This is a genomic window from Shinella sp. 20P9.1.1, assembly GCF_057798995.1.
On the sequence record NZ_JBYOLC010000011.1, the window covers coordinates 113,411 to 204,058 of the forward strand.

The following is a 90,648-nucleotide window of genomic DNA, read 5'->3' on the forward strand; positions in this document are numbered from 1 at the left end:
GCGTGACGAAGTCGCCGGAGCGCTTCGACATCTTCACCGGCTCGCCGTCGCGATAGAGCTTCACCAGCTGGCACAGCAGCACCGTCAGCTTGGCCTTGCCTTCCGACACGGCGCGCGCGACCGCTTCCAGGCGCTTGACGTAACCGCCGTGGTCGGCGCCGAGCACATAGATCATCTCGTCGAAGCCGCGGTCGTACTTGTCCTTGAAATAGGCGACGTCGGCCGCGAAATAGGTGTAGGACCCATCCGACTTGATCAGCGGACGATCGATATCGTCACCCACTTCCGTGGAGCGGAACAGCGTCTGCTCGCGGTCTTCCCAATCTTCCGGCAGCTGGCCCTTCGGCGGCGGCAGCACACCCTTGTAGACATGGCCCTTGAAGGTAAGGTCGTTGATAGCGGTGCGGATCGGCGCGCCGTTGCCGGCATGCAGGGAACGCTCGGAGAAGAACACGTCGTGCTTGACGTTGAGCGCGGCCAGATCTTCGCGGATCATCGCCATCATCATCTCGATCGTCTTTTCCTTGACGATCGGCATCCACTGCGCTTCCGACATGGCGCGCAGCGTCGTGCCGTGTTCGGCAGCCAGCACCTCGCCGACCGGGACGAGATAATCGCCCGGATAAAGGCCGGACGGAATATCGCCGATCACCTCGCCGAGCGCCTCGCGGTAGCGCAGGAAGGCGGACTTCGCCAGCACGTCGATCTGCGAGCCGGCGTCGTTGATGTAATATTCCTTCGTCACCGCATAGCCGGCGAAGGCGAGCAGATTGGCGAGCGCATCGCCAACGACGGCGCCGCGGCAATGACCGACATGCATCGGGCCGGTCGGGTTGGCGGAGACATATTCGACATTGACCTTGCGGCCGGCGCCGAGCGAGCCGCGACCGTAGTCGGTGCCTTCGGAAACGATGGCGGCCAGCAGCTTCTGCCAATAGGGCACGGACAGGCGCACATTGATGAAGCCGGGGCCTGCGACGCTGACATCGGCGACTTCAGGATCCTTCTTCAGTTCGGCGACGATGAGATCGGCAAGCGCGCGTGGATTGAGGCCGAGCGGCTTGGCCAGCACCATGGCCGCATTGGTCGCGACGTCGCCGTGGCTGGCATCACGCGGCGGTTCGACGCTGATACGACTGAAATCGACATCGGCGCGCTTCTCGCGCACGACCTCAAGTCCTTCGAGTACGTTTTTGATTCTGCTATCGAAGTCTGTAAAAAGGTTCATCTCATCCATCCGCTCGCGGCGGCCATTTATGGCCATTCCTGCGAAGAAATTCGGTTCGGCGGGTGACTATCGCAAATCCGGAGTATGGTCAAACAGCCGTCGGTGTGTGTCGACCGCGTAATTGTCGGTCATTCCGGCGAGATAATCGCCGACATGGCGAGCCCGCGCCGATTCCGGCATGCTGGCGATGCGGTCCACCCAATAGTGCCCCTGCATGAGCTGCGGGTCGTCCATATAGGCATGATAGAGGTCCGTCAGGATCTCGGCCGCATTGGCGCGCACGCGCATCACGTCGGGATGGCGGTAGATGCGCGAGAACAGCAGCTTCTTGATCGCCTTGTCGGTCTTGGACATCTCCTCGGTGAACGTCGCAAGGCATCGGTGCGCCTTGCGCACGTCCTGCGCGCTCTCCGGCCGCTCCTCGCGGATCGCCGCCTGCGCATAGCCGATGACATCCTCGACCATGCGGGTGATCTGCCGTCGCATGATTTCGTGCGTGAAGCGCGGCGCTTCCAGGCCCGGGTATTTGTCGGAGACTTCCTTCATCAGCCCGGCGAGGAACGGCACCTCCTCCAGCATCTCGAAGGTGAGGTAACCGGAGCGCAGCCCGTCGTCGATGTCGTGGGTATTGTAGGCGATATCATCGGCAATCGCGGCGACCTGCGCCTCCATGCTGGCGAAGCTGCCAAGTTCCAGATCGTGCATCGCGCAGTATTCGAGGATCGGCCGCGGCACGTCCTCGCCATGGGTGCATTCGCCGGTCGGGCCGATCAGCGGGCCGTTGTGCTTGACGAGACCTTCGAGGCTTTCCCAGGTCAGATTCAGCCCGTCGAACTCCGCATAGCGCCGCTCCAGCTTGGTGACGATGCGCAGTGACTGGGCATTGTGGTCGAAGCCGCCGAAGGGTTTCAGCACCGCGTGCAGCGCGTCCTCTCCGGTATGACCGAAGGGCGTGTGGCCGAAATCGTGCACCAGCGCCACGCCTTCCGCCAGATCCTCATCGAGCTTCAGCGCGCGCGCCAGCGCGCGGGCGATCTGCGCGACCTCGATCGTATGCGTCAGGCGCGTGCGATAATGGTCTCCGTCGGCAGCGATGAAGACCTGCGTCTTGTGCTTGAGCCGCCGGAAGGCGGTGGTGTGCACGATGCGATCGCGGTCGCGCTGGAAGTCCGAGCGGGTCGGGCTATCGCTCTCGGCATGAAGCCGTCCGCGCGTCGCCCAGGGGTCGGATGCATAGATCGCCCGTTGCCCGGCGCCGAACCCAAGCGCATGTCTGTCAAACGTCATTCGTCACCTGCAGTCACGCCGCCCATTGACGCGGCCTCAATGCCTTCATACCTATAGTGTGCACAGCGGCAAGTCCGGCTGCAAGCAGAGCTTGAAAAACAAGTCTTTTCAGTGACTTGACTGGATAGCTTACCGCAGCGGGATGGAAGACGGCCCGACCGTCGCCGTCTTCACAAGGAAGCGATTCTCTCCGGATCTTGACCCCGGCAGGAGGCAGACATGACCGACAAGTCCGTTACCATCTCCGATGCCGCCGCCCGGCGCATCGCGTCCATCCTCGGTTCAGCACCCGACAAGCAGGCGCTGCGCGTCTCCGTCGAAGGCGGCGGCTGTTCCGGCTTTTCCTATAAATTCGACCTCGTCGAGGACCAGCAGGACGACGACATGGTGCTCGAGAAGGACAATGCCAAGGTGCTGATCGACCAGCTCTCGCTCGTCTATATGGACGGGTCGGAGATCGACTTCATCGACAACCTGCTTGGCCAGTCCTTCCAGATCAAGAACCCGAACGCCGTTGCCAGCTGCGGCTGCGGCACCAGCTTCTCGATCTAACAATCTTTTCCGCAATTCCAGACGCAAAACCGCTACACACGTTTGCTGGAATTGCTCTGGCCTCACAGGAACCCCGCATGCCGATCAAGATTGCCACCTGGAACATCAACGGCGTGCGGGCGCGCATCGACAATCTCGTCGCGTGGCTGAAGGAATCGAACCCCGACATCGTCGGCCTGCAGGAAATAAAGACGATCGACGAGGGCTTTCCGCGCGCCGAGATCGAGGCGCTCGGCTATCACATCGAGACGCACGGCCAGAAGGGCTTTAATGGCGTCGCGCTGCTGTCGAAAATCCGCCCGGACGAAGTCAACCGTGGCCTGCCCGGTGGCGAGGGTGATGAACAGTCGCGCTTCATCGAAGGCGTGTTCTCCGTCGAGGGCGGCGCGATCCGCTTCTGCTGCCTCTACCTGCCGAACGGCAATCCGCCTGAGGATCCGGTCAAATACCCGTACAAGCTCTCTTGGATGGATCGTCTCGTCGCCTTTGCCGAAGACAGGCTGGCGCTTGAGGAGCCGCTGATCCTGGCCGGCGACTACAATGTCATTCCCGAGCCGCACGATTGCTGGGATGTCAAAGTCTGGGAGCGCGACGCGCTTTACCTGCCACCGACCCGCCAGGCCTTTCGCCGGCTCGAAAATCTCGGCCTCACCGATGCCGTGCGCGCCTCATCCGATGCGACGCTGCTCTATACGTTCTGGGATTACCAGGCCGGCGCCTGGCCGAAGAACAACGGCATCCGCATCGACCATCTGATGCTGTCGGCCGAAGCGTCAGACCGGCTCGTTTCGACGGATGTCGAAAAGCACGTTCGCAACTGGGAAAAGCCGTCCGACCACGTTCCGGTCGTGGCCGTGCTCGACTACGCGCTATCGACGGCAGCGTAGCCGCGGGGCGATCGAACGCCCTGCCCTCATTTCAAGAGATTTATTCGCCCGAATTGAAGCGGATGTTTTGCGCGAGCGCCACGCCCTTGCGGCGGTCCTCTTCGCTCGCCACCGAGAAAGCTTCCTCCTGCGTCGCCTGCAACCAGCCACAATCCTTCGGCGGGCAATGGTCGAGAGCGGCGGTCATGAAGGCAAGGCCACGGGCCGTATCGCCTTCCTGGAAGATGATGTTGCCGAACAGGCCGAGCGCGCCGGCATGGCCGTTGTTGCGCGCACGGTTCAGCCACTTCTTGGCCTGGTGCACGCTGACGGAGCCGCCCTCGCCGGAAAGCATCATGCGGCCGAGCTGGAATTGCGCCTCGGGAATGCCGAAGGCGGACGCGGCCTGAAAATAGAGCTGGCGGGCCTGGGCAAGGTCGATCTTGACGGGGCTGTCGGAAATGCCGCGGCGATAGTAGCCGGCAAGCGCGATCAGCGCATTGGCGAAGTAGCCGGTGTCTTCCGAGCCCGGCTCCACGCCGGCCTGGGCAATCTCGCTATAGATCTTGAAGGCTTCGAGATCATTTTCCGGCACGCCATCGCCATCGGCATACATGTTGGCGAGCGCCCAGCGCGATCCGGTATGGCCCTTTTCCGCCGCGTAGCGGTAAGCCTCGACGGCGTCGCTCTTGCGGCCTTCCTTGTAGGAGAAGAAGCCGAACTTGAAGAGGTCGAACGGACCACTTTCCCGGCTGACGCCGGATTGCGTGTCAAATGCGAAAGCCTGGGACGCCATCCCGGAGGAAAGCGAAAGACACAGGCTCATTACCAATAGTTTCATCGGCATCAACTCGGACTTCGGCATCGACTCTACAATTCCGCGCCTGGCTTTACGGCATTCGCCAAACCGGGAGGGCACGGGGTCCGTGCTGGTTTCCGGCGGCAATGACATCGGCTGGCCCATCGTTTCCTTAAGCGCGGTTCCACGCGTCTACATGTCCGTATCGCTGCGCCCCGTTTGTGGCGGGAAATGGACATTTGGTCGCTTGCCTAGGGGTGTAGCAAACTCTGGAAAAAAATGTGTTGCGATTCCGTCACATATTTTCAGGCTTCGCTGTGGTTTCCCCAGAAGGCAGGCGGCAGTGAAACGAAGCGTTAACCAAGAAAAAGGGCCCGGCGATGACGCCGGGCCCTTTTTCCGATGCTTCTGGTCCGCCGATCAGAATTTGACTTTAAGCGAAGTCGAGATCGCCGAGACGATATCCGTACCGAAATCGTAGTTCACGCGGCGGCCGAAGATGCGACCGTCCTTGACGACCTGGCCGGAAGAACCGCTGGTCAGGAGGCCGATGCCACCACCGAGACGCAATTCGATATTTTCGGAGGCCGCGTAGGAAACACCCGCGCCGAGCGTCCAGGTATCGGTCTGCGCGCCAAGGCCGGTGCTCGTGCCACGATCCCAGGTGATGCTCGCCGCACCGCTCAGCTTGTCATTGAACTTGTGGCCGACACCGCCGGAAACGGTCCAGCCATCACGGTAGAGCAGGTCAAGCGACGTAACTTCTGTCGGGCCGCTAGTGGTGCAAGCGATACCGCGCGTTGCCGTGGGGCAGAATGGAAGGCTCTGCAGCTGGCTCCAGTCGGTCCACTTGATCGAACCGAAAACCAGCCAGTCCGGTGCAACACCGGTCTGGAACTTGAATTCGAGCGAGTCGGGCATGTCGGCCGAACCGAAGACCGGGGTGCTGATGCCGGCAATCGGGTTCACCGCGCCGGGAACCTGCGTCAGGTCAAGCGTGCCGGTGATGTTGTCGAGCTTGACAGCGCTGTTGTAGACGAGGCTTGCGCGCAGCGCATATTCCTCGATCTCGTAGGCGACGCCAGCGCGCCAACCCCAGCCGTCGCCTTCCAGCGCCAGACGGCCTACGCCGTTTATCGGCGAGCCTGCCGGCATGGCGAAGACGAGACGATCCTTGAAACCGGAAACTTCCTGGTAGAAGCCGCCGCCGATGACGCGCAACTGGCCCGGACCGGCATCGAACGAATAAGAGCAGGTGCCTGCGTAGTTGTCACTCTCGATCTTGGTCTCGATATTGTCGTTTGCGCCAGCCCAGTTCATGCCCGGATTGCTATGCGCGCCCCAGGGCTGAGAATAGTCGACCATGCAGTTGATGGCCGGAGCGAGCTTCGCCTTGAAGCCGATGCGCGGTACCCAATAGCTTTCCGTGTCGCGCACACCATCCGCCGGCAGACCGTTGAGGTCACCGTCCAGCGGGTTGATATCCACGACGTTGTTGAGTTCACGCTGCGGATTGACATAGGTCACCGCGCTTTCGAATGCATAATCCGACGGGTCGAACAGCAGATCGATATTGTAGCCGCCACGCTCCAGACCGCCGGCATGCGCGGACGTCGCAGCAAACAGCGCGCTTGCCGCCATCAGCCCCCGACCAAACTTCTTTCCAAACATGCAAAACCTCCCCTGCATAAGTCTTGCGCAGACACGGCCGCCTCTGTCCCGCGCCTCTCCGACATGGACTATCGAAGACGCACGCCGCCTTGGCAAACCCCAGTTCTTGCCTGTGATTTCCGATGTGCGACTACAAAATTACGTAAGATTTTTCTGAAGCCCCTCAGCAAACACGCTGAACGGAACGAAATTCCAAAATGACAAACATCAATCCGTGTACCGGAGAATAACTTTCCACATTCGCGACGTCATGTCACATTTCGACCACAATGAAAATTTTGCAGCCACCATACGAATAAAAAGCCGCGCCGGGGGTATCGGCGCGACTTTGCAGTGGTTTTCGCACGCAATACGTGGAATCAGCCGGCTTCGCTGACCCGTGTCAGTGCTACGGCGAGGCTGGCGAGCTGTTGCTCCAGCTCCGCGAAGCGCTCGCGTTCGGCTTCCACAACTTCCGGCTTGGCATTGGCGACGAACTTTTCGTTCGAAAGCTTGCCCTGTATGCGGCCGGCTTCCGCTTTCGCCTTCTCGATCGCCTTTTCGAGGCGGGCCTTTTCGGCGCCGAGATCGATCAGGTTGCCGAGTGGCAGGCAGGCCGTGGCCTCACTGACGACGATCTGCGCCGCGCCCTTGGGGGCCGCATCCTCGAGGCCGATCTCGGAGACGCGCGCCAGGCGGCGGATCGCGCTGTCATGCGTTGCAAGCCGCTTCTGGGTCAGTGCATTCGCACCGACGACGATGAGCGGCGCCGTGGCGCTCGGCGGCACATTCATCTCGGCGCGGACCGAACGGATGCCGGATACGAGGTCGATCAGCCAGTTGATCTCGTCGGCCGCGGCGTCGTCACCGTAAGCGGGTGCCGGCCATTCGGCGTGGCAGATCAGGCTGTCGCGGCTCTTGCCCTCGCCCGCCGTATGCGCCCACAGCTCCTCCGTCATGAAGGGCATGAACGGGTGGAGGAGCTTGTAGGTCTCTTCCAGAACATAAGCGGCGCAAGCCTGCGATTCCGCCTTGGCTGCCTCGTCGTCGCCGGCGAAGACCGGCTTCAGAAGCTCCAGATACCAGTCGCAGAACTGGTTCCAGATGAAGCGATAGAGCGTGCCGGCCGCATCGTTGAAGCGGTATGTCTCGATCGCCTCGGTGACGTCGCGCGCGGTGCGTGCGAGTTCCGTCAGTATCCAGCGGTTGATCGTCAGCGATGCCGCTTCCGGCACGAATTTCGGATCGGAGGCGACGCCGTTCATCTCAGCAAAGCGCGTGGCGTTCCACAGCTTGGTACCGAAGTTGCGATAGCCGGCGATGCGGGCCGGATCGAGCTTCACGTCGCGGCCCTGCGCGGCCATGACGGCCAGCGTGAAGCGCAGTGCGTCCGCGCCGTATTCGTCGATCAGCTCGAGCGGGTCGATGACGTTGCCCTTGGACTTCGACATCTTCTGCCCGTTCTTGTCACGCACGAGCGCGTGGACATAGACGGTGTGGAACGGCTCGACCGGGTTGCCGAGTTCATCCTTCATGAAGTGCAAGCCCATCATCATCATGCGGGCGACCCAGAAGAAGATGATGTCGAAGCCGGTGACGAGCACGTCGGTCTGATAGTATTTCGCTAGTTCCGGCGTCTTTTCCGGCCAGCCGAGCGTCGAGAACGGCCAGAGCGCGGAGGAGAACCACGTGTCGAGTACGTCCTCGTCACGCGTCAGGATTTCGCCCGGCGCAAAATTCTCCAGCTTCTCCTCGACCCAGGCCTTCCACGGACCTTCATGCGCGATGTAATGCTGAATGGCGGCGTGCAGCGCCTCCTCCTCGGTCTTTTCGACGAAGACCTGGCCATCCGGACCGTACCAGGCCGGGATCTGGTGCCCCCACCAGAGCTGGCGCGAGATGCACCAGGGCTCGATGTTTTCCATCCATTCGAAGTAGGTCTTTTCCCAGTTCTTCGGAACGAAGTTGGTGCGGCCTTCGCGAACGGAAGCGATGGCGGGCTTGGCAAGCGTCTTGGCGTCGGCGAACCACTGGTCGGTCAGCATCGGCTCGATGACGACGCCGGAGCGGTCGCCGAAGGGCTGCATGACTTTCTTGTTCTCGACATACGGAATGTCGTTGCCTTCGGCGTCCTTGACGGTGACGGCAAGGCCTTCGGCATTGATGGCATCGACGATGCGCTTGCGGGCTTCGTAGCGGTCGAGGCCGCGATATTCGTCGGGAACGAGGTTGATGTCGTCGACCTCGGCCTCACCGGGCACATGGCCGGACTTGGCGATCTCGAGCGCCTGCGCGGCATAGACCGCATAGGGTTCGCCATCGGCGCGCATGGCGGCCTGCGTGTCCATCAGGCGATAGAGCGGGATATTGTTGCGCTTGGCGACCTGATAGTCGTTGAAGTCGTGCGCGCCGGTGATCTTGACCGCGCCGGAGCCGAAATCCTTCTCCGGATATTCGTCGGTGATGATCGGGATCAGGCGGCGATGCGCCTTCGGGCCGACAGGGATTTCGCAGAGCTTGCCGACGATCGGCGCATAGCGCTCGTCGGTCGGATGAACGGCGACCGCACCGTCGCCCAGCATCGTCTCGGGGCGCGTGGTGGCGATCGAGATATAGTCGCGCTCTTCCTGGAAGGTGACGTTGCCGTCAGCGTCCTTCTCGACATAGGTATAGGTGGCACCGTCGGCGAGCGGGTACTTGAAGTGCCACATATGGCCGTCGGCTTCCTTGTTCTCCACTTCGAGATCGGAAATCGCCGTTTCGAATTTCGGATCCCAGTTGACGAGACGCTTGCCGCGATAGATCAGGCCTTCCTTGTAGAGGGAGACGAAGACTTCGAGCACGGCTTCCGATAGGCCCTCATCCATGGTGAAGCGTTCGCGCGACCAGTCGCAGGACGCGCCGAGGCGCTTCAGCTGGTTGAAGATCAGGCCGCCCGATTCGGCCTTCCACTCCCAGACCTTCTCGATGAAGGCCTCACGGCCCATTTCGCGGCGGCCCGGCAGCTTCTCGGCGGCGAGCTTGCGCTCGACGACCATCTGGGTCGCGATGCCGGCATGGTCCATGCCCGGCTGCCACAGCACGTCCTTGCCGCGCATGCGCTCGAAGCGGACCATGATGTCCTGCAGCGTGTTGTTGAGCGCATGGCCCATATGCAGCGAGCCCGTGACGTTCGGCGGCGGGATCACGATGGTGAAGGTCTCGGCGCCGGGCTTTGCGCCCTCGCCGGCGCGGAAGGCATCCGCCTCTTCCCACGTTTTGGCGATGCGCGGCTCGACCGCTGCGGAATCATAGGTTTTTTCAAGCATTTTCGTGCGTGGCCTGCTGTTTATCGGTTGGGTTTTGTAAACCGGATGGCCGGCATGGAGTCAACAATATCAGAAGAAAAGCCGCGCCGGGTGCCCGGCGCGGCTCAAACCATTTTTAAAAGAATGGCGGCGTCGGTCAGCGGCGCGGGCCGCGCGCCACCCGTTCGATCTCTTCGCGCACCAGACGCTCGACGAGCGTCGGCAGGTTGTCGTCGAGCCATTCCTGCAACATAGGGCGCAGCATGTCCTCGGCAATCGCGTCGAAGGAACGGCGCGGGCCGGCATCGATCGCTTCGGCAAGCGCGCCAAAGGACTGCGCGACACGCTCGCCGACGGCGGGCGAGACGAGGGCTGCGATCTCGCGGCTGACGGGGCTGTCTTCGATCGCTTCAGCAACGGCGGCCGGGGTCGACTCGCTGCGGGGTGCTGCAGCCTCGATCTTCTCGGCAACGGGCTCGACAGTGTCGTTCACCGGCGTGAAGCGGCTCGCCGTGGCGGCCACACGCGCCGTGACGACGGGGTTTTCCTCGCGTGCGACAACCGGCTGGACCGGCTCGGCGGCGAACACTTCGCGCTCGGCCAACGGTTCGCGATTGGCAGCGACGTGGCGTTCGGAGGCGGCGCGAACACGTGCGGCGACATCGGCCAGCGACAATGCCGGCTGACTGGCGGCCTGCACGGGCTCGACACGCGGAATGGAATGGACCGGGGCGGAACGGGTTTCCTCGACGTGGAACTGCTCCACGACGGACGGGTGGTCGAGAAGGCTGCTGTCCCGTTCGGTCGAGATATCGAAGCCGTCGTCATCCTGCGCGTCGGCGGCAAAATCCGGCTGGGCTTCGTTGTTCTCGATGATCTTGCGGATGGACGCCAGGATTTCATCCATGGACGGTTCACGCGCTACACTTGGCTGAGCCATTTCTATCCCCGTTCTTTGCGGCGTCCGCGGCATGGCACGAAGACCTGCCGGACATCCGCAAAACCCTAGGCGAGTTCAGCGGCGAACTAAATCACCGCGAATCATGTGTTACGAGTGATGCACAGATTTGTTTGCCCTCACAAGGGCAAGGCGGCTTCCGCTTAGTTGCTGTCGACCGTGCGAAGGCCGAACCACTTGTCCTTGACCTTCTCGTAATGGCGCTCGGCGCGGTATTCGGTGACCTCCAGCCCCTGGCTGTGCACTGTCAATGCGCCCATGGCTGCAATCAGAGAATAGCTGGCGACGACGGCATCGCGTTGGGCGGAGACGAGGCTTTCCTTCGCGTCGAGCACGTTTTGCTGAGCGTTCAGGACGTCGAGCGTCGTGCGCTGCCCGACATTGCGCTCTTCCACCACGCCGTTCAGCGCCATGTTGGCGGCATCGATCTGCTGGCGGATCGCGCCGATGGCCGCGACGGACGCCTCGTATTGCGCATGGGCCGAAACGATGGTGCGCTGGACTTCCAGACGCGCGGAATCGATGAGGATCTGGCGTTGGCCAAGCTGTTCCTTGGCCTGGCGGATCTGGCCGTATTCCGCGCCACCCTGATAGAGCGGAACCACGACACGGGCCGAAAGCGCACCGGTCAGATTATCAGCCGGACCGGCTTCGTTGTTCACGGACTTGTAGAGATCGCCTTGCAGCGAGACGCCCGGCAGCATCGTGCCCTCGGCCACCCGCACATTGTAGCTGGCCGCATCAGCGCTGCGCATGGCCGAAAGGATGGTCGGGTTTTCCTGATAGCCCATCGCGACTGCGGCATCGAGCGAAGCGGGCATGGCCTTCTTTGCCGAAGCCGGCTGCTTGATGCCCGACGGCGCAACGCCGACGATCTGCACATAGGCCGCCTCGCTCTGCTTGAGCTGGGAAACGGCCGCCGTCAGAAGAGCCTTGGCGGCGGCAAGCTCAGCCTGAGCAAGGCTAACGTCGGTGCGCGTGCCCTCGCCGACATCGAGGCGGGCATTGGCGGCGTTGAGCTGCTCATTCAAGAAGGCGAGGTTCTGCTTGCGGATGGAGACGACCTGCTGGTCGCGCGCGATATTGGCGTAAGATTCGACGGCCGCCAGCAGGATGGAAATCTCGTTGGCGCGCAGCTGCTCGCGGCTTGCCAGAACGTTCAGCTCCGCCGCCTTCACCCGGTTCAATGTCTGGAAACCATCGAAAATCTGCTGCGTGACGGTGATGCCGTGACTGGAGGTGAGCTGCTTGGTCTTCTGTTGGCCGAAGAACGGGCGCTTGTCCAGTTTGGTGCCTGTGACCTCGTATTCCGAGACCGCGCTGATGCGCGGCCGATAGCCAGCCTTGGCGATGGTCACGTTCTCGTCGATGGCGCGCAGGGCCGCACGGGCGGCGTTCAGGTCGGGATTGTTCTCATAGGCCTTGGCCATCGCACCCGCCAGCGTTTCGGCGCCTGCGCGCTGTGGCAGGATGAAGGCAGCGGAGGCGAGCGCAACGGCAAGGGCGGTTCGACGAAGAATGGACACAGTACAAAACTCCGATCCTGGATCGACCCGCCACTGAGCCGCCCTTTGATACACTTTGACCCACGAAGAGCCGCGCACGCCCTTCGGCATGCGAACACCGTTTCCGGCGGTCTCGCACCGCTTGCCAATAGTGCCTTTAAGTTGCTTGGGAAACAGGGATCGCGCCAGTCCCCTCGGGTCCGGCAGCGACAATAGGAAAGGCCCGTTGCCAAAGCGCAACAAAAGCAGGCCTTTCCTGTCTCTGGCGGCTAAGCCGTCTTAGAAGACGAATTCTTTCGCCTTGCGGAAGCCCGGCAGCGGCTTGACGGCCGTGTTGAACACGTTGCGCTCGGCAACATGGCCGCTTTCCTTGATATAGATGCGGGCCTGCGAGGCATTTCCGTAGCCTTCGACGACGACCATGCGGCCCCCATCGCGCAACTGCGTGAAAAGGGCTGCCGGAACGAACTCGACCGCACCATGCACGAAGATCACGTCATAGGGTGCTTCGGCCGCATAGCCGGCTTCGAGATCACCCGTGACGACGGCGACATTGTCGTAGCCGAGGCGGGACAGCGTTTCCGTTGCCGTTGCGGCAAGGTCGGTGTCGCTTTCCAGCGCCACGACCGAGCTGCCGAGGCGCGACAGGATCGCCGAGGCGTAGCCGGTGCCGCAGCCGACTTCGAGAACGATGTCACTGCTTGCGATTTCGGCGAGCTGGATCAGCTTGGCGAGCGGCGACGGCTCCATCAGGAAGCGGCCGGGGACAAGCTGAATGTCGTTATCGATATAGGCGAGCGGCTTTGCCGCCGCGGGCACGAACTCTTCGCGCGCGACGGTCAGGAAGGCGTCGAGCACCTCGTGCGACGTCACGTCCGTCGTACGGATCTGGTTGTCCACCATCTTCGTGCGCGCTGCTTTGTAGTCAATCATCTCTAGCCCTTGAATAAAACGGCGAGACCGGCGCAAAGGCCCGGCCCGCTGCCGGATGCATCGCAATTCTCTTAGTGCGGTTTCAGGCCGGGTGTCCATAGGCGCCTTCCGATTGCGCGCAAAAACCACCGACCGTATCGCCCTTTGCTGGATGCGCCTCAGCGTGCCCGCGTTATCATGAATTAATTACTCAACATATTATTGCCTGTCCGGGGCATAATGTCGTATTGAACAGTCAGGTTTTAGCGACGCGCTTGCGCCCGCGCCAATGCCCCTTCCCTGAGCGGGCTCCGTTTAAAAGTTAAGATATACAAGAGGAATACGCCGTGCTGAAACGGTCTCGACTGCACTTCGCGATGATCCTGGTGGCGCTTGCCGCTCCTTACGCCGTTTCGGCGCAGACCCAGGAGACACCCACGGTCCAGACGGACAGCCAGCCGATTGCCGGCCAATCCACGCAGACCCAGTCCAGCGAGGCCCAGCCTACCGCAACGGGCACGGGTACGACGACGACCGAAACGACGTCGCGCCCGACCGCAACCGAAGGCGGCGCCGACACGATAGCGGCTGATGAGGACGCGACGGAACTCGACGCGGTCGACGATGCCGCCGAGGCACGCCAGGCCGGCCTGCCGCATGATCTTTCCCCCTGGGGCATGTTCATGGCGGCCGATATCGTCGTGAAGGGCGTGATGATCGGCCTCGCCTTCGCCTCCGTCGTCACCTGGACTGTACTGCTCGTCAAGATCGCCGAGCTCGGCGCCGCGCAGCGTTCCGCCAGCCACGCCGTGCGCCGCCTCATTGCCGCGCGCGGACTTGAGGACGGCGAACAGGCGCTCGGCCGCAATCGTGGCCTCGTCGCCCGCATGACGCGCGCCGCGCGTGAAGAGATGGAAGCCTCCGAGACCGTGCTCGACCACGTCTCCGATGGCGGCGTGAAGGAACGCATCGCCTCGCGCCTCGGCCGCATGGAGGTGCATGGCGGCCGCCGCATCGCCAAGGGCACGGGCCTGCTCGCCACCATCGGTTCTACGGCACCCTTCGTCGGTCTGTTCGGCACCGTCTGGGGTATCATGAACTCCTTTATCAGCATCTCGAAGGCGCAGACGACCAACCTCGCTATCGTCGCCCCCGGTATCGCCGAAGCGCTGCTCGCCACTGCCATCGGCCTCGTGGCCGCCATTCCCGCCGTCGTGATCTATAACGTCCTGGCCCGTGCCATCACCGGCTACCGCCAGAACCTCGCCGACGCCTCGGCCGCGATCGAGCGTCTCGCCAGCCGTGACCTCGACGTGCGCCGCGCCGTCCGTCATCCCGCCGCCCAGCGCAACGAGCGTGCCGGCGCCGCCGTCGTGAAGCTCGGGTGACGTCATGGCCAGCAAGATCAAGGAAGGCGGCGGTGACGACCTCGAGGAGAACAGCGAAATCAACGTGACGCCATTCATCGACGTCATGCTGGTTCTGCTCATCATCTTCATGGTGGCCGCACCGCTCGCCACCGTCGATATCAATGTCGACCTGCCCTCCTCCGTCGCTCAGCCGACGCCACGCGAGGACAAGCCGGTCTTCATGACGCTGAAGAAGGACCTGACGGTCTCTATCGGCAATGGCGAGATCGGCCGCGCCAATTTCGGCCCGGAACTCGATGCCGTAACGGAAGGCAATAAGGACACCCGTATCCTGCTGCGCGCCGACAAGGCCGTGGACTACGGCAGCGTCATGGATGTCATGAACCTCCTGCGCGGCGCGGGTTACGCCAAGATCGCGCTTGTCGGTCTCGAAGGCGCTCCGGCACAATAAAGCGGTACGGCGCGCCACACGGGCGCGCCGTCTGCCCACAAAAAAGCGCAACAATCGACAGCATAGCCCCTTGCACCCTGTCTGAATTCGTTCTAAACGCCCGTCACCACACGCTTTATAGCAAACGGATGGCCTCGTGGCGGAGTGGTGACGCAGAGGACTGCAAATCCTTGCACCCGAGTTCGATTCTCGGCGAGGCCTCCATCCCCTTCCCTTCGGATTTCCAATGTACTGAAACTCCAGCGGATTTCCGAAGGTGTGGCAGTATGGGCGCCAACCGTTCCGCCACACCAAAATTAGGTGTGGCAATCGGTTCCCAATTCCTCCGTCGTTGAGCGACTTAACTCCCTCTCTCTGCCTGCCTACCATTCCCCCGGCTAGGATTAATTTCATAAATCCCCGTTGACTCTCTCAACCAAAAAAGAGAACATAGAGAGAACAAAACGGAGGTTGTTATGCAGACTGATAGTGTAGCAAGAGCCCTTGCCGTCGTCGCAGAATCGCGCGCATGGCGTGAGAAATTGGCAGAGGAACGCGCGGAACGCCTTCAGAAGATGCAGGCTGCGCCTCGCCCCTTCTATGTTCTCAAAAGCAAGAAGCAGTTGGAGCTGCGCCTACAATGATCCTACAATCGCATGAGCAAACGAAAGACGAAGCCATGGCTGTCCTGGCTCTTCATGACTGGGATGCGCTTGAGGCCATCCGCACTGTGCTGGCCGAGCGCGACGCGGTTGAGGACCGCCTGCGGATTGCTGCCATTGCCATGGGGCGAAGTTTCACGCGAAACCACCCGACCTCCACCACGAAACCGTCGACAAACGCTCTGGATACTCGGATACTCGGGTGGCCAGCGGGCTGAGCACAGCGGACAAGGTGTCCGCTGTGCCGACTCTGTGGCTCGTCATCGACAGGGAGGGTCTCATGAGGTTCGCATTACGTCTTGCCGGCATCCTCGCCGTGCCCTTCCTCGGCCTGGCACCGGCACGCAGCGAGGAATTCCACGCCTATTTCTACGAGAACGAGGAGCAGCCGGCCGCGCATCTTACCTTCAGCCCGTGCACCGGCGAGGAAGTCTCTGAATGCGTGGCCTACAGCATTTCCTGTGATCCCGCTCAGACACCGCCCCTGCAGATCAGCATTCTCACCGGGCCGGTGGAGACGATGGCGGTCGATCTGATCAAGGCGTTCGCCGGCGCGACCTATGCGAACGTGCCGCTTTCGGCCGGCGGCAAGAAAGTCGATCTGCCGATCTCGATGATACATGTCGATGCCAACGAGATGGATGGCGGCTGGATGCTCAGCCTCGGCAGCTATGACACCGCCCCCCTGCTCGATACCCTGTCCAAGGAAAACAGCGAAGGGGCCGCGATCACCATCGCCGGCATGGCCTATTCGCTTGCCCCGCAAAAGGGCGATGGGGAAAAGCTGATGCAGTGGCGGGATGCGTGTGTCCGCATCCGCGGGAATTGACCCCAGACCATGATGCGGCCCTTGCGCATGCGCGCAGCCATGCGCATATGCCGGCTCAGACACATTTAACGGGACCACCCATGGCGAAGAAACCGCAAATCGAGCATTCCGAACTCTCCGGCGAATTTACTGAGGATGACGTCACGGTTCTCGTCGATATCTACCGGCCGGCCGGCACCCAGCAGGACTGGCGGCTGGAAGTGGTGACGCAGAACGAAGACCTGTTCGAATGGGACGCCCCCTTTGCGACCGATCGGGAAGCCTTCGACGAATTTCTGGCCACCGTGGCCCGCGACGGTATCCATTCCTTCCTGGAAGAGGACGACGTGCCCTCCACCCACTAGGCGCATGCCCTCCTGCGCCCATGCCATCGGCACTTTAAATCGCCGAATAAGCATCTGCTTTCATTACAGAATTGTAACCACACCGTTCAGTTTTGGTTCATCGCGCCGGGCCTAGGTTTCTCTCATCGACAACGAGGAACGAACCGATGAAACTGTTTACCCGCACCCTTCTCGCCGCCGTTGCCCTCTCCTTCGCCGCCGCACCGATGGCACAGGCCCAGCAGCACTATGGTCACGACCGCAAGCCCGGCTATACTCACACCATGAAGAAGAAGGTGATCGTCAAGCGCCACACCTGGCGCAAGGGCGAGCGCTATTCCGACTGGAAGGGCCGCCCGACTGTGCGTGATTACCACCGTCACGGCTTGCGCAAGCCCTCTCGCGGCCAGCAATGGGTGAAGGTGGACAACTCCTACCTTCTGATGAGCGTCGCCACCGGCCTCATCCTGGGCGTCGCCGCGGCCCGCTAAATCGAAACGCCACCGCAGGATTTCCTGCGGTGGCGTTGTTTTTCTCAGCGGATGAGAAGCGCCGTTCCATAAAGTCCCAGCGCGAAGACGGTGTGGGACACTAGATTGAGAATGCGCACCGTATCGGCATTGGGAAGCTTCGAGGCTGCAATACCGACGCCGAGCCCCGGCTGCAGCAGAAACCAACCTGCGCCAACCGTCACGATGCCGAGAACCCAGGCCGGCAGAAACGTCGGCACGGCAAACCAGGATGCTCCGACCCACACGGCCAGGATGACGCCGTAGAGAATGCCCACCGCATAGTGGAAGATCCAGCCAAGCGCCTGCTCATGCGCATAGGGTTCGGCGGAAGCAATGTTGTCGTGGAAGACGGTGCCGTTCTTCAAGTGCCAGACCCAGCGGCCGACCGGCGCCCAGTTTGGCCTCGACTGTCGGAAGGCCTTCCAGAGAAAGACGGCCCAGAAATCCATCAGCACCGTCGCACCAAACCCGATCACAGCGCCTTTCATCAGCAATTCCATATGCTTCCCCTCGCCCGATATCCATCGGGTTAGAGCAGGACCTTAGGATCGATGCAAGGCGGGATCAGCGCGCGTTGCGACGCGCTTTCCGGGTCGCCCACCAGACGGCAAGACGACGGCGCTGGCGACGGACAAAGTGGGAATCATGCGAAAGCACGAGAAGACCAAGCGGCACCATCCAGAATCCGAGCACTGGCAGAAAGCCGAGAATGCCGCCGAAGACCAGGAGCACGCCGATCAATGTGCGCAGCCAGCGCGATTCCGGCAGCTTCAGGCGCAAGGAACCGACGACGATCTCTTTGGTACGGGGGTCGATGCCAAATTTCATGTCGTTTTTTTTCGTCGTCATGCATTGCTCGTTTCGCTAAAAAGCCCGGTTTTCCGGGCATCGTCTCCCTTCCAGTTGGAGACTTGTCCACAATCAATCAAGCCCGATACATTTTTTTGTCAAAAAGCGCTTGGCAAATCGATCCAGCATTTGTATTACGCGCTCACTCCGCAGCGAGCAGCTGGAAACAGCAGCGAGCGGATGATCCCTGGTAGCTCAGCGGTAGAGCATTCGACTGTTAATCGACAGGTCGCCGGTTCGAATCCGGCCCGGGGAGCCAGTTTCAAAGACCCTCTGTAGAAATGCAGAGGGTCTTTTCCGTTGGAAATCAATGGGTTAGCACCCTTTCCGACCACAGACATCAGTCTCCAAAACGCTCCAATATACATTCTCAGCATACATTCTGCCAAACGCGGCAGCTTGCACGTCGTTCCGCGCGAGTACATCGCAACAATACTGAAAGTGAATCAAAGCATACTTTGAAAACTTGTTTTGATTTCAACTTCTTAGCGTGATGTAATAAGAAATTTTCTCTTGAGACATCGTCAAATCTGTGCGATTAAGATCGCGGTCAGACGCCGATTTTCGATAGTGGCGGACTGATTACGCCGAAAAGAATATCATCAATTAGACGCACAAGGCGCGGATGCATTCACATCCCGGCTGAGAAGCTGTGCGTTTTGCAAATCTGAAGGAAGAAGGCAGATGCGTAAGGCTTCCACGCCCTATCTATTTTTGAAGGACGACACTTACTATTTCAGGCGGATTATACCGAAGAAGCGCCGGGTGGATTTCAACGGAAAAACTGAATGGATTCATAGCTTAGGAAAATTGTTGCCGCATGAAGCTCTGATCAAGGTCGCGGAATGGACGGAATATTACACGAACCTTCTGAACGGCTTGGTCGCTTCTGTCGATCACTCAGTTCAAGCTCTGAAAGAACGTGCGAGGTCGCTCGGTCTGACTTACCGCCACGTCGATCAGCAGGTTTCCGCTGACCTCGAAGAGTGTGTGGCGATCATCGGTCCCGGGTTGGAGCTTCTCAGTGACCTTGCCAACCCGGACCCGCAGTTAATTGCGACCATAGGCGGAACGGCTGAACCACCAGCCATGACAATGCGGCAAGCGTGGGAAGATTTTGCGAAGCACATGGATCACGAATGGTCGCAGAACGGGCATCGACAGCGGCAAAAAATCCTCAACAAATTCACGAACTCTGTAAAAGAATTCGAGAGCATCATGGGCACGCAAGTGGACATCATGAAACTGTCCAAGCGCGATGTTTACGACTTCCGCGACGGGCTTCTTAAGCGCGTCAAGAACAAGGCTTCGAAGCATCAGAACGCTGATGGGAATCAGAAACCTTGGAAGGTCGATACCGTTCGCAAGAAACTCATGTGGCCCCGTCAGATCGTGCGGCATGTTTACGATCTTGAAGGCTTGAAGGAGTCCCCCTTCGAAAACCTACGCCCAATCAAGGGCATTGGCGATGAAGAGAAGCGCAGGGTCATCACGGAACCGGAAACCGTCGCCATTCGTAAACATTATGAAGAAGTCGGCGCGAATGACGAACTGGTTGCTATCATGGCGGTCATTGAGAACACGGGCGCGCATGCAAAGGAAATCGTCCTGCTCACCGCCGACGATATCCGCCTTGACGATCCTATCCCGCACATCTGTCTTCAGCCAAACGAACACAGAAGCTTGCTGAAGACTGATAGCCGTATTCGAAAGGTTCCAGTCGTCGGCATCGCGTTGGACGCCCTGAAGCGCTTCCCTGCCGGTTTCCCGCGCTACTGCCGCGACAACGGTGCTGAAGCGCTGTCTGCCGCCGCCAACAAGCTAATGCAGGCAGTGGCGGAAGACGCAACGACGTACGGTTATCGCCACCGAATGGCTAACCTGATGAAGGGTGGATACGTCGTGGGTGGCGTCCACCGGCACATCGAAGACACTATCAAAGTCTCGATTATGGGTTGGTCGGGTGAAGGCATGCAGAACTACTACGGAGACGAAGTTCCTCTCGCTGTGAAACTCGACACCCTCAAACAAATTCTACCAAGAACCGCATACTAACATTAACACAAACAAGGACATTGGCTGAACCGCGAAAGGCGAAAGCCCCTCTACATTATGAAAAAGCCATGTTTCCGATAAGGAACATGGAATATGAAGTCGAAATATACATTCGACAATCTCGTTGAAAACAAGCGCATCCGCGCAGATTTCTTCCGAGACTACGACAAACTCATCCGCGCGCTGAAGGCAAACGGGCACAATGCAGTCGCACTGAAGCACGCACAAACGAAAAAGCGGATCGCAGAGGCGGTCTCGCTACTCGACTAAGACAGAGAGAGACAATGACAAAAATTGCGACCACGGTCGTTGACCGAAATAAAATCTTTGACCGAATGCTTCAGTACAAGATTGATCGTGCCAAAAGCGCGTTCCAACACTCGCAAGCCATCTTAGGGGACACCTTTCATGGTGACATCAAAGGCGCTGCTGCTCCAGCCCTGAAGGGTGCAAACAAAGCCGAGTCTGCGCGCAAACTTTTTGAGATGTCTCGCGAAGTTGGCTATCTGACAACTGAGGGACAGCAATTCGAGCGTGACGGTATCAGCGACCTCTTACTCGCTGAAAAGTTTATAGACGAAGCGATGACCGCATTGTTGAGGGGAGTGAAGCAGAAATGACCCTCACTATTAGCCTTAGTGCCGCTGCACTCGTGCTCATCGCTCTGTACATCGGCTACCGGCTCGGGCACGGCAGCGAGCTACGCAAGATGGAACGGGAATACGCGGCTTACACGAACGCTGTGAATGCCGCCCTCATATCGCAGGGGCAAGAGCCGCTGAAGCCGCTATGACCCAACACAAAAAGACCCGGTTTCCGCAAGGTGCCGGGTCTCTTCATTTCAATATGCCCTTCGCAACCGCCTGAGAATCAGGGCATTCAGAAACCGAATTTGCGCTATTTTGGCGAACCGGTACTTCGGCACGTTCCGCTGAATATAAAATCGCGTTTATCTCAGAATTAGAACGGGCTGCGACGAGGACCGGGCGGCAAGGTCTTGGCATAGTCGGAAGCGCCTTCGAACGTCGGAAACTTCACGTCGATCACAGCGCCTTCGCTGGTCATCACCATGAAGTGCCCCGGCGGGTTCTCGAAAATCTCATAGCCATTGACGATTTTGATTTCCGGCTGAGGTTCGGACATTCACGGCACTCCTGATGATGAAGACCAAGCCATTACAGCCCGCCATTGCCACAAGGTCAATACGTGGTTGAATTAGCGCTTACTAACTCAAAGCGTTGGTGACAAAAAGCCGGGACACTTTGCAGCATCCCGGCTCTCACCACCGGAACCTCAGGGCTGGGGCTTGAGATTGGTTCCGACGATGGCAAACCTACGCACCACCATTTGGTCAGAAAAACGACCGGTGCGATGCTCGTACGGTAGCGGACAAAGCCGGTCCCTGCATCGACTCCGTTGACTCCCATCCATGACCAGAACATAACAGGAACATGCTGCCGCACCCTACAGACTGGATGGACTACGCCGACTACGACCGGGGCCTGTATCTCACGCCGCCGCGCGTACCCGAATACATGCAACTGGCGGCTAAATGCGTTGTGTGCGGTCATCGTGTCCGCGTCCACCGCAATTGGCTTCTGCGGACCATCGGCAGAGACGTGTTCATGATCAACGTCCGCCACAAGCTGAAGTGCGGGCTGTGCGGCAATCGCCGTGGCAACCGGCTGCTCTGCCGGATCGTGGTGCCGTAACATGGCGAGCCGGGACCGCCGCCAATGGATGGACTTAGAGGCCTACCTGAATGGGCAGCGCGCCACGTTGGGCGATCTTCTGCAAGGGATTGAACTCGGTGGAAGATGTGCGAAATGTTCTCGGGAAGGCGCGGTAGACCGTTGGGATTTGGCGGCACGGCTCGGCAAGCACCGCTATGTGGCGGACTTGCGCCCTGCCCTGCGGTGCATGGGATGCGGCGCGAAAGGGGCTAACTCGTGGGTGTTCTCTATGCAGCCGCGTTGACTGTGGCATAAATGACACAAAATCACAACAATGAGGCGTAGCGAAACATCTGATTGCCTTTAGAAAAAACTGATCCATACTGCGAAGCAGAAGCAGTCCAAAAACCATTTTTCTTTTGGTGAAAGGACCGCTGCCATGAAAGAACCCAACGAAATCCACTTCAAATTCCGTGAGCTTTTCGAAGTACGCGGCAAGGGTGGTCTCGGCATCTTTGCCGTATTCCTGCTCGCTCTTATCTTCCTCCTGCCGTTCGCAATCGTCGGCGGCATGATGTACGGCGGCTGATATACTCCCATGACGAATTCGACACGGCAATAAATACTCCTATCAAAAGGAGAACCAAACCATGTCAAACAAACTCGAATTCATCGTCTATCCACACACCTTCGATACCGTTCTAAAGGACGGCGAACTGTTCGCAATGGTCAACATCGTCGCCGTACCGGCTGAGACTGTTGAGGAATTTTTGGAACTCGAAATATATTGCCCGGGCCTTGTTTGGGCTTCACCAAAAATTCTCGCAGAGAAGGAAGCAAACCCGGTAAAATACACAATCCGCCGTGAGGCACGCCCGATTGCAGAGGCATTGAAAGTTCGCATGGGCGAAATTGCGGGCGACGTTCTTAAGGGTGCTACCTGCTCCATCTATCCAAACGGCTTTTTAGTACCTTCTGAACACCAACGCCGCGTTACAAGTCAGGCTTACCGCCTCATGCGAGCCGTGACGGATGACATTGCCGATCTTGCAAACAGCCGTCGTAAGACAGTCGAGAAGCGTGCAATTCGTTTCGCGGAATTCAATACGTACGCACACTTCATTCAGCACTCGCCGTTTATGCGGAACCGTAAGGAACGGGAATTGCGCAAACAGTTTCTTGCTGAAGGCTACTCGCATGACGAAGCTACCATCATGGCTTCAGAGAAAGTTCCGCCGCTTCCCAAGCCCGAGCGGTGGGCGGAAGCGGAAGCTTACGTCAATGCGACCTATCCGGATGAGGTGAATAAGCACCGGGAAGCCGAGAACGCCGCCAAGGCTTGAATGACGAAAGGGACACTCAACCAGTGTCCCTTTTTCGTTGGAGCGACCGTTAAGCCGCCCGCCTAAGTGATTCCTCCCAAACCCGATTTACGGTGTAGACCGCATCACGGTCATTGCCGTCGCCGAACCTGTGTCTGTTCTCAGCAAGAATCTGAATGCTGTCTTCCTTGCTGAAACCAGCCTTCTTCAGGTCCACGGCGGCTTGGTGGTGGTTCCAACTACCTTCACCCTTAATTCCCGGGCGATGTGCCGCTACCGACCAACGATCCAATATCGCTTCAATCGTTGCCTTGTTCTTCGGCTGGCGTGCCGCGCTCTTGTTCGGTGCATCGCCGCTCTTTGGCTTCGAGACAGACACAGGATTGCGGGACAAAAAGAATCGGACATCAACGAACTTCGGCTCAAAAGTGCCCGCCTTCAGGACATGACGCTTGATGAACAGCGGCGCTTTGTACTCGCTTACAGCCGGATTGAAGAAGCGGTTATTAATCGTCATTTTGCTGTCATCGACGGGAAACAGGCGGTCCTCATCCTTGCAGTCCGCATCGTCAAAATGGGCATAAATGTCAGCGACCAAAAGGTTGATGACGTGCAGATAGTTGGGAGCATTGACCGCTTCCGAAAGCCCAATTACGACTCGGATGCACTGATCAAGCGGCGTCGAGCTATGCGTGTTGTAGATGAAGTGCGACCAGCCGTTCGCGTACAAAAAATCAGACAGCAATCGCGGATCGCCCTTAATGTGATCCATATCGAGGAACACGAGCTTGGTCGAAACGATGTTGTTGACCAACTTGTTCGTCTTAAAGTCGAGCAGTTCGCCTTCCCGGAAAAGCTGCGACTGCTTCTTTGATTTCGGCTGGTAGGTGTTGTGACCGATTTCCAGATATTCTGAAAGATCGAACCAAGACATTGTCACACCGGCAAATTCTTTTACGCCGATATTTTTCTGAACGAACACCTTGTAACCGTCATATTGCTTTGTGTTGTCGGGGTTCAGCAAATCCATCTTCTCTTTCTCTCTCTTTTCGTAAATCGCAGCGACGGCTTCAGCAGTGCGCTGTTCTTTTGATTTTGCCTTTGGCTTAAAGCCTTCTTCCTCTTGGAAAGCAGCGATGCCGGTATCCATGTACTCAATGGTTCCGCCCATCTTTTCCTGAAGGAACAGGGCGGAATCCTCATCCCACACGACGATGGTGAACGGCTGATCGCTATCGAATTCACGGGCGGAAATGCGCATGGCAAGCTGATAAAGCCGCTCCAGACCGAACGCCCGGTCAACCTCGTCACCGTCCAAATCGAATACGCCCTTCAGAAACTTATAGGTCGCGGGATCGTAAAACTGAGTGCCAAGACAGACAGCCAAATGGAGGTGCTTGGCGTCGTTCTGACCATGCGGGACAAGCTGCATTTGCTTGGCGTGCTTCAGCTTCCAAGTGAACGGCTTTCCATGCGGCACAGGGTTGTTGTTGAACCCGATGATGTGTCCCTGACCGGGAAACGCGCCTTCAACGACATCGGCGGCAGCATCATAAGCGCGCTGGTGCTTGACTTTGGCAAGGACCGTGCCTGTCACCTTCCGCTTGGACAGGTAAATGATGCGAGCACGCCCGTTCAGGTGTGCAAGGGTCCTGTAATCGCCGTCAATGGCTTCAGCGGCGCGGAAGACCGCCAGACCAGCCCACAGCTTCATCATGAAGGTGTCTTCGCCGTTCGCGCCGACAATGGTCGGGGATGCACCGCGCAAGATCGTCGGCAGCATGATCGTCCAAAACTGAAGCTTTGCGATCTTGCCTTCACGGTATTTCTTATATGTGTCGGCAAGGATGTAGACGCGAAAGTGCTTGCTTTCGAGCCGTTTGCAGAGCTTCAGCAGGTCTTCGGAATCTCGGATGATTGCCGCCTTCCAACCGTCCTTGGCGATGTCCTTTGCGAACGTGGTCAGCTCCAGTTCGTAATAGCGGGCGGACTTTGTCAGGGTTTTGCAATCGAGCAGCTTAACCAGCAGATCGCGGGCAAGCTCCGCATTCTCGAATGTGATGATGTCGAGAATGTCGGGATACTCGTCTTCATACACGTCAAAGCCTTCGGTGCTGATATCGGTCTCGTGGAAGACATCACGGCTGACAAGGATCACACGCGACCGGCACTTCACAGCATCGCGGAAATGGTCGTGTGAATTGCGGTCGGGATTGCGCTTGCGGGAGACAACGACCGGCTCGATAACGACAGGAACGATATCTTGCGACAGGAAGTAGCGTTCGTACTGAAAAGACAGGGTGTCGGTCGGGGTCGTGATGATTGTCGGTTTGCCAGACAAAATCGTGTTGTTGATGATGGAACGGGTCTTGCCCGAACCGGCTGGCAAGCTGGCTACCCAAATGGTGGGCAGAGCGGTTTCTGAAGTAACGGTAAGTTCAGAGGTATCAAATTGAAGTGACATTTATCCTTTCTTCGAATTAGAGTGCACAAAAAAAGAAGGTCTAAGCGCCCGGTTGGACATTGCGCTTAGACCTTCTCGACATTCTTATTTGTGCGGCGAAGAAAGAGCGAAACGTAACCGATAGGTTTGACCTCATGGAATGAGACCAAGCGTCCAACCGGTTCGTTCCATTGATGATATTTAGTATCCTGCTATCTGCTGAATGTGCGTATTATAGCCGTTTACGACGAGAAAGTCAATAAAAATCAACAAGATCAGCCGATATAATATTCGGCAGGTGCCCTTCGGGCGGTCGCTCCTACGTCGCTCCATCGCTATTGATTGAAGGATGGGAGGACTTCCGGCGATCCAGCTTAGTCATCGGACCTTCGGTCCTCACAGGATGATTGATTTACCTTGGTGAAAACGGAAAAAAACCTGTTAGCAGACACCTTTATAATATAGGGCCTTTGTTAACACACTTTTTTTCACTTTGGATTCCAGTGAACGAGTCACCAATCAAAGGAAGCCGAAGGCGATCAAATCTTCATCCCGGCGAAGCGAAGCGAGCAATGAAATACTGGATCGGCAGAAGTCCCGGTCAAACAGCTATCCAAACATAGCGACACAAGGCGGCGTGCAACGCCGACGACGGCGGCGACGCAGGAGCCGTTCATAACGATCAGTAGCTATCAGATGGAAAAGCCACAGACGGCGGATAGCTCGTCAATCAGGCTCGCGTCTATTATACCAATTGTCGGGGAATGCGTAAACGCGTGGTCTGGGACAAATCGACATGGGCAAACGACTATCGGCTGCAATCGTCACCGGACTTGTCATCGCTGCTACTGTAACATATCCGGCAAGCGCTAAAGTCGTTCGAACTTGGGGTGGCGGAAATACGGTTTGCGAAGACTTCCTGAACGACGCGGACATGCGTTCTTATTCGGTGGAATGGTCGCTTGGCTTTGTTGCCGCTCTGAACCTTTGGTTTACATCAGGCACCAAGCGAAGCGTTGATTTCATGTCAGACATGACAACGGACGATTTGGAAAGCAGACTGGACAGCTATTGCCGTGAGAACGGGCTTAAGACTGTCTATAGCGGGATGACGGAAATCATGTTCGAACTAATGGAAAAGAACGCTCCTAAGCCGTAATCTTCCCGGCACGACGTTTTCCGCGCCCTGCCCTTGTCGCCGCCAGAATCTTCCAAAAGCCATTCGTTAGCGCACTATTCATTAACACGTTAAGTAACTGAACAATATTTCAGCTTGCACTTATGGAGTCACGGTGGAGTCACGCCGGTTCGCCTAGCTTGCCGCGTCATTGTCAAGCACTACCTCCGTGGTTAATTGACAGCAAACCTTTGTGGATGATAAATAGATGGCACCGAAGGAGGTTAAGCCATTGAAACAGTACATCATCTACACCCGCGTATCGACCAGCGAGCAAGGTAGGTCCGGATTGGGGTTGGAAGCGCAAGAGCGCGATATCGCCATCTATCTCAACCAGTACAGCGAAGTGCCGCACGAGGTAATAGCTCGCTTTCAGGACGTGCTATCCGGTGCCGACGACGAACGACCGGAACTGACCAAAGCGCTCGCCCTCGCCCGCAAATCTGGCGCTGAATTGCTGGTATCGAAGCTGGATCGCCTAAGCCGTAAAGTGTCCTTTATCGCCAAGATCATGGACGATAAGAAGGTAAAGCTGCGGGTCGCATCGATGCCGTACGCCGACAAGTTCATGCTGCACATTCATGCCGCGCTCGCCGAAATGGAGCGGGACTTTATCAGCGCCCGGACGAAGGCAGCATTGCAGGTAGCGAAATCCCGGGGCGTGAAGCTTGGCGGATTGCGGGACAAGACCAATGAACGCAATAAGGCAGCGAGTGCAAAGGCAGACGAGTTCGCTGCTACCGTGCTGCCTATCATCAACGCCATGCGTGAAGGCGGCGAGACACTTCAGGCTATCGCGGATGCATTGAACAGCGCCGGGAAGCCAACACCACGCGACGGCAAATGGACGGCAACGGCAGTGAAGCGCGCGATTGCACGAAACGGCGATTAATCGAGTCCAATCAACGACATAGCTGTTGACTCGACCACCATATTTCACTACAATACGCGCATATCCAGCGGCACCACGGCGCACATCGCCACGCCGCAAAAATCACCCGAAAATCGCTGAAAATCGGCGCGCTGTATAGGTGCAAAGCCCCCACGCGCACCCCAAAGTAGCTATATGGTGGCTCGGGCGATTTTTTTATTTTTCAGGATTTCCGACCACCTCAACGAAAGGAGGCAAATAGCCCCTCTTGCCGACCATCTCTGGCGTTTATGCCATCCACAACACCGTGACCGACCGTGCCTATGTCGGTTCCGGCAAAGACATCCACAATCGCCGTTCAAGCCACTTCTGGCAGCTTCGGACCCGACGCCATAAAAACCGCCTCATTCAGGCTGATTTCGACTTGTACGGTGCCGACAGCTTTGAATTCGTCATCCTCGACACGCTGCCCGTCCCCGCCGCTCGCCAGATCGAGCAAGCGCATATCGACTCCGGTCAGTTCGCCTATAATCTCGCCCCCAAGGCGGCTGGCGGCGGCAAGCACACACCCCAATCCGCCAAAAAGCGCAGCAACACCGCGACCGGGCGCAAACACACCCCTGAGACCATTGAGAAGCTGCGCAATCGACCCGCTGAAACCAACGGCGCGTTTTCCGGCTATTTCATCACCCCGGCTGGACGCCACGCCAGCAGCTATCAGGCGGCTGAAGCCATGGGCGGCGTGCTGAATTTCACGACAATCCGCCGTTGGTGCAAAAATCCGGGAAAAGCTGTGTGTGCTGCATCCTTCCGCAAGTCCGCCTATCTCCAGACTATCGGCGAAAGCGTCATCGGAACCACGTTTGGCGATCTTGGCTTTCGCTTTGAGCCGGTGCCGTAAACCGGAACCAATTTTCGCCCAAAACATTAATCCGGCATGAGAAAAGGAGATGTGCGAATGAATATTCATCATCGACTTGGCAACTGGCTGATCAAAAAGGCTGTTGTGTTCGCGGTGTTCTTGCATCGCCAGACACTTAACGCCGAAAAAGCCCTGATTTCGCACTATCGACGCGAAAACATGGTTCGATAGTCTCCGCAATATTCCGAATTCAGAAGCCGCCTTTTACCGGGCGGCTTTCGTGTTTTGGCGGGTCTCTAAATAGTTCATCGAAACAAAGGAGAACCCCGAAAATGACACAGACAACCCAATACACCGCTGCCAACTGGAAAGCGATCTTGAAGGCAATCCATAACGTGCAAGGTCCCGAAAAGACCGACCTTCTCGACATCGCCAATCGCTACATTTCCGAAGACGATCAATTCGCCACTTCTAACGCGAAGTCGAACGCCCGAATTTCCCGGGCAGAACTCGAAATTACCCTACTTACTGACCGCGCATTTATGGACACCATTTGTGACGACGCTGATGGTTCTGGTGTTCTCATTGCCGCCTACGAACGCGACTCTGGAATCCGGATCACGGTGAAGGAAAAGGGCGTCGTCAAGCTTGAAGACGACCGTGGCGGCTGCTTGGTCTCCCACTGATCGAAACAAAGGAGAACCCCGAAAATGACCAATCAATCAAACAGCCCGGTTGGGGCGCTTACCAGCCTCTTCGCTCTTGTCGGAAACATCAACGAATCTGACTGCGCGCCCGGACGTACCGTCGCCGAAATTGCTCTCCTGAAGGAGCTTGGCACGGCAATGGCGAACAAAGACCCGAAATACGCCGAGTCCATTTCCGGCGCTATCAACCAGTTCAACAAGCGCGAAGCCGACGCCGTTCGCCCTGAAGACCTTATCCGCAAGCAGGATGCCGTTAAGCCCTCACGCGAGTCTTGGCTGAATGCGGTAGGCACAGGCAATCAAGTCCCGCCCGCAGATGCATTCTTCTTCCGGAAGGTTCTCGACGCCCTTTACCTTGTTCGCCATGGCGCGGATGAAAAAGCCCGTGATCGCGCCGTTTACATCCTGCTTTCGCTGATCGGCGTGTATCTCAACGCCAAGGCATAAACCCTTCATCGAAACAAAGGAGAACCCCGAAAATGACCGCCCCAATTGCTGACATTACCCTAATACGATCCCCCGAAACCGGTGAGATTTGGGGCATAGACATTGACGACGAAGCTCTTGATCTTGACGAGGACGACTTGCCCAAGGTCCGCTGGCGCATCTTTGAGGACCGTGGTGACGAACCAGCCCGTCAAGGCGAACGGTTCCAAAGGCTCCAGAACCATCCCAATGCTGGCGCTCTTGCTTATTTCAGCGGCGAAGCGATTAAAGACTACATTATGTCAGCTTATGGGTTCGCCCCGAAAGATGTTGCCCCGTTTGGCGACCCGCGTTTTCCCGGCGCATGGTTCCGGGCAGCGAATGCGAAGATCGCTGAGACACGCAACGCTGCCTGACCCCTATCCATCCCCCCAAACGAAAAAGCCGCCTTCACCGGGCGGCTTTCGTGTTTCTGGATATCGAGTCCAGGCTGTCACTCAGCCTTCGGCTTACGGGGCTTGCGAGCGGGCTTCGCCTGTTCGTCCGATGCGCCGCCATAGGCCTTTTCGATAGCAGCCTTGAAGTCGTCGTCGTTGCGGGCGTGATCAGCAACCATCACGAGAATTTCCAGCGCTTCGTCTTTGGTCTTCGCCTGATACTCGTCGTCCAGCTTGCCAAGCTTGATCATATAGCCGCTGCCTTCCGGCTTCAGCCAAGAGCGACGATTCAGCTTGTCTTCCTTCAAGCCAGCGATTTGCGCGTTCAGCGTCTTCAAAAACGCTTCGACATTCGCGCTTTTCTGCACCTTATATCGCTCCAGATAGTTGAACAGTTCACCCATAATTCGACTCCTTTTCAAACCAACTTCGGTCCTAAATATCTCAAAACGGATTCCACATAAAAGGCAAGCGGCAATCGAATGCAAATCAAATTTTTCCTCCCGGCTAATGGCTACAAAAGCGAAATCGCTGAAGCCAACTTAGCCAACGATCTTGACGGCTGGATTCAGCGCAAGTTCGGCTCGGCTATTCGCCGCGAAATTACCGAAGACTTCACGATGACCAACACACCGGATTGGTTTGTGGTTGATTTTCCGGATGAAGAACACGGTTGGACGTTCCTTCGCACGTTTGGAGGGCGCATCGTTGAGTAATGAGGTTAAGCCAAAGATTGACCGCCGAAAGACGCCTGAACATGCCGAACACATGCGCAAAATTGGCTTCAAGAAAGGCGATGGTCGCGGCGGTCGCGCCTCTGGTGGTGGTCGTGTAGCTACACCGCCAGAAGTAAAAGCGGCAATGGCTGAGAAGACGCATGAAGCCGTCGAGATTATGTACGACCTCATGTACAACTCATCTAACGAGTCCGTTCGTTGGAAAGCAGCCGCCTACTTCCTCGACGCCATGGTTGCCAAGGCACCAACTCAGTCCGAAGTGAAGGTAAATCACACACATTCCATTGCCGACATGTTGGCTGAAGTGAACGCGCTTCGCCTTTCCGACAATTCGAAGACTATCGATATCACACCAACCCGCATTGAAGACGCTGTTCTCGTGCCAGTACCAAACGAGGACAACACACATGATTGATTGGTTCGTAACTGGCTTCACTGCCCTTTTGCTCTGGGTTTCAGTCAACGGTTTCGCCGATGGCGGTCAATCGTCATATCTGCTTGCGGGCTTCGTTGGCGGTCTTGTGCGCGCATTCTTGGCAAAGACAGGCACCATAACAGAACGACTGATTAGCGGCTTCACAGGTGCCGTCTCTTCGTATTACCTGACCCCCATTTTTGCGCTCGCATTCGGAATTCCAGACCCGCAGATTTTGTCAGGCGTGGCGTTTATCGTAGGCCTCATCAGCATGTATCTGGCGGAAGCAATCATTGCCGTTGCCAAGGCCTATGCCCGTGACCCCGGTGCGCTGAAGGACATGGTCAAAGACCTCCTGTTGCGCCTGATCAGCCCGAAAAAGTGAGACAAAGCGGCATCCGACTAAATATCGGATGACCGATAAGACGCAAGAAATCGAAGAGTTTCGGAAGCTCATTGACCTGTATCACAGCGACATTGCCGTGTTCGCAAAACAGGTTTTCAATTCCGATCTTACACCAGTCCAGCGGGAATTCTGCGAGGCGTTTCGTGATGAGGACTTCATCACTTTTCGCGGTGGAGTCGGCTTCGGAAAAACTCACGCACAAGCAATCGTCACATGGTGGTCGCTCATCTGCCACGATGAGGTTCAGGTATCGATTTTTGGACCGTCCGAACCGAACCTGAAAGGCGGCATCTGGAAGGAGCTTCAAATCCTGCACGCTCGTATGCATCCGATGTTCAAGGACGCATACGACGTACAAGCAACGCGCATCAGCCGTAAAGTGAACCCTTCACTGTGTTTTGCCGATATGCGTCTGGCGAGCGGTGATAGGCCTGACAATGCTCGCGGTATCCACATGAAGAACAACTTCGTTCTCGTGGATGAAGCATCCGGCGTTGACGATGAAGTGCTCACCGTTCTGATCAACGCATCGACGGATGAGAACACCAAACTTTGCTTGGTATCCAACCCTTCCAAAGCTTCCGGTTTTTTCTGGCGCACGCATTGTGATCCTGAGATTTCACCCGACTGGCGAAAGCTCCACGGGCGCATGGCGGATTCACCGCATTTCAATCCAGAAAAATTTGAGAAGATCGCTCGGAACTACGGCGGTCCAACGTCCCGGCAATACCGGGTGATGGTGGAAGGCGAATTTCCGCTGTCGGACGTGGACGGTCTCATTCCCCGGGAATTCATTGACGCTGCCGTGCTCAATGAAGAGTGCGTGCCTGCTGACACAGTGCCGGTCGTGTGGGGCTTGGACCCGGCTGGCGCGGGGCGAGACAGTTCAGTGATGGCGATCCGCCACGACAACAAGCTGATAGGCTTTCATGAATGGCAAGGGCTGGAACCCGCTCCCCTCGCCTACAAGGTCAAGGAGCTTTTCGAGAAGACGCCGAAACACAAGCGCCCTGCCGCGATCCCCATCGATGCGACCGGTCTCGGCAATGGCGTATATTCGATCCTGAAGGATTGGGGACTCCCCGTATATGCGTGCATCTTCGCCGGAACACCGACCCGAAATCCTGAGAAATATTCGCGTGTTCGCGATCAGCTTTGGTGGGAAATGCGTCAATGGTTGGCGACGGAAAATGTCAGCATTCCGAACCATCAAAAGCTTATCGAAGAGCTTGCCACGCCGACGTATGATGATAGTTCTGGAAAAGTGAAGTTGGAAGACAAAAAGGCGATAAAGAAGCGCCTTGGCGGGCGGTCTCCTGACTATGCCGATGCCTTGGCAATTAGCTTTGCCGTCTCCCCAACACGGTTTGCAGGAAAGTACGGTTGGTCGAAGCCAATCGTGTACGAAAACCTGCAAAGCTTCGAATGAACGCGCCCGCTAAATACCCTGAAAAGCCCCTCTTTGAGAAAGGATAGATGACCGAAGACGAAATCATGAAAACCGTTGGCGCACGCTTGAAAGAAGCCGTCAATTGGTCAAATTCCAACATCGCAGCGAAAAACGAATCCGCGCTGAAATATTACAAGCGTGCCGAACTGCCGGGCGATGACAAGCTGAAGGGGCGTTCTAAGTGGGTGTCGCCGGAAGTTCAGCAGCGCGTCGATTGGATGACAGCGCAGCTTATCCGCATCTTCGACTCCCCGGAAAATGTCTGCGAATTCCTGCCGTTCGAAGCCAACGACGAAGCGATTGCCAAGCAGCAAACCGCCACGGTCAATTGGATTCTGAAGACCAAGAACAAGCACCTCTCCTATCTCCAGCCGTGGATTCAGACAGGCCTTCTCACAGGCCTTGGTATCGTTACCGTGGAATTCGAGACCGAGACGCAAGAGTCCCTGCCGCAAATGGTGAAGGGCGTTCCTGATGAAGCGCTCATCAACTTCGATCAGCAAGAACAAGCCGGTCAGATCATCATCGAAGAAGCTGGCAAGCCATACCCCGGTCCCGCTGGCATGGTCCGCGACCTGAAAATTCGCAACATCCGCAAGACGCAGTGCTTCAACGTCCTTTCCGTCGCGCCGGAAGATTTCATTGTGACCCGCGATGCCAAGATCAACACCGAAACCGGCGGCATCTCTGCGAAGGTGCAGGGTCATCGCAAGATCGTCGGCAAGCAGGCCCTTATCGAAATGGGCTTTGACGCCGACAAGGTGAAGTCGGTTCCGCTGGCTTCCGATAAGACCGATGGCATCGCTATCGAGCGTTCCCGCGATCTTGGCAGCGAGCAAGGCGTGTCTGGCGACGATGTCGAAGTCTACACGATCTATACCCGGCTGAAGCTTGACAAGAAAACCCGCCCATACCGGCTCATTCTGGCTGGCGACTTGGATCGTCCTGTCTTACTCGACTACGAGGAAACATCGCCCTACGCGCCTTACGCGCCGTTTGTGCCCTTCCCGCTCGCCGAAACCCTGTTTTCGCTCGGCATCCCTGACAAAATCGGTGACGACCATGTGCTGATTACGAAGATGACGCGCGCCATGCTGGATTCGCTCCATATGGCTGTGCACCCGGTCAAGGTCGCCAATCCGGACGTGACCAACCTTGACGACATCTTGAACGCACACCCGAACAGCGTCATTCGCTCCACCGATCCAAGCGGCGGCATCAGCTACACCAGTCCGCCTTTTGCCGGTGGTCAGGCTATCCCCATCATTCAGAACCTCAGCCAATCGCTGGATTTCTCGGTTGGTGTCGGCAAAGACCTGATGTCGCTCGATGCGTCCGATTTGGCGCGCACGACCACGGCGGCAACCAACCAGCGTTCAAACGCCAGTCAGTTGCTTGTCGAGATGATCAGCCGCTATTTCGCTGAGACTGGCTATGCATATCTTACCCGCATCGTCGTGGACCTCCTTCTTCAGAAGCCGGAAGACGCTCAACAGCTTATTTCGCGCCTCACCAACGGCTTCGTGCCGACGCTTGATCAGTTCTCGCCAGAACTCGACGTGACCACATCGGTGGCGTTTGGCGTCATGTCGCGTGACCAGTCCACACAATCGCTGATGAACATCCTTGGTCAGCAGCAACAGCTTATGGGCAGTGGTTCGCCGCTCGTCACGCCGCAGCACCTTTATGCCACCCTGACCAAGATCGCGGAAACGGCTGGTTTCAAGAACCCCGGCGCTTTCTTCGTTGACCCCTCGACATTGCCACCGCCACAGCCGCAGCCGCCACAACCGACTGAAGCCGAAATCACGGCACAATCGTTCAAGCTGCAAGCCGAACTTCAGGCACAAGCAGACGAACGCCAGCGCCAATTCGAAATGGCAAAATTTCAAGCTGATCTCGATTTCAAGCGCGACGAGATGGCGCAGAAACTCGAAATCGAGCGTGCGAAGGCAGACGCCCAGTATCGCGCCAAGGTCGATATCGCGTGGATTAAGATGCAACAGGACTCCCCGCGCATCCCGGTTCCGCTGCCAACAGAACAGGCACCACAGCAGCCGCAACAGCCGCCTATGCCTGAACAGCCAATGCCGATGGAGCAACCGCCGATGCAGGCCCCTGCCCCTGACATGATGCCGCCCGCTAATCCGATGGGGATGCCGCAATGAACGTCTATGACAAAGCCAATGCGGCACAGCGCCTACAGGAAAGCGATGACTTCAAGCTGATGATGTCGAGCGTGGAAGCCGACATCTTTCAGTCGTTCCAGCTTGTGCCGGTTGGCGACGAAGAGAAGCTAAAGCAGGTACACACGCTTTCGCTCGGCTTCAATCTCTTCAAAAAGCAACTCGCTAAATACGTTCAGAACGCCAACTTTGAGACCGCTAAGGAAGAGGCCTCAAACGAGGAAAGATACTAAATAAACCGAATTTGATTTCATAGGAAATTTGAAAGAAAAATGGATGAAAGCAACAATCCCGAAGAGGGAACTGCGTCGATTGATATCAACGAAGCTGCCAGCCTAATCAGCGAGCAGATGGACGTGCCTGAAGACTCATTTGAGCAACCGGAAGAGCATGTTGAAGAACCGACACCTGAAGAGGTTGTCGAGACGATTGAAGACCAATTCTTCGACATTAATGGCGAACAAATCAGCCTTAATGACCTGAAGACCGGCTTCATGAAAAACGCTGACTACACGCGCAAAACTCAGGCATTGTCTGAAGAGCGAAAGGTGTATCAGCAGAACCAGCGCGACGTGAACGAAGTCCGCCAACAGGCAATCGCCGGAATTGAAGCCATTAAACAAGAGTTGGCTATCCAGTTCCAGACGATGCAAGAGCCGGATTGGGACTCACTGCTTGAATATGATCCGCCCGAATATCTTCGCCAGCAAAACGCATGGCAGAAGCGCGAAGCATCCGTTCGCCAGATGTATGAAGCAGAGCAGCACCTTCGTGCCAAGCAAGCCGAATACGAAGCCGAACAGCGTCAATATGCGCTTCAGGAATCCAATGCGAAGCTGATGGAACGCTATCCGGAGTGGAAGGACCAGAATGTTGCTAACGCCGCCCTGAATGGATTGGGTGCCCTTTTGGGTGAATATCAGTTCAAGGGTGAAGAGTTGGAAGGCATCTCGGATCACCGAATTATTTCGCTGATCTACGATTTTCACCAGCTTCGCGAAAAGCACAAAGCGGTCCCTGAAGTGGTTGCAAAAATCAGCCAGAAGCCGACGATTAGTCAGAAGACGACATCGCGGAAGACCGTCGATTATGACCGCGCTACGTACGACAAATTCAACAACTCTCGCTCTGTAAATGATGCCGCCGAGCTCATTAAAGGGCTTCTTTAACAACAATAAGAAGGTAACTTAAATGCCCACCTTGAAGACCGCTGATGTAACCCATGTCAAGGAAGACCTGTCCAACATCATTTCAATGATTTCGCCTGAAGAAACGCCTTTCGTCACCTCGATTGGCAAGACCAAGGCAACCGCAACCAAGCACGAATGGCTGAAGGATAGCCTTGCCGCTGCTAACAAGGACAATGCCGCTGCCGAAGGTGCTGATGCATCCGACACGACACTGACCGCCCCTGTTCGTCTGGCTAACCAATCGCAGATTTTCACCAAGGACGTTCGCGTTTCCGGTACGCTCCAGCGCGTTGCTACGGCTGGCACTTCCGACGAACTCGCACGCCAGATTGCCAAGGCTGGCAAGGAAATCAAGCGCGATATCGAAGCCGCTCTTGTTTCTGCCAATCCTTCCGTCGCAGTCGGTACGCGCAAGCTCGGCGGCGCTGAAGCTTGGATTTCCACGAATGCTCTGCACGGTGCTAACGGCGCTTCGACGGGTTATTCGGCTGGTGCCGTTAATGCCCCGACCGCTGGTACTGCCCGCGCTCTGACCGAAGCCATGTTTATCAGTGCCCTCCAAGGCATCTGGAATCAGGGCGGCGATCCGAAGAAGGTTATCGCACCGGGCACCCTGAAGTCGAAGATTTCGACCTTTGTCGGTGGTGGCACCAAGCAGCAGAACGCCAAGGATGCAACGGTTTATCAGGCTGTTGACATCTACAAGAGCGACTTCGGCACGGTTGATATTCTTCCTCACCGTTTCATGTCCACCTCGACGGTTATCGCGTTCGATTCCGAATTGTGGAACCAAGCTGTTGTTGGCGCGCTGAAGAAGGAAGCTCTGGCTAAGACCGGTGACTCCGAAAAATTCATGCTCGTTACCGAACTCACCCTTGAGTGCCTTAACGAAGCTGGCAACGCCAAGATTGCCGACCTGAACGGCTGATAAAACCAACAACTTCAGGAACGAACTTAGAGCGCTCTTCGGGGCGCTCTTTTTTTGCGCGTTCGCTCAAAGTCAGGTGAATGTTCCCCGTCGCTAAATACCCGAACAAAGGCATTTTAGCGAGAACGTTCATGGAAGGATTTACAGCCGGTGACTTGGTCACATCAGGCACCATCGTTTGGGAAGAAACCCCAACTCACACCGTCTATATGACCCGCGATGGCGATAAGATTCGCATCACGACCGTGCAGAAAGTCGATGCGATTATTGCGAAGAATGCGCAGGACGAAGCGGACTTCAATTACACCGGCAAGCACGGCGATTTGGTCAAAGTAGCGAGTGTCCCGACCAGCCTTTATTTCGACTGGCAAAAGCAGGGCATCACGCAAGATGAAGAAGCCATGCGCCGCCGCCTCAATGACGGGGACCTCGCCAAGTTCCGCACAACTCGGTGGACGGTCTAAGCCATGACATACGACGAATTCATGTCCAGTCTGGCTGACCTGCAAATCCGCACCGATGCCCCGAACGAAACCTTTATCCGCCGCGCTGAAGCCTACCTTCGCCCGCTCGTAAAGCACTATCTCGCTGAAAAGCAGGTAACGCTTGCCGTCGTTGATGGCGTTGCGTCATTGCCTGCCGATTTCATCGAAGTGCGCCAGATCACCGGCACGAGCAAGACATACAAGCCAATCAGCCCGAACAACGCCACGCTTTATGATAACGAGGTTGGTTATTTCCGCGTTGCCGACGATCTTGTGTTTGCTGGCGAGCCGGAAGCATCGGTCGTCCTTCTCTATCATTCCGGCTTCCCTGCCCTGTCCGATACCCAAACCAATTGGCTGTTTGACCGTCACGTTGGCGTTTACCTCGCCGCTTGCATGCGCGCGTTCTACCAATGGGAAAAAGACGCGGACGGCGTACAGATCGAAAATCAGGCGCTTCAGGAGGCGCTTGGCGTCGTTGCTGAAGATGACCGTCGCGGACGCCAGACCGGCACGTTGATCATGGGTGCGACCACATGGGCGTAACCCTTCCGTTTCAGTCCTTCACCCCGGATTTGCCAGCGCTGAATAACCCCGGATCAACGAAGCTGCACAACGTCCTTCCCGGGCGCGGTGCCCAAGGAATCACCGTATTTCCTATCAGGGGGGCATCATTGTTCTCCAACACGAGTATGACCGGGCGTCCGCTTGGATCGGCTATCGGGCAAGATGGGTCGGGCAACTTTAAGGTCTATTCGGGAGATTCAGGAAAGCTCTACAAGCTCCTGCCGGCGACGAAGCAGTGGCAGGACATCAGCCGCGCTGGTGGATATACAACCGCTCCGCTTGAGCGCTGGAAATCCGTGGAATTCGGGAAACTTCAGATTTTTACGAATTACACCAACGAGCCGCAGTGGATTTCCATGGATTCCGACGTTCAGTTCGCGAACCTCACCACGCTCGTCAAAGGGCGTCATATTGCGACGTTTTCCGGGTTCACGATCCTCGCCAACACCTACGACGCCTTCGACGGCGCGGTCCCCTACAGAATCCGTTGGAGCGCGTTGGAGAACCCAAGCGATTGGAACTTCTCAGCTTCCACAATGGCAGACTTCCAAGACATCGCCGGAGCGGGAGCATGCAATGGCATCGTCACCGATGACAATTGCTACCTTCTGATGCAGCGGTCGATTTATCAGATGCAATTCATTGGTGCGCCACTCGTTTTCCAGTTCCAGCAGCGTGTTCCGGGTTTGGGGTGCAGTGTCCCTGAGTCAGTAATCAGCGTTGCTGGTCGTCATTTCTGGATTGCAGATGACGGTTTCGTCATGATGCAGGCGGGACAAATTACCCGCCCCGGAAACGGTCGCATAGACAAGTGGTTTGCTGACCGCTTCGACGCAACGCAAGCACACAGGATGACTGTCACGAGTGATCCGAAGCAATGTGTGATCACGTGGCAGTGGTGTTCGGAAGATGCGGAACCCGGCAAGCCGGATATGTGCCTACACTACAATTACGAGTCAAACGAGTGGTCTACAAGCGCGGCGACTACGACTTACCGGTTTAACAGCGTAAGCTTGCCTTGGACGTTGGATATGCTCGACAGTTTCGGAAGCATCGATAACGTTAGTAGCTCCTTCGACTCTCCAATCTGGAGCGGCGGCACTGCGATGACGTGGGGAATGTCTGAAACGGGTGCCATTTATTCGTTCGGCGGACCCAACTTGGTCGCCGAAATCGAGTCACCCGAATATCAGGCATCAACTCTGGTTTCGCAGGACGGCAGGGTGGATATCGCGCAAATCAGGGCTATCCGCCCGATCTTCGAAGGCAGCGCTGCCGTTGGTCGCGTACAAGTCGGCACTAAGAACCTACCGACCGACGATGTGGAGTGGTCGCCAATGAGCGAGACAAGCGCAGTAGACGGTTACGCTTACGTTCGCAGCAAGAGCCGATATCAGCGCTTCCGCCTGACTATCTCCGGTGATTGGGACCGCGCTTCAGCTATCGAAATCGACGCCCGGGCAGCGGGAAGGCGCTGAGACGCTAAATACGTCCATGGCTATACCGCGCGTTTATAATCACGCTGACTCTCGACAGGTCGCAACAGTCGTCAACCAAATCGCATCGCAGTTCGATGCGGTTGGTTCGTTTTCGCTCGCCAATTCGGCGACGACCACGACTGTTTTCGACGCGAAAGTGGCGTCAACCAGCCGTGTCTTTCTTCAGCCCCGCAACGCCAATGCAGCGGGCGCGGCTGCTTTCGTAAGCGCTGTGAATTCAGGCAGCTTCGTCGTCGGTCATGCGTCTGCGACCACATCCCGCACATTCGATTATTGGGTGAGCGGCGTATGAATTTGGGTTTCTCGGATAGCGAGTATGAGCGCGTTCGCAATTGGCTGATTGCAGCAATTGATGTCGCGCCGTCTGTCATCACCGAAGACGTTTTGCTCGACAAACTGCGAAATGACGAATGGTCATTGATCACAACGGATCACGCCGCCGCTGTCATTCAGTTTTGCGATATTGACGCGGAAAAGTCCGCAAATGTGCTGCTTATCGGCGGCGAACAGAACAAGGCCTTACGCGAAATCATGACGGCTTATGTCGCTCTTTCCGATGCGCTTAAAGCCCTTGGATACACAAAGATTACCGGTCAACCACGGAAGGAATTCCACGCACTCTTGATGCGCAACGGATTCCAGAAAGGAAAAGAAGAACTCTTCAAGGAGCTTTAAAATATGCCTTCAGCACCCAAAGAAACTACAACCAAGGTAGAACCATGGTCTGGTTCCCGAAAATACATCGAAGAACAGTACGCCCTTGCCGACAAACTTTTCAAAGAAGGTGCGCCGAAGCAGTGGGAAGGCAAGAACATTGCCGACCAGTCGAAGGCTACGACCGACGCGCTGAAAGGCATGGAGAACCTTGCCCGGAACGGCGACACGTCCGCGCTCACTAATGCGACGAAGACGATCAACGGCGTCATGAACCAGACCATGCAAGCGCCCGGTTCGAAGACGCTGGCGGATGTCGCGAAGGGTATCGACCTTGGCAAGAACCCGACCGACAAGGTTCTGACCAACATCGCCAACGGCAAGACCGATCAGGCCCCGGGCAAATTCGATCAGAACTATGTGAACCCCGCGACGGCACAGGCGAAAGGCCTGTCTGGATACACGAATGATGCCGGTAAGACCGCCGCTGGTCTCCAGAACTACAACAACAGTGCCATCGGTAACATTCAGTCCATGCTCGGTTTCCAAAACCCGGCGATGCAGAACGCTGCACAGTTCCAGAATTTCCAGAATTCGGCGGTTGGTCAGGCTGCAAACCTTGGCAATTACACGAACGCCGCTGCCGGTCTCCAGACACAGCAAGCCAACCAGCTTCAAAACAGCAACAATCCAGCGATGGACATGCTGAAGAACACGGCTTCCGGCGCTGAAGTCGGCAAGAACGCCTACCTCGACCAGATGGTGTCAAACCAGCAAGACCGCATTGCCGATAAGCTGAAGAACGTCACCAATCCCGGAATCGATTCATCGGCTGTTGCCGCTGGTCGAATGGGTTCGGGCGCATATGCCAGCCAGCGCAATACCGCTGAAGGTGCCGCCGCTTCGGAAATGGCAAAGGTGGCGACCGATATGTACGGCAATCAGTACAACGTCGATAAAGACCGCCAGATGAATGCCGCAAACCAATACGGCGCGATGTACAACTCTGATCAGCAAAATCAGATGGCAGCGAATGCGAACCTCGCGAATACGAGCAATAGCCAGCAGCAGAACCGCATGCAGGGTACGTCCATGTATGGGGACCTCCAGAACTCGCAAAACCAAGCGAGGATGCAGGGTACTGAGATGTACGGCAACATGGCGTCTCAGAATTACCAAAACAACCTCAACGCGGCGACACAGCTTGGTCAGTTGAACGATAGTCAGCAGAACGCGCGCCTTCAGGCAAACCAGAACTATGCCAACATCAACGATAACCAGCAAAGCCAGCGCCTTGCCGGGACGCAGTTGTACGGCAATCTGAACGACCAGCAGCAGCAGTTGCGCCAGTCCGCCGCGAATTCGATGAACGACCAGTTCAATCAGAACCGCGCCTATCAAATGCAGGGTATCAACCAGCTATCAAATAATTACAACAGCAACATTGCGAACATGTTGTCGAATAATAACCAGCGCCTTGATGCCGCGAACGCGCAGAATTCGTATCAGTTGAACAGCAACAATCAGAAGCTTCAGGCGGCTGATATGGCTGGTCAGGCATATCAAAACCAGTTCATGCCGTACCAGACTCTCGCTGGTATTGGTCAGCAGAAGGACGACCGTTCGACGCTGGAATTGCAAGCGGCAATGGATAAGTGGAACCAAAAGGAACAGCAGCCCATACAAAATATTAGCAACTTCCTTAACATGCTGAATGGTGGTGGTTATCAGAACACGACTCAGCCGGTCTATTCGAACACGATGGGTCAGGTTGGCGGTCTTATGTCCGGTCTCGCTGGTCTCTTCGCCCTTTGTTCGCGTACTGCGAAAATTGTGCACTCGCTTGTTGGTCATATGCCGCTCACGAATGGCGCGTCTCTGCCGATCTATTCGTTCTCATACATAGACGATCCGGAACAGAAAATCTGGATGGGACCGATTGCTGAAGAGCTTGAAGAAGAGCTTCCGAAAGCGGTCGTTGAGATTGACGGCAGGAAGCACATTGACGTTGCTTCGTTCATGCAGGAGGCAGCGTAATGGGTGTTTTCGACTTTCTGAAAGGCGGAAATTCGACCGGTGGAAACAGTCTGAAAGAGGCTGTCTCACCGACGAAAAAGAACTTCCTTTCGCAGTTTCTTCCGGAAGATGAAGAGAAGAAGCGCGCTCTTGCTCGTGCTCTTTTGATGGGCGGCGCGAACATGATGGCGGCTGGCGGACCTTCGCTGAAGCCGACCAATTTCCTTCAGATTGCTGGTCAAGGTTTGGCTGGCGGTCTTGCTGGCTATGACGAAAGCATTGCCAACGATCTTGCCGCCGGAAAAGTCCGCGCCGCTCAACAGGAATCGCAGTTGAAAGCCGATCAAGCCGCACAAGCTGCAAAGCTTCGCGAAGGCCTGTTCGTCGGCGGTGATAATGGTGATTTCGGCTATGACATCGACAAGCTGAAGCAGTATTTTGAGTATCAGGTATCCACGGGCGACGAAGCCGGGGCACGTGATACGCTTGGTTACATTCAGGCGCTGCAAAAACAAGGGGCGTCCCAAGGTCTTCGCGTTGGTGACAACGGGTTCGAAATGGCACCCGGCTACGGCGAAGGTCTCCATGAAGCCGAACGCCAGAAGGGTCTTGGTTCGGCTATCGGCAAGAACGCGGAATTCACGACGGATACGAAAGACTTCCTATTCGGTGAACAGAACCCGGCTTTCCGCGAATATGAGACGAACAAGGCGAAGGCTTCTTCAACTACCGTCAATGTTGGCGGCACAGAACCCGGCAAGGGTGAAATTTTCAAAGCCATGAACGAAGAGCGTGAGAACGCCAACCAGTCGGTTCGCGGCTTGAAGCTCGTGTACGAGATGGAAAAGTCCATTCCGAACGCTATCACCGGTTTCGGCGCGGATTACCTGCTTGCTGGTCAGAAAGCGATTGCCGCCCTTGGTGGCGATTCCAGCAAGGTTGTCGACACTGAATCGCTGAAGACACAAGCGATGGAACTTGCTGCCTCAATGAAGGGCGATTTGGTAGGCAATCAGCAAATCTCAAACAGCGACATGGAATTTGTCCAGCGCGTTGCCGCTGGTGACATGTCGCTCGATGCTGGCACGCTGAAGCGCCTTGTCGGTCTCCGCAAGACCCAACTGAAGGGCAACGTCGAGCGCTATAATTCGCGCATTGACCAGCTTTACCCCGATACTCCCGAGAATAAGAACACCCGCGCTTTCTTCGGCGGTTTGACCGTTCCTGAAGACCCTTATGCAGGTCAGGAAGGCGGCACAGACGATGCTGTCGTTGTCGTATCGACGGAGGCTGAATTCAACGCTCTGCCTGCGGGAACGCCTTTCCGCTTCGATGATGATCAGCCGGGTACACGAAGGGCGAAGCGCTAATGGCGGGATATGTCATTTATCAGAATTCCGGTGCCACCCGGAATAAGCCGCTTTCCGAAGACCTCCTGAAACGCCTTGCCTATTTGGAAGGCCTCGGCGTTCAGGCGCATGTCTTCAGCGGCGGGCAGGACGGTATCGGCGAAGGTAGTCGTCGTACCGGCTCGACGCGCCATGACCACGGCAACGCTGCGGACGTTTTCTTCTATCAGGGCGACCGCAAGCTCGATTGGGCTAACCCGCAAGACCGCCCACTATTCGAAAAAATCGTAAGCGAAGGGCGCAAAAATGGGATTACCGGAATGGGTGCAGGCGAAGGATATATGCAACCGGGAAGCATGCACATCGGTCTTGGGACAGAGGGGGTATGGGGTGCCGGTGGCAAGTCCAAAAACGCCTCGCCATGGTTGAAGAATGCGTTCTATGGTTCGTCCGGTTCCGCCGATTCGACGCTCATTGCCGAGTCCGTGAAAAACAAGACCTATGACCCGATTGCGGAAGTGATGGCAGCAAAAGCCAGCGCACCGGCGACCGACATCGCTTCAGCCGACACAAAGCCGAAGTCACATAACGGTCCATTGATTAACATGTTCAACAAAGTGACGGGCAAGAACGTGCAGGTGCCCGACAGTATCGGCGGCGTCTCGACTGACAAAGTTGCCGGTGCCTTCTCAGGCCTTGGCGATTTCGCCACTGCGATGAATGCGCAGACCGACCAGTTGAACGCACAGATCGCGGCTGGTGCCCGTGGTCGCGCGCCGTCTCAGCCGATTGAACTCACCTTCCTCGACACAGAAGTGCCGGGGCTAAATAAGCGAAAGCGCCGGGGCGGTCTTGGCGGGATTGGAGGTTATCTGCTCTAAAATGTCAGATTGGAAACAGCGAGCCATCGCAAACTCAACGGTCCTTCCGGACTGGAAACGCCGCGCCATTGAAGGAAGCGATATTTTCGGCGAAACGCCAGTCGGTCCCGATCCTAACGACATCGATGACAGTGCCGAAGCACCGGCTATGGTGCGAATGCAGGTTGGTTCGCTCGAAAAAGATACCGACCGTCTCAACGCGTTGCGCAAATTCTTCCCTGATGCTGTCCCGCACGGCGACGGCAATTTCCTTTACACCAATCCCGAAACCGGGCGCACGAACCGCTACAATAACGAAAGCTGGATTCCGTCGCTTGGTGACTTCGCGTCGATCACCCCGGAAATCGCTGAGGTGATCGGCGGTACAGCCGGTGCCACGGGCGGCGCGGTCGCAGGGGCGGCAGGCGGATCGGTTGTTCCCGTTGTTGGTACGAGCGCTGGTGCAGTTGGAGGCGCTATTGCTGGTGCTGGCACCGGTTCGGTTGCTGGTCGCGAGGCCGTTCAGCGCCTCACGAATTGGTATTTTGGCAATGAAGATACGCGCACCGGCAAGGAACAGGCGATTGACGCAGCAAAGACATTCGCCTTTGGCGCTGCGGGGGAAGGTGGCGGACGCCTACTTGGTCACGGCATCAAGGCAGGCAAAAACGCTTGGAATAGCCGTATCATTGGTGAAGTCGCTGATACGCCTGAAATTGCGGCTCGTGCTGGCGACTATCGCGCGATTGGCGTTGAACCAACCGTTGGCATGGCGACCGGCTCGGAACGCACCGCAAAGATTGAACATGCCCTTATTCCGACGCGAAAGGGTCACGTGATTGATGACCGTATCAATCAGGCCTTCCAAGCGCAAAACGACGAATTTTCCAGGATCGTCGGCGGCATTTCAGACAAGCCGCTGTCCATCGCCGAAGCTGGTGACGCTTTGCGCGCACAAGCTGAAGCCGCCAAGAATGCCGCCTTCAATCGGACACAAGACCTTTACGCCGCTGCCGGTGAGAAAATCAGTTCGCCAGCCGTGGTCGATAGCACGACCGAATTCCTAAAGAACCTTCAGCTTGAACGCGCTGGTTACGGCGAATTCGATAAGCTTGCCCGGGGCGCTACAACTGACCGCGTAATCGACCATGCTTCCGCTATTGTCGCCGACGCACAAAAAGGCATGTCCTTCGACAAGCTGAAAGAGGCTCGCACGGTCATCGGCAACCTTGCTGAGAACGAGACCGACAAAACCGTCAAAAGTCAGTTGAACGGTCTCTATCACTCGCTTTCTGCCGATATGCAGAACACCGCATTCGCCAATGGTCCGGATGCAAAACAGGCATTTAACAAGGCGAACAACGCTTGGCGTCGATATGTGTCCGACGACGGCTTCGGCAAAAAATCCGTCGCTGCCGACCTTCTGAAGCGAGACAGCGATAACCTGCTTGGTTGGGCGACCGGCAACGCCAAGAACGGCGGGAACCGGATTGCACAGACTCGCCGCACAATCGAGAAGTCCGAAGGCGGCAAGGAAGCTTGGAACCAGACGGTCGCAGGCTTCACCGAACGGCTCGGCACGAACGCGAACGACGATTTTGACCCGGGCCTGTTTATGCGCAACTGGTCGAAGATCAGCCCGGAAGCGAAGGACGCGCTCTATAAGGGCACGACCAACGGTCAGTACAAAGCCGACTTGGATCGTTTGAGCAGGATCGCCGACAACTTCACGAAGTATCGGAAAAACGCCAACCATTCCAACACACAGGCGCATAAATCTGCGCTGGAATCGGTGGACCCATTCAGCAAAGACAATCTGCTCGGCACGGCATTGGGCACGGCTGGTGTTCTGGCTTCAGGCGGTGCGGCTCTTGGCGGTCTTGCCGTTGGTGCGGCTGGCGGCGCTGCGAAGAACGGCGCAAAAGGCATGTTCCGCCAGTCTCGTGTCAAGCTCCTGACCAGCCCGGAAACGGTCAACTGGCTGGCGAATATCCCGCAAGCTGAGATGCGCAAGGGCGGCTTGAAACAGCATTTGAAGAACCTCGTCACGCTTCGCAGCACGACCGGAAATCAGGCGCTTGCGACGGCGATCAACGAATATCTCTTCGACATCGGCTACAAAGACGACAACCAATAAATACCGAAAGGCACAACAATAAGAGGGCGATAAAGCTCCATGACAGATTACAACGCTTCGGACTGGTCCGAACAAGACGCTTCGAATAGCCAGCCCTCGCCGAATGGTGTTCAGGGTGGTTATGCGCCCTCAACTATCGGTCCAATCATCCGCGCTATCCGTGGCGCTGCGAAGCGCGACTTCGTTCAGCAAACCCCGATCTACACGACAACCGGCACAGGCGCGGCTTATCTCCTGACCTTCACGCAAGGCCCAACCGCCTATTTCAAAGGTCAGGTCTTCCGCTTCTGGATTCACACTGACAATACCGGCGCTGCCACACTGAACGTGAACAGCCTTGGTGCGAAGTCGATCCTTTCCACGCATGGCGAAGCGCTCACGGCTGGTCAGTTGCGGGCGAACAAGGTTGCGCAGGTGGTTTACAACGGCACTTCGTTCGAACTGCTTGATGTCCCGGCACAAAACCCGAAATTCACCGGGACGCTGACCGCGAACGTCGCGAATATCGTTACCCTGACCGCGAACACCGCTACGGTGAACGAAACGATCACTGCGAACCGGTTGCGCTTGCTCGCCACCAACGACGCATCCGCGAATTCGACGCTTCATGCCCTCCAGATCGGCGCGGATAGCGGTCAAAACCTTACCATCGACAACAACGAGATTTTGGTTCGGACGAACGGCGTAGGTAACACACTGTTCGTTGAGCACGGCGTCAACACACTCGCAGGTGTGACAAAGAACGACGTTGAATATTGGCACCCGACCAATGACGGCGCGGCTTCCGGTCTCGACGCCGATCTTCTCGACGGTCAGCACGGTGCTTATTACCGCGATCTTGGTAACTCAACCGGCACGCTGCCAAATGCACGCTTGGTGGGTGACTACAGCTTTGCCAATCTGACCTTGTCCGGTGCGGCAAATCTCGCAACGATCAATTCATCCGTCAGCCAGCAGATCGTTATCAATGCAGGCGAAACGAACGATTTTGCGACCGGTCAAACAGCGGAAGCGATCTATCTCAACTCTGAGAGCGGTGTAATCGTCGTCACAAGCCCTGACAATTGGGCTTCCGGTTGGGCTGGTCGAAAAACCACGTCAATTACTGGCACGGCGATCACCATCGACGGTTCGGGTGTCTGGACCGCCGCAAACGATGGTGCCGGTTCCGGACTCGACGCTGACTTGCTCGACGGTCAGCACGGTGCTTATTACCGCGATCTCGGCAACTCAACCGGCACGCTGCCAAATGCACGCTTGGTAGGAGACTACAGCTTTGCCAATCTGACCCTGTCTGGTGCTCTTCAGGTCTCGGCGGCTGGCGGTATCATCTTCGCCAACAATGATCAGCTAAACTACGACGACACTACCAACACGTGGTCGTTCAACGCGGACGGTGTCCCTAACACCGGTTGGGTTCAAGCAGGCGGCTTCCTTAATAACGGTGGCGATCCGGCTGTGCACTATAACCGTGTTCTCACGGCTGGTAACGGTCTGACTGGTGGTGGTGATCTTTCGGCAAACCGTACTTTCACACTCGGCACACCAAGCACGATCACAGGTTCAACGACGAATGCTGTGACGGCTACATCACACACGCACGACCTGTCACTGACCTCGGCTAACATCATTTCGTTCCTTGGTTACACACCAGTTCCAACGACACGCGAAATCGTCGCTGGCAACGGCATGTCTGGTGGTGGTGTTCTAAGTGCCGACCGCACCATTGCGCTCGGTACGCCATCCAGCATCACAAACTCAACGATCAATGCTGTCACAAGCACTTCGCATACCCATGCGCTCGGTTTCACGGCTGCCGAAGTCTACACAGGTTCAGCGGAAGCAAATACGAACTTTCCTATCGGAACATATCTCATGATAGCAACTCGTATCGAACGAAATCAAATCGTTCAGCCAAGACTTTCGGCGTCGGAAGGTCAGTACACTGACACAGGTTCGCTGGCACTACTTTCGGGGACGTGGCGCGCGAAAGGTATCGCAACGGCATCGTACACGATGGCAGTAAGAACCGCATAAAACAGGACGAATATCATAATGACTATCACACAATCAGGTCAAACAGAACTTCATGAGGTATTTGCTGTAACGGCTACTGGTGAGGCGGAAGTGTATCTAGTAGATGCCGAAATTACCGATCTTGCTGGTGAAAGATATCGTTGTGTATACGTTAGCCGACCAGAAGATACGTTCGGTGTTGCTCCTATCATCAGGCAATGGCTTACTGAAAACGAAGGCGAATATGATGTTCTGCCTTACACGCCGCCAACGGCTGAAGAAGCTCGTTCTGCCCTGCCCCCGATCAGCCGCCGCCAGCTTCGTTTGACGCTGGTGCGCAACGGCTTTTCGCTCGACGCGATTACGGCAACGATTGCCGCTCTTCCGGCTGGTCCGCAAAAAGATGAAGCCCAAATCGAATGGGAAGACTCGACCACGTTCGAACGGCTGAACCCGACGCTTTTGACCATCGCTTCCGCGCTCAATTTGTCGCCAGAAGCCGTCGATTTGATGTGGAATGAGGCAATCGCCGCCTGACAATCGCATAAATAGATGTGCTGTTTTACTCTCCTTTTTCAGCACAAAGAAAGCCGCTAACCCTTCAGTGAGTTAGCGGCTTTTTTGTTAGATTATTCTCATTACAACTCGGATGGTAAGCTCAAGCGATGGGTAGAACAGCAACGCAAATCCGACGCCATATAGAGAGAAGATGGTTAACCTAATTGCAGGGTGCGAGTTGTTTTTCCGCAGAAACTCAACAGCCCAAACATCTCTCTCTATATCCGGGAGTACGAGTTCGAACGATGCGACAGGCAGCTTGTTTGCCGCATTTCTAAAAAACATCGTCTGAAGTATTGGCTCGTAATTTACGTAACCGGTCGCGCTAACCTCCACGTCAAATCCACCACCATCGTCCATACGATCATATGCCTCTATCATCAGATCGTTTATCGCATTCTGTAAGTCGGGTGGATGGGAAAGGTCGCTCAAGACCGAAGCGGGCGTCGTGTGCTGCGCAATATGAAGCGAGTCTATCGTTTCATATATTGAGCGTTTTAGAGATGGCGTCGTGGACGCTCTTAAGGAAAACTCAATGAAGTCAGCGATCGTACGGTGATTCGCAACATCACGCGGAGAGAAGACTGTGTAGGCAAATGACGCCAGACCAAGCGCGGTCAGCCCGAAGTAGAAGAGATTGAGACGCGCAAGTGAGTAAGATTTAGTTTCTTCGCTTGAAACGCTACCACTCACCACCGCGAACGAGTGAGAAAAAAACTGTAGAACGAAGTCATTGTAAAGGATGAAGTAACCAATTGCAGGAACGAGGATCGTTAGACGGATAAGGGGCGATTCACCAATGGAAGCTAATGTGGACCACGTCGATGCTCTTCCCAACCACAAGACACCTTCTCGCAGTTGTATCCAGATTTTGCCAATCCACGCCACGGTCGCGTCCTTCCCATATGCATCAACTGGCTTATTCGCATGTTCGGCACTTTAAGTCACGATCAGACCTTGGAACCATAGACGTTCTGCACGGAAGTCAGAGTGACGCGCACAGCGCGGCGTGAAATTTCTTGGCGTAACCAGCGATTAGTTCCGCTTTGTCGAGTGCATTGATAATTCGGCGTGCGTTGACCCAATCGGCACGCTTCTCGTTGAAAAAATCAGCCAGTTTCATGCCGGTGAATTTGCCCTTGATCATCCCGTCGAGCATGATTTCCACGGAACGGTCTAATTCCATGATCGCGTCCGGATCGCCGATCAGCGCAAAGCGGCGGTAATTGGTGCGCCCCGTCAATTGCACGATGCCCCTGCCCCGCCAGCGAAACCCGTCACCTGAAGCTTCGTCACCGTTACCGAGACGGTTGGCGTACGCCCTGTTGGCGATAGCCACGGGGTTGCGGGCGTATTTGGCAGCGTCTGCTTTTGAGAAGTATTTCGGGAAGGTCTTCAGCAGACCAGCGGCGCTGTAATTGAGATTTTCGACCACCGGAACCATCGTATGTCCGGTCTCGTGGTAGGCGGTTGCCAGTGCATATGCCAACCAACGAAGATCAAGATCGGCACCCGCCGAAATGATTGCGTCCATCCCTTTTACCTGACCGGCTGTAAGCCTACCGTCAAACAGGGATGGACGCACATTTTTGTAAAAAATCGAGAGAGTTATAGCCATCCGATATTTAGCGGCGGACGGCTATCAGGCGTTGTTAGTGGCGGGTTTTGCTGCCCCAAGGCGCGCGGTCAGCACCGGTCTTTGGCGCTCGGCGGTTGTTCGCCTGAACCTTCATCGTTGCCCAACGCAAGTTGCCGGGTTCATATCCACGGGAATTGTCGATGCGGTCGATGGTGTAACCCGGACCCGGACGGAAACCGACATGACGGGCAAAGGCCTCGAATGTGTCGAAAGCACAGGTAATCCCGCGCGCGCCGTAAGCGTCATAGTTGGGATGGTCCGGATTTCCGCAGCGAGCCTTGATATTGGCATAGGCGATGTAAAGCGAGCGTTTACGCGGATCGGCGGGGCTGGAAAACTTGTGATATACCGCGTTTCGCTCGTGCAGTTCATCGAAGATGTCGTTCACTTCATCGATAAGGCCTTGGCGAACTTCGCGCCCGTAGCTCGACTTCGCGACCGTGTTTGACAGGTCGTTCGTCACCTTTTCCAGCTTGATTGTCGATGCGGTAAGGTTGGCAATTGAAGTGGTCAGTGAATTAAAGTTGGTGTTAGCTTGCATTAAAAAATCTCCTTTTAGATCATCGAGACTCCTTTCTGGTCATCTCAGAGATATTTAGTATTTCGTGAATTTCTGAATTCGCTAAAACAGCCGATTTGCGAAGAAAAATGCAGAATCTTTGAAAATATTTCGCGAAAAGTTCGCCTCCGATACATACGCGTAAAGGAGATGAACACATGATCGAATTCGTTATCTTAAACGAGGACCAGCCAGACGCGACGTTGCTTGAATATGTGCGCGTAATCGTCGGATATGACCTGAAGGGCTGCTATTACGACGCCGAACCGCGATGGTTCGCGCCTGACCAAATCGAAGGCCTTTGGGCGAAGTCAGCCAAGATGCGGGATGCCGCTGGAAATGCGGTGCACGTGTCGCCGTTGGCGATGTCCGACAAAGTGAAGGAAGCGCCCGATTGCGTGCCCGGTTTCATAAAGGGTTGGTTCGGACACCCGTTGAGCGACTATGTGCGCATCCATATCGAGCGGGAACAGCCTCCTAAATATCGTTATGAAAACGAAAAAGGAGAAACCCCGGAATGAAAGACATTATCGCATACGACTACAAAGCAGCCGAAAGATACGGCGAAACCACCACGTCGGAAGAGCGCCGCTACGAGCTTTTTGACCACGTCTATCTACTGCGCGACCGCATTGTTAAGCGCTTCATCGGCAGTCCATATGAATTTCAAGAGGTGGTCGCCTTTACCGAATACGCCATTCAGCACGAAGGCAATCGCATTTGGCATCGCTGCGAAGAAGGCGTGAACTTCGGTAAAATCGAACCGTTCGCCCGGATCAGCGAGGGCAAATGACTATGAGCATGATCACCCTCAAATTCAACGAACACGTCATCCCCGAATGCGAACCGAACCCCGACGCAATGCCTTGCTGGTTTAGCCTGCATGAAGGTAGCGAATGGCTTCACATCAGCCGCTTCAATCCTGAAATCGGCTTCCATGCGGTTCAATACGAGGACGGCAATGCCTACGATGCAGGCTTGAAGGCAGCGGGATTCAGCCCGTGGCGCAAGGACTCGCAACCGCTCGGCAAAATCGTTGCGAACGGCGAATGGACGGCGAAACTGGCGAGTGCACAGAAGCCGGGTTGGTCCGGTTATGGTGCCGCCGTATGACCGCTGACATCCACCCTGCCCCGGCTGAATTCACCGCCGACGAAATCCGCTCTGACAACATCCTTCAGTTCTTCCATTACGCGCATTTGCCGGAAGCGCTGAAGGCTCGGTCGCAACCGTTCTGTGCGCTTGTTCGCCAGATTATCGACACGACTCCGCGCAACGCCGAAAGGACCGTTGCGCTGCGGAAGCTGCTTGAAGCCAAGGATTGCGCTGTACGGGCTTCCTTGGCGATTTGATGTTTAGTTGAGTACAGAGGCGACGTTTTTTCACCAGCAATACTCTGCAATGGCTGTCACCCGCTCTCAACCGCTCTGAAATCCCCGAAATCCACCAAAAATGCCAGTTGAAGAAAATCTTTTGAGGCTGTCTACTTGACACAAGAAGCGCGCCATCGGACCAGCCAATATACATTTTGAGGTTACATTCTCTCTGCACCAACCATTGATTTCATTGGTTTTTTTCAAGCCACTGGAATAGGCCCGGGGAGCCAAATTAAAAGATAAGCGCCCGTTGTCGTTGAGAAATCCGATAACGGGCGTTTTCTTTCCTACAAATCCCGCCCGCTTTTGAAATCCGCTCAAATTGATAGAGGATTCGAACGTCAATGAGGATTGACGACACCAGCCAGCGCGACGGGCTCAACCTGGTCCTTCTGCGATTCCTGGGCAAACTCCTCGTCGACCTCTTTTTCCGCCTGCAGCCAATGACTGAGGCTTCGGCCGTCTAACGCCCCTTCGGCCTGCCAGAGATCAAACGCTCGTGCTGTGATGCGTCTCTCGCGTGGATCGGTCATTGTGCTCACCGGAGACCGAGGAACGACAGAATCGCGATAACGATGACGACCAAGCCGACGATGTAGATGATGCGGTTCATGATGTTCTCCTTACGAACATAAACCCAACGCGGCGCGCGTGCCGTTGTTCCGGTAGGGTATAGCTCATCGCTGTTGGACGAGCGGCCCGGGCCTCAAGGCACTCATGCGCGGCGTTGACGACGGTCCTCTCAGCAAGTCGGCGCCAGTGCATTAACAGGCCCCCTCCTAGAGGCAGCCCGACACGAACGACTCGCGCGCGATGGCACAAAGGCAATTCATTTTTGAGGAAATCGATGGTGTCGTGCAGGCTTTCTATCAATTCTGGCGCCATCGATATGGTTTTGGTCGAACTGTTTTCGAGGTTGGAACAACACACTCTCCGAGCCGTTCTCGGCGCGTAGCGAAAGAGGGAGCAATGGCAATCGAAAACGCACCAACCGAAGATGGCAAGGAAGGCGCCAGCGGCTTGTATAAGGCAGCACGCACGGATGAACGACAAGTTGAAGCTGAAAAGGGCTTCTGACCGCGATAAAGGCGCCGATCGTTTTGACGAGCGGTCCCGGAGCTCTGACGGCAAGAGCGCGGGTGAAAAGCAGCGGTAAGCCTGGCCGCCCCCTGGCTGCCCGCTCAACCAGTAACATCGATGTCGCTACGCTTCTCGACAACACGGTGCGGATTAACGGCCAGAAGCACGATTGGAGCGGCATTATCACACTAGGTGTCAGCTCTCCTCATAAATCGCTACCTCGCCCTGTCTAAGCCGGCTGATAGTTCCGAAAAATACGATCCGATCCTTCTTCAACAACCCAGGGACGGCTGATGCCGCCCAAACTTTCGCCAACGGCGAGCCCCGCCTGGATGGCATCTTCATGAAAGCCGGAGCCGAAATAGGAGCCGCAGAACCAGGTGTTTGATTGACCTTGCAATGACCAAAGCTGCTTTTGTGCCGCAAGCGTAGCGGCGTTGAACAGCGGGTGCTGATAAAGGCCGCGCCAGAAGACCTTGTCTTCGGCTGGGGCGTGCAATGGGCTCAGCGTCACGAAACGTGGCGACGTGTCGGGAATGTCCTGGAGACGGTTCATCCAGTAGGTGACGCACGGTTTTTGGGGTGCAGAACCGTCACGGCCGGAGCTGGCCAGGTAGTTCCAGCTCGCCCAGACGCGCCTGCGACGCGGCATCAGGCTTTCATCGCTGTGCAGCACGGTCTCGTTGTCACCATAGGTGAAGGTGGCAAGGAGCTCCGCCTCGCGCTCCGAGCGGTCGGTCAGCATGCCGAGCGCCTGATCGGCATGGGCGCCGATCACCACATGATCGAACCATTCCGGCTCTGCGCCCGAAACGGAAATTTCGACGGCACCGTTTACCCGGCGGATGGCGTTAACCGGCGCATTGGTGCGGATGCGTTCGCGAAACGGCGCGGTCAACCGCGCGACATAGGCGCGGCTACCGCCATCGACGGTGCGCCAGATCGGACGGCGTAAGAATTTCAGCAGGCCATGGTTCTCACAGAAGCGCACGAAGGAGATCGCCGGATAGTTGCCGATCTCAAGCGCCGGCGTTGACCAGATCGCGGCGGCCATCGGATAGAGGTGATCTTCGCGAAAAGCCCGGCCGAAGCCTGCGCCGTCGAGATAGTCGTCGAGACTGGCGGACGGATCGAGATTGCGAACGCCGTTCGGTGCCTGCCGGTAGAAGCGGACCAGATCTCGCAACATCGACCAGAAGCGTGGACTTGCCAGATTGCTGCGCTGAGCAAAGAGGCCGGCAAGGTTCGTTCCCGCATATTCGAGCTGACCCTTGTCCATCGATACTGCAAAGGACATGTCCGACGCCTTGGTGGGTACGTCCAGATGGATAAACAACGCTTTCAGGTTCGGGTAGGTCGTGTCGTTGTAGACGATGAAGCCGGTATCAACGGGCGTTCCCCCGGCATCCACCGTATTGCAGTGTCCGCCGATGCGCGCCTGCGCCTCGAAGACGGTCACATCATGCCGTTGCGATAAAAGCCAGGCCGCGGAAAGGCCGGCAATGCCCGTGCCGACGACCGCAATCTTCATAGGCCGGTCCGATGGAGGGAAGTGGCGCATGTCGATCCTTCTGCGGCTGTCGATTTGATTGGGGATTTTCTATAGCGTCTACGGATGCCGGCTCCTGGCGGATCACTGCTTGCTGCCTATTTCAGGACGGGTGATCCGCTTGCGAAACCGCGGCGTAGAAGGATGCATGTATGACGCTTCGAACCCAATTGAGATTGAACGCAGGCCGGACAGGCCGACAGGCCGGCGGCTCGCCGTGGTGAGTTCATCGGACGCGCAGCAGGTGCCGTCTCCCGATGCGCTGATCGGCCTGATGAGACAGATTGCCGAGGAGCGGGACAGGCAGGCCTTCGCACTGCTCTTCCGCTATTTCGGGCCGCGGCTCAAAACCTTCTTCCTGCGCTGGACGATCTCGTCGGGCGTGGCGGAGGATCTGGTGCAGGAGACGATGCTGACTGTCTGGCGCAAGGCCTCCTACTTCGATCCGGCCCGAGCGGGTGTCGCGACATGGATCTTCACCGTTGCGCGCAACATCCGCATCGACCACCTGCGCCGCCAGCGTGATCCCGCAGCACTTCCGCCCGATCCCGAGGTCGCGCCGGAAACCGTGGAGGATGGATTGCTGGGCGCTGAACGGGATGCGCGGGTGCGTATCGCCCTGACATCGCTCTCGTCCGAGCAGCAGACGATCATCCGCCTGTCCTATTTCAGCGAGAAATCGCAAACCGAAATCGCCGATGAACTGGGTATTCCGCTCGGCACCGTAAAATCTAGGACGCGCTTGGCTATGAACCGCCTGCGCGCGCTGCTGGAAGATCAATCATGAGCCAGACCCATCACGCCACCGAAGAGACCCTGATGCGCCATGCTGCTGGCACGCTTGCCGCCGGCCCCGCCATCGTCGTTGCAGCGCATCTTGCAAGCTGCCCGTCTTGCCGCGCGCGCATCGGCACCTATGAGGCGCTTGGCGGCGCTCTTATCGAGGATATCGAACCGGCTGCGCTGTCGCCGACCGCGCTGAGCGATGTGCTCGCCATGCTCGATGCCAAAGAGGGCGCAATGAAATTGGCGCCGCCACCGCTGGCGCCGCTTGAAATCGAAGGTATCCCTCTGCCAGAGGCCTTGCGCGGCTGTGATATCGGGCGCTGGCGCTGGATCGGCCCCGGCATGAAGATGAGCCGGGTCGGCGTGCCGCAGGATCCGGAGGCGAACCTCATCCTGCTCAAGGTCGGTCCGGGCCGCGCCTTGCCCGATCACGGGCATGTCGGCACGGAATTCACCTATATAGTCTCGGGCTCGTTCACTGACAGGTTCGGAAAATTCCAGCCGGGCGACCTTGCGGAGATGGGTGAGGACATCGAACACCAGCCCGTGGTGGATGCGGACGGTGACTGCATCTGTCTCGCTGCTATGGAAGGCAAGATGCGCTTCAAGAGCGTCATCGGCCGCATGTTGCAGCCGATCTTCGGGATTTGAACCATGGGACCGGCGGCGCTCTTCCTTCATCTTGCCGCCGCCCTTTGTCTTGCCATGACATCGGTATGGCTTGCGGTGCTGAGAGGCGCGCGTTCCGGCTGGGTCGATGCGGTCTGGTCGTTTCTGGTGGGGGCGGCCGGAATCGCTGCGGCCCTCGTTCCGGTCGATGGGTGGGCGGGAGACTGGCAACGACGGCTCATGGTTGCCGCTGTCGCAGGGCTCTGGTCCTGCCGGCTCGGCATCCACATTGTCCGACGCACGCTGCACGGCGGCGAAGACCCGCGGTATGCCAGGTTGCGTGAGGAATGGGGCGAGAGCTGGCGTTCGCGCCTCCTGCTTTTCTTGCAGATACAGGCCGCAGCCGCGCTTCTCCTCGCTGCAACCATCTTTCTCGCCGCTCGAAATCCGGCACCTGGTCTGCAATGGAGCGATTTTGCCGGCGTCGCCGTCCTGCTCACCGCCGTCTTCGGCGAAGGGCTTGCCGATGCGCAATTGACGCGGTTTCGCGCAAACCCTGCCAATAGCAGCAAGGTCTGCGATGAGGGGCTGTGGAGCCTGTCACGCCATCCCAACTACTTCTTTCAGTGGCTGGGCTGGACCGGATACGCCGTCATCGCCATTGGCCCTGCCGGCGCGTGGAGCTGGGGTTGGTTGGCCCTTATCGGCCCGGCCTTCATGTACTGGCTGCTCGTGCACGTCTCGGGAATTCCCCCGCTCGAAGCCCATATGCGCCGCTCGCGCGGCATCGCCTTCGCCGCCTATGCCGATCGCGTGAATGCCTTCTGGCCAGGCCCGCAATCCAGGGAGAGATCGACATGAACCTTGCCATTGCCGCGATTACCGCCGCAGAGCGTCTGCCGCTTCCCGATAGCGCCCTGCGCTTCGGCATTGGCCAGCTTGTCGGCCGTACCCGCCGCCTGCTCGCCGGCGGCACAGGACCGACGGACGTTGATTTTGCAAGGTCGATGGGCGAATGGCCGATTGCCGTTCACACGGATGATGCCAACGCCCAGCACTATGAACTGCCGGCGGATTTCTTCGCGCTGACACTCGGTCCGCGCCGCAAATACTCCTCCTGTCTCTATCGCACAGACAATGCGACGCTTGCGGAGGCTGAAATCGCCGCACTGGAAGAGACCTGCGCACATGCGGGCCTTGAAGACGGACAGGACATTCTGGAACTGGGCTGCGGCTGGGGCTCGCTCTCGCTGTTCATGGCGGAACGTTATCCCGCCTCGCGCATCGTTTCCGTTTCGAATTCCGCCTCGCAACGCGCCCATATCGAGGCGGAAATCAAGCTGCGTGGCCTTCGTAACCTGACCATCATCACCGCAGATATGAACAGCTTCTCATCCGACAAGACTTTCGACAGGATCGTCTCCGTCGAGATGTTCGAGCACATGTCCAACTGGCGGGCCTTGCTGGCGCGCGCTCACGGCTGGATCCGACAAGACGGTCGGCTCTTCCTCCATGTTTTTTCGCACCGCAAGACCGCGTATCGGTTCGATCATGCCGACAAATCGGACTGGATCGCCCAGCACTTCTTTACCGGCGGCGTCATGCCGAGCCATGGGCTGGTGCGCGAATTCGGCGAGAGCTTCGTGGTCGAGAAGGATTGGCGCTGGAACGGCAAGCACTACGAGCGGACGGCGCGCGACTGGCTCGACAATTTCGATCGCAATCATGAGGCGATCCGCAGCATCTTCGAAGCGACATACGGTCGGGATGCCACACTATGGATGCGTCGCTGGCGGCTGTTCTTCCTTGCAACCGCCGGGCTCTTCGGGCATGCCGATGGCGAGGAGTGGGGCGTCAGCCACTACCGCCTGCGCCCTGCCGGTCACGGAAAATGACGTCGCTACTCGGCACCTTGGTCACGGGCATCCGTGCCTATATCCGCCACCCCGATCCCCGCGTCGCTGCAGCAAATGCGGTTGCACTGCTCGTGGCTTCCAACCAGCCGTTCTACCCGCTCTATCTTTTCTGGCTGGTCAGTCACGACATCACGCCGGTCTGGTTCACTTTCCTCTCGACGCCTTTCTTTCTCGCCGTGCCGATTGTTGCGCGCTGGAACGCTACCGCCGGCAGAGCGCTGCTGCCGCTTGCCGGTATCGGCAACACCGTGCTTTCCGCCTGGCTCTTCGGCACGGCTTCGGCAGTCGAGATCTTTCTTGTTCCCTGCGGCGTACTCGCGCTGCTGCTGTTTCGTCCGAAAGAGCGTTTTGCAAGGCTGCTGCTTACGGGGCTGGCTTTCGGCGCCTTCCTGTTGCTGCACGGTGCTTACGGTCCACCCATGGCAACGTATGGTGCAACGGAATATGCCGCACTCGTCCGCCTCAACCTCATCAGCGCAAGCACGCTGACGGCGGTCGTCGTGCTGCTGTTTTCCAATCTCCTTGCGGACGCGGAACGCTCAGGCGAAGCGGCTGGCGGCGAGAAAACCGGCTGAGGCGCCGACAGCGGTCACGAAGGCACCCCATGGAATATCGGCAAGCGTGATGGCGAGCGGCCAATCTTTCAACGTCGCCTGGTTGGTAAGGTCGTAGGTGGCATAGGCCACAAGGCCGAGTACCGCACCGTTCAGCGCTGCTTTCACAAGACCGCCACCCTGAAGCGCCGGCAAGATAGCAAAGAACACGATGCCTCCGATATAGATCAGATAAAAGCAGATCGCCGGCACGAGGCGGAATTGCGGCTCGAGCTTGTCGCCCAGAAGTGGACGATAGAGCATGTCGGCCATCGTCGTCAGCCAGATCGCATCGACGATGAGGAAGGCAATGCCGGCCGCCAGATAGGCCGTAATGATGGTTTTCATGCCGATATCTCCGAGAAGGGCTCGATAGTCTTTACGCCGTTACACGCCCGCCGGATCACCACGAGTGAACCAAAGGGCGTGCCTCTGCGTATAGAGAGCAAAGCTAGGAGGATGGATCGATGAAGATACTGGTTGTGACCGTATTCGCCGCCCTGATGCTCACCACTGCCGTGTCTCAGGCGCAGCAATCCGCAGATCCGAGCGGCATATGGCTGCGGGACGATGGTAATGCGCGCGTGCGCATCGCGCCTTGCGGCAGCAATATCTGTGCGACCAATCTCTGGATCGGCGATACCAGCAAGGGCGAGGAAGCCGGCGATCGTCTCGTCATGTCCCTTCAGCCGAAATCGCCGGACACACTCGCGGGAACGGCCTACGATGCCAAGCGCGATCGCACCTATTCGATCACCGTGCAGGTCTCCGAAAATGCACTTTTGACCCGTGGCTGCATTCTTGGCGGCGTCCTGTGCAAGAACGTGCACTGGCAACCGGCGAAATGACTGTTACAGCAGAGGACAGGGCATGAAGACCGACCGCATTACCAGCATGGTGGAGAACGGGCCACCACCCGCTGCCGCCGGCACCCTCTACGCCGGCAAGGTGATGCATCAGCGCCTCAATCCCTTCGGCCATCGTTTCAGCTATACGGTCTTCTCCCTTCTGGTCGATATAGATCGGCTTGATGATCTCGCGAGCGGGCCCCGCCTGCTGTCTGTCAATCGACCAGGCATACTGTCTTTCCGCGAAAGCGACCATGTCGAGGAGAAGGGCGAGACACTACGCAGGTTCGCCGACCGCCTGCTGTCCCATGCGGGTCTCGACAAACCGGCCGCACGCGTTCTTTTGCTCGCGTACCCTCGCATGTTCGGTTACGTCTTCAATCCCCTTGCGACCTATTTCGCCTATGATGCCGAGGACCACCTCATCGCCATCATCTACGCCGTTCGCAACACGTTCGGCGAACGCCACAGCTATGTCGCGCCGGTCCTGCCGGGCGAGGAAAGCCCCGCAGGCATCCGCCAGACGCGCACGAAGATCTTCCATGTCTCACCCTTCATGGAGATGGGGCTTCGCTACCACTTCCGCATCCTGCCGCCGGGCAGAACCGTGCGCGTACGCATCCACGAAACCGCTGGCACGGAACCGTTGCTTGCTGCCACATTCAACGCCGATGCCACCCCGCTCACAGACAGGAACCTCGCCCGATATCTCCTGAAGTTTCCCTTCATGACCTTGAAAGTTATGGGCGGCATTCATTGGGAAGCGCTCAAGCTATGGCTGAAGGGCGCCCACTTCCATAAAAGCCCGCCGCCGCCGCCCATTGCCAGTTTTCGCGACGAGAGTGACGGGATGCGAAGCCCATCGTTAGAGACATCCGCTGATTACCAAGCTTCTCTTTGGAGACCTTCATAACCTCTGCCTTCACGAGACAAGACGATAGATGCCAGGGTTGACATCGTAAATCGTCGGTCTTTCCCGGCCAAGCCCGAAGTCTGCGCATGCAACAGCAGGCGGCGCCCTGGTTCTCGAATACGGTAACCACCAACCAAGCGTCTCACAGGCGTCCGCCGATAGCGCGATGCACGGAAATGCCGTTGGAGATTGGGCTTCAGCGCTCTATCAAATCTATTATGATGTTCATGCATTCGGCCGAAGTATTGGTTCCCTTCCACAAATGACGATAGATATCGGGTTCCTCGGCGCAAGGGTCGCTGATGCCGCAAGGTTGCAGGGAAATGAAGCTCAGAGCGCACTTTTGGCACCGCGCGATTGATGCCGCGAATTCTACTTTACCGACAAAAACCTCGTCTGGGAGTTCCTACGCCAATTGATCGATTCCGGTATGCTAGAATTGCCAAGTGCCCGGAACTCGTGACAAAGTTTAACGGCAGCTGCGGAATCGCCATGACCAACTGCGTCAGTCTTTCCAACCAAGGCTAATCCTGATCGACCGCCACGCCGCTCGATGCGTCGATGTTGATTTCGACACGGGCCTTATCCGTGGTGCGGTACTCAATTTCGTAATAGCCTTTATCGTTCCAAGACATAGAGTCCAGGCGCGCAAAATCCGGTCTGCTCTCTATCTCGGATAGGACCACCGAGGGCTTTTTGCCGGCTTCCGGCTTCGGGTTGTTCTTTGTGTCCTGGGAATACGCCGCCGCCGTAAGCCCGGCCCAGATGCTCACCGCAAGGATCGCCATTCTCTTCGACATGCTGATCTCCATCATTTGGCGATATTAGGATATGCGCGACTTAGTATCCTAGCGGAGGTTCAGCGGCGGGCGCTTCGTGTTCATCTGGAGTTCGTGGCGGGTTGCGAAGCGGCCGAAAAGGAGAAGCAGCTTGCGCTCCTGGGCCTTGTCGATGCCATTCTTGCGGCAATGCTCCACGACATCGTGGACGGCGCTGGTCTGGCGCGGAATGAATCGACGGATATCGATATGATGTGTCATGAACGCTCCTCCGTTAGAGTGGAGGAGAAATCCGCCAAGGGAGACTATGTTCCCCCGGCGCGTTGTATTTTATGGACTTTTCAGGGAACGAGCCCTGCCCCCATCTGGCCGGCCATGCGGATGGTGCCGTAGTCGCGGTCATGAGCGTTGCGTCGAAAGGCCTGGCTGCGCTCGCGCGGGCGGACGGAGCTGTCGGAAAGCGGTATGCCGATCATTCCGTCGGCAAAGGTGCCGGTCGGGACATCGTCCTCATGTTCGGTCGACTTCGTCTGAAACAATCCGAAAAGCATCATCCTATCTCCATTTTCTGTCCAAACGGGCGGACAGGGATTCCGTTCCCGTCGCCACGCCGGATAGACGCAAAATTAACCATGTTTGCTAACAGCTCGTTAAAGGCCGGGTATTTTTCAGCCTTGCCACCGTTTCTCTGTGATCCGAATTCTCAAGATTAACGTCTTGGCGTTGAGAGGTATTGACGCTAGCTTTCCCTTACGTCGGGTTGGCAGAGGGGCAATCGATGACGATTGAATTGATTTCAGAAAAAGCATTTCCTGACGGCGTGCATCTGGCGCCGGAGACGATTACCGAACAAACGAAGGGATTGCCCTTCAAGGCGCAGCTTGTGCTTCGCGGTCTCTTGAAGCTCGAAGCCGGCGCGCTCTCCATGACGATCCCTGGCGGGCGGACCTTCGTCATCACCGGCAAGACGCCGGGCCCGCAGGCGGCCGTCACGCTCCATAACTGGAAACTCGTGCACAGCGCTATCGGCGGCGGGGCGATAGGTGTGGCGGAAAGCTACATGGACGGCGACTGGGAGAGCCCGGATGCCGGCGCCTTCATGGAGCTCATCCTCGTCAACACGAATGTGGTGCGCCACTATTCGAACGGTCCGCGCGGCCTCTTCCTGCTGGTGGAAAAATTCCGTCACTGGCTGAACGCCAACACCAGGCGCGGCGCGCAACGCAACATCTCCGCCCATTACGATCTCGGCAACGCCTTCTATTCCGAATGGCTCGACCCGACGATGACCTATTCCTCGGCGCTCTATTCCCAGGGCGCAAACGACCTCACCTCCGCGCAGCTTGCCAAATACCGGGCGCTGGCCGAGGCGACGGGCATCGGCCCTAACGACCATGTGCTGGAAATCGGCTGCGGCTGGGGTGGTTTTGCGGAATTTGCGGCGGGCGAGATCGGCTGCAAGGTCACGGGCCTGACCATCAGCCGCGAACAGCTCGCCTTTGCCCGCGAGCGCATGGCCAAGGCCGGGCTTGCCGACCGCGTCGAACTGAAATTCCAGGACTATCGCGACGAAACAGGCCTGTATGACCGCATCGTCTCCATCGAAATGTTCGAGGCCGTGGGCGAAAAATACTGGCCCGCCTATTTCTCCAAGCTCAACGAATGCCTGAAGCCCGGCGGCCGCGCCGGCCTGCAGATCATCACCATCCTGCAGGAAGCCTTCGAAGACTATAAGGCCAATCCCGACTTCATCCAGAAATATGTCTTCCCCGGTGGCATGCTGCCGACGCGCGAGCATCTCTCGACGCTGGGGCACCAGTTCGGGCTCGGCATGGCGTCGGATATCGGATTCGGCCCGGATTATGCCCGCACGCTCGCCGAATGGCGTCATCGTTTTTGGGCGGCCTGGGAGCGCATCGTGCCGCTCGGCTTCGATGAGCGTTTCCGCAAGCTCTGGGAGTTCTACTTCTATTATTGCGAGGCGGGGTTTCGGGCGCGCAACATCGATGTGCGGCAGGTGGTTTACACGCGCCCGCTAGCCTAGTTCGCGCAGCGATGGAAAAAATCCCTCTTGAAGCCATTTTCCGGGGAACACGATTTCTTGCAAAGTGCTGCTTGCCGGCCGAAAAGACGGTTCCAAATCTAGGCACATAACGCGAGGCTCGTCTCCCATGTCCATTCTTCCGTCCGTTCTGGATGCAATCGGCAACACGCCGCTGATCCGCCTCAAGGGCGCCTCGGAGGCGACGGGCTGCGAAATCCTCGGCAAGGCGGAATTTCTGAACCCTGGCCAGTCGGTGAAGGACCGCGCAGCTCTCTCGATCCTCCGCAAGGCGGAAGCGGCCGGGCAGCTGCGTCCGGGTGGAGTCATCGTCGAGGGCACGGCGGGCAACACGGGCATCGGCCTTGCGCTCGTCGCCAGGGCGCTCGGCTATCGCGCGATCATCGTCATCCCGGAAACCCAGAGCCAGGAAAAGAAGGACGCCATCCGCGGCCTCGGCGCCGAGCTGGTGGAAGTACCCGCGGTTCCCTACAAGAACCCGAACAACTATGTGAAGCTTTCGGGCCGGCTTGCTGAACAGCTCGCCAAGACCGAACCGAACGGCGCGATCTGGGCCAACCAGTTCGACAACGTCGCCAATCGGGATGCCCATATCGAGACGACCGCGCCGGAAATCTGGCGCGATACTCATGGCAAAGTGGATGGCTTCGTCTCCGCCGTCGGCTCCGGCGGCACGCTGGCCGGCGTGGCCGCGGGCCTTCGCGCCAAAAACCCCGATATCAAGATCGCGCTGGCCGATCCGGATGGTGCGGCGCTCTACAGCTACTACACCAATGGCGAACTGAAGTCGGCCGGCAGCTCCATTACCGAAGGCATCGGCCAAGGCCGCATCACGGCGAACCTCGAAGGCTTCACGCCCGATTATTCCTACAACATCCCCGATTCCGAAGCCGTTCCGATCGTTTTCGATCTCATCGAGAACGAGGGCATCGCCATCGGCGGTTCCACGGCCATCAACATTGCCGGCGCGATCCGCCTTGCCCGCGACCTCGGTAAGGGCCACACGATCGTGACGATCCTCTGCGACTATGCTAACCGCTATCAGTCGAAACTCTTCAATCCGGACTTCCTCGATTCGAAGGGCCTGCCCGTTCCGGCATGGCTGAAGGCGAAATCGGCGATCAAGGTCCCCTATCAGCCGGTCGAATAGGTCTCATGTCCCTTCCCACCACTGCCCTCTTTCGCGACGATTTCTATCTCTCGACACATGAGGCAGTGGTGACGGCGGTGCGCGAGGACGGCGGCATCGAGCTCGACCAGACCTGCTTTTACGCGACGTCCGGCGGCCAGCCGGGCGATACCGGCTTCCTCGAGCGCGCCGACGGCAGCCGCATCGCGCTCGGCCCGGCAGTCACGGGCGCGACGAAAGAGATCATCATCCACCGCCCGCTGGAGGGCGAGGCATCGCCCATCGTCGGCGAGACGGTCGTAGCCCATATCGACTGGGCGCGTCGCTACAAGCTGATGCGCATGCACACCGCCTGCCACCTGCTCTCCGTCGTCTGCCCCTACCCGATCACCGGCGCGGCGGTCGGCGAGGAGGACAGCCGGGTCGATTTCGACATGACCGATACCATCGACAAGGATGCGGTGACGGCGAAGCTGATGAAGCTCGTCGAGGAAAACCATCCGATCTTTGTGAAATGGATCACCGACGCGGAGCTTGCCGCCAATCCCGGCATCGTCAAATCCAAGAACGTGCGCCCGCCCATGGGGCTCGGCCGCGTCAGCCTCGTTTGCATCGGCGAGAATTCCTCCATCGACAGCCAGCCCTGCGGCGGTACGCATGTGTCGGAAACGCAGGAAGTCGGCGCCATTCACATTTCCAAGATCGACAAGAAGGGCAAGGAGAACCGCCGGTTCCGCATCCGCTTCGGTGCGCCCGGTTCCGAGGCCTGAGGGAGTACAGATATGTCCAACGACAAGAGCAAGTTCGTCGTCTCGGCGGATTGGGTGGAAAAACAGCTGGGCGCGCCGGAGTTCCGTATCGTCGATGCCTCCTGGTATCTGCCGGCGCAGAACCGCAATGGCGCGGCCGAATATGCCTCGGGCCATATTCCCGGCGCCGTGTTCTTCGATCAGGACGTCATCGCCGACCATGCCGTCAGCCTGCCGCACACCATCCCTTCACCGGAATTCTTTGCCGCCGAAGTCGGCAAGCTCGGCATTTCGGATACGGACACCATCGTCGTGCATGACGGTCCGGGCATCTTCACCGCGCCGCGCGTCTGGTGGCTGTTCCGCACCATGGGTGCGAAGAACGTTTTCGTCATGGATGGCGGCATCGACGGCTGGAAGAAGGAAGGGCGCCCGCTGACGACCGACCTGCCGGAGCCGGCACCCGCCGTTTTCCGCACCAATTTCAACCCCTATGCCGTCACCTCCTTCGAGGAGATGCGCGGCATCGTCACGACGGGCTCGAAGCAGATCGCCGATGCGCGCGGTGCAGGCCGCTTCACCGGCGAAGAGGCGGAGCCGCGCGCCGGCATGCGCTCCGGCCATATGCCGGGCGCGAAAAGCATGCCGTCGGGCACATTTTCCGTGGATGGCAAGTTCAAGGATCTCGCGAGCCTGCGCCGGCATTTCGAGCTATCCGGTATCGATCTCTCCAAGCCGGTCGTCACCAGCTGCGGCTCGGGCATCACGGCGGCGATCATCACGCTTGCCCTCCATTCCCTGGGCCATGAGAACAATACGCTCTATGATGGGTCCTGGTCGGAATGGGGCGGCCGTCAGGATACGCCCGTCGTGACCGGAAAGGCCTGACCATGGCGAAGAAAGTCCAGTCCGCGCCCATCGCGGTTCATATCACCGCGCTCGAAATGACCGCACCGCCCAAGCAGAGCCTGCCGGTGCCGGTCAACGTGCACACGGCCATCCTCAGCGCGCCGGAAATCCCGCTGGCCTTCTATCGTTTCCTTTACCGGCAGGTCGGCAGCCGCTGGCACTGGGTCGATCGGCTGCGGATGGATGACGCGACGCTGGCCGCCACGCTCAACGACAAGCGCAACAGCGTGACCGTACTCTATGTCAACGGCGCGCCGGCCGGCTTCTTCGAGCTCTTGCAGGTCGATGATGACACGATCGAGCTTTCGCATTTCGGCCTGCTCGAGCGGGCACTCGGCCTCGGCATCGGCAAATGGTTCCTGCTCCAGACGCTCTACGCCGCCTGGGCGCTCGGCCCCAAGCGCGTGACCGTCACGACAAACAATCTCGACCATCCGCGCGCCCTCCAGCTCTACCAGATGTTCGGCTTCTCGCCGGTCGGCACGCGCGATGCAGAAGTGGTGCCGCTTTCGGATACCGAGCTGCTGGCGCTCGCCAAACGGGACTGTCTGATGCCGGCGGAACCCCGTTAAACAATCTGAACGGGAGTTAAAGGCGGGGTTCAGGTCTCCTTCAGATCGCAAATGGCACTTTGGCGCCAACAGACGATCAAAGACCAAGGAGACCACACCATGCAACGCCGCGCCTTTCTGACCGCGCTTTCCGCCGCCTTCGCCGCTCCGCTCTTCTCGAACGCCGCGCTGGCACAGGAAACCCCGTCGGCGGAAATCATCCTGCGTCGTCTCGATGCAGCACCCTCGCGTCGTCTGCGCAACGAGGAGCGCGTGACGGTACGCGAGTTCAAGCGCCGGCCGGACCTGCGCGGTGCGGCGCCCTCGATCAACATCCAGTCGATCAACTTCGCCTTCGGCTCGGCGGAAATCCCGCATTCGGAATATCGCAAGGTGCGCCAGATCGCACGCGCCATGGAGCAGCTGCTGCGTCGCCGCCGCCACGCCGTCTTCCTCATCGAAGGCCATACGGACGCCGTCGGCTCGTTCGAATCGAACCAGATCCTGTCCGAACGCCGCGCCGAATCGCTGAAGCGCGTGCTGGTGCAGGAATTCCTCCTCCCCGCCCGCGCCCTCGAAACGGTCGGTTACGGCGAGGAATACCTGCTGGTGCAGACCCAATACGAGGAGTGGCGCAACCGCCGCGTCACGCTGCGCCGCATCGACGAATTCGTTCGCTAACCCCTCCAACCGCCGGCCTCGCGCCGGCGGTTTCGATTCCCGTGGCAAGTATCGGGTGTCGCCACATGCGGGAATGACGAAGATGGCGTCCTGTCCAACAACTGGAGCCGTCCATGTCCATCCGCTTCCTCCCCATGCCCACCGAAACCGCCACCGCCTATTGGAACGGCGGCGACGATGCCTATGGCTTGAAGCCGGAACGGCAGGTGTCCGATGGCGACGGCGTGCCCTGCCGGCATTGTCTGCGGCTCGTCGGTGCCGGCGAGCCCTATCTGATCCTCGCCCACCGCCCTTTCCCGGCCCTCCAGCCCTATGCGGAGACCGGTCCGATCTTCCTGCATGCCCAACCCTGCGCCGCGCACGAGCCGTCCGAGGACATGCCGCCTATGCTGACCAGCCGCGATTACATCGTGCGCGGCTATTCCTCGGAAAACCGCATTCTTTACGGCACCGGCGCCGTGGTGCCGAATGCCGATATCCCGACCTATGCGCGGGACCTGCTCAACCGCGAGGACATCGCCTATCTGCACATCCGCTCGGCCCGCAACAACTGTTACCAGTGCCGCGTCGAGCGGGCATGAAAGAGGCCCGGATCGCTCCGGGCCTTCTCATTTTCGCATCTGAAAAAAATCAGGCGACGTTCAGGACGGCTTCCGGTGCGAACGCATCGTAGCCGAGGGCTTCGGCCACCGGAGCATTCGTCACGCGGCCCTTGTGCACGTTGAGGCCGGCACGCAGGTGGCGGTCTTCGGCAATGGCCTTGAGGCCCTTGTCGGCCAGCTGGAGACCGTAATGCAGCGTCGCGTTGTTCAGCGCATGCGCCGAAGTGACCGGCACGGCGCCCGGCATGTTGGCGACGCAATAGTGCACCACGCCGTCGACTTCATAGGTCGGGTCGGAATGGGTCGTGGCATGCGAGGTCTCGAAGCAGCCGCCCTGGTCGATGGCGACATCGACGATGACGGCGCCCTTCTTCATGCCCGAGAGCATTTCGCGGGTCACGAGCTTCGGTGCGGCAGCGCCGGGGATCAGCACCGCACCGATGACGAGATCGGCGGAGAAGACTTCTTCTTCCAGCGCGTCGATCGTCGAATAGCGCGTGTGGATGCGGCCGCCGAAGAGATCGTCGAGCTGGCGCAGGCGCGGGATCGAACGATCGAGGATGGAGACATCGGCGCCGAGACCGGCGGCCATCTTGGCCGCATGCAGACCGACGACGCCGCCGCCGATGATCGCGACCTTGGCCGGCAGCACGCCGGGCACGCCGCCGAGCAGGATGCCGCGGCCGCCATTGGCCTTCTGGAGTGCGGTGGCGCCCGCCTGGATGGAGAGACGACCGGCGACCTCGGACATCGGCGCGAGCAGCGGTAGGCCGCCGCGGTCATCCGTCACCGTCTCGTAGGCGATGGCCGTGACACCGGAGGCGAGCAGGCCCTTGGTCTGCTCCGGATCGGGCGCGAGATGCAGGTAGGTGTAGAGAATCTGTCCGTCACGGAGCTGCGCCCATTCGGCGGGCTGCGGTTCCTTGACCTTCACCACCATGTCGGACTTCTGGAAGATATCCGCGGCGGTGGCAACGATCTTCGCGCCGGCGGCGCGGTAGGCATCGTCATCAGCGCCGATGCCGGCGCCGGCCTTCGTTTCGATGATGACATCGTGGCCATGCGCCACATATTCGCGAACAGCACCCGGCGTCAGACCGACCCGATATTCGTGATTCTTGATTTCCTTCGGACAACCGACACGCATGCGCGTTCCTCTCCTGTCTCGTTTCCGTTTCCGCCACTCCCAGCGGGACCACAATGGAACCAGAGGACGGGCGCAATGTCCTTGCAAAGCGCGTTTGCGAAACCGCTCCTTATCGAATATTCTTCGAATATAAGCACAATTTTCGAAGGATATCCGAATGTCGCAACTGGATGCGATTGATACTGCGATCCTGAAGGTGATTCAGCAGAACGGCCGGATTTCAAATGCTGAACTGGCCGAGCGCATCGGCCTGTCGCCTTCGGCCTGCTCGCGCCGCCTCGACATTCTGGAAAAATCCGGCGTCATCAACGGCTATCACGCCCGCGTTTCGCCCAAGGCGCTCGACTACAAGATGATCGCCATCGTGCACATTTCGCTGTCGGGCCAGTTCGCCAAGACGCTCGCCGAGTTCGAATCAGCGGTCAAGCTCTGCCCAAACGTGCTGGTCTGCTACCTGATGTCCGGGGAATACGACTATATCCTGCGCGTCGCGGCCAAGGATCTGGAAGACTACGAACGCATCCACCGCGACTGGCTGTCGGCCCTGCCCCACGTGGTGAAGATCAACTCGAGTTTCGCGCTGCGCGAAATCATCGACCGGCCGAATGTCGGCATCTAGAACCGCAAATTGATGCCGGCGCGGCGCAGCAGCCAGTAAAACAGCGCGGTTGCGCCGATCCCGAGCATCATCGCCCAGAAGAAGCCCGTTTCGCCGACGCTGAACGGCAGGCCGGCCGTATTCATGCCGAAGACGCCGACGACGAGCGTGCCGGGCAGCAGCAAAGCGCTCATCACGGCCATGGCCTTCAGGCTGCGGTTCGATTCGTCCGCCAGCTCGGTTGCCATTTCCTCCTGCAACAGGCGGGCACGGTCGTTGACCATGACGATTTCGCGGTCGAGCCGTTCCAGCCGCATCGACAGGCGGCGCAGCACCGCATGGGCATTGCCCGACAGCGTCCAATCCTCCCGGTCCTCCTCCTCGAACAGCGCCACCATGCCGGCAACCGGTCGATGCAGCGATACGGCAAGACGACGGACCTCCTTGAGGCTTCGGCGTTCGTCGCTCAGCCGCTCCGTAACGAGCCGATCCTCCACCGCGTCGAGCATAGCCGAAGCCTCTTTCAGCTTGATCGCGGTGTTCTTGCAGAAGGCCGCGACGATCGCCTCGAAAAGTTCATAGGCCGTCGCCGGGCAAAACCCTTCGGCAAAGGCGCGGCGAACCCGGTTCACGGCCTCCACGGGATGGCGTCGCCCGGTAACGAGCAGACGCTCCGTCAGCGCGAAATGCAGCCGCCCCACCGTGGTGGAGGCGCGTTCCGTCTCCTGCTGCTGGAGATCGGCGATGACGCCATGCGTCATGCCGGCCTCATGGCCAAGCACGAGGCTTTCGTCATGACCTTCGAGGATTGCGCGTGCGGCAGTCGGCAAGGCACAGCGGCCCGGCAGCCAGGCTTGCGTGCGCTGATCGACGAGATCGACATGCAGCCAGACCCAGCCATCCGGCGCAGCCAGCACCGCCTCGATATCCTGCGGCGCGACGGGCATGACAGGCCCACCGGGCAAGGCCCGGTACGCTCCGACGAGGCCTGGCGCGAGCCCCCGTTCCGCCTGGTCGAGAAGGTTCAAGGGCGGAGGCCGACGTCAGTAGACGTCCGGGACATACATCTCATCCGGCGGCTCGTTGCGGATATAGTCATCGTGGCGCACGCGCTCCGGCAGGTCGATCGACGGCTTCGGCACATCCTCATAGGGCACCTGCGTCAGGAGGTGGGCGATGCAGTTGAGGCGTGCCTTCTTCTTGTCGACGGCCTCGACGATCCACCATGGCGCTTCCGGGATGTGGGTGCGCGCAAGCATCTCTTCCTTGGCCTTGGTGTAGTCTTCCCAGTGGACGCGGCTTTCCAGGTCCATCGGCGAGAGTTTCCACTGCTTCAACGGATCGTGGATACGCATGCGGAAACGGAATTCCTGCTCCTCGTCGGTGATCGAGAACCAGTATTTGATGAGGATGATGCCGGAGCGCACCAGCATGCGCTCGAATTCCGGCACCGAGCGGAAGAACTCTTCCAGCTCCTCCGGCGAGCAGAAGCCCATGACGCGCTCGACGCCAGCGCGATTATACCAGGAGCGGTCGAACAGTACCATTTCGCCGGCACTCGGCAGATGGGCGGCATACCGCTGGAAATACCATTGATCGCGCTCGCGCTCGGTCGGTGCCGGAAGCGCCACGACGCGGCAGACGCGCGGATTGAGCCGTTGCGTCACGCGCTTGATGGCACCTCCCTTGCCGGCGGAATCGCGGCCTTCGAACAGCACAACGACCTTGAGCTTCTTGTGCTGCACCCAGTCCTGCAGCTTCACCAGCTCATGCTGGAGGCGGAAAAGTTCGCGGAAATAGACCCGGCGCTCCAGCGTTGCCGCCGGCACTTCGGACATGCCCTCGGCGACGAGTTCGTCGAGACGCTCCTCCTCGATCTGCATTTCCAGCTCCTCATCGAAGCTGTCGGCGATTTCGGCCTTGATGCGGTTCAGATGGTGGTCTTCGAACATGATCGATATCCGTTCATGGAGAGGCTGCCCTGCCCGTATAGGAAGCGCATATGAACCTTTTGTGACGGTCGATTGTTCAGGCGACAAGCGCCGAAAAACGGCGCAGGCCTATTCGGATATCACCCGGTTGCGGCCGGCATTCTTGGCAACATAGAGCCTGGCATCGGCGGCCGAAAGCAGCGCGTTCAGCGTCGTGCCGTCGGCATAGCTGTTGGCGACGCCGATGCTGACCGTGACCGGCACGCCATCCGGCCGGCGAATTTCAGCCTCGACGGTCCGGCGAAGTGCTTCTGCGCGCTCCGATCCGGTTGCCGGTGCGATATCCTCGCAGATGACCACGAACTCCTCCCCGCCGAAGCGGAAGAGGCGGTCATTGGTCCGTAGCGCGCGTTGCAGGCAGGCGGCGGTGTCCTTCAGCACACGGTCGCCGGCAAGATGGCCGAAGCGGTCGTTGACCTCCTTGAAGTGGTCGGCATCGATGATCATTAGTGCCATCGGCTTGCCATCGACCAGCATGGACGAGAGCACGCGCGGCGCCTCGAACTCCAGACGACTGCGATCATAGACGCCGGTCAGCGCATCGCGGCCGGAGCGATCCAGCAGGTCCTCGTATCGCTCGCGGAAGGTAAGATCGGCGAAAATATCGGCAATCGGCCGGGGCGAGACGGGAATGGCGGAGATGCGCGAATAGTGAAGATAGGCGGTGATCAGCGCCGCGTAGGCGCAGGCCGCCATCATCTTGGCGATCCAGCCGCCCCAGAAGACAGCAATCGGCGCGCCGTTCAGGACATGCAGTGCGGAATAGAAACCGATCTGGTCGAAGGTGAGCACCGCCACGCCGGAAACGAAGAAACGCATCGCCGTGCTCTTCTTGAAGACGCGCCCGAGCCGCTCGTAGAGCAGGATGATAGCGAGCGCGTCGACATAGAGCAGCATCGTGCCCCACAGCATCAGCCAGCCCATCTCGTCGATGAAGGCAAGGTCGGCGATACGGCCCGGCACCGCACCGATCGTCTGGTGGTGCCGCAGGAAGAAACTCAGACCAACGGTCAGGAAATTGCCCGCGAGCAGGCCGTAGATCGGCGCACGCACGACGGCTGCATCTTCCTTCACGTAAAGAAGCAAGATCATCATCAGCTTGCCGGAAAACAGCACCGAGGAGCCCGGCGAAATCACGCCGAAGGGCAGCTCGATATAGAAGACGGCGGCGAGATAGGTCTCGAGGAAGTGCATCACCCCGAGGGCCGCGACGAAGACACCGATGCCGAGCTGATGGCGCAGGTGCAGCAGGCCCACCATGAAGACGAAATAGAACCCGGCCTCGACGAGAAGCAGGATCAGATTTTCAGTACCCATGATCGGTCCGCAGAATTCCTCGACTGCCGGCAGCTAACAACACCGGCAGAGTCGCAACAAGTCACTAATCCTGCGGATACAGGCATTCGCGCCGGTACTCCAGCGCCCTGACACTTTTCGTATGACTTTTATGGCGCCAAAACGGCTTTATCCAACAGGATCAGACCTGTCGGCTGTCCACGCCGTCGCTGAACAGGGACGCACCATGCTGATCGGCGATCTGCCTGGCCTTGCGGAAGGTCGATGCGACCGTGTCGTCCCGCGAGGAAAACAGATCGGCGCGGATGAAGCTGCGGGTCAGCACCCGGTCGCCATCCCGCTTTTCGATGCGCCCGGCAAGGCGGTACTGGCCGCCTTCCTGGATGGGGGCTGCGACGAGGGTCAGGTCGTTATATGCCTCGGTTTCCTCCGCCACTTTTGCCGGAGTTGCCGTATCGCCGCCGCGACCGAAGAGTTTTGAAAAGAAAGAAGCCATGGCCGATTGCTAACACAGGCCGGCACGCCCTCCAAGAGGCGAGCGTACCGAACCGTACGTGTCCCTAGATGATGAGGTTTGCGAGAATTTCGTTCTCAGTGATGTCCTGATAGCCCATGCCCGCGCCGTCGAAGGCCTTCTTGAGCGCCACGAAATTCTCGGGCGCCTTGGTTTCGAGGCCGATGAGGATCGAGCCGAAATTGCGCGCGGACTTCTTCAGATACTCGAAACGGGCGATGTCGTCGTCCGGGCCGAGCAGGTTGAGGAAATCGCGGAGCGCGCCTGGGCGCTGCGCGAGGCGCAGGATGAAGTATTTTTTCAACCCCTTGTGGCGCATCGCGCGTTCCTTGACGTCGGGCAGGCGCTCGAAATCGAAATTGCCGCCGGAGACGACGGCGACGACCGTCTTGCCTTCCAGCTTTTCCCGACCCAACTCCTCAAGCGCCGCCAGCGATAGCGCCCCCGCTGGCTCCAGCACCACGCCCTCGACATTCAGCATGTCCACCATCGTCACGCAGATCGCGTTTTCCGAGATCAGCATGACCTGATCGGCGGAGAACCGGCGAAGGGCAGAGAAATTCAGCGCGCCGATCTGGCCGACGGCGGCACCGTCGACGAAATTGTCGACCGTCTCGAGCGTCACCACCGCGCCGCTTTCAAGGCTGCGCTTGAGGCTCGGCGCACCGGATGGTTCGCAGAACAGGAAGCTCGACGGGCCGATCATGCTTTCGAAATATCCCGTGACGCCCGACGCGAGGCCACCGCCGCCGACCGGCAGGACCACGAGATCCGGCAGCTTGCCTTCGCCGAGCTGTGCGACGATTTCCGCCGCAACGGTCGCCTGCCCCTCGATGATATCGGCATGGTCGAAAGGCGGCACCATCAGCGCGCCGGTCGCCTCCGCATGGTCGCGGGCGGCCTTGTAGCACTGGTCGAAGAAGTCGCCGACGAGCTTGATCGTGACGAATTCGCCGCCGAACATGCGCGTCTTGTCGATCTTCTGCTGCGGCGTCGTCACCGGCATGAACACCACGCCCGGTACGCCGAAATGGCGGCAGACGAAGGCAAAGCCCTGCGCATGGTTGCCGGCCGAGGCGCAGACGAAGCTGCGCGCGGCATTTTCCTGAGCCAGCACCTTGCGGAAGAAATTGAACGCGCCGCGGATCTTGTAGGAGCGCACCGGCGAAAGGTCTTCGCGCTTCAGGTAGATCTCCGCGCCGTAGCGGGCGGAGAGATGTTCGTTCAGTTGCAGGGGCGTTTCGGGAAAGAGACCGCGCAAGGCCTCCATGGCTGCGTCGACGTCGGGTTTCATGCTGTGGTCCGTGTTCGATGGAGGTTGGGTTCAAAAAGCTGCGTGTCGCGCCTTCAGATAAAGGGACAGAAGCACCACAAGCCGATCATTCTTCAAACCTTTCAACGCTCTCAGGGCGGCAGGCTAGCCTATCCTTGAGTTTGGGCGATGCAAACGCTATTGCATATCGCAGCGACGGACACCACCCGTCCCGGCCGCGCGGCCTTTCGAGACCAACTTGAGCCAGCCGGCACGCAGGACACCCCGTGAACGCCACCATCTTCCGGTCCGCCATCAATATTGCCGCCATCAGCGGCATCTATCTTTCGGTCGCGATGCTGCTGCCCGCGCTGATCGACGTCTACTATGGACATCCCGACTCGGAAGTCTTCTTCCTCTCGGCCTTCTTCACCGGCGCGCTGTCGCTGGCGACGGCGGCGGCCACGCGCGCCGGCCCGCCGCCCTTCAACAAGCGCATGGGCTTTCTCGTCGTCAACATGCTCTGGCTCTCGGGCAGCATCATCGGCGCCATCCCGCTCTGGCTGTCGTCGCTCGACCTCACCTTCTCGCAGGCCTTCTTCGAATCGGTCTCGGCGATCAGCACGACAGGCTCCACCGTCATCGTCGGCCTCGACCATGCGCCGCCCGGCGTCCTGATGTGGCGCTCGCTGCTGCACTGGCTCGGCGGTGTCGGAATTCTGGCGCTTGGTCTCTTCATCATGCCGTACCTTCGCGTCGGCGGCATGTCCTTCTTCAAGCTCGAATCCTCCGATACGGCCGACAAGCCCTTCGCCCGCATCGCGAGCTATACGCGCGCCTTCCTCGCCATCTATGTCGCGATCACGCTGATCTGCGCCATCGTCTATGCCGCGCTCGGCATGAGCCGCTTCGATGCGCTGAACCATGCCATGTCGACCGTCGCGACGGGCGGGCTTTCCACCCACGACGCCTCCTTCGGCTATTTCAAGAGCCTGCCTTTGCTCTGGGCCGCGACCTTCTTCATGACGCTGTCGAGCCTGCCCTTTTCGGTGCTCATCCTCTTCGTCGTGCGCGGGCGCATCGATGCCTGGCGCGATCCGCAGATCCGCGTCTTCCTCGGCTATCTCGCCCTCTTCGCCATCGCAGCCAGCGTCTTCCAGCGCCTGCAGAACGGCATCGATTTCCACGAGGCGCTGGCGCATTCCTTTTTCACCGTGTCCTCGATCCTCTCGACGACAGGCTTTGCCAGCGACGACTATACGCAATGGGGCCATTTCATCGTGGCGCTCGCCTTCGTCGCCACCTTCATGGGCGGCTGCTCCGGCTCGACGGCGGGCGGCCTGAAGGCCTATCGCCTCATCATCCTCTTCAATTTCATCCGCACGGGCCTCTACCGCCTGATCTATCCGGACGGCATCCATGCCGTGCGCTACGGGCCGATGACGGTCGATGCCGATCTCCAGCGCAGCGTCTTCCTGTTCTTCATCACCTATGTGGCGCTCTCGGCGTTCGGCGCAATCCTGCTCAGCCTCATGGGCTATGACGTGTTGACGGCGCTTTCCGCAGCCGCGACTTCGCTTTCCAATGTAGGCCCCGGTGTCACGCAGGCGATCGGCCCGGCCGGTTCCTTTGCCGGCTTCCACGATGCGGCGCTCTATCTCCTCTCCTTCCTGATGCTGCTCGGGCGCCTGGAAATCCTCACGGTGCTCGTCATATTAACCCCACTCTTCTGGAAGAGTTGACTGTTGTCACGCTTCTTCGCATCCTGCGGCCATCGGGCTGGAGGTTGAGTGTATGGTCGTGTCGAAGTCCCTGTTGCGCATGCTCTTTGTCGCTGCGCTGATACCGGCGTCCGCCTTTGCCGGCCCGCTTGCCGATGCGGCGAAGAAGGCGGAGGAACAGGCCGCCGCCGGCGATACGGTCGGCGCGCACAACACGATCCGCGATGCCTACGGCGCCTTTGCCGCCACGCTCCCCTTCTCCATCGGCAAGGCCGTCTTCGTCTCGACCCCGCCCGAGGGTTACGGCATGTTCACGGCGCGGCCCGAATCGAGCTTCAAGGTCGGCGAAGCCTTGATCTCCTATGTCGAACCCGTCGGCCTGACTTGGCGGCCGGGCAAGGATGGTGCATTGGAATCGCACTTTACCGTCGATCTGGAACTTCTCGATCCCAAGGGCACGGTGCTGGCCGAGCAGAAGGCCTTCGGCTCCTTCGACTTCAAGGGAACCGTGCGCAACCAGGAAATCTTCGCCAAGCTGACGCTGAATCTGAGCGGCCCACCCGCCGGCGACTATGTGCTGCGCTACCGCTTCCGCGATGCCGCCAGCGGTGCCGTCGCCATCAGCGAGCAGCCGTTCAAGATCGTCCAATAGGGTTTACCGAACACCAAGAGAATTGTGACAAGCGGCGAATCAGCGCTTTCCAGCGCGTCCTTGCTCAATTATGACAGCCGCATGACAACCCCAGCCACATAAGGGGCATACATGCTTTCGCTGTTTCGCAAACTCATGCCGCGTGAAGACCGTTTCTTCGATCTCTTCGAGCAGCATTCCCGCACCGTCGTCGGTGCCGCCGAGGCCCTGCAGGCGCTGCTGGCCGGCGGGCCGGATATGGAAAAACACTGCAACCGCATCGTTGCGCTGGAAAACGAGGCCGACGCCATCACGGCCGAGGTCCTGCTCGCCGTGCGCCGCAGCTTCATCACGCCCTTCGACCGCGGCGACATCAAGGACCTGATCCAGTCGATGGATGACGCCATCGACATGATGCACAAGATGGTCAAGACCATCCGCCTCTACGAGCAGACCAGCTTCCAGCCCGGCATGCAGGAAATGGGCGCCACCGTCGTCAAGGCCGCGCATCTCATCGCCGAGGCCATCCCGTTGCTCGACAAGGTCGGCGTGCATGCCGACCGCCTCAGCGCGATCGCTCAGGAGGTCACCCGCGTCGAAGGCCGCTCCGACGAGCTGCACGACCAGGGCGTGAAGGCCCTCTTCAAGGAATTCGGCAAAACCGACCCGATGGCCTATATCATCGGCAGCGAGATCTATGCCGAACTCGAAAAGGTCGTCGACCGCTTCGAGGACGTGGCGGACGAAATCAGCGGTATCGTGATCGAGAACGTCTGATGGACGCGACCCTCGCCCTTCCGCTGCTGATCGCGCTTGTCGGCATCGCGCTGCTGTTCGATTTCCTGAACGGCCTGCACGATGCGGCAAACTCGATCGCCACGATCGTCTCGACGCGCGTCCTGCGCCCGCAATATGCGGTGATGTGGGCGGCGTTCTTCAACTTCATCGCCTTCCTGTTCTTCGGCCTGCATGTCGCCGAAACGCTCGGCAAGGGCATCATCGATCCCGGCATCGTCAGCCCGCTGGTCATCTTCGCGGCGCTGATGGGCGCGATCATCTGGAACGTCGTTACCTGGATCTTCGGCATACCCTCGAGCTCCTCGCATGCCCTGATCGGCGGTCTCGTCGGTGCCGGCCTTGCGAAGACCGGCTTCAGCGCCGTGGTCTGGAGCGGCCTCATCAAGACGGCGAGCGCCATATTCCTGTCGCCGATGATCGGCTTCTTTCTGGCGCTGGTCCTCGTGCTCATCGTCTCCTGGCTCTTCGTGCGCCAGACGCCGTTTGCCGTCGACCGCACCTTCCGCGTCATGCAGTTCATCTCCGCATCGCTCTATTCGCTGGGCCACGGCGGCAACGATGCGCAGAAGACGATGGGCATCATCGCTGTGCTGCTCTATTCGCAGGGCTATCTCGGCGGCGAATTCTACGTGCCCTTCTGGGTCGTCATCTCCTGCCAGGCCGCCATGGCGCTCGGTACGCTGATGGGCGGCTGGCGTATCGTGCACACGATGGGCTCGAAGATCACCCGCCTCAACCCGATGCAGGGTTTTTGCGCGGAGACCGGCGGCGCGCTGACGCTCTTCGGCGCCACCTGGCTCGGCATCCCGGTCTCCACGACCCACACGATCACCGGCGCCATCATCGGCGTGGGGGCGGCCCGCCGCGTCTCCGCCGTGCGCTGGGGCCTTGCCGGCAACATCGTCTGGGCCTGGATCATCACGCTGCCCTCGGCCGCGGCGATTTCGGCGCTGTTCTTCCTCGTGTTCAACGCCTTCGGCTGAACCTTTCGCCTTGGGGGATGAAAATCCCCCAAGGCAATGACACGGATTTCCGGTCTGCTGCTCGAGCATGCGGATTGACGAACCGGTGCAGTCCGGTAAATCAGAGTTTGCGAAACCACGCGCTCCCGAGAATTTGCACTGGACCCCATGAACGACAAAGTTTTCGACACGCTGACCGGCATGTACTTCACCGTCGATGATCCCGATGGCAGCTACGGCACCGGCCAGGTCATCCGCCTCGCCGCCGAAGGCATCTACTTCATCCGCTATGACGGCAACGAGGTGACGCTGCCCATGGAGCTCGTCTCCATCGGAGAAATGCTCGAAACCACCGACGACGAATTCAAGCTCTGGCGCTTCTTCGACACGATCGAGGAACGCGACACCTGGATCGAATGGCTCGACGCCCCCTCCAAGCCGCGCGTCATCTCGCTGGTGAAGCCGAGCAAGTAAGGTCTTTCGATTTTCGTCGAAGTGGTCACGACACCACCTTGACGTGGCAACGCAAGTGCCTGAAAAGCAACGCATGCGGGCGTGGCGAAACTGGTAGACGCAAGAGACTTAAAATCTCTCGGCCTTGGCTGTGCGGGTTCGATCCCCGCCGCCCGCACCAACAGCGTTTCAAAGCTGCCGCGCTATTCCATTTCTGCAAGATAGTGACGCAGACGATCCTTCAGATGGCTGACGACCTGCGGATGCGTCAGGAAATGGTCGATCGACATAATCTCCCAGCGCTGGCCTTCCTCGCTGAAGACGATGTCCCCGAAGCCACCGGTGAGCTGCGCGACGTGAAAATAGGTTCCGGGTGCCTCGGGCGTCTGGCCGGGATAGTAACGTTCCCACACGATCGAATCGGGATCGATCGAAATGCCGAACTCTTCGCGGGTTTCTCGGATGGCGCATTCAATCGGCGTCTCGTCTTGCTCCCGCCCGCCGCCCGGCAGATCCCACCAGCCCGGAAACGGGATTTCGGCCTTTTCATCCCTGAGATAGGCAATCAGCCGGTCCTCGCAGATGAGCGCGATTTTCGCCCCCTTGAAATGAGCCATGCGGCACCTCCTTGCCAGGAGAAAACTATAGGCGATTCGTGAGTTTCCCGAGGCGATCGCCGGTGGAGATAAACAAAAAGGGCGCGGCCCCTGACGCTGGCCGCACCCTCTTTTTCAGCGACGTCTCAGGAGAACGTCAGGCCGAAAGCTTTGCCGCGATCTTGGCGACGTGGGCGCCCTGGAAGCGGGCGGCGTCGAGTTCGACCTGCGAGGGCTGGCGCGAGCCGTCGCCGTCGGTGATCGTGGAGGCGCCGTAGGGCGAGCCGCCCTTGATCTCGTTAACGCCCATCTGGCCCTGGAAAGCATAGGGCAGGCCGGCGACGACGAGGCCGTGGTGCAGCAGGGTCGGGATGAAGCCGAGGATGGTCGATTCCTGGCCACCATGCTGGGTGGCGGACGACGTGAAGACCGAGCCGACCTTACCGACCAGCTTGCCGGCTGCCCACAGGCCACCCGTCTGGTCCCAGAAATTGCGCATCTGCGAGGCGACCGTGCCGAAGCGCGTGCCGGCGCCGACGATGATAGCGTCGTAATCGGCCAGTTCGTCGACCGTGGCGATCTCGGCCTTCTGGTCCATCTTGTAGTAAGAGGCCTTGGCGACGTCGTCGGAAACCAGTTCGCGAACGCGCTTGACAGTCACGTCTGCGCCGGCAGACTTTGCGCCTTCCGCCACGGCATAGGCCATCGTTTCGATATGGCCATAGGCCGAATAATAGAGGACCAGTACTTTCGCCATCGTCGTCTCCTGTTCGAAAAGGCTTTCCGCTTGATCGCGGCGTCGGCTTGGATGTAGCACTTTGGAGGAGCGGCGTCAGAAGCTGCCCGGTCGACAGACTGTTCACCCCTCATTGACAATGCCTGCCCGATCGGTCGGCATTTCCGTACCAAATCCAGGAAGCCCCCATGAGTTCCACTGAGATCGCCACCGCCGCCATGCTTGCCATCGGCGACGAACTCCTCTCCGGGCGCACCAAGGACAAGAATATCGGCCAACTCGCCGACATGCTCTTCCTCGCCGGCATCGATCTTAAGGAAGTGCGCATCGTCGGCGACGAGGAGGACGATATCGTCGAGGCGCTGAATGCACTGCGCGCCCGCTACACCTATGTCTTCACGTCCGGCGGAATCGGCCCGACGCATGACGACATCACGGCGGATGCGATTTCGAAAGCCTTCGGCGTGCCCTGCCTGCACGATCCGCTCGCCATGCAACTGCTCGGCGCGATGTACGAGAAGCGCGGCGTCGAGTTCAACGAAGCTCGCCAGCGCATGGCGCGCATGCCGGAGGGCGCGGTGCATATCGAAAATGCCGTGTCCACCGCGCCGGGCTTCCATATCGGCAATGTCTATGTGATGGCCGGCGTGCCGCAGGTCTTCACCGCCATGCTCGGCACCGTCGTGCCGCAGCTTGCGGGCGGCAAACCGATGCTCTCGCGTTCCGTCGCCTCGCCCTTCGGCGAGGGTGATATCGGCAGCGCGCTCGCGGCAATCCAGAAGAACCATCCGGAGACCAGCATCGGCTCCTATCCGCGCTTTGCGGAAAACCGCTTCTCGACGGAAATCGTCATCCGCAGCCGGACGGAAGCACCAGCGGAAGCGGCCGAACGTGATATCATGGCGATGATCGCCGAAATCGCCGCGGCCAAGGCTGCGTCTTGATCCTAATCAAGGTTTTCCGGTCTCGGCGAGGGGATGCTGATGCAGAACCAGACAGGAGGCCGAAATGACCTACAAGACCATCGTGGCGGTGCTGAGTGCTGCCGAGGACGCCGGGAAAGTCACGGATCACGCGCTGGCGCTGGCGCGCCGCACGGGTGGACATGTCATCGGCATCCATGCGGAAACGCCTGTCGTCGTGACGCTGATCGCGCCGATGGAGTATCCGGATCCGAACGCCGTGCTCCAGCTCCAGGAGCGCGCCCGCGAACAATCCCGGAACGTCGAGCAGGCGTTCCGTTCGCGCTGCGAGCGCGACGACATCTCCTATGAATGGCGGCTCTTCACGGGATCTGCCGGCTATGCCTCGGCCGGCGTCATCGACAGCGCGCGTTCTGCCGATATCGTGCTTGCCGGCCAGTTCGATCCCGATCTGGACGGCCCGGCGCGCGAGGATATCGAGGACCTGCTCTATGAGAGCGGCCGCCCCGTCTACCTCGTCTCCAACGCGCCGGCCGGCCCCGAGCCGGTCGACCGGGTGCTGCTCGCCTGGAACGGCTCACGCGAAGCGACGCGCGCCGCCTTCGACGCCCTGCCCTTCCTGACGGCGGCCAAGGAGGTCGAGATCTTCACCATCGATCCGCCCGACAACAGCATGCAGTCGGCCGACTATTGCGGGGCGGAACTCGCCGCCACGCTTGCCCGTCACGGCATCAAGATTTCCGTCGCATCGGGCTCCTCGGCCCATCACTCGGTCGCCGAAACGCTGAACCGTCGCGCCACGGAAATCGACGCCGGCCTCATCGTCATGGGCGCCTACAGCCATTCGCGGCTGCGCCAGCGCCTGTTCGGCGGTGTCACCAGCGCCATGATGCGCGGCGCGCGCGTGCCGGTTCTGATGTCGCGGTAAGGCGACTTGCCTGTGGATCGCCCGGTCTCCATAGCCGGGCGATCATTTTCTTGACCGGCGAAGTGCATTAGAGAGAAGGAATCTTCTTTTTTTCCCGCCTATCAGGAGTCCCGTCATGTCGCTGCCCGACAAAGCCTTCCCCGTATCCTGGGACCAGTTCCACCGCGATGCGCGCGCGCTCGCCTGGCGCCTGGCGGATGGCGACCGCGAATGGAGGGCCATCGTCTGCATCACGCGCGGCGGCCTCGTGCCGGCCGCCGTCATCTCGCGCGAGCTGAACATCCGCCTCATCGAGACGGTTTGCGTCGCCTCCTATCATGACTATGTCTCGCAGGGCGACATGCATGTCCTGAAGGGTATCGCACCCGAGCTGAGCCAGAACGGCGGCGAAGGCATCCTCATCGTCGATGACCTGACCGATACGGGCAAGACGGCCGCCCAGGTGCGCGCCATGCTGCCGAAGGCCCATTTCGCCGCCGTCTATGCCAAACCGAAGGGCCGCCCGCTGGTCGATACCTTCGTCACCGAAGTCAGCCAGGACACCTGGATCTATTTCCCTTGGGATATGGGCTTCACCTACCAGGAGCCGATCGCCAAGGGCGCGCGCGGCTGACGTGCCGGCAGGCTGCGGCGAACCGATCGAGAGTTGCGCCGCAACGTGTTGATTTGACGAATTTTCGTAAAAAGCCGGCGGAAGGCGCGCGTCCCTCCGCCGGCTTAATCTTTCCGCAATGCCTGCAAAAGATAGTCCTTATGTTCGCCGATCGGATCGGTGATGGGAGGCGCGGACAGTCATGCCCTATCGATGGCCGGCATTGGCGGCGGCCCTTATTATCGCCCTACTCCCGGCCGGGCCGGCGGGCGCGCAGCAGGATATCCGCATCACCGCCGTCGCCGACTATGTCGAGGCCAATGTGCGCCCCTGGCTGACCGAGCCTGCCATCATCAACGCGGTCATCGCCCAAAACGCCCTTCATTCCCGTCTGAACCAGGCGGAAATCCAGGATCTCGATGCACGCTGGCGCGCCGAGCTCTTGAGTGCGAAACGGCCGCTGATCGACGCAACGCTCTCCAACCCGCTTTCGCTTTACCTGAAAGGCCGGCAGCGCGCGGCCGAGGGCCTGATTACCGAAATCTTCGTGATGGACAATCGCGGCCTCAATGTCGGCCAGAGCGACATCACCACCGACTACTGGCAGGGCGACGAAGCCAAATGGCTGAAGAGCTTTGGCGCCGGCCTCGTGCACATCGAGGAGGCGGAGCGGGACGAATCGACCCAGCTCATGCAGTCGCAGGCAAGCCTGCCCATCCGCGATCCCAGCAACGGCGAGATCATCGGCGCCGTCACCGTCGGCGTCAATCTGGACGCTCTCTGACGCGGCGGGAGGGAATCACTTTATCCACGGATCACAAGTTCCGCCGCATGGCTATTGCTTGAAGTCGGGGTGTCAAAAAAACCCGCATTTTCACCTGTGATTTTTTTCGCTTTTCCACAGCGGCATGTCCCGCCACCTCACCTTTCGCCCGGAAGCCGCTGATTTTTCAGGCATCCCGCGCTGTCCCCATTTTCCACAGGCAGCAGGCACAACATATAGGGTTCAAACTTCGTTCACAAACCAGCCCTTGACGGGAATCGGGCTGATGAGGTTAATGAAATCCAAGTTGCGGCGGCGGCTGAACCGTATTGTTACGAGGTCGGTTCTCATCATGAAATCGCGTTCCCATGCGCATGTGGCCGGGTGGATGATCCGCTCGCTGCACGAGGGTTTTTGCGCAGGATTTCCTGAAACGTCATCGCGATCCGTGGGACTGGAAAAAAGAAGCTGTTGATACTATATTTAGTGTTTGCAGCTAAACTCACCGCAAGATACAGGATCCCGTAATCAATCGGGTTTCACGCACGGACTGAGAATTTGAGCTGGCTGCATGTCATTGCGGCCGGTCGGGGATAATTGCGCCCTGTTTTGAAGGCAGGCTGCGGCACAAAGGACAACGGACATGCGCATAGAACGTCGTTTCACCAAACCCGGCCAGTCGGCCTATGCGGAAATCGAATTCCGCAAGGCGACCAGTGAAATCAAGAACCCGGATGGTTCCATCGTCTTCCGTCTGGCCGATATCGACGTGCCCGCACAGTTCTCCCAGGTCGCCGCCGACATCCTCGCCCAGAAATATTTCCGCAAGGCCGGCGTGCCCGCGCGCCTGAAGAAGGTGGAAGAGAACGACGTTCCCTCCTTCCTGTGGCGTTCCGTGCCCGACACCGACGCCCTGGCCAAGCTGCCCGAGGGCGAGCGTTTCGGCTCGGAAACCGATGCCCGCCAGGTCTTCGACCGCCTCGCCGGCACCTGGACCTACTGGGGTTGGAAGGGCAAGTATTTCGCATCGGAAGAAGACGCTGCTGCCTTCAAGGACGAGCTTGCCTACATGCTCGCCACCCAGCGCGTCGCCCCGAATAGCCCACAGTGGTTCAACACCGGCCTGCACTGGGCCTATGGTATCGACGGCCCCGGCCAGGGCCACTTCTATGTCGACCCCTTCACCGGCAAGCTGACCAAGTCCAAGTCGTCCTACGAACATCCCCAGCCGCATGCCTGCTTCATCCAGTCGGTCGAAGACGATCTCGTCAACGAAAACGGCATCATGGACCTGTGGGTGCGTGAAGCCCGCCTGTTCAAGTATGGCTCCGGTACCGGCTCCAACTTCTCCTATCTGCGTGGCGAAGGCGAAAAGCTTTCGGGCGGCGGCCGTTCCTCCGGCCTGATGAGCTTTCTGAAGATCGGCGACCGCGCGGCCGGCGCCATCAAGTCGGGCGGCACGACGCGCCGCGCGGCCAAGATGGTCGTGGTCGACATCGACCATCCGGATATCGAGGCCTACATCAACTGGAAGGTCAAGGAAGAGCAGAAGGTGGCGGCCCTCGTCACCGGCTCGAAGATCGTCGCCAATCACCTCAAGGCCATCATGAAGGCCTGCGTCAATTGCTCGGCCGACGGCGACAAGTGCTACGAACCGGCGGAAAACCCGGCCCTCAAGCGCGAAATCCGCGCCGCCAAAAAGAGCCAGGTGCCGGAAAACTACATCAAGCGCGTCATCCAGTTCGCCAGACAGGGCTACAAGGACCTCGAGTTCAAGACCTACGACACGGACTGGGATTCGGAAGCCTACCTCACCGTATCCGGCCAGAACTCCAACAACTCCGTCTCGCTCAAGGACGATTTTTTGCGCGCGGTGGAGAACGACGGCGACTGGAACCTGACCGCCCGCAAGGACGGCAAGGTCATGAAGACGCTGAAGGCCCGCGACCTGTGGGAGCAGATCTCCTACGCCGCCTGGGCTTCGGCCGATCCGGGCCTGCATTTCAACACGACGATGAACGACTGGCACACCTCGCCGGCCGAGGGGCCAATCCGCGCCTCCAACCCGTGCTCGGAATACATGTTCCTCGACGACACCGCCTGCAACCTCGCCTCGCTGAACCTGCTTCAGTTCAAGGATGCGGCCACCAAGAACATCAACATCACCGATTACGAACACGCCGTCCGCCTGTGGACCATCGTGCTCGAAGTCTCCGTGATGATGGCGCAGTTCCCCTCGCGCCAGATCGCCGAGCGCTCCTACGAATACCGCACGCTCGGCCTCGGCTACGCCAATATCGGCGGCCTCTTGATGTCCTCGGGCATCCCGTACGACTCGACGGAAGGCCGCGCCATCGCCGGTGCGCTGACAGCCATCATGACGGGCGTCTCCTATGCGACCTCGGCCGAAATGGCGAGCGAGCTCGGCCCGTTCCCGAATTTCGAGCCGAACCGCGACAACATGCTGCGCGTCATGCGCAACCATCGCCGCGCCGCCTATGGCGAGACCACCGGCTACGAAGCCCTCTCGGTCAACCCGGTCGCCCTCATTCATGACGAGTGCCCGGACCAGACCCTGATCGTCCACGCCAAGGCCGCCTGGGACAAGGCCGTCGCGCTCGGCGAAAAGCACGGCTACCGCAACGCCCAGACGACAGTCATCGCGCCGACCGGCACGATCGGTCTCGTCATGGACTGCGACACGACCGGCATCGAGCCCGACTTCGCGCTGGTGAAGTTCAAGAAGCTCGCCGGCGGCGGCTACTTCAAGATCATCAACCGCGCCGTTCCCGAAGCCCTGCGCACGCTCGGCTATTCGGAAAGCCAGATCGCCGAGATTGAGGCCTACGCCGTCGGCCATGGCAACTTCAACCAGGCACCGGCCGTCAACCCCGGCTCGCTGAAGGCCAAGGGCTTCACCGACGAGAAGATCGAGGCCGTCAGCGCCGGTCTCAAGGCAGCCTTCGACATCAAGTTCGCCTTCAACCAGTGGACGCTCGGCGCCGACTTCCTTAAGGACGTCCTGAAGGTTTCGGATGCGCAGCTCTCCGACATGTCCTTCAACCTGCTGGAGCATATCGGCTTCACGAAGAAGGAGATCGAGGCCGCCAACATCCACGTCTGCGGTGCGATGACGCTGGAAGGCGCGCCGTTCCTCAAGGCCGAACACCTGGCCGTCTTCGATTGCGCCAATCCCTGCGGCAAGATCGGCAAGCGTTACCTCTCGGTCGAAAGCCACATCCGCATGATGGCGGCCGCCCAGCCGTTCATCTCGGGCGCCATTTCCAAGACGATCAACATGCCGAACGAGGCGACCGTCGAGGACTGCAAGAACGCCTACATGCTCTCCTGGAAGCTCGCGCTGAAGGCCAACGCCCTCTACCGCGACGGTTCCAAGCTGTCCCAGCCGCTCAACGCCTCGCTGATCGAGGACGAAGAGGACGAGGACGATGCAATCGAGGCGCTGGTCGCCGCCCCCGCTGCCGCCCAGGCCGTCACGGTCACCGAAAAGATCGTCGAGCGCATCATCGAGCGTGTCGTGCGCGACCGCGAGAAGCTGCCGAACCGCCGCCAGGGTTACACCCAGAAGGCCGTCGTCGGCGGCCACAAGGTCTATCTGCGCACCGGCGAATTCGGTGACGGCCGCCTCGGCGAGATCTTCATCGACATGCACAAGGAAGGTGCGGCCTTCCGTGCGATGATGAACAACTTCGCCATCGCCATCTCGCTGGGTCTCCAGTACGGCGTGCCGCTCGAAGAATATGTGGAGGCCTTCACCTTCACCAAGTTCGAGCCGGCCGGCATGGTGCAGGGCAACGACGCGATCAAGAACGCGACGTCGATCCTCGACTACGTCTTCCGCGAACTCGCCGTCTCCTATCTCGGCCGTCATGACCTCGCGCATGTCGACCAGTCGGACTTCTCGAACACCGCACTCGGCAAGGGCATCCAGGAAGGCAAGACCAACCCGTTCTCGACCGGCTGGACGCGTGGCCACAAGCCGACGCTCATCCAGGGCGGCCAGACCGAGCGTCAGCTCTCCGAGCCGAAGGGTGCGGCCACCGCCGCTCCCGCCAAGGCAGCCTCGACGGGTAACGTGACGGCCTTCGCCGGCAACGCCGCCCGCAAGCTGGAGCCGACCGTCGCAGCCAGCACCCACGAAATCGTCGCCTTCAAGCGCGATTACGAGGAGCGCGCCGCCGAACTGGCCGAGGAAATCGCCGACGAGTCTGCCGAGGAAGCAGAAGGCATCACCGCCCTCTTCTCCGACAAGGCCGCCGCCGAAGCCGCAAGTGCCAAGGCCGACGCCAAGAAGCTCGAAAACGAACGCCGCATGCGCTCCATCGCGCAGGGCTACACCGGCAACATGTGCTCGGAGTGCCAGAACTTCACGATGGTGCGCAACGGCACCTGCGAGAAGTGCGACACCTGCGGCGCCACGAGCGGCTGCAGCTGAAGTCTAGCAACCTTCTGAATGTAGCGCGACACTAGGTTCGCCATTGCGACACTGAGATGACATTGGGACGGCAGTCCAGCTAGGTTTTCCATACTTGTAGGGAGCCACTGGGTTTGTCAGTAAACCGTCCTGATGTCATTAAATCAGGGCCTTAGAGCTCTCAAAAGAAAGTTCCGGCGGCTCTTGCCGCCGGGAAATTACAAGACAGGACAAAGTTACTCATCGGGGGATGATCGAAAGCGGAGGCGGCCGCAACTAACAGCAGAGCGCAGGCGCTCGCTCGCAGGAGACAATGGCATGGGAATTCTCATCAACCTCGATCTCGCGGCCACCATCGATCCCCTGGACGGGATATTGATCGACATAGCCAGACGCATCCAGGTCCCCAAGACGAAGCATGAAGAAGCCGTCGACCACTACGTCGGACTCTGCGCTCACGTCGACCGCAAGGGCAGCCCCTTGGAGGGTAAGGTTCGCGAGTGCTACCCCTCCGGTTCGTTCTCGATCGCGGCCGCCATCTATTCTATGTCAGATCAATGCAGCACGACATCGACGTTGTCGTGGAGGTCGACTTCCCGATCGGAACCGATCCCGCATGGATGCTGGACCAGCTCTACAAGGCCGTGAAGGGCGATCTGGGGAGCCGCTACTACGACTTCAAGGTGACACGAAATTCGCGCTGCGTGACCGTCACCTACCCCGACGGCGTCACCGTAGACCTGATGCCCGTGGCGCGGATCCCAGGCGGCCCTGAACGTTCCGGCATGCTCTTCCACCACAACGCCAAGCGCAACGAGAAGTTCACGAAGGAGGTCAATCCGAAGGCCTTCACGCTGCACTTCAACGCGCGGATCAAATCGAGCGACATCTTCGCCTCCCGCTACCGCACACGTCGCCTCCTTGCAGATGGTTTACTGGACACTCGCGCCGAAACGCAGCCGATGCCGGATCACGTACCCATCGAGGAGAAGTCCCCTCGCCTCGTGGCGATCCAGTTGCTCAAGCGGTTCCGCGACATCCAGTTCCGCGGACGAGATGGCCGCTGCCCTCCTTCTGTAGTGATAGCGGCGATGGCACTGGATGCAGGGCAGATGAGTGACAGTCTGTGCGACGAACTGATCGCCATCGCGACCCATATGCAGCGCGAGATCGAAAATGCGGAGCGGGACCATCGGACGCTCATGGTGGCGAACCCCGCGCACGCGACTGACATATTCACCGACCGCTGGCCGGAGGATAGAAGCGCTCAAAGGCTCTGGAAGGATGATCTGGCAAGGCTGGTGCGGCATCTGAGAACGCTGCGCGGTCGAGAATGGGATCCACAGCAGCTTAAGAACATCCTCAGAGAGCTTTTCGGCGAAACCCCTGCGGAACGTGCCTTCGAAGATCATTACCGCGGCCAAAGCACTCTGTCGAAACAGAACATGCTGGGGATCACCCGATCGGGTGCCGTGAAGAGCGCATTAGCAACGCCGGCTATTTCATCTGGCCTGACCATCCCGACGCGGGCGAACAC

The 90,648-nt window shown here is 58.6% G+C and carries 102 protein-coding genes, 3 tRNA genes and 1 pseudogene (1 of these 106 running past the window's edge); 75 read left to right on the forward strand and 31 right to left on the reverse strand.

The window, feature by feature from the left end:
* Both argS and AC27VQ_RS19020 read right to left on the reverse strand, forming a co-directional pair.
* Positions 1 to 1,228, reverse strand: the 5' portion of a protein-coding gene (argS, locus tag AC27VQ_RS19015) for an arginine--tRNA ligase (RefSeq protein WP_488717508.1). The gene continues 533 nt to the left of window position 1, outside the view; only the first 1,228 of its 1,761 coding nucleotides appear in the window; it begins with the start codon at positions 1,226 to 1,228; the stop codon falls past the left edge of the window.
* A gap of 66 nt (positions 1,229 to 1,294) precedes the next feature.
* Positions 1,295 to 2,515, reverse strand: coding sequence for a deoxyguanosinetriphosphate triphosphohydrolase (locus AC27VQ_RS19020; RefSeq protein ID WP_488717509.1), 1,221 nt, complete (start codon positions 2,513 to 2,515; stop codon positions 1,295 to 1,297).
* 219 nt (positions 2,516 to 2,734) lie between these two features.
* Between AC27VQ_RS19020 and erpA the strand changes: the two genes are divergently transcribed.
* Together erpA and xth are read left to right on the forward strand one after the other, a co-directional pair.
* Positions 2,735 to 3,067, forward strand: a complete 333-nt coding sequence (gene erpA, locus AC27VQ_RS19025; protein ID WP_298098892.1) for an iron-sulfur cluster insertion protein ErpA — start codon at positions 2,735 to 2,737, stop codon at positions 3,065 to 3,067.
* 83 nt (positions 3,068 to 3,150) lie between these two features.
* Complete coding sequence (gene xth / locus AC27VQ_RS19030) at positions 3,151 to 3,954, forward strand: exodeoxyribonuclease III (protein ID WP_488717592.1); 804 nt, start codon at positions 3,151 to 3,153, stop codon at positions 3,952 to 3,954.
* 40 nt (positions 3,955 to 3,994) lie between these two features.
* Here xth and exoR read toward each other — a convergent pair whose 3' ends face one another.
* The 6 genes from exoR to AC27VQ_RS19060 form a co-directional block, all read right to left on the reverse strand.
* A complete protein-coding gene (exoR, locus tag AC27VQ_RS19035; protein WP_313525342.1) occupies positions 3,995 to 4,798 on the reverse strand; it encodes an exopolysaccharide production regulator ExoR in 804 nt (267 codons plus the stop codon).
* A 354-nt stretch (positions 4,799 to 5,152) separates the two neighbouring features.
* Entirely contained in the window at positions 5,153 to 6,403 is a 1,251-nt protein-coding gene (locus AC27VQ_RS19040) for an OmpP1/FadL family transporter (RefSeq protein WP_488717510.1), read from the reverse strand.
* Positions 6,404 to 6,762: 359 nt separating this feature from the next.
* Entirely contained in the window at positions 6,763 to 9,690 is a 2,928-nt protein-coding gene (locus tag AC27VQ_RS19045; protein WP_488717511.1) for a valine--tRNA ligase, read from the reverse strand.
* A gap of 136 nt (positions 9,691 to 9,826) precedes the next feature.
* Positions 9,827 to 10,609, reverse strand: coding sequence for a PopZ family protein (locus AC27VQ_RS19050; RefSeq protein WP_488717512.1), 783 nt, complete (start codon positions 10,607 to 10,609; stop codon positions 9,827 to 9,829).
* Positions 10,610 to 10,770: 161 nt separating this feature from the next.
* Positions 10,771 to 12,153: a TolC family outer membrane protein gene (locus AC27VQ_RS19055; protein ID WP_488717513.1), complete on the reverse strand. Its 1,383-nt coding sequence runs from the start codon at positions 12,151 to 12,153 to the stop codon at positions 10,771 to 10,773.
* A 258-nt stretch (positions 12,154 to 12,411) separates the two neighbouring features.
* Positions 12,412 to 13,062, reverse strand: coding sequence for a protein-L-isoaspartate O-methyltransferase family protein (locus AC27VQ_RS19060; RefSeq protein WP_488717593.1), 651 nt, complete (start codon positions 13,060 to 13,062; stop codon positions 12,412 to 12,414).
* 329 nt (positions 13,063 to 13,391) lie between these two features.
* On the opposite strand from AC27VQ_RS19060, the gene exbB reads away from it, so the two are divergent.
* The 4 genes from exbB (at position 13,392) to AC27VQ_RS19080 (ending at position 15,488) form a co-directional block, all read left to right on the forward strand.
* Entirely contained in the window at positions 13,392 to 14,432 is a 1,041-nt protein-coding gene (exbB, locus tag AC27VQ_RS19065) for a tonB-system energizer ExbB (protein WP_488717514.1), read from the forward strand.
* Between the two features lie 4 nt (positions 14,433 to 14,436).
* Entirely contained in the window at positions 14,437 to 14,865 is a 429-nt protein-coding gene (gene exbD / locus AC27VQ_RS19070) for a TonB system transport protein ExbD (protein WP_488717515.1), read from the forward strand.
* A 130-nt stretch (positions 14,866 to 14,995) separates the two neighbouring features.
* Positions 14,996 to 15,069 (forward strand) — tRNA-Cys (locus AC27VQ_RS19075).
* Positions 15,070 to 15,320: 251 nt separating this feature from the next.
* Positions 15,321 to 15,488 carry a hypothetical protein gene (locus AC27VQ_RS19080; protein WP_488717516.1) on the forward strand — a complete coding sequence of 56 codons (168 nt, stop codon included), beginning with the start codon at positions 15,321 to 15,323 and terminating at the stop codon, positions 15,486 to 15,488.
* 2 nt (positions 15,489 to 15,490) lie between these two features.
* Here AC27VQ_RS19080 and AC27VQ_RS19085 read toward each other — a convergent pair whose 3' ends face one another.
* The gene (locus tag AC27VQ_RS19085) at positions 15,491 to 15,655 is read right to left on the reverse strand and encodes a hypothetical protein (RefSeq protein WP_488717517.1); all 165 of its coding nucleotides are present in this window, start codon (positions 15,653 to 15,655) and stop codon (positions 15,491 to 15,493) included.
* A gap of 131 nt (positions 15,656 to 15,786) precedes the next feature.
* Here AC27VQ_RS19085 and AC27VQ_RS19090 point away from each other — a divergent pair, with 131 nt between their 5' ends.
* The 3 genes from AC27VQ_RS19090 (at position 15,787) to AC27VQ_RS19100 (ending at position 17,149) form a co-directional block, all read left to right on the forward strand.
* Positions 15,787 to 16,335, forward strand: a complete 549-nt coding sequence (locus AC27VQ_RS19090; protein ID WP_488717518.1) for a hypothetical protein — start codon at positions 15,787 to 15,789, stop codon at positions 16,333 to 16,335.
* A gap of 80 nt (positions 16,336 to 16,415) precedes the next feature.
* Positions 16,416 to 16,679, forward strand: a complete 264-nt coding sequence (locus AC27VQ_RS19095) for a hypothetical protein (RefSeq protein WP_313528263.1) — start codon at positions 16,416 to 16,418, stop codon at positions 16,677 to 16,679.
* A 146-nt stretch (positions 16,680 to 16,825) separates the two neighbouring features.
* Positions 16,826 to 17,149 carry an RcnB family protein gene (locus tag AC27VQ_RS19100; RefSeq protein WP_421593069.1) on the forward strand — a complete coding sequence of 108 codons (324 nt, stop codon included), beginning with the start codon at positions 16,826 to 16,828 and terminating at the stop codon, positions 17,147 to 17,149.
* Positions 17,150 to 17,193: 44 nt separating this feature from the next.
* Here the strand turns inward: AC27VQ_RS19100 and AC27VQ_RS19105 are convergent, their stop codons facing one another.
* Positions 17,194 to 17,658 (reverse strand): DUF2938 domain-containing protein, encoded by a 465-nt coding sequence (locus AC27VQ_RS19105; protein WP_488717519.1) that lies wholly within the window; start codon positions 17,656 to 17,658, stop codon positions 17,194 to 17,196.
* 76 nt (positions 17,659 to 17,734) lie between these two features.
* Positions 17,735 to 18,019, reverse strand: a complete 285-nt coding sequence (locus AC27VQ_RS19110; protein ID WP_313528269.1) for a hypothetical protein — start codon at positions 18,017 to 18,019, stop codon at positions 17,735 to 17,737.
* 184 nt (positions 18,020 to 18,203) lie between these two features.
* On the opposite strand from AC27VQ_RS19110, the gene AC27VQ_RS19115 reads away from it, so the two are divergent.
* The 5 genes from AC27VQ_RS19115 to AC27VQ_RS19135 all read left to right on the forward strand — a co-directional run bounded on the left by AC27VQ_RS19115 (position 18,204) and on the right by AC27VQ_RS19135 (position 20,867).
* A tRNA-Asn gene (locus tag AC27VQ_RS19115) sits at positions 18,204 to 18,278 on the forward strand.
* A 425-nt stretch (positions 18,279 to 18,703) separates the two neighbouring features.
* Positions 18,704 to 20,074, forward strand: coding sequence for a hypothetical protein (locus AC27VQ_RS19120; RefSeq protein ID WP_488717520.1), 1,371 nt, complete (start codon positions 18,704 to 18,706; stop codon positions 20,072 to 20,074).
* A 93-nt stretch (positions 20,075 to 20,167) separates the two neighbouring features.
* Positions 20,168 to 20,344, forward strand: a complete 177-nt coding sequence (locus AC27VQ_RS19125) for a hypothetical protein (protein WP_488717521.1) — start codon at positions 20,168 to 20,170, stop codon at positions 20,342 to 20,344.
* A gap of 14 nt (positions 20,345 to 20,358) precedes the next feature.
* A complete protein-coding gene (locus AC27VQ_RS19130; protein WP_488717522.1) occupies positions 20,359 to 20,694 on the forward strand; it encodes a hypothetical protein in 336 nt (111 codons plus the stop codon).
* Positions 20,691 to 20,867 carry a hypothetical protein gene (locus tag AC27VQ_RS19135; RefSeq protein WP_488717523.1) on the forward strand — a complete coding sequence of 59 codons (177 nt, stop codon included), beginning with the start codon at positions 20,691 to 20,693 and terminating at the stop codon, positions 20,865 to 20,867. The genes AC27VQ_RS19130 and AC27VQ_RS19135 overlap by 4 nt, the downstream gene beginning before the upstream one ends.
* A 167-nt stretch (positions 20,868 to 21,034) precedes the next feature.
* Here the strand turns inward: AC27VQ_RS19135 and AC27VQ_RS19140 are convergent, their stop codons facing one another.
* Positions 21,035 to 21,217, reverse strand: a complete 183-nt coding sequence (locus tag AC27VQ_RS19140; RefSeq protein ID WP_488717524.1) for a hypothetical protein — start codon at positions 21,215 to 21,217, stop codon at positions 21,035 to 21,037.
* Positions 21,218 to 21,549: 332 nt separating this feature from the next.
* Between AC27VQ_RS19140 and AC27VQ_RS19145 the strand changes: the two genes are divergently transcribed.
* The 3 genes from AC27VQ_RS19145 to AC27VQ_RS19155 all read left to right on the forward strand — a co-directional run bounded on the left by AC27VQ_RS19145 (position 21,550) and on the right by AC27VQ_RS19155 (position 23,090).
* Positions 21,550 to 21,786: a hypothetical protein gene (locus AC27VQ_RS19145; RefSeq protein ID WP_488717525.1), complete on the forward strand. Its 237-nt coding sequence runs from the start codon at positions 21,550 to 21,552 to the stop codon at positions 21,784 to 21,786.
* Positions 21,787 to 22,186: 400 nt separating this feature from the next.
* A complete protein-coding gene (locus AC27VQ_RS19150) occupies positions 22,187 to 22,336 on the forward strand; it encodes a hypothetical protein (protein ID WP_488717526.1) in 150 nt (49 codons plus the stop codon).
* Positions 22,337 to 22,397: 61 nt separating this feature from the next.
* Complete coding sequence (locus tag AC27VQ_RS19155; RefSeq protein ID WP_488717527.1) at positions 22,398 to 23,090, forward strand: hypothetical protein; 693 nt, start codon at positions 22,398 to 22,400, stop codon at positions 23,088 to 23,090.
* Between the two features lie 49 nt (positions 23,091 to 23,139).
* Here the strand turns inward: AC27VQ_RS19155 and AC27VQ_RS19160 are convergent, their stop codons facing one another.
* Positions 23,140 to 25,533, reverse strand: a complete 2,394-nt coding sequence (locus AC27VQ_RS19160) for a hypothetical protein (protein ID WP_488717528.1) — start codon at positions 25,531 to 25,533, stop codon at positions 23,140 to 23,142.
* Between the two features lie 775 nt (positions 25,534 to 26,308).
* On the opposite strand from AC27VQ_RS19160, the gene AC27VQ_RS19165 reads away from it, so the two are divergent.
* The 7 genes from AC27VQ_RS19165 to AC27VQ_RS19195 all read left to right on the forward strand — a co-directional run bounded on the left by AC27VQ_RS19165 (position 26,309) and on the right by AC27VQ_RS19195 (position 29,971).
* Positions 26,309 to 26,671 carry a hypothetical protein gene (locus AC27VQ_RS19165; RefSeq protein WP_488717529.1) on the forward strand — a complete coding sequence of 121 codons (363 nt, stop codon included), beginning with the start codon at positions 26,309 to 26,311 and terminating at the stop codon, positions 26,669 to 26,671.
* 226 nt (positions 26,672 to 26,897) lie between these two features.
* Positions 26,898 to 27,581 carry a recombinase family protein gene (locus AC27VQ_RS19170; RefSeq protein ID WP_488717530.1) on the forward strand — a complete coding sequence of 228 codons (684 nt, stop codon included), beginning with the start codon at positions 26,898 to 26,900 and terminating at the stop codon, positions 27,579 to 27,581.
* A gap of 247 nt (positions 27,582 to 27,828) precedes the next feature.
* A complete protein-coding gene (locus AC27VQ_RS19175) occupies positions 27,829 to 28,461 on the forward strand; it encodes a GIY-YIG nuclease family protein (protein ID WP_488717531.1) in 633 nt (210 codons plus the stop codon).
* A 57-nt stretch (positions 28,462 to 28,518) separates the two neighbouring features.
* Positions 28,519 to 28,653, forward strand: coding sequence for a hypothetical protein (locus AC27VQ_RS19180; RefSeq protein ID WP_488717532.1), 135 nt, complete (start codon positions 28,519 to 28,521; stop codon positions 28,651 to 28,653).
* 101 nt (positions 28,654 to 28,754) lie between these two features.
* Positions 28,755 to 29,108 carry a hypothetical protein gene (locus AC27VQ_RS19185; protein WP_488717533.1) on the forward strand — a complete coding sequence of 118 codons (354 nt, stop codon included), beginning with the start codon at positions 28,755 to 28,757 and terminating at the stop codon, positions 29,106 to 29,108.
* A gap of 24 nt (positions 29,109 to 29,132) precedes the next feature.
* Entirely contained in the window at positions 29,133 to 29,576 is a 444-nt protein-coding gene (locus AC27VQ_RS19190) for a hypothetical protein (protein ID WP_488717534.1), read from the forward strand.
* 32 nt (positions 29,577 to 29,608) lie between these two features.
* Positions 29,609 to 29,971, forward strand: a complete 363-nt coding sequence (locus AC27VQ_RS19195; protein WP_488717535.1) for a hypothetical protein — start codon at positions 29,609 to 29,611, stop codon at positions 29,969 to 29,971.
* Between the two features lie 77 nt (positions 29,972 to 30,048).
* On the opposite strand, the gene AC27VQ_RS19200 is transcribed toward AC27VQ_RS19195, so the two are convergent.
* Positions 30,049 to 30,396: a hypothetical protein gene (locus tag AC27VQ_RS19200; protein WP_488717536.1), complete on the reverse strand. Its 348-nt coding sequence runs from the start codon at positions 30,394 to 30,396 to the stop codon at positions 30,049 to 30,051.
* Positions 30,397 to 30,474: 78 nt separating this feature from the next.
* Here AC27VQ_RS19200 and AC27VQ_RS19205 point away from each other — a divergent pair, with 78 nt between their 5' ends.
* The 19 genes from AC27VQ_RS19205 to AC27VQ_RS19295 all read left to right on the forward strand — a co-directional run bounded on the left by AC27VQ_RS19205 (position 30,475) and on the right by AC27VQ_RS19295 (position 49,424).
* Complete coding sequence (locus AC27VQ_RS19205; protein WP_488717537.1) at positions 30,475 to 30,708, forward strand: hypothetical protein; 234 nt, start codon at positions 30,475 to 30,477, stop codon at positions 30,706 to 30,708.
* A complete protein-coding gene (locus AC27VQ_RS19210) occupies positions 30,701 to 31,144 on the forward strand; it encodes a hypothetical protein (protein WP_488717538.1) in 444 nt (147 codons plus the stop codon). The genes AC27VQ_RS19205 and AC27VQ_RS19210 overlap by 8 nt, the downstream gene beginning before the upstream one ends.
* Positions 31,137 to 31,529, forward strand: a complete 393-nt coding sequence (locus AC27VQ_RS19215; RefSeq protein WP_488717539.1) for a hypothetical protein — start codon at positions 31,137 to 31,139, stop codon at positions 31,527 to 31,529. Before AC27VQ_RS19210 ends, AC27VQ_RS19215 begins: the two co-directional genes overlap by 8 nt.
* Before the next feature lie 28 nt (positions 31,530 to 31,557).
* Positions 31,558 to 32,979: a hypothetical protein gene (locus tag AC27VQ_RS19220; RefSeq protein ID WP_488717540.1), complete on the forward strand. Its 1,422-nt coding sequence runs from the start codon at positions 31,558 to 31,560 to the stop codon at positions 32,977 to 32,979.
* Between the two features lie 47 nt (positions 32,980 to 33,026).
* Positions 33,027 to 35,168, forward strand: coding sequence for a portal protein (locus tag AC27VQ_RS19225; RefSeq protein ID WP_488717541.1), 2,142 nt, complete (start codon positions 33,027 to 33,029; stop codon positions 35,166 to 35,168).
* The gene (locus tag AC27VQ_RS19230) at positions 35,165 to 35,419 is read left to right on the forward strand and encodes a hypothetical protein (protein WP_488717542.1); all 255 of its coding nucleotides are present in this window, start codon (positions 35,165 to 35,167) and stop codon (positions 35,417 to 35,419) included. Before AC27VQ_RS19225 ends, AC27VQ_RS19230 begins: the two co-directional genes overlap by 4 nt.
* A 39-nt stretch (positions 35,420 to 35,458) precedes the next feature.
* The gene (locus tag AC27VQ_RS19235; RefSeq protein ID WP_488717543.1) at positions 35,459 to 36,355 is read left to right on the forward strand and encodes a hypothetical protein; all 897 of its coding nucleotides are present in this window, start codon (positions 35,459 to 35,461) and stop codon (positions 36,353 to 36,355) included.
* A 22-nt stretch (positions 36,356 to 36,377) separates the two neighbouring features.
* Positions 36,378 to 37,304, forward strand: coding sequence for a DUF5309 domain-containing protein (locus tag AC27VQ_RS19240; protein WP_488717544.1), 927 nt, complete (start codon positions 36,378 to 36,380; stop codon positions 37,302 to 37,304).
* A gap of 131 nt (positions 37,305 to 37,435) precedes the next feature.
* Positions 37,436 to 37,768 carry a hypothetical protein gene (locus AC27VQ_RS19245; RefSeq protein WP_488717545.1) on the forward strand — a complete coding sequence of 111 codons (333 nt, stop codon included), beginning with the start codon at positions 37,436 to 37,438 and terminating at the stop codon, positions 37,766 to 37,768.
* A gap of 3 nt (positions 37,769 to 37,771) precedes the next feature.
* A complete protein-coding gene (locus AC27VQ_RS19250) occupies positions 37,772 to 38,335 on the forward strand; it encodes a phage adaptor protein (protein ID WP_488717546.1) in 564 nt (187 codons plus the stop codon).
* A complete protein-coding gene (locus AC27VQ_RS19255) occupies positions 38,326 to 39,834 on the forward strand; it encodes a hypothetical protein (protein WP_488717547.1) in 1,509 nt (502 codons plus the stop codon). Before AC27VQ_RS19250 ends, AC27VQ_RS19255 begins: the two co-directional genes overlap by 10 nt.
* Before the next feature lie 16 nt (positions 39,835 to 39,850).
* Complete coding sequence (locus tag AC27VQ_RS19260; RefSeq protein ID WP_488717548.1) at positions 39,851 to 40,147, forward strand: hypothetical protein; 297 nt, start codon at positions 39,851 to 39,853, stop codon at positions 40,145 to 40,147.
* Positions 40,144 to 40,530: a hypothetical protein gene (locus AC27VQ_RS19265; RefSeq protein ID WP_488717549.1), complete on the forward strand. Its 387-nt coding sequence runs from the start codon at positions 40,144 to 40,146 to the stop codon at positions 40,528 to 40,530. Before AC27VQ_RS19260 ends, AC27VQ_RS19265 begins: the two co-directional genes overlap by 4 nt.
* Positions 40,531 to 40,533: 3 nt before the next feature.
* On the forward strand, positions 40,534 to 42,546 hold the full coding sequence (locus AC27VQ_RS19270; protein ID WP_488717550.1) for a hypothetical protein: 2,013 nt from the start codon (positions 40,534 to 40,536) through the stop codon (positions 42,544 to 42,546).
* Positions 42,546 to 43,895: a hypothetical protein gene (locus AC27VQ_RS19275; RefSeq protein WP_488717551.1), complete on the forward strand. Its 1,350-nt coding sequence runs from the start codon at positions 42,546 to 42,548 to the stop codon at positions 43,893 to 43,895. Before AC27VQ_RS19270 ends, AC27VQ_RS19275 begins: the two co-directional genes overlap by 1 nt.
* The gene (locus tag AC27VQ_RS19280; protein ID WP_488717552.1) at positions 43,895 to 44,755 is read left to right on the forward strand and encodes a hypothetical protein; all 861 of its coding nucleotides are present in this window, start codon (positions 43,895 to 43,897) and stop codon (positions 44,753 to 44,755) included. Before AC27VQ_RS19275 ends, AC27VQ_RS19280 begins: the two co-directional genes overlap by 1 nt.
* A 1-nt stretch (position 44,756) precedes the next feature.
* The gene (locus AC27VQ_RS19285) at positions 44,757 to 46,871 is read left to right on the forward strand and encodes a hypothetical protein (RefSeq protein ID WP_488717553.1); all 2,115 of its coding nucleotides are present in this window, start codon (positions 44,757 to 44,759) and stop codon (positions 46,869 to 46,871) included.
* A gap of 39 nt (positions 46,872 to 46,910) precedes the next feature.
* Complete coding sequence (locus tag AC27VQ_RS19290) at positions 46,911 to 48,908, forward strand: hypothetical protein (RefSeq protein WP_488717554.1); 1,998 nt, start codon at positions 46,911 to 46,913, stop codon at positions 48,906 to 48,908.
* Positions 48,909 to 48,926: 18 nt separating this feature from the next.
* A complete protein-coding gene (locus tag AC27VQ_RS19295; protein ID WP_488717555.1) occupies positions 48,927 to 49,424 on the forward strand; it encodes a hypothetical protein in 498 nt (165 codons plus the stop codon).
* Positions 49,425 to 49,511: 87 nt separating this feature from the next.
* Here AC27VQ_RS19295 and AC27VQ_RS19300 read toward each other — a convergent pair whose 3' ends face one another.
* The 3 genes from AC27VQ_RS19300 to AC27VQ_RS19310 form a co-directional block, all read right to left on the reverse strand.
* Positions 49,512 to 50,333: a hypothetical protein gene (locus tag AC27VQ_RS19300; RefSeq protein ID WP_488717556.1), complete on the reverse strand. Its 822-nt coding sequence runs from the start codon at positions 50,331 to 50,333 to the stop codon at positions 49,512 to 49,514.
* A 97-nt stretch (positions 50,334 to 50,430) separates the two neighbouring features.
* Positions 50,431 to 50,979 (reverse strand): hypothetical protein, encoded by a 549-nt coding sequence (locus tag AC27VQ_RS19305; RefSeq protein ID WP_488717557.1) that lies wholly within the window; start codon positions 50,977 to 50,979, stop codon positions 50,431 to 50,433.
* Between the two features lie 118 nt (positions 50,980 to 51,097).
* A complete protein-coding gene (locus AC27VQ_RS19310) occupies positions 51,098 to 51,625 on the reverse strand; it encodes a hypothetical protein (protein WP_488717558.1) in 528 nt (175 codons plus the stop codon).
* A 176-nt stretch (positions 51,626 to 51,801) separates the two neighbouring features.
* Between AC27VQ_RS19310 and AC27VQ_RS19315 the strand changes: the two genes are divergently transcribed.
* Genes AC27VQ_RS19315 through AC27VQ_RS19330 form a run of 4 tightly spaced genes read left to right on the forward strand, consistent with a single transcriptional unit; the run spans position 51,802 to position 52,995 of the window.
* Complete coding sequence (locus tag AC27VQ_RS19315) at positions 51,802 to 52,164, forward strand: hypothetical protein (RefSeq protein ID WP_488717559.1); 363 nt, start codon at positions 51,802 to 51,804, stop codon at positions 52,162 to 52,164.
* Positions 52,161 to 52,436, forward strand: coding sequence for a hypothetical protein (locus tag AC27VQ_RS19320; RefSeq protein WP_488717560.1), 276 nt, complete (start codon positions 52,161 to 52,163; stop codon positions 52,434 to 52,436). The genes AC27VQ_RS19315 and AC27VQ_RS19320 overlap by 4 nt, the downstream gene beginning before the upstream one ends.
* Positions 52,437 to 52,438: 2 nt before the next feature.
* Positions 52,439 to 52,756, forward strand: a complete 318-nt coding sequence (locus tag AC27VQ_RS19325; protein ID WP_488717561.1) for a hypothetical protein — start codon at positions 52,439 to 52,441, stop codon at positions 52,754 to 52,756.
* Positions 52,753 to 52,995, forward strand: coding sequence for a hypothetical protein (locus AC27VQ_RS19330; RefSeq protein WP_488717562.1), 243 nt, complete (start codon positions 52,753 to 52,755; stop codon positions 52,993 to 52,995). The genes AC27VQ_RS19325 and AC27VQ_RS19330 overlap by 4 nt, the downstream gene beginning before the upstream one ends.
* A gap of 365 nt (positions 52,996 to 53,360) precedes the next feature.
* On the opposite strand, the gene AC27VQ_RS19335 is transcribed toward AC27VQ_RS19330, so the two are convergent.
* On the reverse strand, positions 53,361 to 53,552 hold the full coding sequence (locus AC27VQ_RS19335) for a DUF2934 domain-containing protein (protein WP_488717563.1): 192 nt from the start codon (positions 53,550 to 53,552) through the stop codon (positions 53,361 to 53,363).
* 436 nt (positions 53,553 to 53,988) lie between these two features.
* Here AC27VQ_RS19335 and AC27VQ_RS19340 point away from each other — a divergent pair.
* Positions 53,989 to 54,175: pseudogene (locus AC27VQ_RS19340) on the forward strand (hypothetical protein).
* Positions 54,176 to 54,328: 153 nt separating this feature from the next.
* Here AC27VQ_RS19340 and AC27VQ_RS19345 read toward each other — a convergent pair.
* Complete coding sequence (locus AC27VQ_RS19345; RefSeq protein WP_488717564.1) at positions 54,329 to 55,630, reverse strand: NAD(P)/FAD-dependent oxidoreductase; 1,302 nt, start codon at positions 55,628 to 55,630, stop codon at positions 54,329 to 54,331.
* Between the two features lie 109 nt (positions 55,631 to 55,739).
* Between AC27VQ_RS19345 and AC27VQ_RS19350 the strand changes: the two genes are divergently transcribed.
* From AC27VQ_RS19350 to AC27VQ_RS19370, 5 genes are read left to right on the forward strand one after another with little or no spacing between them, the layout of a single operon-like run.
* The gene (locus AC27VQ_RS19350) at positions 55,740 to 56,435 is read left to right on the forward strand and encodes a sigma-70 family RNA polymerase sigma factor (RefSeq protein ID WP_488717565.1); all 696 of its coding nucleotides are present in this window, start codon (positions 55,740 to 55,742) and stop codon (positions 56,433 to 56,435) included.
* Complete coding sequence (locus tag AC27VQ_RS19355; protein WP_488717566.1) at positions 56,432 to 57,085, forward strand: ChrR family anti-sigma-E factor; 654 nt, start codon at positions 56,432 to 56,434, stop codon at positions 57,083 to 57,085. Before AC27VQ_RS19350 ends, AC27VQ_RS19355 begins: the two co-directional genes overlap by 4 nt.
* 3 nt (positions 57,086 to 57,088) lie before the next feature.
* Entirely contained in the window at positions 57,089 to 57,904 is an 816-nt protein-coding gene (locus AC27VQ_RS19360; RefSeq protein WP_488717567.1) for a DUF1295 domain-containing protein, read from the forward strand.
* On the forward strand, positions 57,901 to 58,938 hold the full coding sequence (locus AC27VQ_RS19365) for an SAM-dependent methyltransferase (RefSeq protein WP_488717568.1): 1,038 nt from the start codon (positions 57,901 to 57,903) through the stop codon (positions 58,936 to 58,938). Before AC27VQ_RS19360 ends, AC27VQ_RS19365 begins: the two co-directional genes overlap by 4 nt.
* Positions 58,935 to 59,534: a hypothetical protein gene (locus tag AC27VQ_RS19370; protein ID WP_488717569.1), complete on the forward strand. Its 600-nt coding sequence runs from the start codon at positions 58,935 to 58,937 to the stop codon at positions 59,532 to 59,534. The genes AC27VQ_RS19365 and AC27VQ_RS19370 overlap by 4 nt, the downstream gene beginning before the upstream one ends.
* Here the strand turns inward: AC27VQ_RS19370 and AC27VQ_RS19375 are convergent.
* Positions 59,499 to 59,900 (reverse strand): DUF2177 family protein, encoded by a 402-nt coding sequence (locus AC27VQ_RS19375; protein ID WP_313528285.1) that lies wholly within the window; start codon positions 59,898 to 59,900, stop codon positions 59,499 to 59,501. The two genes, AC27VQ_RS19370 and AC27VQ_RS19375, sit on opposite strands and share 36 nt — an antisense overlap.
* A gap of 119 nt (positions 59,901 to 60,019) precedes the next feature.
* On the opposite strand from AC27VQ_RS19375, the gene AC27VQ_RS19380 reads away from it, so the two are divergent.
* Positions 60,020 to 60,400: a DUF2147 domain-containing protein gene (locus AC27VQ_RS19380; protein WP_313528287.1), complete on the forward strand. Its 381-nt coding sequence runs from the start codon at positions 60,020 to 60,022 to the stop codon at positions 60,398 to 60,400.
* Positions 60,401 to 60,422: 22 nt separating this feature from the next.
* A complete protein-coding gene (locus tag AC27VQ_RS19385) occupies positions 60,423 to 61,313 on the forward strand; it encodes a DUF1365 domain-containing protein (protein WP_488717570.1) in 891 nt (296 codons plus the stop codon).
* A 524-nt stretch (positions 61,314 to 61,837) separates the two neighbouring features.
* Here the strand turns inward: AC27VQ_RS19385 and AC27VQ_RS19390 are convergent.
* From AC27VQ_RS19390 to AC27VQ_RS19400, 3 genes are all read right to left on the reverse strand, one after another.
* Entirely contained in the window at positions 61,838 to 62,113 is a 276-nt protein-coding gene (locus AC27VQ_RS19390) for a PepSY domain-containing protein (protein WP_488717571.1), read from the reverse strand.
* Between the two features lie 48 nt (positions 62,114 to 62,161).
* Entirely contained in the window at positions 62,162 to 62,353 is a 192-nt protein-coding gene (locus tag AC27VQ_RS19395; protein WP_313528295.1) for a hypothetical protein, read from the reverse strand.
* An 80-nt stretch (positions 62,354 to 62,433) separates the two neighbouring features.
* The gene (locus AC27VQ_RS19400) at positions 62,434 to 62,646 is read right to left on the reverse strand and encodes a hypothetical protein (RefSeq protein ID WP_488717572.1); all 213 of its coding nucleotides are present in this window, start codon (positions 62,644 to 62,646) and stop codon (positions 62,434 to 62,436) included.
* 224 nt (positions 62,647 to 62,870) lie between these two features.
* Here AC27VQ_RS19400 and AC27VQ_RS19405 point away from each other — a divergent pair, with 224 nt between their 5' ends.
* The 7 genes from AC27VQ_RS19405 to AC27VQ_RS19435 all read left to right on the forward strand — a co-directional run bounded on the left by AC27VQ_RS19405 (position 62,871) and on the right by AC27VQ_RS19435 (position 68,754).
* Entirely contained in the window at positions 62,871 to 64,136 is a 1,266-nt protein-coding gene (locus AC27VQ_RS19405; protein ID WP_488717573.1) for a class I SAM-dependent methyltransferase, read from the forward strand.
* A gap of 127 nt (positions 64,137 to 64,263) precedes the next feature.
* The gene (locus tag AC27VQ_RS19410; RefSeq protein ID WP_488717574.1) at positions 64,264 to 65,304 is read left to right on the forward strand and encodes a cysteine synthase A; all 1,041 of its coding nucleotides are present in this window, start codon (positions 64,264 to 64,266) and stop codon (positions 65,302 to 65,304) included.
* Between the two features lie 5 nt (positions 65,305 to 65,309).
* A complete protein-coding gene (locus tag AC27VQ_RS19415; protein WP_488717575.1) occupies positions 65,310 to 66,053 on the forward strand; it encodes an alanyl-tRNA editing protein in 744 nt (247 codons plus the stop codon).
* A 12-nt stretch (positions 66,054 to 66,065) separates the two neighbouring features.
* The gene (gene sseA / locus AC27VQ_RS19420) at positions 66,066 to 66,920 is read left to right on the forward strand and encodes a 3-mercaptopyruvate sulfurtransferase (protein ID WP_488717576.1); all 855 of its coding nucleotides are present in this window, start codon (positions 66,066 to 66,068) and stop codon (positions 66,918 to 66,920) included.
* A gap of 2 nt (positions 66,921 to 66,922) precedes the next feature.
* On the forward strand, positions 66,923 to 67,513 hold the full coding sequence (locus AC27VQ_RS19425; RefSeq protein WP_488717577.1) for a GNAT family N-acetyltransferase: 591 nt from the start codon (positions 66,923 to 66,925) through the stop codon (positions 67,511 to 67,513).
* A 99-nt stretch (positions 67,514 to 67,612) separates the two neighbouring features.
* Positions 67,613 to 68,173 carry an OmpA family protein gene (locus tag AC27VQ_RS19430; protein WP_244764163.1) on the forward strand — a complete coding sequence of 187 codons (561 nt, stop codon included), beginning with the start codon at positions 67,613 to 67,615 and terminating at the stop codon, positions 68,171 to 68,173.
* A gap of 113 nt (positions 68,174 to 68,286) precedes the next feature.
* On the forward strand, positions 68,287 to 68,754 hold the full coding sequence (locus tag AC27VQ_RS19435) for a DUF1203 domain-containing protein (protein ID WP_313528311.1): 468 nt from the start codon (positions 68,287 to 68,289) through the stop codon (positions 68,752 to 68,754).
* A 49-nt stretch (positions 68,755 to 68,803) separates the two neighbouring features.
* Here the strand turns inward: AC27VQ_RS19435 and ald are convergent, their stop codons facing one another.
* A complete protein-coding gene (gene ald / locus AC27VQ_RS19440; RefSeq protein ID WP_421593093.1) occupies positions 68,804 to 69,922 on the reverse strand; it encodes an alanine dehydrogenase in 1,119 nt (372 codons plus the stop codon).
* Positions 69,923 to 70,079: 157 nt separating this feature from the next.
* On the opposite strand from ald, the gene AC27VQ_RS19445 reads away from it, so the two are divergent.
* On the forward strand, positions 70,080 to 70,541 hold the full coding sequence (locus AC27VQ_RS19445; protein WP_488717578.1) for an Lrp/AsnC family transcriptional regulator: 462 nt from the start codon (positions 70,080 to 70,082) through the stop codon (positions 70,539 to 70,541).
* Here the strand turns inward: AC27VQ_RS19445 and AC27VQ_RS19450 are convergent.
* The 5 genes from AC27VQ_RS19450 to ilvA form a co-directional block, all read right to left on the reverse strand.
* Positions 70,538 to 71,548 carry a CorA family divalent cation transporter gene (locus AC27VQ_RS19450; RefSeq protein WP_488717579.1) on the reverse strand — a complete coding sequence of 337 codons (1,011 nt, stop codon included), beginning with the start codon at positions 71,546 to 71,548 and terminating at the stop codon, positions 70,538 to 70,540. The two genes, AC27VQ_RS19445 and AC27VQ_RS19450, sit on opposite strands and share 4 nt — an antisense overlap.
* Before the next feature lie 15 nt (positions 71,549 to 71,563).
* Positions 71,564 to 72,472 (reverse strand): polyphosphate kinase 2, encoded by a 909-nt coding sequence (gene ppk2 / locus AC27VQ_RS19455; protein WP_313528319.1) that lies wholly within the window; start codon positions 72,470 to 72,472, stop codon positions 71,564 to 71,566.
* Positions 72,473 to 72,580: 108 nt separating this feature from the next.
* The gene (locus AC27VQ_RS19460; protein ID WP_488717594.1) at positions 72,581 to 73,831 is read right to left on the reverse strand and encodes a GGDEF domain-containing protein; all 1,251 of its coding nucleotides are present in this window, start codon (positions 73,829 to 73,831) and stop codon (positions 72,581 to 72,583) included.
* A 157-nt stretch (positions 73,832 to 73,988) separates the two neighbouring features.
* Positions 73,989 to 74,303: an HlyU family transcriptional regulator gene (locus tag AC27VQ_RS19465; RefSeq protein ID WP_488717580.1), complete on the reverse strand. Its 315-nt coding sequence runs from the start codon at positions 74,301 to 74,303 to the stop codon at positions 73,989 to 73,991.
* 64 nt (positions 74,304 to 74,367) lie between these two features.
* The gene (gene ilvA, locus AC27VQ_RS19470) at positions 74,368 to 75,615 is read right to left on the reverse strand and encodes a threonine ammonia-lyase (protein ID WP_488717581.1); all 1,248 of its coding nucleotides are present in this window, start codon (positions 75,613 to 75,615) and stop codon (positions 74,368 to 74,370) included.
* 245 nt (positions 75,616 to 75,860) lie between these two features.
* Here ilvA and AC27VQ_RS19475 point away from each other — a divergent pair, with 245 nt between their 5' ends.
* The 6 genes from AC27VQ_RS19475 to AC27VQ_RS19500 all read left to right on the forward strand — a co-directional run bounded on the left by AC27VQ_RS19475 (position 75,861) and on the right by AC27VQ_RS19500 (position 80,319).
* Complete coding sequence (locus AC27VQ_RS19475) at positions 75,861 to 77,315, forward strand: TrkH family potassium uptake protein (protein ID WP_313528325.1); 1,455 nt, start codon at positions 75,861 to 75,863, stop codon at positions 77,313 to 77,315.
* A 52-nt stretch (positions 77,316 to 77,367) separates the two neighbouring features.
* Positions 77,368 to 77,946: a hypothetical protein gene (locus AC27VQ_RS19480; protein WP_488717582.1), complete on the forward strand. Its 579-nt coding sequence runs from the start codon at positions 77,368 to 77,370 to the stop codon at positions 77,944 to 77,946.
* Positions 77,947 to 78,057: 111 nt separating this feature from the next.
* On the forward strand, positions 78,058 to 78,702 hold the full coding sequence (locus AC27VQ_RS19485) for a DUF47 family protein (RefSeq protein ID WP_313528329.1): 645 nt from the start codon (positions 78,058 to 78,060) through the stop codon (positions 78,700 to 78,702).
* On the forward strand, positions 78,702 to 79,706 hold the full coding sequence (locus AC27VQ_RS19490; RefSeq protein WP_313528331.1) for an inorganic phosphate transporter: 1,005 nt from the start codon (positions 78,702 to 78,704) through the stop codon (positions 79,704 to 79,706). Before AC27VQ_RS19485 ends, AC27VQ_RS19490 begins: the two co-directional genes overlap by 1 nt.
* A 147-nt stretch (positions 79,707 to 79,853) precedes the next feature.
* Complete coding sequence (locus tag AC27VQ_RS19495; protein WP_313528333.1) at positions 79,854 to 80,159, forward strand: hypothetical protein; 306 nt, start codon at positions 79,854 to 79,856, stop codon at positions 80,157 to 80,159.
* A gap of 75 nt (positions 80,160 to 80,234) precedes the next feature.
* A tRNA-Leu gene (locus AC27VQ_RS19500) sits at positions 80,235 to 80,319 on the forward strand.
* A 22-nt stretch (positions 80,320 to 80,341) separates the two neighbouring features.
* On the opposite strand, the gene AC27VQ_RS19505 is transcribed toward AC27VQ_RS19500, so the two are convergent.
* Together AC27VQ_RS19505 and wrbA are read right to left on the reverse strand one after the other, a co-directional pair.
* Positions 80,342 to 80,755 (reverse strand): NUDIX hydrolase, encoded by a 414-nt coding sequence (locus tag AC27VQ_RS19505; protein WP_488717583.1) that lies wholly within the window; start codon positions 80,753 to 80,755, stop codon positions 80,342 to 80,344.
* Between the two features lie 136 nt (positions 80,756 to 80,891).
* On the reverse strand, positions 80,892 to 81,491 hold the full coding sequence (wrbA, locus tag AC27VQ_RS19510) for an NAD(P)H:quinone oxidoreductase type IV (protein WP_488717584.1): 600 nt from the start codon (positions 81,489 to 81,491) through the stop codon (positions 80,892 to 80,894).
* Positions 81,492 to 81,658: 167 nt separating this feature from the next.
* Here wrbA and AC27VQ_RS19515 point away from each other — a divergent pair, with 167 nt between their 5' ends.
* From AC27VQ_RS19515 to AC27VQ_RS19540, 6 genes are all read left to right on the forward strand, one after another.
* Positions 81,659 to 82,414, forward strand: a complete 756-nt coding sequence (locus AC27VQ_RS19515) for a competence/damage-inducible protein A (RefSeq protein ID WP_488717585.1) — start codon at positions 81,659 to 81,661, stop codon at positions 82,412 to 82,414.
* A gap of 64 nt (positions 82,415 to 82,478) precedes the next feature.
* The gene (locus AC27VQ_RS19520) at positions 82,479 to 83,321 is read left to right on the forward strand and encodes a universal stress protein (RefSeq protein WP_488717586.1); all 843 of its coding nucleotides are present in this window, start codon (positions 82,479 to 82,481) and stop codon (positions 83,319 to 83,321) included.
* Between the two features lie 115 nt (positions 83,322 to 83,436).
* Entirely contained in the window at positions 83,437 to 83,934 is a 498-nt protein-coding gene (gene gpt / locus AC27VQ_RS19525; protein WP_421591274.1) for a xanthine phosphoribosyltransferase, read from the forward strand.
* A 181-nt stretch (positions 83,935 to 84,115) separates the two neighbouring features.
* Entirely contained in the window at positions 84,116 to 84,697 is a 582-nt protein-coding gene (locus tag AC27VQ_RS19530; RefSeq protein ID WP_488717587.1) for a hypothetical protein, read from the forward strand.
* 622 nt (positions 84,698 to 85,319) lie between these two features.
* Positions 85,320 to 89,132, forward strand: a complete 3,813-nt coding sequence (locus AC27VQ_RS19535) for a vitamin B12-dependent ribonucleotide reductase (protein WP_488717588.1) — start codon at positions 85,320 to 85,322, stop codon at positions 89,130 to 89,132.
* Between the two features lie 536 nt (positions 89,133 to 89,668).
* A partial coding sequence (locus AC27VQ_RS19540) for an SMODS domain-containing nucleotidyltransferase (protein ID WP_488717589.1) occupies positions 89,669 to 90,648 on the forward strand: 980 nt, incomplete at its 3' end.

Coding starts and splice junctions, on each gene's coding strand:
- AC27VQ_RS19445 (WP_488717578.1), top strand. CDS start 70,080: ATGTCGCAACTGGATGCGATTGATACTGCGATCCTGAAGGTGATTCAG.
- AC27VQ_RS19315 (WP_488717559.1), top strand. CDS start 51,802: ATGATCGAATTCGTTATCTTAAACGAGGACCAGCCAGACGCGACGTTG.
- AC27VQ_RS19435 (WP_313528311.1), top strand. CDS start 68,287: ATGTCCATCCGCTTCCTCCCCATGCCCACCGAAACCGCCACCGCCTAT.
- AC27VQ_RS19200 (WP_488717536.1), bottom strand. CDS start 30,396: ATGGGTGAACTGTTCAACTATCTGGAGCGATATAAGGTGCAGAAAAGC.
- AC27VQ_RS19135 (WP_488717523.1), top strand. CDS start 20,691: ATGACCCTCACTATTAGCCTTAGTGCCGCTGCACTCGTGCTCATCGCT.
- AC27VQ_RS19255 (WP_488717547.1), top strand. CDS start 38,326: ATGGGCGTAACCCTTCCGTTTCAGTCCTTCACCCCGGATTTGCCAGCG.
- exbD (WP_488717515.1), top strand. CDS start 14,437: ATGGCCAGCAAGATCAAGGAAGGCGGCGGTGACGACCTCGAGGAGAAC.
- AC27VQ_RS19465 (WP_488717580.1), bottom strand. CDS start 74,303: ATGGCTTCTTTCTTTTCAAAACTCTTCGGTCGCGGCGGCGATACGGCA.
- ald (WP_421593093.1), bottom strand. CDS start 69,922: ATGCGTGTCGGTTGTCCGAAGGAAATCAAGAATCACGAATATCGGGTC.
- AC27VQ_RS19485 (WP_313528329.1), top strand. CDS start 78,058: ATGCTTTCGCTGTTTCGCAAACTCATGCCGCGTGAAGACCGTTTCTTC.
- AC27VQ_RS19275 (WP_488717551.1), top strand. CDS start 42,546: ATGGGTGTTTTCGACTTTCTGAAAGGCGGAAATTCGACCGGTGGAAAC.
- AC27VQ_RS19110 (WP_313528269.1), bottom strand. CDS start 18,019: ATGACGACGAAAAAAAACGACATGAAATTTGGCATCGACCCCCGTACC.
- AC27VQ_RS19050 (WP_488717512.1), bottom strand. CDS start 10,609: ATGGCTCAGCCAAGTGTAGCGCGTGAACCGTCCATGGATGAAATCCTG.
- AC27VQ_RS19235 (WP_488717543.1), top strand. CDS start 35,459: ATGGATGAAAGCAACAATCCCGAAGAGGGAACTGCGTCGATTGATATC.
- AC27VQ_RS19425 (WP_488717577.1), top strand. CDS start 66,923: ATGGCGAAGAAAGTCCAGTCCGCGCCCATCGCGGTTCATATCACCGCG.
- AC27VQ_RS19290 (WP_488717554.1), top strand. CDS start 46,911: ATGACAGATTACAACGCTTCGGACTGGTCCGAACAAGACGCTTCGAAT.
- erpA (WP_298098892.1), top strand. CDS start 2,735: ATGACCGACAAGTCCGTTACCATCTCCGATGCCGCCGCCCGGCGCATC.
- AC27VQ_RS19335 (WP_488717563.1), bottom strand. CDS start 53,552: ATGACCGATCCACGCGAGAGACGCATCACAGCACGAGCGTTTGATCTC.
- ilvA (WP_488717581.1), bottom strand. CDS start 75,615: ATGAAACCCGACGTCGACGCAGCCATGGAGGCCTTGCGCGGTCTCTTT.
- AC27VQ_RS19520 (WP_488717586.1), top strand. CDS start 82,479: ATGACCTACAAGACCATCGTGGCGGTGCTGAGTGCTGCCGAGGACGCC.
- AC27VQ_RS19330 (WP_488717562.1), top strand. CDS start 52,753: ATGACCGCTGACATCCACCCTGCCCCGGCTGAATTCACCGCCGACGAA.
- AC27VQ_RS19285 (WP_488717553.1), top strand. CDS start 44,757: ATGTCAGATTGGAAACAGCGAGCCATCGCAAACTCAACGGTCCTTCCG.
- wrbA (WP_488717584.1), bottom strand. CDS start 81,491: ATGGCGAAAGTACTGGTCCTCTATTATTCGGCCTATGGCCATATCGAA.
- AC27VQ_RS19130 (WP_488717522.1), top strand. CDS start 20,359: ATGACAAAAATTGCGACCACGGTCGTTGACCGAAATAAAATCTTTGAC.
- AC27VQ_RS19190 (WP_488717534.1), top strand. CDS start 29,133: ATGACCAATCAATCAAACAGCCCGGTTGGGGCGCTTACCAGCCTCTTC.
- AC27VQ_RS19355 (WP_488717566.1), top strand. CDS start 56,432: ATGAGCCAGACCCATCACGCCACCGAAGAGACCCTGATGCGCCATGCT.
- AC27VQ_RS19150 (WP_488717526.1), top strand. CDS start 22,187: ATGAAAGAACCCAACGAAATCCACTTCAAATTCCGTGAGCTTTTCGAA.
- ppk2 (WP_313528319.1), bottom strand. CDS start 72,472: ATGTTCGAAGACCACCATCTGAACCGCATCAAGGCCGAAATCGCCGAC.
- AC27VQ_RS19185 (WP_488717533.1), top strand. CDS start 28,755: ATGACACAGACAACCCAATACACCGCTGCCAACTGGAAAGCGATCTTG.
- AC27VQ_RS19225 (WP_488717541.1), top strand. CDS start 33,027: ATGACCGAAGACGAAATCATGAAAACCGTTGGCGCACGCTTGAAAGAA.
- AC27VQ_RS19395 (WP_313528295.1), bottom strand. CDS start 62,353: ATGACACATCATATCGATATCCGTCGATTCATTCCGCGCCAGACCAGC.
- AC27VQ_RS19295 (WP_488717555.1), top strand. CDS start 48,927: ATGACTATCACACAATCAGGTCAAACAGAACTTCATGAGGTATTTGCT.
- AC27VQ_RS19265 (WP_488717549.1), top strand. CDS start 40,144: ATGAATTTGGGTTTCTCGGATAGCGAGTATGAGCGCGTTCGCAATTGG.
- AC27VQ_RS19205 (WP_488717537.1), top strand. CDS start 30,475: ATGCAAATCAAATTTTTCCTCCCGGCTAATGGCTACAAAAGCGAAATC.
- exoR (WP_313525342.1), bottom strand. CDS start 4,798: ATGCCGAAGTCCGAGTTGATGCCGATGAAACTATTGGTAATGAGCCTG.
- AC27VQ_RS19250 (WP_488717546.1), top strand. CDS start 37,772: ATGACATACGACGAATTCATGTCCAGTCTGGCTGACCTGCAAATCCGC.
- AC27VQ_RS19360 (WP_488717567.1), top strand. CDS start 57,089: ATGGGACCGGCGGCGCTCTTCCTTCATCTTGCCGCCGCCCTTTGTCTT.
- AC27VQ_RS19120 (WP_488717520.1), top strand. CDS start 18,704: ATGCGTAAGGCTTCCACGCCCTATCTATTTTTGAAGGACGACACTTAC.
- AC27VQ_RS19040 (WP_488717510.1), bottom strand. CDS start 6,403: ATGTTTGGAAAGAAGTTTGGTCGGGGGCTGATGGCGGCAAGCGCGCTG.
- AC27VQ_RS19045 (WP_488717511.1), bottom strand. CDS start 9,690: ATGCTTGAAAAAACCTATGATTCCGCAGCGGTCGAGCCGCGCATCGCC.
- AC27VQ_RS19230 (WP_488717542.1), top strand. CDS start 35,165: ATGAACGTCTATGACAAAGCCAATGCGGCACAGCGCCTACAGGAAAGC.
- AC27VQ_RS19430 (WP_244764163.1), top strand. CDS start 67,613: ATGCAACGCCGCGCCTTTCTGACCGCGCTTTCCGCCGCCTTCGCCGCT.
- AC27VQ_RS19170 (WP_488717530.1), top strand. CDS start 26,898: ATGGCACCGAAGGAGGTTAAGCCATTGAAACAGTACATCATCTACACC.
- AC27VQ_RS19145 (WP_488717525.1), top strand. CDS start 21,550: ATGGACTACGCCGACTACGACCGGGGCCTGTATCTCACGCCGCCGCGC.
- AC27VQ_RS19415 (WP_488717575.1), top strand. CDS start 65,310: ATGTCCCTTCCCACCACTGCCCTCTTTCGCGACGATTTCTATCTCTCG.
- AC27VQ_RS19180 (WP_488717532.1), top strand. CDS start 28,519: ATGAATATTCATCATCGACTTGGCAACTGGCTGATCAAAAAGGCTGTT.
- AC27VQ_RS19405 (WP_488717573.1), top strand. CDS start 62,871: ATGACGATTGAATTGATTTCAGAAAAAGCATTTCCTGACGGCGTGCAT.
- AC27VQ_RS19280 (WP_488717552.1), top strand. CDS start 43,895: ATGGCGGGATATGTCATTTATCAGAATTCCGGTGCCACCCGGAATAAG.
- AC27VQ_RS19490 (WP_313528331.1), top strand. CDS start 78,702: ATGGACGCGACCCTCGCCCTTCCGCTGCTGATCGCGCTTGTCGGCATC.
- AC27VQ_RS19400 (WP_488717572.1), bottom strand. CDS start 62,646: ATGATGCTTTTCGGATTGTTTCAGACGAAGTCGACCGAACATGAGGAC.
- AC27VQ_RS19245 (WP_488717545.1), top strand. CDS start 37,436: ATGGAAGGATTTACAGCCGGTGACTTGGTCACATCAGGCACCATCGTT.
- AC27VQ_RS19515 (WP_488717585.1), top strand. CDS start 81,659: ATGAGTTCCACTGAGATCGCCACCGCCGCCATGCTTGCCATCGGCGAC.
- AC27VQ_RS19310 (WP_488717558.1), bottom strand. CDS start 51,625: ATGCAAGCTAACACCAACTTTAATTCACTGACCACTTCAATTGCCAAC.
- AC27VQ_RS19195 (WP_488717535.1), top strand. CDS start 29,609: ATGACCGCCCCAATTGCTGACATTACCCTAATACGATCCCCCGAAACC.
- AC27VQ_RS19410 (WP_488717574.1), top strand. CDS start 64,264: ATGTCCATTCTTCCGTCCGTTCTGGATGCAATCGGCAACACGCCGCTG.
- AC27VQ_RS19165 (WP_488717529.1), top strand. CDS start 26,309: ATGGGCAAACGACTATCGGCTGCAATCGTCACCGGACTTGTCATCGCT.
- AC27VQ_RS19260 (WP_488717548.1), top strand. CDS start 39,851: ATGGCTATACCGCGCGTTTATAATCACGCTGACTCTCGACAGGTCGCA.
- gpt (WP_421591274.1), top strand. CDS start 83,437: ATGTCGCTGCCCGACAAAGCCTTCCCCGTATCCTGGGACCAGTTCCAC.
- AC27VQ_RS19480 (WP_488717582.1), top strand. CDS start 77,368: ATGGTCGTGTCGAAGTCCCTGTTGCGCATGCTCTTTGTCGCTGCGCTG.
- AC27VQ_RS19100 (WP_421593069.1), top strand. CDS start 16,826: ATGAAACTGTTTACCCGCACCCTTCTCGCCGCCGTTGCCCTCTCCTTC.
- AC27VQ_RS19140 (WP_488717524.1), bottom strand. CDS start 21,217: ATGTCCGAACCTCAGCCGGAAATCAAAATCGTCAATGGCTATGAGATT.
- AC27VQ_RS19375 (WP_313528285.1), bottom strand. CDS start 59,900: ATGAAAACCATCATTACGGCCTATCTGGCGGCCGGCATTGCCTTCCTC.
- AC27VQ_RS19270 (WP_488717550.1), top strand. CDS start 40,534: ATGCCTTCAGCACCCAAAGAAACTACAACCAAGGTAGAACCATGGTCT.
- AC27VQ_RS19380 (WP_313528287.1), top strand. CDS start 60,020: ATGAAGATACTGGTTGTGACCGTATTCGCCGCCCTGATGCTCACCACT.
- AC27VQ_RS19305 (WP_488717557.1), bottom strand. CDS start 50,979: ATGGACGCAATCATTTCGGCGGGTGCCGATCTTGATCTTCGTTGGTTG.
- AC27VQ_RS19080 (WP_488717516.1), top strand. CDS start 15,321: ATGCAGACTGATAGTGTAGCAAGAGCCCTTGCCGTCGTCGCAGAATCG.
- AC27VQ_RS19390 (WP_488717571.1), bottom strand. CDS start 62,113: ATGTCGAAGAGAATGGCGATCCTTGCGGTGAGCATCTGGGCCGGGCTT.
- AC27VQ_RS19385 (WP_488717570.1), top strand. CDS start 60,423: ATGAAGACCGACCGCATTACCAGCATGGTGGAGAACGGGCCACCACCC.
- AC27VQ_RS19020 (WP_488717509.1), bottom strand. CDS start 2,515: ATGACGTTTGACAGACATGCGCTTGGGTTCGGCGCCGGGCAACGGGCG.
- AC27VQ_RS19090 (WP_488717518.1), top strand. CDS start 15,787: ATGAGGTTCGCATTACGTCTTGCCGGCATCCTCGCCGTGCCCTTCCTC.
- AC27VQ_RS19530 (WP_488717587.1), top strand. CDS start 84,116: ATGCCCTATCGATGGCCGGCATTGGCGGCGGCCCTTATTATCGCCCTA.
- AC27VQ_RS19105 (WP_488717519.1), bottom strand. CDS start 17,658: ATGAAAGGCGCTGTGATCGGGTTTGGTGCGACGGTGCTGATGGATTTC.
- AC27VQ_RS19325 (WP_488717561.1), top strand. CDS start 52,439: ATGAGCATGATCACCCTCAAATTCAACGAACACGTCATCCCCGAATGC.
- AC27VQ_RS19095 (WP_313528263.1), top strand. CDS start 16,416: ATGGCGAAGAAACCGCAAATCGAGCATTCCGAACTCTCCGGCGAATTT.
- AC27VQ_RS19215 (WP_488717539.1), top strand. CDS start 31,137: ATGATTGATTGGTTCGTAACTGGCTTCACTGCCCTTTTGCTCTGGGTT.
- AC27VQ_RS19320 (WP_488717560.1), top strand. CDS start 52,161: ATGAAAGACATTATCGCATACGACTACAAAGCAGCCGAAAGATACGGC.
- AC27VQ_RS19345 (WP_488717564.1), bottom strand. CDS start 55,630: ATGAAGATTGCGGTCGTCGGCACGGGCATTGCCGGCCTTTCCGCGGCC.
- AC27VQ_RS19220 (WP_488717540.1), top strand. CDS start 31,558: ATGACCGATAAGACGCAAGAAATCGAAGAGTTTCGGAAGCTCATTGAC.
- AC27VQ_RS19495 (WP_313528333.1), top strand. CDS start 79,854: ATGAACGACAAAGTTTTCGACACGCTGACCGGCATGTACTTCACCGTC.
- AC27VQ_RS19505 (WP_488717583.1), bottom strand. CDS start 80,755: ATGGCTCATTTCAAGGGGGCGAAAATCGCGCTCATCTGCGAGGACCGG.
- AC27VQ_RS19535 (WP_488717588.1), top strand. CDS start 85,320: ATGCGCATAGAACGTCGTTTCACCAAACCCGGCCAGTCGGCCTATGCG.
- AC27VQ_RS19160 (WP_488717528.1), bottom strand. CDS start 25,533: ATGTCACTTCAATTTGATACCTCTGAACTTACCGTTACTTCAGAAACC.
- AC27VQ_RS19240 (WP_488717544.1), top strand. CDS start 36,378: ATGCCCACCTTGAAGACCGCTGATGTAACCCATGTCAAGGAAGACCTG.
- sseA (WP_488717576.1), top strand. CDS start 66,066: ATGTCCAACGACAAGAGCAAGTTCGTCGTCTCGGCGGATTGGGTGGAA.
- AC27VQ_RS19125 (WP_488717521.1), top strand. CDS start 20,168: ATGAAGTCGAAATATACATTCGACAATCTCGTTGAAAACAAGCGCATC.
- AC27VQ_RS19155 (WP_488717527.1), top strand. CDS start 22,398: ATGTCAAACAAACTCGAATTCATCGTCTATCCACACACCTTCGATACC.
- AC27VQ_RS19370 (WP_488717569.1), top strand. CDS start 58,935: ATGACGTCGCTACTCGGCACCTTGGTCACGGGCATCCGTGCCTATATC.
- AC27VQ_RS19365 (WP_488717568.1), top strand. CDS start 57,901: ATGAACCTTGCCATTGCCGCGATTACCGCCGCAGAGCGTCTGCCGCTT.